General features: G+C 69.7%; 76 protein-coding genes and 2 pseudogenes (1 of these 78 cut by a window edge). 48 read left to right on the top strand and 30 right to left on the bottom strand.

What is annotated here, in order from left to right:
- The 4 genes from DI276_RS16075 to DI276_RS16060 form a co-directional block, all read left to right on the top strand.
- A protein-coding gene (locus tag DI276_RS16075) for a non-ribosomal peptide synthase/polyketide synthase (protein ID WP_112264135.1) crosses the window boundary here: on the top strand, positions 1–16,717 show its 3' portion. Its footprint begins 1,301 nt before the window's first position; the window shows 16,717 of its 18,018 coding nt (coding positions 1,302–18,018); its start codon lies beyond the left edge, outside the window; it ends in the stop codon at positions 16,715–16,717.
- Positions 16,714–17,919, top strand: a complete 1,206-nt coding sequence (locus DI276_RS16070; protein ID WP_112264134.1) for an MFS transporter — start codon at positions 16,714–16,716, stop codon at positions 17,917–17,919. Before DI276_RS16075 ends, DI276_RS16070 begins: the two co-directional genes overlap by 4 nt.
- Positions 17,916–18,113 (top strand): MbtH family protein, encoded by a 198-nt coding sequence (locus DI276_RS16065; protein ID WP_112264133.1) that lies wholly within the window; start codon positions 17,916–17,918, stop codon positions 18,111–18,113. Before DI276_RS16070 ends, DI276_RS16065 begins: the two co-directional genes overlap by 4 nt.
- A 108-nt stretch (positions 18,114–18,221) precedes the next feature.
- Complete coding sequence (locus DI276_RS16060) at positions 18,222–18,773, top strand: GNAT family N-acetyltransferase (RefSeq protein WP_112264268.1); 552 nt, start codon at positions 18,222–18,224, stop codon at positions 18,771–18,773.
- Positions 18,774–18,861: 88 nt separating this feature from the next.
- Here the strand turns inward: DI276_RS16060 and DI276_RS16055 are convergent, their stop codons facing one another.
- Together DI276_RS16055 and DI276_RS16050 are read right to left on the bottom strand one after the other, a co-directional pair.
- Positions 18,862–19,344, bottom strand: coding sequence for a peptidoglycan-binding domain-containing protein (locus DI276_RS16055; protein WP_157984741.1), 483 nt, complete (start codon positions 19,342–19,344; stop codon positions 18,862–18,864).
- 17 nt (positions 19,345–19,361) lie between these two features.
- Positions 19,362–23,915 carry a GmrSD restriction endonuclease domain-containing protein gene (locus tag DI276_RS16050; protein ID WP_112264131.1) on the bottom strand — a complete coding sequence of 1,518 codons (4,554 nt, stop codon included), beginning with the start codon at positions 23,913–23,915 and terminating at the stop codon, positions 19,362–19,364.
- A 259-nt stretch (positions 23,916–24,174) separates the two neighbouring features.
- Here DI276_RS16050 and DI276_RS16045 point away from each other — a divergent pair, with 259 nt between their 5' ends.
- Positions 24,175–28,053 (top strand): nSTAND1 domain-containing NTPase, encoded by a 3,879-nt coding sequence (locus DI276_RS16045; RefSeq protein WP_157984740.1) that lies wholly within the window; start codon positions 24,175–24,177, stop codon positions 28,051–28,053.
- Positions 28,054–28,071: 18 nt separating this feature from the next.
- On the opposite strand, the gene DI276_RS16040 is transcribed toward DI276_RS16045, so the two are convergent.
- Both DI276_RS16040 and DI276_RS16035 read right to left on the bottom strand, forming a co-directional pair.
- Positions 28,072–28,560 carry a DUF2690 domain-containing protein gene (locus tag DI276_RS16040; protein WP_157984739.1) on the bottom strand — a complete coding sequence of 163 codons (489 nt, stop codon included), beginning with the start codon at positions 28,558–28,560 and terminating at the stop codon, positions 28,072–28,074.
- Between the two features lie 380 nt (positions 28,561–28,940).
- A complete protein-coding gene (locus DI276_RS16035) occupies positions 28,941–30,569 on the bottom strand; it encodes a LuxR C-terminal-related transcriptional regulator (protein ID WP_157984738.1) in 1,629 nt (542 codons plus the stop codon).
- A gap of 104 nt (positions 30,570–30,673) precedes the next feature.
- On the opposite strand from DI276_RS16035, the gene DI276_RS16030 reads away from it, so the two are divergent.
- Positions 30,674–31,471 (top strand): class I SAM-dependent methyltransferase, encoded by a 798-nt coding sequence (locus DI276_RS16030; RefSeq protein WP_112264127.1) that lies wholly within the window; start codon positions 30,674–30,676, stop codon positions 31,469–31,471.
- 95 nt (positions 31,472–31,566) lie between these two features.
- On the opposite strand, the gene DI276_RS16025 is transcribed toward DI276_RS16030, so the two are convergent.
- From DI276_RS16025 to DI276_RS16015, 3 genes are all read right to left on the bottom strand, one after another.
- The gene (locus tag DI276_RS16025) at positions 31,567–32,232 is read right to left on the bottom strand and encodes a hypothetical protein (RefSeq protein ID WP_112264126.1); all 666 of its coding nucleotides are present in this window, start codon (positions 32,230–32,232) and stop codon (positions 31,567–31,569) included.
- 145 nt (positions 32,233–32,377) lie between these two features.
- Entirely contained in the window at positions 32,378–33,871 is a 1,494-nt protein-coding gene (locus tag DI276_RS16020; RefSeq protein WP_112264125.1) for a sialidase family protein, read from the bottom strand.
- 85 nt (positions 33,872–33,956) lie between these two features.
- On the bottom strand, positions 33,957–34,301 hold the full coding sequence (locus DI276_RS16015) for a sulfite exporter TauE/SafE family protein (RefSeq protein WP_232836686.1): 345 nt from the start codon (positions 34,299–34,301) through the stop codon (positions 33,957–33,959).
- A gap of 333 nt (positions 34,302–34,634) precedes the next feature.
- On the opposite strand from DI276_RS16015, the gene DI276_RS16010 reads away from it, so the two are divergent.
- Positions 34,635–37,394: an AfsR/SARP family transcriptional regulator gene (locus DI276_RS16010; RefSeq protein WP_232836685.1), complete on the top strand. Its 2,760-nt coding sequence runs from the start codon at positions 34,635–34,637 to the stop codon at positions 37,392–37,394.
- 57 nt (positions 37,395–37,451) lie between these two features.
- On the opposite strand, the gene DI276_RS16005 is transcribed toward DI276_RS16010, so the two are convergent.
- Positions 37,452–37,859 (bottom strand): hypothetical protein, encoded by a 408-nt coding sequence (locus DI276_RS16005; RefSeq protein ID WP_112264124.1) that lies wholly within the window; start codon positions 37,857–37,859, stop codon positions 37,452–37,454.
- A 328-nt stretch (positions 37,860–38,187) separates the two neighbouring features.
- Here DI276_RS16005 and DI276_RS16000 point away from each other — a divergent pair, with 328 nt between their 5' ends.
- Positions 38,188–38,871, top strand: a complete 684-nt coding sequence (locus DI276_RS16000; RefSeq protein ID WP_269814263.1) for a response regulator transcription factor — start codon at positions 38,188–38,190, stop codon at positions 38,869–38,871.
- Positions 38,871–40,019 (top strand): annotated as a pseudogene (locus DI276_RS52045) (sensor histidine kinase); the annotation flags it as partial. The gene DI276_RS16000 and the pseudogene DI276_RS52045, both read left to right, overlap by 1 nt.
- A gap of 40 nt (positions 40,020–40,059) precedes the next feature.
- On the opposite strand, the gene DI276_RS15990 reads toward DI276_RS52045, so the two are convergent.
- Together DI276_RS15990 and DI276_RS15985 are read right to left on the bottom strand one after the other, a co-directional pair.
- A complete protein-coding gene (locus DI276_RS15990) occupies positions 40,060–41,058 on the bottom strand; it encodes a LysR family transcriptional regulator (protein WP_112264122.1) in 999 nt (332 codons plus the stop codon).
- 147 nt (positions 41,059–41,205) lie between these two features.
- Complete coding sequence (locus tag DI276_RS15985) at positions 41,206–41,811, bottom strand: flavodoxin family protein (protein ID WP_112264121.1); 606 nt, start codon at positions 41,809–41,811, stop codon at positions 41,206–41,208.
- Between the two features lie 289 nt (positions 41,812–42,100).
- Here DI276_RS15985 and DI276_RS15980 point away from each other — a divergent pair, with 289 nt between their 5' ends.
- The 12 genes from DI276_RS15980 to DI276_RS15925 are packed head-to-tail and all read left to right on the top strand — an operon-like array spanning position 42,101 to position 53,921.
- Positions 42,101–42,946, top strand: coding sequence for a 2-amino-3,7-dideoxy-D-threo-hept-6-ulosonate synthase (locus DI276_RS15980; protein ID WP_112264120.1), 846 nt, complete (start codon positions 42,101–42,103; stop codon positions 42,944–42,946).
- Positions 42,943–44,034, top strand: a complete 1,092-nt coding sequence (locus DI276_RS15975; protein ID WP_112264119.1) for a 3-dehydroquinate synthase II family protein — start codon at positions 42,943–42,945, stop codon at positions 44,032–44,034. Before DI276_RS15980 ends, DI276_RS15975 begins: the two co-directional genes overlap by 4 nt.
- Position 44,035: 1 nt before the next feature.
- Positions 44,036–45,412, top strand: a complete 1,377-nt coding sequence (locus DI276_RS15970; RefSeq protein WP_112264118.1) for a class I adenylate-forming enzyme family protein — start codon at positions 44,036–44,038, stop codon at positions 45,410–45,412.
- A 25-nt stretch (positions 45,413–45,437) separates the two neighbouring features.
- The gene (locus tag DI276_RS15965) at positions 45,438–45,707 is read left to right on the top strand and encodes an acyl carrier protein (RefSeq protein WP_112264117.1); all 270 of its coding nucleotides are present in this window, start codon (positions 45,438–45,440) and stop codon (positions 45,705–45,707) included.
- Entirely contained in the window at positions 45,704–45,970 is a 267-nt protein-coding gene (locus tag DI276_RS15960) for an acyl carrier protein (protein ID WP_112264116.1), read from the top strand. Before DI276_RS15965 ends, DI276_RS15960 begins: the two co-directional genes overlap by 4 nt.
- The gene (locus DI276_RS15955; RefSeq protein ID WP_112264115.1) at positions 45,963–47,108 is read left to right on the top strand and encodes a beta-ketoacyl-[acyl-carrier-protein] synthase family protein; all 1,146 of its coding nucleotides are present in this window, start codon (positions 45,963–45,965) and stop codon (positions 47,106–47,108) included. The genes DI276_RS15960 and DI276_RS15955 overlap by 8 nt, the downstream gene beginning before the upstream one ends.
- Positions 47,105–47,650, top strand: coding sequence for a beta-ketoacyl synthase N-terminal-like domain-containing protein (locus DI276_RS15950; protein WP_112264114.1), 546 nt, complete (start codon positions 47,105–47,107; stop codon positions 47,648–47,650). Before DI276_RS15955 ends, DI276_RS15950 begins: the two co-directional genes overlap by 4 nt.
- Positions 47,647–49,299, top strand: a complete 1,653-nt coding sequence (locus DI276_RS15945) for a class I adenylate-forming enzyme family protein (RefSeq protein WP_112264113.1) — start codon at positions 47,647–47,649, stop codon at positions 49,297–49,299. Before DI276_RS15950 ends, DI276_RS15945 begins: the two co-directional genes overlap by 4 nt.
- The gene (locus tag DI276_RS15940) at positions 49,296–49,823 is read left to right on the top strand and encodes a hypothetical protein (protein WP_112264112.1); all 528 of its coding nucleotides are present in this window, start codon (positions 49,296–49,298) and stop codon (positions 49,821–49,823) included. Before DI276_RS15945 ends, DI276_RS15940 begins: the two co-directional genes overlap by 4 nt.
- The gene (locus DI276_RS15935) at positions 49,820–50,722 is read left to right on the top strand and encodes an NAD-dependent epimerase/dehydratase family protein (RefSeq protein ID WP_112264111.1); all 903 of its coding nucleotides are present in this window, start codon (positions 49,820–49,822) and stop codon (positions 50,720–50,722) included. The genes DI276_RS15940 and DI276_RS15935 overlap by 4 nt, the downstream gene beginning before the upstream one ends.
- Complete coding sequence (locus tag DI276_RS15930; RefSeq protein ID WP_112264110.1) at positions 50,719–52,551, top strand: FAD/NAD(P)-binding protein; 1,833 nt, start codon at positions 50,719–50,721, stop codon at positions 52,549–52,551. The genes DI276_RS15935 and DI276_RS15930 overlap by 4 nt, the downstream gene beginning before the upstream one ends.
- Positions 52,548–53,921: a class-II fumarase/aspartase family protein gene (locus DI276_RS15925; protein WP_112264109.1), complete on the top strand. Its 1,374-nt coding sequence runs from the start codon at positions 52,548–52,550 to the stop codon at positions 53,919–53,921. Before DI276_RS15930 ends, DI276_RS15925 begins: the two co-directional genes overlap by 4 nt.
- A gap of 53 nt (positions 53,922–53,974) precedes the next feature.
- Here DI276_RS15925 and DI276_RS15920 read toward each other — a convergent pair.
- Positions 53,975–54,577: pseudogene (locus DI276_RS15920) on the bottom strand (RNA-guided endonuclease TnpB family protein); the annotation flags it as partial.
- Positions 54,578–54,603: 26 nt separating this feature from the next.
- Here DI276_RS15920 and DI276_RS15915 point away from each other — a divergent pair.
- Positions 54,604–56,253, top strand: coding sequence for an AMP-binding protein (locus DI276_RS15915; RefSeq protein WP_232836706.1), 1,650 nt, complete (start codon positions 54,604–54,606; stop codon positions 56,251–56,253).
- A 50-nt stretch (positions 56,254–56,303) separates the two neighbouring features.
- On the opposite strand, the gene DI276_RS15910 is transcribed toward DI276_RS15915, so the two are convergent.
- The 3 genes from DI276_RS15910 to DI276_RS15900 all read right to left on the bottom strand — a co-directional run bounded on the left by DI276_RS15910 (position 56,304) and on the right by DI276_RS15900 (position 60,028).
- Positions 56,304–57,116, bottom strand: coding sequence for a methyltransferase domain-containing protein (locus DI276_RS15910; protein WP_157984737.1), 813 nt, complete (start codon positions 57,114–57,116; stop codon positions 56,304–56,306).
- A 303-nt stretch (positions 57,117–57,419) separates the two neighbouring features.
- Positions 57,420–58,274 carry a class I SAM-dependent methyltransferase gene (locus tag DI276_RS15905; RefSeq protein WP_112264106.1) on the bottom strand — a complete coding sequence of 285 codons (855 nt, stop codon included), beginning with the start codon at positions 58,272–58,274 and terminating at the stop codon, positions 57,420–57,422.
- A gap of 122 nt (positions 58,275–58,396) precedes the next feature.
- The gene (locus tag DI276_RS15900; RefSeq protein ID WP_112264105.1) at positions 58,397–60,028 is read right to left on the bottom strand and encodes a LuxR C-terminal-related transcriptional regulator; all 1,632 of its coding nucleotides are present in this window, start codon (positions 60,026–60,028) and stop codon (positions 58,397–58,399) included.
- A gap of 155 nt (positions 60,029–60,183) precedes the next feature.
- Between DI276_RS15900 and DI276_RS15895 the strand changes: the two genes are divergently transcribed.
- Complete coding sequence (locus DI276_RS15895) at positions 60,184–61,458, top strand: alpha/beta hydrolase-fold protein (RefSeq protein WP_198680658.1); 1,275 nt, start codon at positions 60,184–60,186, stop codon at positions 61,456–61,458.
- Positions 61,459–61,500: 42 nt separating this feature from the next.
- Here the strand turns inward: DI276_RS15895 and DI276_RS15890 are convergent, their stop codons facing one another.
- From DI276_RS15890 to DI276_RS15880, 3 genes are all read right to left on the bottom strand, one after another.
- Positions 61,501–61,839, bottom strand: a complete 339-nt coding sequence (locus DI276_RS15890; RefSeq protein ID WP_112264104.1) for an AtuA-related protein — start codon at positions 61,837–61,839, stop codon at positions 61,501–61,503.
- Positions 61,826–63,112 (bottom strand): acyclic terpene utilization AtuA family protein, encoded by a 1,287-nt coding sequence (locus tag DI276_RS15885; protein ID WP_112264103.1) that lies wholly within the window; start codon positions 63,110–63,112, stop codon positions 61,826–61,828. The genes DI276_RS15890 and DI276_RS15885 overlap by 14 nt, the downstream gene beginning before the upstream one ends.
- Before the next feature lie 170 nt (positions 63,113–63,282).
- Complete coding sequence (locus DI276_RS15880) at positions 63,283–64,563, bottom strand: CitMHS family transporter (protein WP_112264102.1); 1,281 nt, start codon at positions 64,561–64,563, stop codon at positions 63,283–63,285.
- Between the two features lie 82 nt (positions 64,564–64,645).
- Here DI276_RS15880 and DI276_RS15875 point away from each other — a divergent pair, with 82 nt between their 5' ends.
- From DI276_RS15875 to DI276_RS15865, 3 genes are all read left to right on the top strand, one after another.
- Positions 64,646–65,623: a LysR family transcriptional regulator gene (locus DI276_RS15875; RefSeq protein ID WP_112264101.1), complete on the top strand. Its 978-nt coding sequence runs from the start codon at positions 64,646–64,648 to the stop codon at positions 65,621–65,623.
- 291 nt (positions 65,624–65,914) lie between these two features.
- Positions 65,915–66,604 carry a M15 family metallopeptidase gene (locus tag DI276_RS15870; protein WP_112264100.1) on the top strand — a complete coding sequence of 230 codons (690 nt, stop codon included), beginning with the start codon at positions 65,915–65,917 and terminating at the stop codon, positions 66,602–66,604.
- A gap of 402 nt (positions 66,605–67,006) precedes the next feature.
- Positions 67,007–67,930: an ABC transporter substrate-binding protein gene (locus tag DI276_RS15865; RefSeq protein ID WP_232836683.1), complete on the top strand. Its 924-nt coding sequence runs from the start codon at positions 67,007–67,009 to the stop codon at positions 67,928–67,930.
- A 5-nt stretch (positions 67,931–67,935) separates the two neighbouring features.
- On the opposite strand, the gene DI276_RS15860 is transcribed toward DI276_RS15865, so the two are convergent.
- From DI276_RS15860 to DI276_RS15840, 5 genes are all read right to left on the bottom strand, one after another.
- The gene (locus DI276_RS15860) at positions 67,936–69,117 is read right to left on the bottom strand and encodes an acyl-CoA dehydrogenase family protein (protein ID WP_112264098.1); all 1,182 of its coding nucleotides are present in this window, start codon (positions 69,115–69,117) and stop codon (positions 67,936–67,938) included.
- 169 nt (positions 69,118–69,286) lie between these two features.
- Positions 69,287–69,652 carry a hypothetical protein gene (locus tag DI276_RS15855; RefSeq protein WP_112264097.1) on the bottom strand — a complete coding sequence of 122 codons (366 nt, stop codon included), beginning with the start codon at positions 69,650–69,652 and terminating at the stop codon, positions 69,287–69,289.
- Positions 69,653–69,679: 27 nt separating this feature from the next.
- Positions 69,680–70,693 (bottom strand): hypothetical protein, encoded by a 1,014-nt coding sequence (locus tag DI276_RS15850; protein WP_112264096.1) that lies wholly within the window; start codon positions 70,691–70,693, stop codon positions 69,680–69,682.
- A gap of 34 nt (positions 70,694–70,727) precedes the next feature.
- Positions 70,728–71,717 (bottom strand): transporter, encoded by a 990-nt coding sequence (locus DI276_RS15845; protein ID WP_112264095.1) that lies wholly within the window; start codon positions 71,715–71,717, stop codon positions 70,728–70,730.
- The gene (locus DI276_RS15840; protein ID WP_112264094.1) at positions 71,714–72,610 is read right to left on the bottom strand and encodes an ABC transporter ATP-binding protein; all 897 of its coding nucleotides are present in this window, start codon (positions 72,608–72,610) and stop codon (positions 71,714–71,716) included. Before DI276_RS15840 ends, DI276_RS15845 begins: the two co-directional genes overlap by 4 nt.
- A 162-nt stretch (positions 72,611–72,772) precedes the next feature.
- Here DI276_RS15840 and DI276_RS15835 point away from each other — a divergent pair, with 162 nt between their 5' ends.
- Positions 72,773–73,435, top strand: coding sequence for a response regulator transcription factor (locus tag DI276_RS15835; protein ID WP_112264093.1), 663 nt, complete (start codon positions 72,773–72,775; stop codon positions 73,433–73,435).
- Positions 73,435–74,553, top strand: coding sequence for a sensor histidine kinase (locus DI276_RS15830; RefSeq protein ID WP_112264092.1), 1,119 nt, complete (start codon positions 73,435–73,437; stop codon positions 74,551–74,553). The genes DI276_RS15835 and DI276_RS15830 overlap by 1 nt, the downstream gene beginning before the upstream one ends.
- A gap of 259 nt (positions 74,554–74,812) precedes the next feature.
- On the opposite strand, the gene DI276_RS15820 is transcribed toward DI276_RS15830, so the two are convergent.
- Positions 74,813–75,064, bottom strand: coding sequence for a response regulator transcription factor (locus DI276_RS15820; protein WP_232836682.1), 252 nt, complete (start codon positions 75,062–75,064; stop codon positions 74,813–74,815).
- Between the two features lie 152 nt (positions 75,065–75,216).
- Here DI276_RS15820 and DI276_RS15815 point away from each other — a divergent pair, with 152 nt between their 5' ends.
- Both DI276_RS15815 and DI276_RS15810 read left to right on the top strand, forming a co-directional pair.
- The gene (locus DI276_RS15815; protein ID WP_157984736.1) at positions 75,217–75,675 is read left to right on the top strand and encodes a hypothetical protein; all 459 of its coding nucleotides are present in this window, start codon (positions 75,217–75,219) and stop codon (positions 75,673–75,675) included.
- Positions 75,672–75,941 carry a hypothetical protein gene (locus DI276_RS15810; RefSeq protein ID WP_112264088.1) on the top strand — a complete coding sequence of 90 codons (270 nt, stop codon included), beginning with the start codon at positions 75,672–75,674 and terminating at the stop codon, positions 75,939–75,941. The genes DI276_RS15815 and DI276_RS15810 overlap by 4 nt, the downstream gene beginning before the upstream one ends.
- A 445-nt stretch (positions 75,942–76,386) precedes the next feature.
- Here DI276_RS15810 and DI276_RS15800 read toward each other — a convergent pair whose 3' ends face one another.
- Entirely contained in the window at positions 76,387–83,757 is a 7,371-nt protein-coding gene (locus DI276_RS15800; RefSeq protein WP_232836681.1) for an SDR family NAD(P)-dependent oxidoreductase, read from the bottom strand.
- Between the two features lie 131 nt (positions 83,758–83,888).
- On the opposite strand from DI276_RS15800, the gene DI276_RS15795 reads away from it, so the two are divergent.
- The 3 genes from DI276_RS15795 (at position 83,889) to DI276_RS15785 (ending at position 87,192) form a co-directional block, all read left to right on the top strand.
- Positions 83,889–85,316 (top strand): FAD-dependent oxidoreductase, encoded by a 1,428-nt coding sequence (locus DI276_RS15795; protein ID WP_112264087.1) that lies wholly within the window; start codon positions 83,889–83,891, stop codon positions 85,314–85,316.
- Positions 85,313–86,299: an FkbO/Hyg5 family chorismatase gene (locus tag DI276_RS15790; RefSeq protein WP_157984735.1), complete on the top strand. Its 987-nt coding sequence runs from the start codon at positions 85,313–85,315 to the stop codon at positions 86,297–86,299. The genes DI276_RS15795 and DI276_RS15790 overlap by 4 nt, the downstream gene beginning before the upstream one ends.
- 74 nt (positions 86,300–86,373) lie before the next feature.
- Positions 86,374–87,192, top strand: coding sequence for an SDR family oxidoreductase (locus tag DI276_RS15785; RefSeq protein ID WP_112264085.1), 819 nt, complete (start codon positions 86,374–86,376; stop codon positions 87,190–87,192).
- A 66-nt stretch (positions 87,193–87,258) separates the two neighbouring features.
- Here DI276_RS15785 and DI276_RS15780 read toward each other — a convergent pair whose 3' ends face one another.
- Complete coding sequence (locus DI276_RS15780; protein WP_157984734.1) at positions 87,259–88,341, bottom strand: hypothetical protein; 1,083 nt, start codon at positions 88,339–88,341, stop codon at positions 87,259–87,261.
- A 354-nt stretch (positions 88,342–88,695) separates the two neighbouring features.
- Between DI276_RS15780 and DI276_RS15775 the strand changes: the two genes are divergently transcribed.
- The 6 genes from DI276_RS15775 (at position 88,696) to DI276_RS15750 (ending at position 97,495) form a co-directional block, all read left to right on the top strand.
- Positions 88,696–90,501: a BTAD domain-containing putative transcriptional regulator gene (locus DI276_RS15775; RefSeq protein WP_157984733.1), complete on the top strand. Its 1,806-nt coding sequence runs from the start codon at positions 88,696–88,698 to the stop codon at positions 90,499–90,501.
- A 197-nt stretch (positions 90,502–90,698) separates the two neighbouring features.
- Positions 90,699–91,898 (top strand): radical SAM protein, encoded by a 1,200-nt coding sequence (locus DI276_RS15770; protein ID WP_112264082.1) that lies wholly within the window; start codon positions 90,699–90,701, stop codon positions 91,896–91,898.
- A complete protein-coding gene (locus DI276_RS15765) occupies positions 91,895–93,139 on the top strand; it encodes an MFS transporter (protein WP_112264081.1) in 1,245 nt (414 codons plus the stop codon). The genes DI276_RS15770 and DI276_RS15765 overlap by 4 nt, the downstream gene beginning before the upstream one ends.
- Positions 93,136–94,047, top strand: coding sequence for a JmjC domain-containing protein (locus DI276_RS15760; RefSeq protein ID WP_157984732.1), 912 nt, complete (start codon positions 93,136–93,138; stop codon positions 94,045–94,047). Before DI276_RS15765 ends, DI276_RS15760 begins: the two co-directional genes overlap by 4 nt.
- A complete protein-coding gene (locus DI276_RS15755; RefSeq protein WP_112264079.1) occupies positions 94,044–96,143 on the top strand; it encodes a prolyl oligopeptidase family serine peptidase in 2,100 nt (699 codons plus the stop codon). The genes DI276_RS15760 and DI276_RS15755 overlap by 4 nt, the downstream gene beginning before the upstream one ends.
- Positions 96,144–96,151: 8 nt before the next feature.
- A complete protein-coding gene (locus tag DI276_RS15750; protein WP_112264078.1) occupies positions 96,152–97,495 on the top strand; it encodes a TfuA-like protein in 1,344 nt (447 codons plus the stop codon).
- A 28-nt stretch (positions 97,496–97,523) separates the two neighbouring features.
- On the opposite strand, the gene DI276_RS52040 is transcribed toward DI276_RS15750, so the two are convergent.
- The gene (locus tag DI276_RS52040; RefSeq protein ID WP_232836680.1) at positions 97,524–98,717 is read right to left on the bottom strand and encodes an RNA-guided endonuclease InsQ/TnpB family protein; all 1,194 of its coding nucleotides are present in this window, start codon (positions 98,715–98,717) and stop codon (positions 97,524–97,526) included.
- A gap of 153 nt (positions 98,718–98,870) precedes the next feature.
- On the opposite strand from DI276_RS52040, the gene DI276_RS15740 reads away from it, so the two are divergent.
- Entirely contained in the window at positions 98,871–100,034 is a 1,164-nt protein-coding gene (locus DI276_RS15740) for a YcaO-like family protein (protein WP_112264076.1), read from the top strand.
- Positions 100,035–100,219: 185 nt separating this feature from the next.
- Entirely contained in the window at positions 100,220–101,995 is a 1,776-nt protein-coding gene (locus DI276_RS15735; RefSeq protein ID WP_157984731.1) for a PIG-L family deacetylase, read from the top strand.
- Between the two features lie 168 nt (positions 101,996–102,163).
- On the opposite strand, the gene DI276_RS15730 is transcribed toward DI276_RS15735, so the two are convergent.
- Complete coding sequence (locus DI276_RS15730) at positions 102,164–102,895, bottom strand: MerR family transcriptional regulator (RefSeq protein WP_112264074.1); 732 nt, start codon at positions 102,893–102,895, stop codon at positions 102,164–102,166.
- A gap of 166 nt (positions 102,896–103,061) precedes the next feature.
- Between DI276_RS15730 and DI276_RS15725 the strand changes: the two genes are divergently transcribed.
- Positions 103,062–103,979, top strand: coding sequence for an NADP-dependent oxidoreductase (locus tag DI276_RS15725; RefSeq protein WP_112264263.1), 918 nt, complete (start codon positions 103,062–103,064; stop codon positions 103,977–103,979).
- A gap of 6 nt (positions 103,980–103,985) precedes the next feature.
- Here DI276_RS15725 and DI276_RS15720 read toward each other — a convergent pair whose 3' ends face one another.
- From DI276_RS15720 to DI276_RS15710, 3 genes are read right to left on the bottom strand one after another with little or no spacing between them, the layout of a single operon-like run.
- Complete coding sequence (locus DI276_RS15720) at positions 103,986–104,381, bottom strand: MerR family transcriptional regulator (protein ID WP_332874647.1); 396 nt, start codon at positions 104,379–104,381, stop codon at positions 103,986–103,988.
- A 10-nt stretch (positions 104,382–104,391) separates the two neighbouring features.
- Positions 104,392–105,846: an amidase gene (locus DI276_RS15715; RefSeq protein WP_112264073.1), complete on the bottom strand. Its 1,455-nt coding sequence runs from the start codon at positions 105,844–105,846 to the stop codon at positions 104,392–104,394.
- Positions 105,843–107,261, bottom strand: coding sequence for an APC family permease (locus tag DI276_RS15710; RefSeq protein ID WP_232836679.1), 1,419 nt, complete (start codon positions 107,259–107,261; stop codon positions 105,843–105,845). The genes DI276_RS15715 and DI276_RS15710 overlap by 4 nt, the downstream gene beginning before the upstream one ends.
- Positions 107,262–107,544: 283 nt before the next feature.
- On the opposite strand from DI276_RS15710, the gene DI276_RS15705 reads away from it, so the two are divergent.
- From DI276_RS15705 to DI276_RS52035, 6 genes are all read left to right on the top strand, one after another.
- Positions 107,545–108,315, top strand: a complete 771-nt coding sequence (locus tag DI276_RS15705; protein WP_112264071.1) for an SDR family NAD(P)-dependent oxidoreductase — start codon at positions 107,545–107,547, stop codon at positions 108,313–108,315.
- Positions 108,316–108,385: 70 nt separating this feature from the next.
- Positions 108,386–109,027, top strand: coding sequence for a TetR/AcrR family transcriptional regulator (locus DI276_RS15700; RefSeq protein ID WP_112264070.1), 642 nt, complete (start codon positions 108,386–108,388; stop codon positions 109,025–109,027).
- 40 nt (positions 109,028–109,067) lie between these two features.
- A complete protein-coding gene (locus tag DI276_RS15695) occupies positions 109,068–111,371 on the top strand; it encodes an aminotransferase class III-fold pyridoxal phosphate-dependent enzyme (RefSeq protein WP_119724475.1) in 2,304 nt (767 codons plus the stop codon).
- A gap of 222 nt (positions 111,372–111,593) precedes the next feature.
- The gene (locus DI276_RS15690) at positions 111,594–114,083 is read left to right on the top strand and encodes a M12 family metallo-peptidase (RefSeq protein WP_112264069.1); all 2,490 of its coding nucleotides are present in this window, start codon (positions 111,594–111,596) and stop codon (positions 114,081–114,083) included.
- Positions 114,084–114,373: 290 nt separating this feature from the next.
- Positions 114,374–114,643 carry a GlsB/YeaQ/YmgE family stress response membrane protein gene (locus DI276_RS15685; RefSeq protein ID WP_112264068.1) on the top strand — a complete coding sequence of 90 codons (270 nt, stop codon included), beginning with the start codon at positions 114,374–114,376 and terminating at the stop codon, positions 114,641–114,643.
- Positions 114,644–114,803: 160 nt separating this feature from the next.
- The coding region (locus DI276_RS52035) for a sporulation protein (protein ID WP_232836678.1) at positions 114,804–115,343 on the top strand (540 nt) is incomplete at its 3' end.

Here is a 115,343-nt window from a genome sequence, read left to right as displayed (position 1 = left end):
AGACCCGTCACGGCCGGTACACGCCCTGCCGCTGGTCACGAGGGCCGAGCTGGATCGGATGCGGGAGTGGAACGCCACCGCGCTCGACGCGCCGGTGACGACGTTCACCGCGATCTTCGAGGCGCAGGTTCGGCGCACACCGCATGCCACCGCACTGGTCTGCGGGGCGGAGACGTTGACGTACGCCGAGCTCAACGCGCGTGCGAACAGGCTGGCGCACTGGCTGATCGCTGAGGGCGTGCGGCCGGAGCAGGTGGTCGGGGTCTCGTTGCCCCGCACGACGGACGCGATCGTGGCGATGCTCGCGGTGCTGAAGGCCGGCGCGGTGTACCTGCCGATCGATCCCGGTCTGCCGCATGACCGCCAGGAGCACCTGCGCGTCGACGCCGGTGCAGTGCGGGTGCTCGACGGGCTGCCGGACACCGGCGAGCTGCCGGCAGCCGACCCGGCGGTGCCGATCCTGCCGTCCCAGGCCGCCTACGTCATCTACACCTCCGGCTCGACCGGCACACCGAAGGGTGTCGTGGTCGAGCACCGGAACCTGGTGAACCTCCTGCACAGCCACGTCACCGACTTCGCGGGCGGCGAACGGATGCGGGCCGCGCTGAGCGCCGTGTTCTCGTTCGACACGTCGTGGGAGGGCCCGGTGCTGATGGCCGCCGGGCACGAGCTGCACCTGCTGGGCGACGACGTGCGGCTCGACGCGGACGCGCTGGTCTCCTACGTCGGCGAGCACCGGATCGACTTCCTCGACCTGACGCCGTCCTATCTGCAACAGCTGATCCCGGCCGGATTGCTGGAGCACCACGCGCGCGTGCTGATGCTCGGCGGCGAGGCGCTGGGCGAACGGCTCTGGCGCGAGCTGGCCGGCACCAATGCCCACAACTTCTACGGCCCAACGGAATGCACGGTCGACGCGGTGTCGTGCCGGGTCGAGGGCGACCGGCCGGTGATCGGCAGACCACTGCGCAACCTCCAGGCGCACGTGCTCGACGCGGACCTGCGGCCGGTGCCGGTCGGGGTGGCCGGCGAGCTCTACCTGGCCGGTGCTCAGGTCGCGCGCGGCTACCTCGGGCAGCCCGGCCTGACCGCGTCGCGGTTCCTCGCGAACCCGTTCGGCGACAATGATTCTTCTGGGGCACGGATGTACCGCACGGGCGACCGGGTGCGGTGGACGGCCGAGGGGCAGCTCGAGTACCTGGGGCGGGTCGACGACCAGGTGAAGATCCGCGGGTTCCGCATCGAGCCCGGCGAGGTCGAGGCCGCTCTCGTCCGCCATCCCGATGTCACGGACGCGGTGGTCGTCGCGCGCGATGACCGGCTCGTCGGCTACGTGGTCGGCACACGAGCCGATCTGCGTCCCTGGCTGAAGGACAGCCTGCCGGACTATATGGTGCCGTCCGCGTTCGTCACGCTCGACCGGTTGCCGTTGACGGCCAACGGGAAGGTGGACCGCAAGGCGCTGCCCGCTCCCGTGCTGCGGCGGGAGGAGTTCCAGGCGCCGCGCACGCCCGCCGAGGAGACGCTGGCGGGCATCTGGTCCGAGGTGCTGGGTGTCGAGCACGTCGGCGTGGGCGACAACTTCTTCGGGCTCGGCGGTGACTCGATCCTCGCCATCCAGCTGGTGTCCCGTGCTCGGCGGGCCGGGCTCCAGCTCTCGTCGCGCGATGTGTTCCGGCACCAGACCGTGGCCGAGCTGGCACTCGTCGCGGCACCCGCCGTCGAAGCGGAGATCGCACACGTCGAGGGTCCGGCACCGCTCGCGCCGATCCAGCGGTGGTTCTTCGAGCACGACGGCAGCAACGACTACGCGATGTCGCTCGCAGTCGACGTTCCGTCCGATGTGGATGTTCAAAGCGGGTTGGATGTCGTTGTGGCGCTTCACGAGGCGCTGCGCTTGCGGTTCGTCGACGGGCGGATGGAGCTCGGCGCGCAACCGCCGGTGCTGGAGGTCTCCGACGAGTTCGAGCACCGCGACTTCGACCTGGCGCACGGACCGTTGCTGCGCGCGGTGCTGGTCGGGTCGCGGCTGTACCTGTCCGCACACCACCTGATCATCGACGGGGTGTCGTGGCGGATCCTGCTGGAGGACCTCGCGAAGGCGTGGCGCGGTGACCCGCTCGACCCGCCGACGACGCCGTTCACCCAGTGGGCGCACCATCTCACGCACCAGGACTTCCGCGACGCGTTGCCGTACTGGCGCCGCCAGCCGACCGGTGGTGCGGCGGTGGGAGAGCGCCGCAGCTTCACGGTGAGCCTGGACGCCGAGACGACGGCGGCGTTGCTGCACGACGTGCCCGGCGTCTACCACACGCAGATCAACGACGTGCTCCTCGCCGCGCTCGGCCGCTCGGAACTGACGTTGGAAGGACACGGCCGCGACGTGCTCGACGTCGACGTGTCCCGGACGATCGGCTGGTTCACCACGCAGTTCCCGGTCTCCCTGGACTTCCCGGACGGCGACTGGGGTGTGGTGCTCAAGTCGGTCAAGGAACAGCTGCGCGCGATCCCGCACAAAGGCCTGTCGTACGAGGCGTTGCGGTACCTCACGCCGGGCAGCGGCCTGAGCGGCGAGCTGCCGGATCTGTGCTTCAACTACCACGGGCACTTCGACGGAGGCCATGAAGTGCCCGGCCCCGATCTCGCCCGGCACCCGGTCGAGGTCAACGGCGTGGTGGCCGACGGGTGCCTGCGGTTCACGTGGTCGTACGCCGGCGAGAGTCCGCGGGCCGAGGCCGAGCGGATGCTGGCGTCGTTGCGGGAGATCGTCGAGCACTGCCGCACGAGTCCGGGCGGCCACACGCCGTCGGACTTCCCGCTGGCGCGCCTGACCCAGGCGCAGGTCGACGCGCTGCCCGCCGACGTCGAGGACGTCTACCCGCTCACGCCGCTGCAGTCCGGCATGCTGTTCCACCACCTGCTCGACCCCAGCGCGTACGTCGACCGGCTGGAGCTGGTGCTCGACGGTGTCCACGACCCGGAGGCGTTGCGCGCGGCCTGGCGGCGGGTCATCGCCCGCACACCGGTCCTGCGCACGAGCATCGTCTGGGAGGGCGTGGACGAGCCGGTGCAGGTGGTGCACCGCGAGGCGGCGCCGTTGCTGCGCATCGACATCACGCCGGTGAGCGGTTCTCGCGTGCGGCTGGTGTGGGAGTCGCACCACGTGCTGCTGGACGGCTGGAGCACCGCGCAGGTGTTCGCCGAGGTCGTCGCGGAGTACCGCGGCGAGCCGGCGTTCGCCCGCCGGCCGTTCCGCGACTACCTGCGGTGGCTGGCCGAGCAGGACACGACAGCCGCACAACGGTACTGGCGCGAGGTGCTGGACGGGGCCGAGCCCACTCCCCTGCCGTACGACCGCAAGCCCGCCGAGGCCCATCAGGCCGAGTCGACCGAGTCCATCAGCGTGTCGCTGTCCACAGAGGACTCCGAGGCGTTGCGCGCGGCCACACGCGAGCACGGCATCACGGTCAACACGGTGGTGCAGGGCGCGTGGGCGGTGCTGCTGGCGCGGCACAGCGGCACTCGCGACGTCGTCTTCGGCACGACCGTGTCCGGGCGTCCCGCCGAGCTGCCCGGCGTCGAGTCGATGATCGGCATGTTCATCAACACCGTGCCCACGCGGATCGGCGTGGCCGATGACCAGCCGGCCGCCGAATGGTTGCGTTCGTTGCAGCACGCGCAGAGCGAGGCGCGCGCGTTCGAGCACATTTCGCTGGCGCAGCTCGGTGGCGGGTTGTTCGACAGCGTCGTGGTGTTCGAGAACTACCCGTTCGACCGCGAGTCCACGGTCGCGCCGCGCGTCGTGGAGGTCACCGCGACCGACACGACCAACCTGCCGATCACGCTCACCGCGCACCTCGGCGACCGGCTGAGCTTCGACCTCGCCTACGACCCGCACCTGTTCGACGAAGCCACCGCGCGGCGGTTGAGCGAACGGCTGCACGTCCTGCTCAGCGGTATCGCCACCGACCCCCGCCGGCCGGTCGGCGCGCTGCCGTGGACCGTGCCCGGCGAGCTCGACCTGGCCGCGTGGACCGAGTTGGAGACGTCCGGCGAGCTCTACCACGAGGTCTTCGCCCGGCAGGCCGCCGCGACGCCGGACGCGATCGCGGTGTGGCCGCACACTTTCGCCGAGGTCAACGCCGCCGCGAACCGGTTGGCGCACAAGCTGATCGCGGACGGCGCCGGACCGGAACGACTCGTCGGCCTCGCACTCCCGCGTCAGGACGTGGTCGTCGCGCTGCTGGCCGTCATGAAGGCCGGTGCCGCGTACCTGCCGATCGACCGCGACCTCCCACCCGGCCGCCGGGAGTTCCTGCTCGCCGACGCGAAACCCGTGCTGGTGTTGGACGAGCTGCCCGACACCAGTGCGTTCCCGGACCACGAGCCGGGTGTCGAGGTGTTGCCGTCGCATCCGGCCTACGTGATCTACACGTCCGGGTCGACCGGGACGCCGAAGGGCGTGGTGATCGAGCACGCCCAGCTCGCCAATCTCTACGCCGACCACAGGGCGACGCTGATCCCCGATGAGCCGCAACGGTTCGCACTCACCGCGGCGTTCTCGTTCGACACGTCGTGGGAGGGGCTGCTGTTCCTCGCCGCCGGGCACGAGCTGCACGTCATCGGCGAGGAGCTGCGGCTCGACCCGCCCGCACTGGTTCGACACGTGCGGGAGCACGGGATCGGCGTGATGGACGTGACCCCGACGTACGCGCGCCAGCTCCTCCCCGCCGGGCTGCTCGACGCCGGGCTGCGGACGCTCATGCTCGGCGGTGAGGCGGTGGACGAGTCGCTGTGGCAGGAGGTCCGGGAGATCGGCCTCAACTACTACGGCCCGACCGAGTTCGCCGTTGACGCCACGTACTGCGCGCTCGCCGACCACGACCGGCCGGTGATCGGCAGGCCCGGTCACAACGTGCGGGCGTACGTGCTGGACGACGACTTGCGGCCGGTCCCGGCGGGTGTGCCCGGTGAGCTGTTCCTGGCGGGCGCGCAGGTGGCCCGCGGCTATCTCGGCCGCGCGGGCCTGACGGCGGAGCGGTTCGTGGCGAACCCGTTCGAGCCGGGCACGCGCATGTACGCCACCGGCGACCGCGTGCGGTGGTTGGCGAACGGGATGCTCGACTACCTCGGCCGCACCGACGACCAGGTCAAGATCCGCGGCATCCGGATCGAGCCGGGCGAGATCGTCGCCGCGCTGCTGGACGTCCCCGGTGTCGCGCAGGCCGCCGTGGTGGCGGTGGACGACCGGCTCGTCGCCTACCTAATCGGCTCGCCATCCGTGGACGTCCGGGCTGCGTTGAGCCGGACGTTGCCCGCGCACCTCGTACCGGCGGCGTTCGTGGAGCTGGCCGAGCTGCCGATGACTTCCAGCGGCAAGCTGGACCGCAGGGCGTTGCCTGCGCCCGAGTTCACCTCCGTCGAGTTCGTCGCGCCGCGCACCGATGCCGAACATGTGGTCGCCGCCGCGTGGGCTCAGGTGCTGGGCGTCGAACAGGTCGGCGCGCAGGACGACTTCTTCGCGCTGGGTGGAGACTCGATCCTCAGCATCCGGGTCGTCGCACGGCTGCGGGCGGCGTTCGGGATGCAGGTGTCACCGCGGGTGCTGTTCCAGCACCCCACCGTCGCGCAGCTGGCAGAGGCGTTGCGGGACGGTGACTCCGCGACGATTCCGGTGGTACCACGGGTCGACGTCCCCCAGTCGTTCGCGCAGGGGCGGCTGTGGTTCCTCGACCAGTTCGAGGCCGGCGGCACGGAGTACATCACTCCGACTGCGTTGCGGTTGCGCGGTTCGTTGGACGTGCGGCGGCTGAGCGGGGCGCTGACGGCGTTGGTGGCGCGGCACGAGTCACTGCGCACGACGTTCACCGACGGCCTGCAGATCATCGGCCAGCCGTACGAGGTGCGGCTGCGGCCGGAGGAGGGCGACCTCGACGCCGTCCTGCTGGACGAGACGACCACACCGTTCGACCTGCGCACCGGGCCGTTGCTGCGCACCCGGTTGGTTCGCGTCGACGACGAAGAACACGTGCTCGTCCTGACGTTGCACCACATCATCACCGACGGCTGGTCGACCGCGGTCCTCACCGGTGACCTGGCCGCGCTGTACGAGGGACGGGAGCTGCCGGAGCTGCCCGTGCAGTACGCGGACTTCGCGGTGTGGCAGCGCGGCCTCGATCTCGGCGCGCAGCAACGGTACTGGCGTGAGCAGCTGGCCGGGGTGGCGCCGCTGGAGTTGCCGACTGATCGGCCGCGTCCGGCCGTGCGCACGACATCCGGTGCCATGCACGAGTTCGAGCTGCCGGTCGCGGGACTGCGCGACGGCGGCACCACGTTGTTCATGACGCTCGTGGCGGCGTGCCAGCTGCTGTTCGCCCGGTACTCCGGGCAGTCCGACGTCGCGGTGGGCACGGTGACGTCCGGACGCGAACGGGCCGAGCTGGAGAACGTGGTCGGGTTCTTCGTGAACACGCTCGTGCTGCGCTCCACTGTGGACTCGAAGCCGTTCGGTGAGTTCCTGGCCGAGGTGCGGCAGACGGTGCTGGACGCGTTCGCGCATCAGGACCTGCCGTTCGAACGGGTCGTGGACGCCGTGGGGCCGGAGCGCGACCCGAGCCGCAACCCTTTGTTCGACGTGATGGTGCTGCTGCAGAACACCGCGGACGAGGTGCCGGAGATCGCCGGTCTCGCCGTGGAGGAGGTCCGGCTGCCTGTTGTCACGTCGACGTGCGACCTGACGCTCGAGTTCCAGGAACGCGGTGACGTGCTGCTCGGCGCGGTCGAGTACAACCCGGACCTGTTCGACGCGGCCACGATCGAGCGGATGACCCGGCACCTGGTGGTGCTGCTGAAGGAAGTCGCGGCGGGCCGTGAGCCCACGTTGCTCGACGACGCCGAACGCGGGCAGGTGCTCCAGGCAGGCAAAGGCACGGCGGTGACGGTCACCGATCCGCCGTTCCCGCGGATCTTCGAGCGGCAGGCCGTCCGCACGCCGGACGAGACCGCACTGGTCTGCGGCGCCGAGCGGCACACGTTCGCGGAGCTGGACGCGCGGGCGAACCGGTTGGCGCACCGGCTGATCGCCGAGGGCGCGCGTCCGGAGACGCTGGTGGCGGTGCGGTTGCCGCGCACAGCGGACTTCGTCGTGGCGGTGCTCGCCGTGTTCAAGACGGGGGCGGCGTACCTGCCGATCGACCGCGACCTGCCGGCGGAGCGGGTGGAACTGCTGCTCCGCGACGCCGAACCGGTGATCGTGCTGGACTCGGTCGGCGACCTGGACAGCCGGCCGGACAACGCGCCCGACGTGGAGATCGACCCGGCGAGCACGGCGTACGTCATCTACACGTCCGGTTCGACGGGCACGCCGAAGGGTGTCGCGGTGGAGCACCGCAACCTCACCAACCTCGTCGTCAACCACCGCGAGTACTTCGCGGGCCCGCGCATGAAGGCCGCGTTGACCGCGGTGTTCTCCTTCGACACGTCCCTGGAAGGCCTGGTGCTGCTGGCCAGTGGGCACGAGCTGCACCTGATCGTCGACGACGTGCGGCGCGAACCCAGCGCACTGGTCGGCCACGTGGCCGCGCACGGCATCGACTTCCTCGACCTCACGCCGTCCTACCTGCAGCAGCTGATCGCGGCCGGGCTGCTCGAGCACCGGCCGAGGGAGATCATGGTCGGCGGCGAGGCGCTCAGCGAGGGCCTGTGGCGGCAGCTCGGCGACGTCCGCGCGCACAACTTCTACGGCCCCACCGAGTGCACCATCGACGCCACCTGCGGCCGGGTGGCGGGAACGCGTCCGGTCATCGGCACGCCGTTGATCAACCAGCAGGCCCATGTGCTGGACGACCGCCTGCGGCCGGTTCCGGTGGGCGTGCCCGGCGAGCTGTACCTGGCCGGCACGCAGGTCACCCGCGGCTACCTCGGCCGTCCCGGCCTGACCGCGCAACGCTTTCTCGCGAACCCGTTCGGCGAAGGCAGGATGTACCGGACGGGCGACCGGGCGCGGTGGACGCCGGACGGGCAACTGGAGTTCCTCGGCAGGGCCGACGACCAGCTCAAGATCCGCGGGTTCCGGATCGAGCCGGCGGAGATCGAAGCCGTGCTGCTGCGTCACCCGGACGTCTCGGCGGCGGTCGTCGTCGGCAGGGACACGCGGCTGATCGCTTACGTAGTGGGCACCGCGGATCTCGCCGACTGGGCGCGCAGGTTCCTGCCCGCGCACCTGGTGCCGTCGGCGTTCGTCGAGCTGGAGTCGTTGCCGCTCACGCCCAGCGGCAAGGTGGATCGCCGCGCGTTGCCCGAACCGAAGTTCGCATCACGTGAGTTCGTCGCGCCGCGCACCGAACGAGAAGAACTCTTGGCCCGAACCTGGGCCGAGGCGCTGGGGATCGAGACCGTCGGGGCCGAGGACAACTTCTTCGCGCTCGGCGGCGACTCGATCCTCAGCATGCAGGTGGTCGCACGAGCCCGCGCTCACGGTCTGATGATCACGTCGAAGGATGTCTTCGTCCACCAGACCGTCGCCGCGCTCGCCGCCGCCGCGCAGGAGGCGCCGGATCCGGTGGTCCACGACCTGGTCACCGGCCCGGCGCCGCTCACGCCGATCCAGCACTGGTTCTTCGAGAACCTGGGCCGTGCCGACTACACGATGTCGCTGCGCCTCGAACTCGCACCCGGCACCGACATCGACGCGCTCGCCCGTGCCGTTCAGGTGGTCGCCGAGCACCACGAAGCGTTGCGGCTGCGGTTCGTCGACGGCAAGCAGGAGGCCACCGCACCGCTTGAGTCCACTATGGATGGATTCGACCTCGCGCAAGGGCCGTTGTTCCGCGCCACCCTGGTGGACGGCACGCTGCTGCTCGTCGCGCACCACCTGGTGATCGACGCGGTGTCGTGGCGGATCCTGCTCGAAGACCTGGAGACCGCCTATCGCGGCGATCCCCTGCCGCCGGCCACGCTGCCGTTCACACAGTGGGCGCACCAGCTGAACCGGCGGGCTCCCGAGTTCGCCGACGCATTGCCGTACTGGCAGTCGATTCCGCTCGGCACGACGACCGTGCCCGAGGAGCGGCACCACTTCAGCGTGGAACTGGACGAGGCGACCACGGCGGCGTTGCTGCGCGATGTTCCCGGCGTCTACCACACCAGGATCAACGACGTGCTGCTCAGCGCGCTCGGCAAGGCCGTCTCGCCGGTGTTCGCGTTGGAGGGGCACGGACGGGACGACAGCGTGTCCCGCACGATCGGCTGGTTCACCAGCCAGTTCCCGGTGGCGCTCGAACTCCCCGACGATGACTGGGGTGTCGTGCTCAAGTCCGTCAAGGAGCAGCTGCGGGCCATTCCGCACGACGGCCTGTCGTACGAGGTGCTGCGCTACCTCACGCCGGACAGCGGCCTGACCGGCGACCTGCCGGAGGTCTGCTTCAACTACCTCGGACAGTGGGACGACGGCGACGAGGACGGGGTGTTCCGCGGTCGTCTCGACACCGGCATTCCGGAGATTCCCACGCATCTGGTGGAGATCACCGCCGCGGTCGAGGGCGGCAGGCTCGTGCTCGACTGGGACCACGGGCTCTCCGAAACCGAAGCCCGACGGCTCGCTGACGGCATGCTTCAGGTGTTGCGGGAGATCGTCGATCACTGCCGCACGAGCGCCGGCGGGCACACGCCGTCCGACTTCCCGCTCGTCCGGCTCACTCAGGAGCAGGTCGACGCACTGGGCGACGTCGAGGACGTGTACCCGTTGACGCCGTTGCAGTCGGGCATGGTGTTCCACAGCATCAGCGACACCGACGCCTACGTCGACCGGCTGGAACTGCTGCTCGACGTCGACCTCGATCGGTTCCGCGCGGCCTGGCAACGGGTGATCGCTCGTACGTCCGCGTTGCGCACGGACGTCGTCTGGGAAGGTGTGGACGAGCCGGTGCAAGTGGTCCGGCGCGAGCAGTCACCCTTGCTGCGCCTGGACTTCTCCGAGGCAGGCGATCGGGTGCGGCTCGTCTGGTCCACGCACCACGTGCTGCTGGACGGGTGGAGCACGGCTCAGGTGTTCGCGGACGTGATCGCCGAGTACCGGGGCGAGCAACCGGTCGCGCGCAGGCCGTTCCGCGATCACCTGCGCTGGCTGTCCGAACAGGACACCGCGGCCGCCGAGACGTTCTGGCGCGGCGTGCTGGACGGGTTCACCACCCCGACGCCGCTGCCGTTCGACCGCAAGCCGCAGGGCCCGGCCGAGTCGAGTGCCGTGCTGCGGCGGGATCTGCCACTGGCGGATCTGCGGGAGCACGGACTGACGGTCAACACCGTGGTGCAGGGCGCGTGGGCGTTGTTGCTGGCCCGGCTGAGCGGTGAACGGGACGTGGTGTTCGGCACGACGGTGTCCGGTCGTCCCGCCGAACTGCCCGGCGCCGAGTCGATGATCGGCATGTTCATCAACACCGTGCCGTCGCGGGTGGTCGTCGACTTCGACCAGCCGGTGGCATCGTGGTTGCGCGATCTGCAAGCCCAGCAGAGCGAGGCACGCTCGTACGACCACGTGTCCCTGGCGCGGCTGGGCGGCGACCTGTTCCACAGCCTGCTCGCGTTCGAGAACTACCCGGTGGACGCGGACGACGACCTGCGGGTCGAGGTGCTGGAAAGTCGTGACACCACGACGCTGCCGCTGGCCGTGCGGGCGCATGCCGACGATGGTGCGCTGCACTTCGAGTTCACCTACGACCCGCACCTGTTCGAGGCGGCCACGATCGCATCGTTGGCCGACCGGATGGCGTTGGTACTGCACGAGTTCGCCTCGCGGCCGGACCGGGCGCTCGCGGACGTGCGGTGGACGACGCCGGAAGAGGATCACCGCGTCCTGGTCGAGTGGAACGGCACCGCGACCGGGCGGCCGGCCGCCACCCTGCCGCAGCTGTTCGAGGCCCAGGCCGCACGCACGCCGAATCGGGTGGCGGTCGGTGATCTCACCTATGCCGAGCTCAACGCCCGTGCGAACCGGCTGGCACACCGGCTGATCACGGACGGCGCCGGGCCCGAGCAGTTCGTCGGGCTGCGGCTGCCGCGCGGCACCGACGTGGTGGTGGCGATCCTCGGTGTCCTCAAGTCCGGTGCGGCGTACCTGCCGATCGACCTGAGCTACCCGGATGACCGCGCGGCGCGGATGCTGGAGGACGCCGCGCCGGTGGTGGTGCTGGAGTCGCTGCCGGACCTGAGCGGCTACCCGGACACCAACCCGGTCACTCCATTGAGGATGGACCATCCGGCGTACGTCATCTACACGTCCGGGTCGACAGGTGTGCCGAAGGGCGTGGTCGTACCGCACGCGAACGTGGTGCGGTTGTTCGAGCAGACCGCGGACTGGTTCTCGTTCGACGAGAACGACGTGTGGACGTTGTTCCACTCGGTGGCGTTCGACTTCTCGGTGTGGGAGCTGTGGGGTCCGCTGCTGCACGGCGGCAGGTTGGTCGTGGTACCGCACGAGGTGTCGCGCTCGCCGCGCGCGTTCCTGCAGCTGCTGCACGACGAGCAGGTCACGGTGCTCAACCAGACACCGTCGGCCTTCTACCAGCTGATGGCAGAGGAACAGGTGCCGCTGGCACTGCGGTACGTGATCTTCGGCGGTGAGGCACTCGACCTGACGCGGCTGTCCACCTGGTACGCGCACCACGATGCGCAGCTCGTGAACATGTACGGCATCACCGAGACGACGGTGCACGTCTCCTACCTGGCGCTCGACCCCGCACTGGCGGCGGAAGCGCCGGGCAGCCTGATCGGCACCGGCATCCCGGACCTGCGGATCTACCTGCTGGACGAGCACCTGCGGCCGGTGCCGCCTGGTGTGGTCGGCGAGATGTACGTGGCGGGCGAGGGACTGGCACGCGGATACCTCAACCGTCCGGGCCTGACCGCGTCGCGGTTCGTCGCGAACCCGTTCGGTGCAGGGCGCATGTACCGCACCGGCGACCTGGCGCGGTGGCGGTCAGGTGAGCTGGAGTACCTGGGCCGGGCCGACCAGCAGGTGAAGATCCGCGGGTTCCGGATCGAGCTGGGCGAGATCGAGGCCGTGCTGCACCCGGCGGTCGACCAGGTCGCCGTCGTCGCGAAGGACCAGCGCCTGATCGCCTACGTCGTGGGTGACGCGCCGGTCGACGAGCTGCGGTCCCTGGCCGCGGCCGTGTTGCCGGAGCACATGGTGCCGTCGGCGTTCGTCCGGCTGGATTGCCTGCCGCTCAACAACAACGGAAAGCTGGACGTGCGGGCGTTGCCGGAACCCGGCCGGGAGTCCGCGACCACACAGGAGTTCGTGGAGCCGCGCACGGACGCCGAACGCGCGATCGCCGGCATCTGGGCCGACGTGCTCGGCGTCGACCGGGTCGGTGTCACGGACCGGTTCGTCGAGCTGGGCGGTGACTCGATCAGCAGCATCCGGGTGATCTCGCGGCTGCGGGCGGAGTTCGGTGTCGACCTGACTCCGCGCGACCTGTTCGACCACCCGACCGTGGCAGGCCTCGCGCAGGTTCTGCCCGGGCGGGGCATGACCACCATCCCGGTGGTGTCGCGGGACGGCGAGCTGGAGCTGTCGTTCGCGCAGCAGCGGTTGTGGTTCCTCGACCAGCTCACGCCCGGCGGCACGGAGTACGTGACGCCGCTGGCGGTCCGGTTGGTCGGTGAGCTCGACGTCGCGGCGCTCACCGCGGCGATGTCCGCGCTGGTGGCCCGGCACGAGTCGCTGCGCACGACGTTCCGCGAGGTCGACGGCCGGGCCGTGCAGGTGGTGCACCCGCCGGCACCGGTGGAGATCCCGGTGGCCGTCGGCGAAGTCGAGGAGATGCTGGCGCGGGAGGCGAGCACGCCGTTCGACCTCACGACCGGCCCGTTGCTGCGACCGCTGCTGATCCGCGTGTCGGCACACGAGCACGTGCTGGCGTTGACGATGCACCACATCGTCACGGACGGCTGGTCCGGCGGGCTGATCATGGAGGAGCTGAGCGCGCTCTACGCCGGTCAGCCACTGCCTGCGCTGCCTGTGCAGTACGCGGACTTCGCCGCGTGGCAACGATCTCTGCCGCTCGACGAGCAGCTCGGCTACTGGTGCACGCAGCTCGCCGGCGTGCCCGCGCTGGAGCTGCCGACCGACCGGCCGCGCCCGCCCACGCACACCACGAACGGTGCGACGCTGGAGGTCGCGCTGCCCGCCGACGGCCTGCGGACGCTTGCTCGCGGCCAGGACACGACGTTGTTCACCGCGCTTGTCGCCGTGTGCACGCTGTTGCTGCGCCGGTGGAGCGGGCAGGACGACATCGCGGTCGGCACGGTGTCGTCCGGGCGCGAGCACCCGGAACTGGAGCGGCTCATCGGGTTCTTCGTCAACACGCTCACGCTCCGGTCCACAGTGGACGAGTCCGTGAGCTTCGCGGAGTTCCTCGACGGCGTGCGGGCGACGGTCAGGGACGCGTTCGCGCATCAGGACGTGCCGTTCGAACGGGTCGTGGACGCGCTGCAGCCCGACCGCGATCCGAGCCGCACGCCCCTGTTCCAGGTGCTGGTGGCGTTGCAGAACGCGCCGAGCCGGGCCGGCTCGCTGCCGGGCCTTGCGGGTGAGGACGTCGACCTGCCGGTGCACACCGCGTCTTTCGACGTGGCGTTCGAGTTCACCGAGATCGGCGACTCGCTGCACGGCACGATCACCTACAACACCGACCTCTTCGACCGCACCACCATCGAGCGGCTGGTACGGCATCTGAGCGTGCTGGTGGACGGTGTCGTCGCGGCACCCGCGCGCCCGATGGCCGAGCTGCCGATGCTCACCCCGGCCGAGCTGGACCAGCTGGAGGCGTGGAACGACACGGCGCTCGCGGTCGAGCCCTGCTCGTTCGCTCAGCTCGTCGAACGGCAGGTCGTCCGCACCCCGGACGCTCCCGCGCTGATCCACGCCGAGGGCGAGATCACCTTCGCCGAGCTCGACGCACGGGCGAACCAGCTCGCCCGGTTGCTCGCCGAACACGGCGCCGGCCCGGAGCGGATCGTCGCGGTGCGGCTGCCGCGGTCGGTGGACATCATCGTCACCGAGCTGGCGGTGATGAAGACCGGTGCGGCGTTCCTGCCGATCGACCCGGACTACCCGGCCGAGCGCGTGGAGTTCATGCTGCGCGACTCCGATCCGGTCGTCGTCGTGGACGGTCCGCTGGACGCGAGCGGGTACGACGCCTCGAGCCTCGACGTGCCGGTCGACCTGGCGCAACCGGCCTACGTGATCTACACGTCCGGGTCGACGGGACGGCCGAAGGGTGTGGTGGTCACGCACGCCGGGCTCGCTTCGTTCTCCACGGCCGAGATCGAGCACTTCCGGGTGCGGCCGGGCGACCGGGTCCTGGAGTTCTCCTCCCCCAGCTTCGACGCGTCCGTGCTGGAGCTGTGCATGTCGCTGCCGGCCGGTGCCGCGCTGGTCGTGCCGGCTGAGGGACCGTTGCTGGGCGAGCAGCTCGCCGAAGTGTTGCGGGACAACAAGGTCACGCACGCGTTGATACCGCCCGTGGCGATGGCGACCGTGCCCGACGTGCCACTGCCCGACTTCCGCACGCTCGTCGTCGGAGGCGACGCCTGCACCGCGGAACTCGTGGCGCGTTGGGCTCCGGGCCGCCGCATGATCAACGCTTACGGCCCGACCGAGTCCACTGTGGTCACCTCGTGGAGCGAGGAGCTGGAACCGGGCGGGGTACCGCCGATCGGCAAGCCGTTGCCGAACACTCGGGTGTACGTGCTCGATTCGTCGTTGCGGCCGGTGCCCGTCGGTGTGCCGGGTGAGCTGCACGTCAGCGGGCCTGCGCTGGCCCGCGGGTACCTCGGCCGACCGGGGCTGACGGCGGAACGGTTCATCGCGAACCCCTTCGAGCCGGGTCGCATGTACCGGACCGGCGACGTGGTGCGGTGGAACTCGTCGGGCGAACTGGAGTTCGTCGGACGCGCGGACGACCAGGTGAAGATCCGCGGCTTCCGCGTCGAGCTGGGTGAGGTCGAGTCGGCGCTGCTGCGGAACCCGTCAGTGCGGGAAGCGGTGGTCGTGGCGCAGGAGTTCAGCGGGCACAAGCGGCTGGTGGCCTATGTCGTCGGCGCGGTCGACGGTCTGCGTGAGTTCCTGGCCGAGACGCTGCCGGACTACCTGGTGCCGTCGGCGTTCGTCGCGGTCGACGAGATCCCGCTGAGTCCCAACGGCAAGGTGGACCGCAAGGCGCTGCCGGTGCCGGAGTTCACCTCCACCGCGCACGTCCCACCGCGCAACGACGTCGAGCGCGCCCTCTGCTCGTTGTGGGCGGACGTTCTCGCCGTCCAGGAGGTCGGCGTGAAGGACAACTTCTTCACGCTCGGCGGCGACTCGATCCTGAGCATCCAGGTCGTGGCCCGCGGTCGCCGGGCCGGACTGCACTTCACCGCCAAGGACCTGTTCACCCATCAGACGGTCGCCGGACTCGCACCGCACGTCACGGCCGAGACCGACACCGGTGAACGGGCGGACGTGACCGGCGACGTGCCGCTGCTGCCGATCCAGCGGTGGTTCTTCGCGGGAGTCCGCACAGCTCCGCACCACTTCAACCAGTCGCACCTGGTGGAGCTGACCACGGACGTGGACGTCACCGCGCTCCGGCAGTCGCTGGAAGCGCTGGTGCGCCACCACGACGCGCTGCGGATGCGGTTCACGTCCGACGAGTCCGGCTGGCACCAGCACAACCCGCCGTTCGAACCGGTCGATCTGCTGTCCGAGCACCCGGTGGAGGTTCTCGAGCAGGTGGCGGACGAGCTGCACGCGAGCTTCGACCTGGCCGGCGGACCGCTGCTGCGGGCGGCGCTCTTCGGGTCGCGGCGGTTGTTCCTGGTGGCGCACCACCTCGTGGTCGACGGCGTGTCGTGGCGCATCCTGCTGGACGACCTCGACACCGCCTACCACCAGGCGCTGCGGGGCGAGCCGATCGATCTCGGCCGCAAGTCGACCTCGGTGCACGACTGGGCGGTCAAACTCTGGTCCTTTGTGGACTCCGGCGCGCTCGACCACGAGATCGAGCACTGGCGGTCGATCACGGCGTCGCCGGTCGACGCTTCCGGTGAGGAGGCGGCCTCGTCGTTCGAACTGAGCGCGGAGGACACGGACGCGTTGCTGCGCGGCGCACCCACCGCCTATCGCACCGCCATCAACGACGTGCTGCTCGCGGCACTGGCGTGGGCGCTCGCGCGGTGGACCGGCACGCCCGCGGTGACGATCGACCTCGAGGGCCACGGCCGCGAGGAGGTGCTCGACGACGTCGACCTGTCCAGGACGGTCGGCTGGTTCACCACGATGTTCCCGGTCGGGCTGGAGGTTCCGGACTCGTCCTGGCGCGACCGGGTGAAGTCCGTGCGCCGGCAGCTGCGGCGGGTGCCCGGCAACGGGTTCGGCTACGGCGCGCTGCGCTGGTCGGGTCGTGTGCCGGGCATCGAGGCGCCGGTGTCGTTCAACTATCTCGGCCAGTTCGACGCGCGGTCGGAGGACGAGTCGTTGTTCGGCGAGGTGCTGCCCGCGGTCGGCCGGGACCACGTCGACCGCGACCCGCACGTGGTCCAGGTGGTCGGCGAGGTGGCGGACGGGCGGATGACGTTCGGCGTCGTGCACCGCGTTCCCGTCGAGGGGCTGGTCGAGGACTTCGCCTCGGCGTTGCGCGCCATCGCCGCGGACTGCCGGGAGGCGCGATGACCCCGTTGTCGCGCAACCGGAACTACACGCTGCTGTGGGGCAGCCAGGCGCTGTCCGAGGTGGGCTTCAACGCTTCCCTGATCGCGTTCCCGCTGGTCGTGCTGATGGTGACCGGCTCGGCGGCGGCGTCGGGCCTGGTGCTCGCCGTCGACGCGGTCGCTCAGCTCGTCGTCGGCCTGCCCGGCGGCGCGCTGGCCGACCGCTGGGACCGCCGGCGAGTGATGCTCTGCAGCGAAGCCGTGCAGGCGGTCGCCGTGGCCAGCCTCGCGGTGGCGTTGTGGCAGGGCATCGCGACCGTGCCGCACATGGTGGCCGTGGCGGCTGTGCTCGGCGCCTGCCGGGCGCTCTTCGAACCGGCCGAGGACGCGAGCCTGCCGCGGATCGTGCCGGAGTCCCAGCTCGCCGCTGCCGTGTCGCTCAACGCCGCCCGCTCGTCCGTTGGGCAGATGGCGGGCACCGCGCTGGGCGGCTTCCTCGTGGCGGTCGGCCGCTGGGTGCCGTTCGCGGTCGACGCCGTGACGCATGCGATGGCGTTCGTGGGCTTGCTCTTCCTGCGAGTGCCGCCTTCGCCGCCGGCGGAGCGACGGCACTTCCTCCGCGAGGTGCTCGACGGCCTGCGGTGGGTGCTGGGCAGGCCCGAGATGCGCGTGACGGCGTGGTGCGCGGTGACGCTCAACCTGTTCTTCAGCGCCTACTACCTGGTGATCATCGTGCTGGCGCAGTCCCGCGGCGTGCCGTCCGGCGAGATCGGCGTGATGGCCGCGATGCTCGGCGCCGGCGGTGTGCTGGGTGCGTTGATCGCCCCGCGCCTGAGTGCGTTGTTGTCGCCGCACCAAGCGATCGCCGGTGTGTTCTGGGCACTGACGGCACTGGCGCCGCTGGCCGTGTTCGTCTCCAACGGTTACCTGATGGGCGCGCTGTTCGCGGGCATGGCCCTGCTCGCGCCCACGGCCAACACGGTGATCACCACCTACCAGTTGCTGCGCACACCCGACGAGTTGCGCGGCCGGCTGAGCGGCGTCATGAACGTGGTCGTCGGCACGGCCGCGGCCCTCGGCCCCGCACTCGGCGGTGTGCTGGCCCAACTCCTCCCAGGTTCAGGTGCGGTGCTGCTGTGCGCGGGCGGCATCGCGGTCATCACGGTGCTGGTCACCGTGCATCCCGTTCTCCGCGCATATCCACGAAAGGACGTCATGGCATGAGGGACGACATCGAGTACCAGGTCCTGGTCAACGACGAGGACCAGTACTCGCTCTGGCCCGCGACGCACGAGGTGCCAGCGGGATGGCGCCCGGACGGGTTCCGCGGCACCAAGGACGAGTGCTCCGCCCACGTGGACGAGGTGTGGACCGACATGAGGCCGCGCAGCTTGCGCGAGCGCATGGCCGCGGGATGACGGGTGTGCCGCCCGGCCACCGCGGCCGGGCGGCCGCCCCAGCGGGACCTCAGGAGCCGCACCGACGTACTTCTCTGCGCGCACAGGGCGTGCGATAGCTTGCCCGACGTGACCGATCTTGGACCTGGTGCCTGGCCACCTGCCCCGATCAGGACCGAGCGGCTCGTGCTCCGCGAGTCCGAGGCCCGGGACCGTGCGGCGCTCATCGAGTTGTTCGCCTCGCCGGAGGTGGGCACCTACATCGGTGGCGCTCGACCGCGTGATGAGCTTGACCGCACGGTGCCTGAGGTGCCTGGTCGGCGCCCTGGCTTCTTCGTGGTCGATCTCGACGGAGCGATGATCGGCATGATCACGTTCGATCGGCGCGACGCGAACGCTCCGGGTCCCGTCCGTCCGGATGCCGGGGAGGCCTGGCTGGGCTACCTGTTCCTGCCGAACGCGTGGGGACGCGGGTACGCCGCCGAGGCGTGCGCGGCGGCGCTCGGCTGGTTCGCCGACGCGCTTCCCGGCGAGCCGGTGGTGCTCTGCACCCAGACTGCCAACGACCGCGCGATGCGCCTGGCGGCGAAGTTGGGGTTCACCGAGGTGGAGAGGTTCGAGGCGTTCGGTGCCGAGCAGTGGTTCGGCGAGTGGTCCTCGGTCACGCCGTCCGGTCACTGAGCATCGGGCCTCCGTGTGCGGGGCAGATCCGACTCATGCCCCACACACGGAAAGTCGCGATCCAGGCCACCTCAGGGTGGTGGCTGCACTAGAACGGACTGTGGTCACAGCCGTTGGTCATGACGTTGCCCGGATAGGTCCAGACCGGGAACTTCACCCAGTCGGAGGTCGCCGGCCCGTATTCACCGTCCTCCTGGAGTCCGGCGTTGTAGGAGGCGTTCATCCGCTGCTGCAGGTTCAGCACGGCGCCGCGGGTGTTCGACCCGTACTGCCCGTCGATGCTGAGGGAGTAGCCGCTGCAGTACCGCAGGGCGCGTTGTAAGACCTTCACCGCGTCGTTCTTGGCGCCGTAGCGCAGTGCGCAGCTCTTGTTGAAGGTGTTACGGCCCAGCGTCGGGACGTGCACCACGTAATCGGTCGTGTAAGCGGCGAAGTGTGTCGACCAGGTCGTGCAGGTCGGCAGTGCGGTGGGAGCCACTGGTGCGGCGGTGGCGGCAGGTGGCACGGCCAGGGCCGTGCTCGCGGCCATCGCCAGACCGAGGAATGTGATTCTGAAACTGCGGGTTCTCATGGCACCTCTCTTCAGGTTCAGCAAACTCGGGTGAGAATTCGTTTCAGCTCGGCGTGCTCGGCTGGGGTGACGGCCAGGTGGTAGACACGTTTGACGTGGATCCACGACTTGGCATAGGTGCACTGGTACGACACGTCCGGCAGCCATTGATCTGGTGAGCGGTCCTGTTTTTGGCTGTTGCTGGAGCGACTCACGGCGATCAGTTGCGGGTGTTCGAGGTCGTTGGCGAAGGTCTGTTTCTTGACCGACGACCACGCGTGTGCCCCCGAGATCCACGCGTCCTTCAACGCGACGAGGTGGTCAATGGGCACCTTGGCCCTGTCGGTCTCGGTGACGAGGTCGTACCGGCTGAACCACGTCCCTCCGGTCACCGGACAACCAGTGGCGGGTTGGACGGCCGTGCTGTCGCGCCGCAGCACCACTTCCCGTGTGTCGCATCCGGGCACCGCGGTTCGCCAGTCGCCGAAGTCGCGGCGCACGTAGGCAGGTGGATTTCCCGGCGAGTAGCCCTGCAGCTCGTGCAGCTCGGCTGCGGCGATCCGCGTGTCGGGTGGCGCCGGCGGGCCGACCCTGTCCGTGAGGGCGTTCAGCGTCGTGACGAATGCGGCGGCGTAGCGGTCCGCAGCGGATCGCTTCGGGTGGAAGGACTGCTGCGAGATCGTGGCGCTGGGGTCCTCGCCCTCGGTCTTGTCCGCGACGACTCGGTGAATCGACTCCGGGTCAGCGCTGGCGCCCGAGCAGACCTGGGTGAGCTCGAACTCCGTTCTCGGGTCCGAATAGGACGTTCGCACGCCTTCCGTCGCCAGGGTGAAGGCGGTCTCGTGCAACGCGTCGTTGAGCAGGTCGGCCATGTCGTTGAGGAAGTCGATCTCTGCGTCGTTGAGGCCCGTGGTCAGCTTGCACGCGGTTGACCTGTGGGAAGTTGTGCCGTCACCGATGAGTGGGAACAACCTCGGGTAGCCCATGACCACGATCCGGGCGTTGCGCGCCTTGGAGTGCGCATCTCGCAACACAGTGTCGACCGAGGCTTTGACCTCCTCGTTGATGATCTTCGGTAGCGCCGCTCTGAGCGGCAGCGGTGATGGCGGTGGATCGTTGAACCAGTCGTTCGGTGCGGTGGAGTCGGCGCAGTTCTGCAGAGGTGTCGGGGTGCCGACCGTGCAGGCCTTCAGGACGTCGGCGAAGTGCGCGTCGTTGCCCCCGATGCTGACCACGACGGTCGTGGTGTTGCCGTCGAGGAACCCGCGGTCCAGTTGGGAGAGTTCCTTGTGCGAGCCGCGCCCGTACTCGAATCTGGCGTTGTGCGAGGTGCTGGGCAGCAGGTGCTCGGTCTGCGCGCCGGAGCAGGCGAGCAGGTGGTAGTCCAGGCTGTCGTCGAGCCGGTCCGCCCTCGTCCCGACCGGCTCGGAGGTGTCCGGCAGCACGGCCTGGCGCGACCACGTGTTCCTCGAACGGTGGCAGCCGTTGCGGAACGCCGAACCGCCGGTGCCGCTGTCGTCGCTCTCCTCGTAGTAGCTCCCCGCGCCCTCCCCCGAGGCGTAGGAGTCGCCGAGCACGACCATCTGCTCCGCCGGTTTGCGAGGCAGTGGTACGAACGCGACGGCGTCGAAGGCGATGTCCTGGGTCCCGTCGCCCTCTCCGGTGATCGAGGACAACGACACCGATGGAGTCCCCGCGAACGGGAACGCCCCGAGCGAGACCCAGCGGTGTTCCTGGGTCTTCTGCAGGATGCTGCGCCGCCTGGTCTCCCCGTTGCCGAGGTTGACCGTGTAGGTGCCCTGCTGGGTGTGCGCCCCGTGATCGGGCATGTGGACGAGCACGCGGGCCCACTGGGCGAGCGAGCGGTCGAGCGTCCAGGTCCCGGTCACCTCGAAGTTCTTGGCCGCGTTGGCATCCACCGTGCGGGTGTGGGTGAACCAGAAGTGGCCGCCGAACCCGCCGCCGATCTGGTGGAAGTCCACTTTGGAGTGGTAGAGACCGTCGGTGTGCCGGGCGAAGTTCAGGTCGAACCTGCCCCGGCTGGCCCACGTCCGCGTGCATCCCTCTCTCAGCGACGGCACCGAGTCCGGTACGTCGTCGACGACGAGCGTTCCCTGCGGCAGGCCGTCCAGTGCGCACCTGGGCCGGTAGCGGTTGCGCGACTCGTCGGCATAGGCGCCGGAGGCGTCGGCGTCAGGCGGCTCAGCTGTGCCGGGCGCGGTGATCCTGGCCTCGTAACCACAGGCCACGCTGCTGGACGAGCAGTGTTTCCACGAGGCTGACGCGTGCCACCAGCAGTGGGAGTCGGTGAGCCGGCACGGGTTGGTGGTCGTGCCGATGTTGTTGGGGTCGCAGCGGTTCCCGTCAGTCGAATGGGTGCTGCAGAACGTGCCGACGGGCGGCTTCGCACTGGTGCGGAAGTCCTCGCTGGTCCACCAGGCCTGTTTGTAGCCGGCCTCGTACCCGTTGCCGCCGGTGTACTTCACGATGGGATAGGCGGCCCAGCCGATGACCTTCTCCGGGTACGGCCAGTGCTGCGGGTGCCGCGCGTCGTCGTAGTTGTTCTTGTCCAGGAACGGAGTGCGGTTGAAGGGGTAGTCCGGGCGCGCCGGGTTGTTCGACCATCCGAGGCCGTAGTTGCCGCCCGGCCCGTTGCCCGGCGCGTCGGTGCAGTTGGGCCCCGGTGTGCATCCGGTGGTGTTGCCGGTGCTGGCCTGGGGGTTGATCCCGCTGTTGTAGGCCCACAGCGCGGCGAACCAGCTCTCGATCCTCGCCGGGTCTCCGCCGTTGACGGTCACGCCGAGCGCGCGGACCTGGTTCCACTTGTCCTGCAGGATCCGCACCCCGGCGGCGATGTTGGTGGCGTAGTCGACCGCGACGGCGAGTTGTTCTTCCGGGGCGAGCGTGCCCGGGCCCGTGCGGCGCATGCCGTCGGTGACCTGTGCGACGCCGTACCCGCAGTCGGCCTTGCTCCAGTCGATGCCCCAGCCGTCCTCGACCCCGTAGAAGCTGCCGACCAGAGGGTTGCCCGTCACGCCCTCCGCGACGTGGAACGAGGCCTGCCACAGGTTGGACTCCTGCGCCAGCACGCCGAGCAGAACCTGCGCGGGCACCCGGCCGCCACCGGCCAGCTCGATCGGCGGGAACATCTCCTGCGGTCGCCAGGCGGCCGGTGCGCCCGAGTGCTTCCAGTTCGCCGGCCGCACGACGTTCAGCGCCTTCTGCACGGCGAGCTCGGCTGCCCATTCGACCTGGCTCCAGTGTGGTTGGTACACCTGGATCCGCGAGTCGTTGCGTGCGACCGAGCACGTCCGGTCGCGGTCCACGGGATCGGACGGCGACTCGGCGCTCGCCGCGAGATCCGGCGCGGCCTTCGACGCCTGCAACCCCTGCGCCGCGTTCGCGGACGGCCGGGCAACGGGACTCACGACGAAGTCCACGGCGGCACCGGTCGCCCGCACGGTGGCCCGCAACGAGATCGTCCGGTCGGCGGCGGCACCTGAGGTGAGCGCGGCCGTCCTGGCCTGAGCCGTGCGCTGGACGGTGACGCCGCCCTCGGTGGACACCTCGGCACCGGCGGGAGCCTGGACGCCGGCGACGGCGGCCGGCAGGGACTTCGCCAGCCGCGGACTGCCGGTGATGAACACCCGGCCCCCGGTACCCGCGACCAGGTTGACGTCCGTGAGAGGCCCACGTCCGAGCTCGCGGGTCCGCCCACCGGCGAATCGCGTGACCACTGACTGGTCACCGTCGCGCTGGAGGTGGACGATCCCGCCCCCGGCGTCCGGGTGCAGCCGGATCGCCGTGCCACGGGTGTCCACGAGCCGCGTGATCGCGCCGCCGTCGTCGACGCGGACGATCTGGCCGCCCCGTGCGGCCACGATCCCGTCGCGGGCGGGGACCGCGGACGTGACCTCACCCTCGATCTCGTGCACCCGCCGGACCTCGCCGCCGGCGGTGTCGACGACGTGCAGCCGTGTCCTGCCGAGATCGGTGGCACCGGACTGGGTCAGCACGGCGGTCTCCCCCAGACCGCATCCCGGGTCGTAGTACGCCAGTGAGACGGTCACGCCCAGCTTGGTGACCGCACCGGAGCTCAGATCGACCACTGCGGCGAACGCTCCCCGGTCGAACAGGTGCGCCCGGTTGGTGAAGTGCCGCGGCGCGTACACCACCACCGCCCGCCGCCCCGACTCGGTCAGGCACGCGTTGCCGATCCACCGGTCCGTCTCGATCGACGGTTCCGCCAGAGTGGCCGCGGTGCGCCAGGTGTAGCCGGACCTCGCGTCCGCGACCAGCAGGTGAAACCCCGTGGAGTCGCCATCGGTGGTCCACGCCAGGTCACCGGACGAGCGCCAGCCGGGGAAGAGCACCTCGTCGCGCCGCTCGGGGTCGACCGTCGACGGGTCGGAGGCGGCTTCGCCGGGAGGGCCCTGGGACACCTGCTCCCGAGCGACGGGCGCGGCAACGGCGGCCGCCGGCGAGAGCACCGTGACAGCCAGAACGACCGTTGCCGCGTACAGCAGAAGTCTCGGCAGAAGCGCCGTGCGCGAACGAATGCGCGACCGTCCCCGACTCACACTTCTCGGCATTCCCAATTCTCCTTAATCAGGGTGCCCGACAGCGGAAGAATTAGGTCGACTCAGCCGGCCCGCCGATTTCCCGACGAATTGGAATATCGCGTCGAGATCGGCGGGCCGGCGAATCCCTGCCTCCCCCTGCAGGCCCTCGGCTGCTCAGTGCAGCAGCCCGCGCGGATCCGGCGGAAGGTCGATTGACAGGTCCGCACAAGTCCGTACAGTCGACGTTCGTGCTCGTGTCAGCACTTGCCAGGGGAAGCGGGGAGGCCTGGTGAGCCGTGCCGAGAACCCCTCCAATCCGAACGCCGTATCAACCAAGAGGGAATTCGGACGTGCTTTGACGAACGTGCGGGAGAGCGCCGGTTTCACCGTGCGCGATCTCGCCAGAAGTGTGGACGTGCCATTCGGCACGATCAGCGGGTGGTGCACCGGACGCCATTTGCCGACCTTGTCGCAGAAGGATCTGTTCCTGCGGTTGCTCACGACGTGCGGGGTGACCGAGGAAGACCTCGTCGAAGAATGGCTGGCGTGCTGGTTGCGGCTGCGGCGACCGCTGGGACATCAGCGACTCGACGCACCCACCCCGTACCGGGGGCTGGAGGCATTTCAGCCGGAACACGCCGACTGGTTCTTCGGGCGTTCGCGGCTGACCGAGGCCCTGGTCCACCGGATCACCTCCGGTGCGCCGGGGATGACCTTCGCCGTCGGCCCGTCCGGCTCCGGCAAGTCGTCGCTCCTGCGCGCCGGCGTCGTACCCGCCCTGTGCGGGAACGGCCGGTCCGACCGCTGGCAGGGCCTCTCGCTCGTGCCAGGTGCGCGCCCGCTGTCCACGTTGGCGGCCCAGCTCTCGATGCTCACCGATCTGGCTCCGGACGTGATCGAGGGGGAACTGCGGGACCGGCCCGCGCAGGCGGCCCGACGAATGCGGCGCCTTGTGGCCGATCAGGTGCTCGTCGTCGTCGACCAGTTCGAGGAGGTGTTCACGGCAGGCCGTGCCGACGTCGCGGAACAGGGCGCTTTCCTCGACGCGCTGCACTCACTGGCCGAGCCGGGGAAAGGCGGGCTGCGCGTGGTCGCCGGCATGCGCGCCGACTTCTACCCCGACGCGCTGCGCTGGCCCGTGCTGGCCGCCGCCCTGCAGGACAACCAGGTCACGATCGGTCCGATGACGGAGACCGAACTGCGCCAGGCCATCGTCGAACCGGCCAGACTGGCGGGAATCGAGATCGAACCGGGGCTGGTCGACCTGCTCCTGCGCGACGTCACGCCGGCGGGGGCCCGGCACGGCCAGACGGACACGGGCTCGCTACCGCTGCTGTCGCACGCGCTCCTCGCGACCTGGGAACAGGGCCGGCACCGGACCATGTCCATCGCGGACTACGCGGCGACCGGCGGGATCCACGGCGCCGTCGCCCGCACCGCGGAGATCGTCTTCACCGGTCTCGCCGAGTCGGACCAGGACCTGGCGCGGCAGCTGTTCCTGCGGCTGGTCAGCGTCGGCGACAAGACACCGAACACCCGCCGGCGGGTCTCGCTCGAGGAGCTGACCGGCGGCAGCGACGACAGGACCGCGAGGACCAGGGAGCTCCTGGGCCGCTACGTGGACCGCCGCCTGATCACGGCCGACGTCGACGGGGTGCAGATCAGCCACGAGGCGCTGCTCGACTCCTGGCCGCGGCTGCGTGAGTGGATCGACGCCAACCGGTCCGGCCTGCGGCTGCACCAGCGGCTGACCGAGTCGGCGAAGGGCTGGCAGGACGCCGGGCGCGACGCGGGAGCGCTGTATCGAGGGGTGCGACTCGACGCCGCGGTCGAGTGGGTGACCCACCAGAACCACCGCGACGACCTCAACCAGCTCGAGCAGGACTTCCTCGACGCCAGCGTCCAGGCGAACCGCGCGGAGCGTCTCCTCGACCGGCGCAGAACGCGGCGGCTCCGCTGGCTCGTCTCCGCCCTGACCGTGCTGCTCGTGCTCTCCGCGGCCGCCACCGCCTACTCCCTCCACCAGCAGGCGGTCGCCGAACGGGAACGCAACCTCGCGATCTCCCGCCAGGTCGCCGGAACCGCCACCCGGCTGGCGGAGAGCGATCCGGCCCTGGCCGCGCAACTGGCGGTGGCGGCCTACCGCATCGCGCCCACCGTCGAGGCCACCTCGAGCCTCCTCGCCGCCACGGGACGGCCGACCGTCACGCGGATGGTGCGTCCTGGTGGCGCGTTGCAGGCGGCAGCGGTCAACCCGGCGGGAACGCTTCTCGCAGCCGCCGGCGCCGACGAGTCGGACACCGCGGTGCTGCTGTGGGACCTGCGGGACCCGCGGCGGCCCGCGCTCCTGGACTCCCGGCTGACGGGCCACGGCGACGCGATCTACGCCGCCGCCTTCTCCCCCGACGGCGCCACCCTGGCCACCGGCTCCGCCGACCACACCGTGCGGCTGTGGGACGTCACCGACCCTGCTCACCCCAGACAACTCGGTCAGCCGCTCACCGGACCTGCCGACGAGGTCCTCTCCGTTGAGTTCAGCCCAGACGGCAAGACGCTCGCGGCGGGCGGCCGCGACAGGACGATCCGGCTGTGGAACGTGAGCGACCGGGAACACCCCGCCGCGGCCGGTCCCGCGCTCACCGGGGCAACCGGCGCGGTGCAGTCCATCGCCTTCCATCCTGGGGGCACCGTCATGGCGGTGGCGGACGCCGGCGGCGCGGTCCGCGTCTGGGACACGGGCGACCAGCGACAGCCGCGCCCGCTCGGCACACCGTGGACCGGGCCGAGCCGCGTCAACGCCGTCGCGTTCAGCCCGGACGGCAAGACGCTCGCGGCGGGCAGCAACGACTCCAGCGTGCGTTTGTGGACCATGACCGATCCCTCCAGCCCGGTCCCGGCCGGCATGCTCACCGGCACGACCGGCTGGATCAACGCGATCACCTTCAGCGCCGACGGGACACTGCTGGCCGCCGCCAACGCGTCCGCCAGGGTCCAGCTCTGGGACCTCACCACCCGGCAGGTACGACTCGATCTTCCGCATTCCGAGCCCGCCACCGCGGTCGCCTTCCGCGACGGCGACCGCGCGCTCTACACCAACAGCGCCGACGGCGTCGCACGCAGATGGCTGGTGCCCGGCCCGGTTCTGCCCACCCGAGGCCGGCAGATCACCGGTCTCGCCTTCCACCCCGACCGGCCACTGCTCATCGACGGCGGAATCGACACCCGCCTGTGGGACCTCGAGGATCGCGACAGGGCCGTTCCGGTCGGAACTCCCCTGACCGCACCTCCCGACTCCGATCGCATGACCGGCAACATCGCCCTGAGCCCGGACGGCGAGGTGCTCGCCGCGGCGGCTCGGTCCGGCAACACCGTCGTGCTCTGGGACATCACGCGGGCGGACGCACCCCGGCTGGAGCCCGTCCGCCTCACCGGCCACACGGCGCTGCTCGAACACGTCCAGTTCAGCCACAAGGGCCGGCTGCTCGCGAGCGCCAGTGACGACGGCACCGTCCGCTTGTGGGACACGACCGGCCCGCACCCGCTCTCCACCCTGGACGCGGACACGGGGATCGTCTACGCGTCCGCCTTCAGTCCAAGCGACGACGTGCTCGCGGCTGTGACCGAGAACGGCTACGTCGCGCTGTGGGACGTCCGGAACCCCCGCGAGCCTGCACCGCTGGGACGTCCGATCAAGGTCGCCCCCGACGACGCCCGCTCCCTCGCGATCAGCCCGGACGGCAGGACGCTCGCGGTGGGCATCGCCAACGGGACGGTGCTGATGTGGGACATGGGGAATCCTCGTGCTCCCCAGCCCATCGGCGACGCCACCGCGGGTCCCGACGGTTTCGTGCACGCGCTCACGTTCAGCCCCGACGGCACCGTCCTCGCCGGAGGTGCCGGCACCGGCCAGACGTGGATGTGGCGGGTCACCGGGGAGCGGCACCTGGCACCCGTGGCCATCCTGCAGGCGTCACCGACGACGACGTGGGCTCTCCAGTTCAGCCCGGACGGACGGCAACTGGCGGCAGCCGCCGGTGACGTTCACCTGTGGGAAACCGATCCTGACCGCGCCATCAGCCACGTCTGTCAGCACGCGGGCGACCGGCTGAGCGACGCCGAGTGGGCCAAGAACATCCCGGACACCCCGTACCGCAGCGTTTGCTCCTGACCCGGCGGGCCGCCGGTGTCAGTAGCGCGGCCCGCACGTGTACTGCCCACCGGACTGCGGGTAGAAGATGCACGCCCTGGCAGTGAGCCCGGCATCGTTCACCACGGCGGTGACGCCGATGTGGTCACTGCCGCCGGCGGCGTAGGAGGTCCGGAAAGAGCCGTCAGCGTTGAACCCTTGGATCATCACTCCGTGCAGCCCGCCACGCGCCCAGGCAATCCTGCACCGGCGGCTGTACCGAAGCTCCACGTACCCCGTGCCCTCCGGATCGTGCGTGTAGATCGTCCGCGCGTCGTTGGTGCACGGGATGAACCTCTCGTCCGGTGTCACGAACACCGCCTTGTTCGGGTCAGTCCCATCGCAGATGTAGTAGCAGCTGACAGCCGCCGGCCGGGTGTCCGCAGCCGCTGAACCGACTGGGCCGGGTGCCACCACGACTCCCGCGACCGCCGCGATGACGGCCAGGCCCGCGCCTCTCCACCCCGGAACCCTGATCTTCGACCACATTCGAGCCTCCCCTTCGCCTCCGAGGCGGTACCACCCGCCTGCCCCACGAAGTTTCAGCACCGCCCACCGCGGTGGGAAGGCTGCGACCGGGGTCCACACAACCCCGCACATCCGCGCCCACTACGACCGCATCGAACTCGGCGGATGCCAGGGTGGGTGGATGTACTCGATTGCTCAGGGAGACCACGGATTCCGGCAGTCTGGATCACAGGCTCTTGCGAATCCATCTGCTCCAACGAGATCCACATCGGCAAGGTCCGACTGCTGCGGACGCTCATGCGGCTCTCGCCGGGGCTCGGCTACCGCATGCTCCGCGACAGCTGACGACACTTTGATCGGATCGGGGAGTCGTGGTTGACGTCAAGCCGCGGCGAGGCGTGTCATTCGGCGGGATGGCGCAACGCGTGCGCGACGGCCTCGGCGCGGCTCGAGGCGCCGAGTTTCTCGAGGATGCTGCTGACGTGGTGCTCGACCGTGCGCTTGCTGATGAACAGCCGCTCGGCGATCTGCTCGTTGGTCCGGCCCTCGCACAGCTCTCGCAGCACCTCGTCCTCCCGTTTGCTCAGTGAGCCGGGTGTGCGCGGGGCCGCGCGGTGGTGATCTCCACGCGCGCGGAGGAACCGTGCGGCCTCGTGGGCGTCGAGTGCGGCCGAGAGTTCGTCGAAGGTGGACAGTGCCGATCGTGCTTCCGCGGTGGCCACCACAGGATTCGTCGAGGCCAGCAGCCGGGCGATCGCCATGCGGGTACGAGCCGCCTCGAGCCGCAGTCCCGCCAGCGTGAACAACGGCAGCGCTCGTTCGAACTGTTCCAGCGCACGCTCATCCCCGGACGCCACGCAGACCAGGCCGGCGGCGTGGTGCGCGAGGGCCTGGGTGTAGTTCACGTCGGCCACCTGCGTGAGCTGGTCGCACGACACCCTCGCGCCGTCGATGTTGCCTGCGGCGATCTCCGCTTCGACCAGCAGCGCGAGCTCCGGGGCCTGGAGTGGTCCGGTACCGGCGGATCCCAGGAACCGCCGCAGCAGCACGAGGGCGAGTTCCGGCTCCCCGCAGGCGAGGTGCAGGCGGGCCAGCGGGCGCACCGCGTAGGAGTCGAACTCGAAGCCGGACAGCAGGCGGCGCGCCTCGTCGAGCCTGCCCTGCCGCACTCGCAGGTCGGCCAGCCGGACCATCGCACTGGACCGCAAGGCGCGGTAGCTGCGGTCGTAGCGCTGCAACGCGGTGCTGAGCTCGACTTCGGCCTCGTCCCATCGGCCGGCGGCGGTGAGGATGCCGCCGTAGTAGGTGCGGCAGATGGCGGAGACCCACGGAACGTTCTCGCGCCGGTCGAAGTCCGTCGCGACCGCGATCCACTGCTGGGCGCGGTGCACGTCGAGGGTCAACTCGCAGCACAACAACATCTTGCAGTAGATCTCCCCCGCGGTCAGGTAGTCGCGGACCTCGCCGCAGGTGGCCGCGGTCGCGGCCTCGTCCACCAACCGGATGCCCTCGGTGATCTGCCCGCGCAGCACCAGGATCAGCCCCTCGTAGCCCAGCGCGCAGAACCGCAGATCGTCGTCGTCGAACCGGTGCGCGACGGTGGTCGCTCGCCGCACGTGGTCCGCCATGGCGTCGACGTCTCCGGTGGAGAGCGCGTCTGCCAGTGCCACCCAGCCGTGTTCGACGCAGTCGCCTGCCTCGTCGACCAGCCGATGCGCCCTGGCCAGCCAGCCTTCGGCGACCGCGCCGTTGCCGTACACCGCGGCGTGCAGGAACGCGAGTTCACGCCCGGCGATCAGTGCCGGACGGCGCACCTCGCCTCGTCGCCGATAGCCGGCGAAAGCCTGTTCGTAGTGCCGGACGGCCGCCTCGTAGTCCGCGCCCCATTCCTCGGCACGCGCCAGCTGGTAGCGGATGTCCGGGTGGTCCTCCAGAGCCAGCGCGGCCGTCAGCAGCGACCTGGCCGATGCCCAGTCGCCACCGTCGAGCGCCGCGGTTGCCTCCGCGAGCAGCGACCGCGAGGTGGTCACGGACCACAGCATCGCACCGAAATAGGTGTCCGGTTGAGTGGTGACACCCAAGATTCGGAGTCGCTTTGGCGCGCACACTCTCGGCGCACCGAAAGGAGTGCGTCATGAGTGCGGAGACTTTTCAACTGCCGCTGGCCGCGGCGGAGATCTACGAGTCCGAGTTCGTACCCGCCATCTTCGCCGAGTGGGCGCCGCTGCTGGTCGGCATGGCGGGCGTCGGCCCGGGTCAGGCCGTGCTCGACGTGGCCTGCGGCACCGGGATCGTGGCACGCGTCGCCGCGGACCACATCGGAACCGAGGGCGTCGTCGGAGTGGATCTCAACGAGGCGATGCTGACCGTTGCCCGCCGGGTGCGGCCGGAGCTCGAGTGGCGTCGCGCGGACGCGCTCGCGCTGCCGTTCCACGCCGAGTCGTTCGACACCGTGTTGTGCCAGATGGCGCTGATGTTCTTCCCGGACCGTCCCCGTGCCGTGGCCGAGATGGCGCGGGTGACTCGCGCCGGCGGCCGCGTCGGGCTGGTCGTGCCCGCGGCCATCGAGGACCAGCCCGCGTACCGACTGCTCGTGGACATCGTGCGGGAACACGCCGGGCAGGACGGTACGAGCCTGCTGGACACCTACTGGTCCTGCGGTGACCTCGCTGGGCTGCGCCGCCTCGTCGAGGGGGCCGGTCTGCGGCCAGACGGGCTGCGCACGCACATCGGTACCGCGCGGTTCGGCTCCCCCGACGAACTCGTCACCACCGAGGTCGAGGGAACACCCCTGGCCGAACGCATCAGCGCCGAGACCTACCGGCGCATCCGCCGGGACGCGCGAGAAGCGTTGCGGCCGTTCATCGCCGACGACGGCACACTGCACGCGCCCCTGCACGGCCACGTTCTGATCGCCACGAAGGCGAGCTGAGCGGCAACGGTCTTCGCCGAACCGGACCGTGTCGACGTCATCCGCGCAGCCTTCGCCCACCTCACCTTCGGGCACGGCGCTCGTTACTTGCGGGCTCACCGCCCTTCCGGTGACGTGGGATCGTTGACCTGGCGCAGGGTGCGCTCGTGTTCTGCCGGATCGAGAATCTCCCAGGTCGACTGGCCGACGGCGAGGAAGCCGCGGGCGGGCAGGGCGACGTCGCCGATCATCGGGTTCTCCGCCAGCCGGACCGGGATGCCGAGGTCGGCCCCGTCGAGCGTCGCGTGCGAGTCGTCGACGTCGTACATCCGCTCGGGCATGAGCTTTCCGTTGTGGCCGCTGGGCATCACGCCGGCCATCTTGAGCTTTCCCATGCCCAGCGCCTGCGCCATGAGCTCGCGGGCGCGCACCAGGGGCCGCGGCTTCCAGCTGGCGAGCGGCATCGCGGGGCTGAGGACGTTGAGGACGTCGAGCAGCCGCGTCGAGCGGGCGGTGAGCGTCCAGTCCAGTGCCGGCGAGTCCATGGTGATGTGCAGGGAGGTCCTGCCGGTCCAGGTGACGTCGATGCGGGCGTGCGCGGTGTGGCTGCAGGCGGCGCCGTAGTAGCGGGGGCAGGCCGTGCCGAGTCGCGGGCCGTCGACGTAGATCGACCAGTTGCCGGTGGGATCGCGGTGCCAGATCGTGCGGTACGGGCCGAAGTCGCTTTCCGCGAAGACACGCATGGCCAGAACGTGGCCGGAGTCGAACGGCAGGCCGAACACGCCCCAACCTTTCGCGTACTCATGGCCGGGCCACGGCGCCGGGTTCGTGCACCTCCGCGAGGTGAGGCTGCAGTCGACCGCCAGGCTGCTGGCGATGGGCTGTCGTGGGTGCGGGCCGTCCGGACGGCCCGCACCCGTCGCGCTGTCAGCTGTGGTTCAGCCGCACAGCGTGGACGTCGGCCCCGTCAGCGATCGTCGAGGTGAAGAACGCGATGGTGCTGTTGCCCGAGATCGTTTCGAGCCCCATGTAGTCGCCGAGGAACAGTCCTCGCGGGTCGTCCGGCGCGAAGTACGAGATCGGGGCGGTGTAGTGGTCGAACGGTCCGTGCAGGTGCTGTTCGGGCTCCCAGCTCGCGGTGCCGTTGTGCGAGTGGCGGACCCACATGTCGGTGGTGGCGATGCCGTCACCGAGCACGTTGTTGCGGTCGTCCCAGTAGGTCAGGGTGACCATGCCGGTGTCCGACACGTCGATCGCGTGGTTGTACGACTGCACGCCCGGTCCGCCGGTGGCGACGACGGTGGGGCCGCTCCAGTGCCGGCCGCCGTCGGTGGACTTGGCGAGCACGACCTTGTTCAGCGCGGTGCCGAGGCTGTCGGCCCAGACGACGTAGATCGCGCCGCTGGTCATGTCGACGGCGATGTCGGGCAGGTAGTCCTCCGCGCGGATCGGGAAGTTGTCGTCGGGCACGAACAGCTGGGCGAACCCGATCGGCGCGATCTTCGCGGGAGCCGACCAGTGCAGGCCGGCGTCGCGGGAGGTCATGACGCCCATGTAGACACCGTTGTCGTTCAGGCCCGCTCCGGTGAACAGGTTCGCCGCGACGTTGTACAACGTGCCGTCCGGGCCGACTGCGATCTGATTGCCCTGGAAGTAGGCGTTCGAGTCGCGCATCGGCACCGGCGTGGACCACGTCAGCCCGCCGTCGGTCGTGCGGGAGAACATCGGCTTGCCGCGGTAGGCGAACGAGTGCAGGTCCGCGATCGGGTGCTGCCGGCCGTCGTTGGGATAGCTGCCGCGGATCCACGTCGCGTACGCGTAGCCGGCGCGCGTCGGGTCGCCGGTGATGGAGACCTTGTCGTTGAAGACGAAGCGGTCGCCGGTGTCCTCCTGGATGATCGTCGGTGGCCGCCAGGTGCCGGTGGTCCGGTCGAGGCTCGTCACGGAGATCGCGGACAGGCCGAGCGCGGCCGAGTCGATCGGCTGGCCGATGAAGTAGGCGTTGCCCGCCTTGTCGTAGGACACCCACGGGTCGGTGACACGGCCGAACCGGGTCGGGCCGCCCTGGCAGGCGCTCCACGGCACGTCCGGCAGCTTGGCCCACGAGTCGCCGCCGTCGTGGGTGATCCACGAGCTCAGGCCACGCGCGCCACCGTCCGGCCACCGGTCCTGCTGGGTCGCACCGATCATCTCGTCCGGGTTGACCGGGTTGACCGCGACCTGGGGTTCGACCTCGGTGTTGTCGTAGGCGGCGGCGAAGTCGGCCGAGGCGCCGAAGGGACAGGCCGTCAGCGCGGACGGGCCGCTGACCAGGATGTCAGGGCCGGCGGCAAAGGGTGCCGCCGACGCTGTGGGCGCCGTGCTGAACAGAATCAGAGGGACGGCTGCCGCGGCGGCGGTGAGCCGTCTGGTCGCATGCATGGGGGTACCTCCGCATGTCCGCTTTCCCCCTCATGGGTGAATCGCCGCAGCGGACCGGATCGTTGCGGAGCACGCGGCACGAGCTTCATGCCGGCGGGGTCGGCGCGTCGCGGACACCGGAATCGAAGGACACCTCGACGGTGGCAGCGAACGCGGGATTCGTCGGCTTGCGTGGCTGACGCGGAAGCCGGCGCCAGATCACGACACCGACCAGGAACACGCCGAGCGCCTTCTGCAGCGACGCAAGGGGTGCGTGAGCAAGTAGCACTCCACCGATCGCCGCGCACGGCACCGCCCCGAGGCCGAACCAGGCGATCAGCGGCCAGCGCAGGCCCCGCCGGTTGAGCCAGACCCGCGATCCGTTGCTGGACAACCGCCTCAGCACGAGCATCGGCACGGCAGCACGGAGTCCGAACAGGACGGTGAACACCGGCAGCCGCTCGCTTCAGCATCGAAGGTCACCGACCCTCGGCCAGCGTTGCGTCACAACCCCACCCCCGCGCTGATCTTGCGGGCGCAATGCGACTACCTCCGCTGGGAAGTCACCCGCGAATACCGCGACAGAAGCGCCGTGGCAACGCTGAGACGCTGGACGCCACAGGCCGTAGCCAGTTGAGTCCGTGATCATCGATCGAGCCCTCTGACTGCAGGCGTTGCTCGCGGACCTGATCGACCGCGGACGGCGCCGCGCAGCATCGACAGCTCCCGGAAATCGGCTGGTCAGCGGATCGTGAAACCGCGGGCAGATGGCGTAGTAAATGGCGTGGAGGTGACCGTGGTGGCGGTGGAACTGCGCGTGCTCGGACCAGTCGACCTGCGGGTCGACGGCCGGTCGGTGGAGATCGGCCACGCGCGGCAACGGTGCGTCCTGGCCGTCTTGTTGATGGAGGCCAACCGGGTCGTCACGATGGAACAGCTGCTGGACCGCGTGTGGGCGGACCGGTTGCCTCAAAAGGCACGGCAGGTGGCCAGCAACTACGTGTCGCGACTGCGGCAGGTGCTGGTGGACGACGTCGCGATCGTGCGGCAGGGCGGCGGCTACGTCCTGCGAGTGGATCCGGAGGCGGTGGACGTCCATCGGTTCCGCCGGCTCGTGGAACAGGCACGCGGCCAGGACGACGCACAGGCGCTGGCGTCGCTGGAACAGGCCGCTGAGCTGTGGCTGGGTGAGGCGTTCGAAGGTCTGGACACGCCCTGGATCACCACTGTTCGCGAAGGCCTGGCACGGGAACGGTTCGCCGCCGACGCCGACAGGGCGGACCTGGCGCTGGCGCAGGGCCGGCACGCGGAGCTGTGCGCGGAGCTGACCGAGCGGGCGGACGCGCATCCCCTGGACGAACGGGTCACCGCCCAGCTGATGCTCGCTCTGTACCGCACCGGCCGCCAAGCCGAGGCACTCCTGCGGTTCGACCGCATCCGCGCGCGCCTGGCGGACGAGGTGGGTGCCGATCCCGGGACTGAGCTGCGGGACCTGCATCGACGCATCCTCGACACGGATTCCGCGCTCGCCCGCGTCACCACACCGCAGGTGCCGCGGCAACTGCCCGCGCCGCCGGCGTTCACCGGCCGTGTCACCGAATTGGCGCTCCTGGACAAGGCGCTCGCGGAGGCACCCGGCACGGTGCTGATCTCGGCGATCGGCGGCGCGGGTGGTCTCGGCAAGACCTGGCTGGCACTGGCGTGGGCGCACCAGCACGCCGAGCAGTTCCCCGACGGGCAGCTGTTCGTGGACCTGCACGGGTTCAGTCCCCTGGAGGAACCGATGCCGCCGGCGGTGGCGATGCGCGGGTTCCTCGACGCCCTGGGCGCTGACCCCGCCCGGATCCCGGCGGACCTCGACGCGCAGGCGGCGCTGTACCGGAGCCTGGTCGCAGGCCGGCGGATGCTGATCGTGCTGGACAACGCCGCCACCGCGGAGCAGGTCGTCCCGCTGCTGCCGGGCAACCCGCACTGCACCGTGCTGATCACCGGCCGCACCAGGCTGGTCTCGCTGATCGACCGGCACGGCGCGCGCCACCTGCAACTGGACGTCCTGGCCAGGGACGAGGCCAGGGCCCTGCTGGCCGCACGCCTCGGTGCCGACCGCGTCGCCGCCGAACCCGCCGCCGCCGAGCTGATCGAGCTGTGCGGGGGTTACCCGCTGGCCCTGTCGATCACCGCCCGCCAGGCCACTGCCATCCCGCTGGCCGAGGTCGCCGCCGAACTACGTGAGCTCGGCCTGGAAATGCTCGACCACGACGCCGATCCCGCTTCCAGCCTGCCCGTCGTCCTCTCGTGGTCCCTGCGCCGCCTCACCGACGAGCACCGCACCGTGTTCGCGCTGCTCGGCATCGCCCCCGGCCCGGACACCACTCTGCCCGCCGCGATCTCCCTCACCGGACTGTCACCGGTCCGCGCGCGCAGGGCGTTATCGGCGCTGCAGGAGGCGTCCCTGCTCGAACGGCGACCGGGTGGCCGGTACGCGATGCACGACCTGATCCGCGCCTACGCCGCCACCACCGCACACAAGCTGCCCGACGACGTGCGAGAGCTGGCCCTGGTGCGCGTGACGGACTTCTACCTGCACACCGCCTTCGCCGCAGACCGGCTTCTGGACCCCACCCGCCAACTCCTGCAACCCGAACCACCCGCGCCCGGCGTGCACCCGCACCCGCTGCCCGACCTCGCGGCCGCGCTGGCTTGGCTGCAAGCCGAGCACACCGCCATCCTGGCCGCCCAGCGCGCCGCCATCTCCTTCGGCCGGCACCAGGTCGTCTGGCACCTCACCTGGGCACTCGACACCTTCCACTCCCGGCGGGGGCACCTGCGCGACAGACTCGCCTCGTGGCGAGCCGCGCTGGACGCCGCCGCACACCTGCCCGACCACACCGTCCGCATCCGCACCCACCGACTCCTCGGCAACACCTGTTCCCAGCTGGGCCTGCACGAGGAGTCCATCGGGCACCTGGACCAGGCCCTCGCCGTCGCCGTGCGCCATCACGACCTCAGCCAACAGGCACACACCCACCAAGTGCTTGCGGCAGCCTGGCAGGAACGGGGAGACGACCGACGAGCGCTGGACCACGCCCGGCACGCCCGCGACCTGTACCGCACTCTCGGCCACGCGGCCCGGGAAGCCGACGCGCTCAACCAAGTCGGCTGGTTCGCCGCACGCCTGGGCGACTTCGACGCGGCCCGCGACCACTGCCACGCCGCCCTCACCCTGTTCCGGCAGCACCACGATCCCGACGGTGAGGCGGCCACCCTGGACAGCCTCGGGTTCATCGCCCACCGCACCCGTGAACACCAGCAGGCCGTCGACCACTACCACCAGGCCCTCGCGCTGTACCGCACCGTCGGCGACGCCTACCGGGTCGCGGACGCCCTCGACAACCTCGGCCGCCCCCACTCCGCCCTCGGACAACACGACCAGGCCCGCAAGGCGTGGCAGGAGGCACTGGAGCTGTACCGGGAACAAGGCCGCGACGACGCCGCCCGCGTCCAACGACAACTCGACGACCTCGCCACCGCGACTGCCACGTGAACCCAGCACGCGGTGGCGCGCAGTTTCGACCGCGCGCCACCACACCCCCCGAGCCGTTCAGTTGTGGTCGGACACCCACTTCGAGCACGGATCCCCGCCGAACTGAACGTCCACGCACGCCCGGTACACGATGGCGAAGTACCCGGTCTGCAGGTTGACGCCGGAGGTGTTGCCACAGCCTCCGCCGTTGGTGAAGCGCTTGGTCCCGCCGTCGTTGATCCGGTACTCGACGTACACCGAGTGCGCGTCGCACTTGGCGTCGTAGAGGTCGATCCACGCCTTGCCGGCGTGCGAGCCGGACGTCGAGCGGTTGAAGAACGCCTCGGCGGCACGGGTCTTGTCGGTGTTGACGATCGCGCTGCTGCTCGCAGCCGCGGACGCCGGTGTGGTGAACCCGATCGCGAGCCCCGCGGTGACGAGCGCGCCCACGGTCGCACGGACCGCGGTACGGGAGACTCTGTGCATCTGATCAGCCCTTCTGTGCTCCGGCAGCGGTTGGCTGTCGTGGTGCACAGAGTCGGCGACCGGTTCGCAACGATCACACCGCGTTGTGGCAATCGGCTGGTCAGCGGTGTTCAGCCGGTCCGGCACCAACAATCAGGACAGGCGCATTACTCCAGGTGCGCGAGTTACTACCCCATGTGAATGATCACGAACCGCGCCCTTACCTTTGGCGTTCACCGAACCCGGCTCGGACAAGGCCGTACCGGCTCGTCGCGGTCCGTGCCGCAGGTGCGACTCCACATGAGATTGGAGGGATGTGGGCGTGGCGCGAAACTGCCAAAGTGTCACCGTGCCGAATCCTGCGCAGGCGCCGGAGCCGATCCGACTGCTCGTCGTTGAGGACGACCGGGAGACGGCGGCGATGCTGGCCGAACTGTTCGCGAGCGAGGGCTACGAGGTCGACGTGGCGCTGGACGGGCAGCAGGGGGTGCACCTCGCGTTGAGCCGCAAGCCGGACATCATGGTGCTGGACCGCGGGCTGCCCGCGATCGACGGACTGGACCTCATGGTCCGGCTGCGGCGGGTGGGGGTGACCGCGAAGATCCTGATGCTGACCGGTCACTCCGACGTCGCCGAACGGGTGCGGGGGCTGAACGCCGGGGCGGAGGACTACCTCGGCAAGCCGTTCGACGTGGACGAGCTGATCGCCAGAGTGCGGGCGCTGCACCGCAGGCACCTCGAGCACACCGACCTGCTCCCCCTCGGCCAGGGTTACCTCGACCTGCGTCAACGCGAGGTGCTGACCTCGCAGGGAGGTTCGGTCAAGCTGTCCGCCCGCGAATGTGACCTGCTCCGCACGCTCGCCGTCGCGCCCAACGTCATCTGCCGGCGTACGGATCTGCGCACACAGGTGTTCCCGGAAGCCACCTCGGAGTCCATAGTGGACACGTACGTGCACTATCTGCGCCGCAAGCTCGGGCGCGAGGCCATTCGCACCGTGCACGGTCTGGGCTACCGGGCTGGGTCCGTCTGATGGCCGCCACCACCGCTCGGCTGACGCTGCTGACCGTGCTGATCGTGCTGCTCATCGAGTGCGTCATCTACATCATCACGGCGCACATGCGCGAGAACGACATCCGCAGCGACCTGCTGTGGACAGTGGAGAACTCGTCGATCGCCAGCCCACCCGCGTGCACCTGGCTGGTCGTCGAACGCGACGGCGTGGTCGCCGGAACGCCGGGGCTGCCCGCGGGGTTCCCGTTGACCGAGAGCCTGCGCAACGCCGACGCGCCGCGGTTCGAGCAGGTCAAGCGCGACGGGGAGACCTACCGCGTCCTCACCCAGCGGCGCGGCGCGGAGATCGTGCAGGTCGTCTACGACGAGCGGTTCCGCTTGCTGGAGCGGCAGAATCTGTTGTTCGCGTTCAGTGTGGCGCTGCTGCTGACCGCGCTGACAGTGGGCGTCGTCGTCCCTGCCGGGAGCCGTTTCCTCTACCACCGGTCGATAGCGCCGCTGAACGAAGCCCTGGCACGGCAACGGAGGTTCGTCGCCGACGCGAGCCACGAGCTGCGTGCCCCACTGACCCGGCTGCACACGCAAGCGCAACTGCTGGCACGCAAGGCGGACAAGATGGAATGCCCGGAGGCCCTGGCCGCCGAGATGCGCCGGCTGGTCAACGGCACCCGCCAGCTCGGTGACGTGGTCGACGACATCCTCCACTCCGCGATCTCCGCCGAACAGTCGCAGCCGGATCTGGTGGACCTGGCGGAACTGGCCGCCGAGGTGGTCGAGGCGGAGGAGGTGCGAGCCACCGAAGCGGGACTGGTGCTGAAGGTTCAGCACGAAGCGGGTCCGTTCCTCGTGTCCGGCGAGGTCTCCGCGCTGCGCCGGGTGGTGACCGCGTTGGTGGACAACGCGATCGGCCACACTCCGGAGGGCGGCACCGTCGTCGTCGTGCTCGAGGTGCCGACCGCGGACACGGTCCGGTTGTCGGTCCGCGACAACGGGGTCGGCTTCGACCAGGCGAACGGGCGGTCGCTGTTCGAGCGCTTCCACCACGGCGCGGCCGGACGGGGGAAGCGGTTCGGCATCGGCCTGTCGCTGGTCCGCGAGGTCGTGGAAGCCCACCACGGCACGGTTTCCGCCGAGGGCAGGTCCGGCGCGGGCGCGGTGTTCACAGTGGACCTGCCCGCCGTGGCACCCGCGATCGGGTTGACCGCCATCACGTCCGCCTCGGTGACGCGGGTGCTGCAGTGGGCCTCGGGGAGTTCACATAGCGCCGATAGTCGACCGGGTCGGGCTCCAGCACGAGAAACGGCTTGCGAGAGCGGAAAACCTCGTCGGACGCCATCGTGACGAGGTCGGTCGCGACGCCGGCCAGCGGTGAGCCGGGCTGCCAGACCAGCATGGTGCGGCGCCAGAGCGGCTCGTCGGCGAGGGGACGGAACACCACGTCGGGCACGGAAGCCGAGGTCAGGGGGAACAGGCCGACGGTCGTGCCGGAGCCGACGATGGCGGCCGCGGTGCCGTGGTCCGCTCCGAAGTGGCGGAACCGCGGCACGAACCCGGCCCGCTCGCAGGCGGTGCGCAGGCTCTGCCGCAAGCCGCCCTCCTTGTCGGCCGGCGCGATCCAGTCGTACTCGGCGAGCTGCGCCAGGTGGATCCGGTCGCGGCCGGCCTCCGGGTGATCAAACCGCAGGCCGATCAGCAGCGGCTCGACGCCGAGGTCGCGGAAGACCAGCCGTTGCGGTTTCGGCGCCGGGGCGTCCGGATGCTCGGTGATCACCGCGAGGTCGAGCCGCGAGGTGCGCACCAGCTCCACGACCGCCTCCGAGTTCTCCTCCACGTAGGTGATCTGCTCGTGGTCCGGCAGCAGGCCGCGCAACGCCGCGGCGACGGTGGAGATCCACGGGCTGTCCACGCCTCCCAGCCGGACGGTCGCCGCTCCGCCGCCGTGCGCACGGGTGCGCGCCGCGGCGATCAGGTCGTTGAACTGATCGATCAGCAGCCGCGCCCCGAGCACGACTTGGGTGCCCAGTTCGGTCGGCTCGACCCCGTGCGAGCGGCGCAGGAACAGCGGTGCGCCGAACTCCCGCTCGATCCGGCCGAGCTGCGCGGTGAGGCCGGACTGTGCGATCTGCAACGTGGCCGCGGCCCGGCTGACGCTGCCCGCCTCGGCCACCGCCACGACGACCTGCAGATGCCGAAGTCCCAACTCCATGACGCCCTAACCCCTCCGATCGGAAACATCTGAGCACGAACGCGACGCGAACAGCAGGGCGATGCTGCCGCCGGCGAACAGCTTCACGTCGAAGCTCGGGTGTTCGGCGAAGCGCTGCACCAGCACGAACCACGTCGGGAGCCCTATTCACAGTGAAAGCGCCCTCTTGCCCGCGACGACGATCCGCGCGTACTCGGCAACTCTTCTGCCCAGGTATTCGGCGGTCTGCAGATCGGCCTTGTGCATCAGTTCGGGGCCTTCGTCGATGTTGGACTGCGCGGCGGCACCGTGCGAGAAGCCCAGTCGGTTCAGGTCGTACTCACTGCCGTTGGTGGAACACCATCCGGAACGCAGGCCCAGGTTGACCCACACCATTCCGTGCTGGGCGGCGAACGTGGTGAAGTACCCGAGCGTGCCGGACTTGTCACCGGCCTTCGCACCGGAGTTCGTGAAGCCCGCCGCCAGCTTGTCCTGCCAGCGCCGGGTCAGCCAACGACGACTGCTGGCCTCCGCGAACTGGTGGAACGCGGCCGACGCGGACCCCATGTACGTCGGGGCGCCGAAGATCACGGCGTGTGCTTCGTCGAGCTGGAACCACTGCTCAGAGGTGATCTCGTCGACCGCGATGGCCGCGACGTCGACGCCGGCCACGTCCTGGGCTCCCTGCCGGACCGCCGCGGCGAGCCTGCCGGTGTGCCCGCGCCCCTCATGACACGCCACGACCAGGCGCACCGGATCCGTCGGCTCCTTCAAGAGGACCTCCTGCTCTTCATCGAGACTGCGGCACCGCAGAATCTGTCAGAAGAAAATGAGAAAGTTCTTAGAGCACCGACATGTTCGCGCACCGTCCGATTGGGCGGCACGACACGTCCGCACGGCCCACACCGAAAATAGTGCTCTTTGGGCCTGAACCGGCATAACTGCCGAGTTATGCGCAAGAGTTATTTGTTCGAGCCTGCGACCGTGACTAGCCTGCCGACTTGAAAGTTTTTCATTCACATTCTTCGCTGAACCAGCTTTCGAAAAGGAGGGTTCAGACGGCATGACGAATACCGGAAAGCTATTCCGACTGCGCCGGTTGTCCTCGGCGAACGACGGGAGGCACCTGTTCGTCCCGCTGGACCACAGCGTGTCCGACGGTCCGGTCGCGCCCCACGACCGATGGCACGACCTGCTCCGGAACCTGGTGGCGGGAGGAGCGGACGCACTCATCGTCCACAAAGGACGAGCACGGCTGGTGCCCCCGGCCATCCTGGCTTCCTGCGCTCTGGTGGTGCACCTCAGCGCGGGCACCGCCCACGCCGCCGACACCAACGCCAAGGTGCTCGTCGGCATGGCAGAGGACGCGCTGCGGCTGGGCGCCGACGCGGTCAGCGTGCACGTGAACATCGGTTCCGACACCGAGGCGCGGCAACTCGCCGACCTCGGCGCGGTCGCGACGGCGTGCGAGGCCTGGGGACTGCCGCTGATCGCGATGATCTACCCGCGGGGACCGCGGATCATCGACCCGAAGGACCCGGCGCTGCTCGCGCACGTCGTCAACATCGCCGCCGACCTCGGCGCCGACCTGGTGAAGACCTCGGTCACCCTGCCGGTGCGGCGGATGGCGGAGGTCGTGGCGAACTCTCCGATCCCGGTGCTCGCCGCGGGCGGACCGATCGACGGTTCCGACTTGATCGCCTGCGCCACCGAACTGATGGCGGCGGGCTGCGCGGGCCTCGCGGTGGGCCGCAAGGTCTTCACCTCCCCCAATCCGGCATCGCTGGTGGCCAGGCTGGCCGCCGTGGTGCACGGGCCGCACGCCGCGGTGCCGGATTCCGCAGCACACCAGGCGGCACACCAGACCGACCTCTCCCGAATCCCGACGATGACGACAGGTGCCCGATGACGCTCGCTTGGATCGATCTCCGGACCGTGGCCCCGCACCACGTCGAAGGCGTCGTCGACGCCGCCATCCACTCCCGGTTGCACGGCATCGTGTCCGACGACCCCGCCGTCCTCGCGACCCTGCCCCCGACCATCGCAAACATCCTGGTGGGCGCGGCCGAGGGCTTCACCGGCATCACCACGACCGTCATAGCGGACCAGGCCGAACTGGACGCGCTCGTGCTGGCGGCTGGCGATCGCGAGAACGTCGCCGCATGGGTGGACGTGCACGACGACCGCACGCTCCAACTCGCGTGCGCCGCCGCCGTCGCACTGCCCTACAGCGTCGTGCGGTTCGCCGACCCCACCAAGATCCCGTTGGAGATCGTGCTGGCCTCCGCCGACCGCGCGCCCGGCAAGCTGTTCACGGTCTGCGGTGACCTCGAAGAAGCGTCGATCGTCGTCGACGTGCTGGAACGCGGTTCCGAGGGCGTGCTGCTCGCGCCGAAGGACGCGACCGAGGTCTTCGCGCTGAGCCGGATGCTGGAGGCGACCAGCCCGAAGCTGGAACTGGCGACGCTCGTCGTCGACCGGATCGAGCACCACGGCCTCGGCGACCGGGTGTGCGTCGACACCTGCACGCACTTCGAGGAGGACGAAGGCATCCTGGTCGGCTCGTTCTCGACCGGATTCCTGTTGAGCTGCAGCGAAACCCACCCGCTGCCCTACATGCCGACCCGGCCGTTCCGGGTCAACGCGGGCGCGTTGCACTCGTACGTGCTCGGCCCGGAGAACCGGACCAACTACCTCAGCGAGCTGCACTCCGGCAGCACGGTCCTCGCGGTCAACTCCGAGGGGCGTACCCGCCGGGTCGTGGTCGGCCGGTCCAAGCTGGAGTCCCGCCCGCTGCTCAGCATCACCGCGCACTCCGTCGACGGCATCGAGATCAGCCTGACCGTGCAGGACGACTGGCACGTCCGGCTGCTCGGCCCCGGCGGCAAGGTCCGCAACGTCACCGAGCTCCAGCGGGGCGACGAGCTGCTCGGCTACCTGGCGACCGACCAGCGGCACGTCGGCATCCCGATCGGCGAGTTCTGCAAGGAGCAGTGAGATGCGGGACCTTCTCGAAGAGCTGTTCGACGCCCATCCCGGCGAGCTGCCCTACCTGGTGCACGACGGACATGTCGTGTCCCGTGCCGAGGTCCGCTCGGCCGTCGCCGAGGAAGCCAAGGTGTTCGGCGGTTTCGGCATCGGGGACGGCTCGACCGTCCTGGTGCAGGTGCCGCCGAGCCGCACCCAGGTCGAGGTGGTGTTCGCGCTGTGGTCGCTGGGCGCGCAGGTGATGCTGGTGGACCACCGGCTCGCACCAGCCGAAGTCGACGCGCTGCGTTCGTTGTGCCGCCCCGAGTTCACCGTCCGAGCCATGGCCGGTGGGCGGTTCGCGATGGCGTTCCAGCCCGCCTGCGAGGTGGTCACCGAGCACCACCGCGACGGTGAGCGGGCGACGACCGAGCACCGGCTGATCCAGTTCAGCTCGGGCTCTACCGGGCAACCGAAGGTGATCGGCCGGACACCGGCATCGCTGGCCGCGGAGGTCGAGCGGTTCACCCGGATCGACGGGATGCCCAGTGCGGGCGAACGGCTGCTGCTGCTCAGCTCGACCGCGCACAGCTTCGGGCTGATCGCCGGGCTGTTGCACTCGCTCGTGGCGGGCGTGGCCGTGGTGTTCACCCGGCGACTGTCCGCCAAGGACGTGCTCACCACCGCCGAGGAACACGAGGTGCACGTCATCTTCGGCACTCCCTTCCACTACGAACTGCTGACCACGGCGAAGTCCGTGCCCGCACTGCCCTCGCTGCGGGCGGCGGTGTCCGGTGGCGAGCTGATGAGCGACGGGCTCGCCGAGGCGTTCCTGGAACGCTTCGGTTTCCGCCTCGGCGACTCCTACGGCACCACCGAGACCGGTGTGATCGCGATGGACGTCAGCGGAACGTCCCGGCCGGCGGTCGGCCCGGCCGCACCCGGCATCGTGGTGCGGGTCAACCACGGCGAGCTGGAGGTGGAGCTGCCCGACGGCACCCCCTACCTGCGGGGGTCCGATGTGGACAGATACTCCGCCGGCTGGCTGCGCACGTACGACAGGGCCGAGCAGGACGAGCACGGGACCGTGCGACTGCTCGGCCGCAGCGACTCGCTGGTGGTGATCGGCGGGCTGAAGGTCGACCTGATCGAGGTCGAGTCCGTGCTGCGCCAGCACCCCCGGATCACCGACGTGGTGGTGATCCACGCCGAGTCCATCGAGGCGTACGTGGCCGCGGTGGAGGACGGCCCCGCCGCCGGGGAACTGGCGGGCTGGTGCCGCGACCGCCTGGCCGCCTACAAGGTCCCGAGGCTGATCCGGGTGCTGCCGGAACTGCCCCGCACCTCCAACGGGAAGTTGATCCGGCGCACGCAGGCCCTGCGCGAAGCCGTTTCCCAACCGTCCTGATTTCCCAACGCAGAAGGGTTGGCCCATGCCGACGCTGGAGAAAGAGATCCGCGACTTCATCCTCACCACGGTCGTGGAGGAGATGAACCACCCGATCGAGCCCGACCAGATGACCACCGAGAGCCCCCTGGGCAGCGGTGGGATCGACCTGGACTCGCTGAGCCTGATCGAGCTGACCATGCGCCTGGAACGCCGGTTCAACGTGCAGTTCCCGGAGACCGACATCGAGCCGCTCAGCGCGATGACGCTGGGCGAGCTGGCCGCCGTCACCGTGGAGCGGGGCGCCACGGCATGACCACGCGCGTGGAGATCACGACCGCAGTCGTGCGTGAACTGCTCTCCGACCCCAAGATCTTCCCCGACCTGCCGGCGGACCTCGACGAGGACGCCGAGCTGGCGCTGGACTCGTTGGCGCTGGTGTGGTTCCTGCACCAGCTCGGCACCAGGTACGACCTGGTGGTCGAGCCGGCGGACGAACACCTCACCGAGTTCGGATCGCTGCGCGGCATCACCGAGTACCTCAGCCAGGTGCAGGCGGGTGGATCCGGCGATGAGTGAGGTGGTGGTGACCGGGTTCGGGGTGCGGACGGCGTTCGGCCAGGGTGCGGACGCCCTCCGCCGCGGAGTTTTCGGTGGTGTGCCTGCATTCGCGCCCACCACGCGGTTCGACACCGGCCCGTACCGGACGCCGTTCGCCGCCACCACCGGGACCGACAAACCCGACCTGATGCGGGACGTGCTCGGCGAGTGCACCGACGAAGCCGTGGAGATGGCCGGCTTCACCGCGCACGACGACACGGCCGTGCTGGTCGGGACGTCGGGCGACTTCGCGGTGCTGACCCGGTTCTGGCGCGGCGAGGCCGGCGTCGAGGCGGCCGACACGGTCCCCGCGTGGCAGGCCGACCTGCTCGCCGCGCGGATCGGCGCCTCCTCCGGGCGGCGGCTGGCGTTCACCAACGCGTGCGTCGCCTCGGCGGCGGCGATCATCCACGCCTGCGGGCTGATCGCGTCCGGCCGGGTGGAGTCGGCCGTCTGCGCCGGGGCCTACCTCGTGGAGGAGGAGGTCTTCGCCAAGTTCGACTCGGGCCGGGCCATGTCGCGCGACGGCTTCGTCCGGCCGTTCAGCGCGGACCGCGGCGGAATGCTGCTGGGCGACGGTGTCGCGACCGTGGTGCTGGAGTCCGCGGAGGCGGTGCGACGCCGCGGTGGCCGGCCGCTCGCCGCGGTCGTGGGCTGGGGCGCGGGCTCCGACGCGCACCACGTCTCGCGGCCGCACCCGGACGGCGCCGGACTGGCCGCCGCGGCCCAGCGGGCACTGCGCCGCGCGGACGACCCCGACGGGCTGCGCATCGACTACGTGAACGCGCACGGCACCGCCACCAAGTTCAACGATCCCGCGGAGACCCGTGGCCTGCGCCGGGTGTTCGGCACGCGGGCCGACCAGGTGCCGGTCAGCTCCACGAAGAGCACGACCGGGCACATGCTGGAGGCCGCCGGGGTCGTGGAGTTCGTGATCACCTTGCTGGCGCTCACCGACGGCGTGCTGCCGCCGACGGCGAACTTCACCGAGGCCGACCCGGACTGCGACCTCGACTACGTGCCCAACGTGGCCCGCGACGCCGACGTGCGCCGCGCGTTGAACGTCAACGCGGCGTTCGGCGGGGTCAACACCGCACTCGTGCTGGAGCGCCGATGATCACCGCCAACCGCGCGGATCCCGTACCGGGGTTCGTGGAGTCCCCGTTCAACCCGCTGATCCACGAGGTCGCACGGCGCTGCCTGACCGAACGGCCCGGCGACGGCACGCGGACCGCGCTGCTGGTGGGCAGCACCGTCGGCGACTCGGGCACGACGGACCTGGCGAGCAGGTTGCTGATCAGCGGGCAGGTGAGCAACCCGCTGCTGTTCATGCAGGCCACCGCGAACGCGATCCTCGGCTACGTGAGCAAGGAGTTCGGGATCACCGGGCCGCTGATCGCGATGTCCGCGCTGACCGACCTCGGTTCCGCACTGCTCGACACCGCGCACGTCCTGCTGGACGACGAGGAACTGGACAGGGTTCTGGTCGTCGGCGTCGAACTGGCCGGGAGCGACCGCACCGCCGCGTTCTGCCGGGAGCTGGGGCTGGAGCAGCCCACCGAGGACTTCGCGGTCGCCCTGCTGGTCGACCGGGACACCTCGTTCGAGGACTCCGGCGGGTACGACCTCCGACAACTGGCTGAAGGACCAACACCATGATCAGCAAAGCGGAACGCGCACAGGTGCTGGCGGACGTGACGCTCGGCGCGGGCAACGTGATCCACCGGTTGAAGGCCTACGGCCGGCCGTTGGACGAGGAGGTCCTGCGGACCGACGGCACGTGGCAGGCGCCCGACGGCAGCTACCCGGCGGCGTTGACGCTCGGCGACCTGCACGCCGTCGTCGAGGTCTACGCGTCGTGGTTCCACGCCCAGGGGGTGAAACCGCGTGACATCGTGGCCGTCCAGACCCGGTCCAGCACCGAGTTCGCGGTCAACTACCTGGCGCTGACGTCGTTGGGCGCGATCCCGTCGCTGGTGAACGGCAACCTGCGCCCCGAGATCGCCCGCGAGTACATCCGCCGCCAGCGCGTGGTCGGTGCGGTGGCCGACGACGAGCACGCGCGGACCCTGGCCGACCTGGACCTCGGATTCCTTGTCACCGCAGGGGAAATCACTGGCGAGGGGCCGTTGCCGGAGAACTACCCGTACCGGCACCATCGCACCGACCCGATCATCATCTCGCACTCGTCCGGCACGACCGGGATGCCCAAAGGCGTGCCGCACACCCACGAAACCCTGCTGTACGCCCAGTTGTACCGGCTGAAGCTGTCGGTCGGCGACGCGATGGGCAGGCTGCTCGTGGCGATGCCCGGCTCGCACAACGCGGCGGTGTCGGTGATGTTGTTCGGCTTCCTGCTGCGCTCGCCGATGTTGCTGCTGTCGAGTCAGCGCGGCGCCGACGTGCTGGACGCGATCGAGGAGTTCCGGCCCACGACCGTCTTCGCGTTCGCCGGGACGTACGGCGAGATCGTCGCCGAGGACCTGGACGCGCGCGACCTGGAGAGCGTGGAGGCCTGGTACAACAGCGGGGACGCGATCCATGAGGCGTATGTGCGCGAGCTCGTCACGCGGGGCAGCCACGTGACCGTGAACGAGGACTTCCAACGCGTCCGGGTGCCAGGCTCGGTGTTCACCGACGGCCTCGGCTCGTCGGAAGCCGGCTACTCGATGTTCCACATCGGCCACCGGACGGGAAGTTCGACTTACGGCCGGTGCGTCGGCAAGCCGATCAGCTTCGCCGAGGCCGCCGTGCTGTCCGAGGACGGGCAACCGCTGCCCGCCGGCGTCGTCGGCAGGCTCGGGTTGCGCTCCCCCACGCTGACGCCGGGCTACTGGAACGACTCGCTGACGTTCTACCAGCTGCGGCTCGGCGGCTACTGGCTGACCGGCGACCTGGCCGTTCGGGACGAGGAGGGCAACTTCTACCACCTCGACCGCGTGCCGGACGCGATCAGGACGAGTGAGGGCATCGTCTTCAGCACCTGCACCGAAGAGCTGCTGCTGGCCGAACTCCCCGAGCTGGCCGACTGCACGGTGGTCGGCGTGGCGCCGGAGGGTGTGCGTGCGGACTGGGAGGGCGACGGCGTGGCGGACGCGTACGCGCTCCTGCAAGTCGCGGACGGTGGCCCGGACGATGCCAAGTGGACGGAGCTGGTCAACGATGCGTTGCGCGCCAAGGGTTTCCCACCCGTCACGCGAGCACTGCGGATGGACGCGGCCGACGTGATCAAGGGAGCGACCGGCAAGGTGCTCAAGCGGCTCATGCGCGAGCGGTTCTCCGAACAGCTCGCCGGAGGACGCGGATGACCACGATGAACGACCCGGACACCACGACCCGCGCGGAGCTGATGGACGTCTACCGCTCGTGGTGGCTGCATGACGCCCGCTGGTACCAGGGGGTGGCGAAGCGGTTCGGACCGGCCGTCGCGAACGAGATCAACGCGGAGGCGCTGCGGTTCGTGGCGACGAGTGTCGGCCGGAAGGTCGCGCGCCAGTTCGGCGGAAAACCCGCGCGGGACGTGGAAGAGCTGCGGCAGCGCTACGAGATGTGCGCCGACCGGACGTTCCCGCGCGAGCTGCGGGACCTCCAGGCGGTGGTGCTCGACGACGACGTGATCGAGGTCGTCATGCGGCAGAACTTCGCGGTCACCATGGTCCGGATGGCGGGTTCGCTCGAGGGCTACGAGTGCCCGTGCACCGAGGTGCACGCCGGGTGGTCGGACGGGCTGGGCGTGCCGCTCGCGGAGAACTGCTCGACCGGATGCCTGCGCTTCGGCGACCCGGCGTGCCGAATGCTGATCCGTGTCAAGCCAGAAGGAGTTCAGTCATGAGAGTTGTCGTCGCGGGCGCCACCGGGCTCATCGGGACCGCGCTGCTCCCGTTGCTGCGGGCCAAGGGGCACCACGTGACCGCGCTGGTGCGGGACGAGTCGAAAGCCGTGGCCGCCGACACCGTCGTCGCGGACGCGCTGGACCCGGTGGCCGTGCGCGGCGCGCTGCTCGCGGCCCGGCCGGACGTCGTGGTGCACCAGCTGACCGCGCTGCGGCAGATGAGCGCGGAAGCGTTCGAGACCACGGCGCGGCTGCGCACCGAGGGCACCGCGAACCTGATCATGGCGGCCAGGGAGGCCGGGGCCGCGAAGCTGGTGGTGCAGAGCATTTCCTTCGCCACGGCCCCACTCGGCGACCCCGTCCTGACCGAGGACGCGCCGCTGTACCTGGACGCACCGGATCCGGGGTGGGCGAGAACCGTGCAGGCCGTGGCCGAGATGGAACGACTGGTGCTGGGCACACCGGACATCGCGGGCACGATCCTGCGCTACGGCACGTTGTTCGGCCCGCAGACGCAGTACGACCCCGCCGGCCCGTTCGGTGCCATGATCGGCAGGGGCCAGATCCCGATCCCGTCGACCGCCACGGGCGTGACGTCGTTCCTGCACGTCCAGGACGCCGCACTGGCCGCTCTGTCCGCTGTGGACAGTGACGTCACCGGCGTGTTCAACATCGCCGACGACGAACCGGCGGAGGGTGCGACGTGGCTGCCCGAGTACGCGCGGCTGCTCGGCGGCCCGCCGCCGCGCCAAATTCCGTCCGACCTGGCCGAGAAGGCGTTGGGGTGGTTCGCGAACTACCAGCTCACCGCCATGCGCGGCGCGCGAACGGACCGGGCGCGCACGGAACTGGGCTGGAAGCCGACGGTGTCCTGGCGCCACGGCCTGGCCTCCGGGTGAGCGCTCTGCGGATCTGCCTGGTCGGGGCCGGGCCGCGCGGAACCTCGGTGCTGGAACGGATCTGCGCCAACGCCGACGGCCGCGCGGTCGAGGTGCACGTCGTGGATCCGTTCCCGCCGGGACCGGGCGGGGTGTGGCGCACCGGGCAGTCCGGTCATCTGCTGATGAACACGGTCGCCTCGCAGATCAGCCTGTTCACCGACGACAGCGTCCCGTGCGAGGGGCCTGTGGTGCCGGGGCCCAGCTTGTACGAGTGGGCGCGGACGGCCGGCTGCGCACTCGGTCCGGACGACTACCCGACCAGGGCGTTCTACGGCCGGTACCTGCGCTGGGTGTTCCACCGGCTGGTCACCACCGCGCCGGAGTCGATCACCGTTGTCGTGCACACCGGCACTGCGGTAGCCCTGGACGACGCTGACGGGCAGCAAACCGTCACGCTGCTCGACGGCACCCGCCTGACCGGGATGGACGCGGTCGTGCTGGCACTCGGCCACGGTCCGCTGGCGCGCAGCCGTGAGCAGGCCGAGAACCGCCGGTTCGCGTTGCGGCACAAGCTCTGCCACATCGAGCCCGCCAACCCGGCCGATGTCGACCTGAGCCCGATCACGCCGGGCATGGCCGTCGCGGTCCAAGGCGTCGGCCTGAACTTCTTCGACTACCTGGCACTGCTCACCGCTGGCCGTGGCGGTGCGTTCGAGCAGACCCCCGAAGGTCTGCGCTACCTCCCGTCCGGCCGGGAACCGGTGCTGTACGTGGGTTCTCGCCGCGGCATGCCGTACCACGCGCGCGGCGAGAACCAGAAGGGTGCGCACGGCAGGCACCACCCGTACTTCCTCACCGAGTTGGTCATCGCGAACCTGCGCAAGCGCGCCGACTCCGGCGAGCCGGTCGGTTTCCGCGAAGCGGTGTGGCCGTTGGTGGATCGAGAGGTCCGCGCCGTCTACTACAGCCTGGTCGTCAAGGCCGGGCGCGACGACACGGCGTCGCAGGCGTTCCTCCAGTCGTTCGTGCAAGGCATCCCGGACGACGACGAACGACTGCTGGACCAGTACGGGGTCACCGAACGGTGGGACTGGGACCGCATCGAGCGGCCGCAGGGCGACCGGGTGTTCGCCGACCGCGCCGAGTTCCGCGGCTGGCTGCTCGACCACCTGCGCGACGACGTGCGGGAGGCGCGGCTGGGCAACCTGTCCAGCCCGCTCAAGTCGGCACTGGACGTGCTGCGGGATCTGCGCAACGAGATCCGGCTCGTGGTGGACCACAGCGGGATCAGCGGCGACTCCTACCGTCACGAGCTGGAGGGTTGGTACAACCCGCTCAACGCGTTCACCTCGATCGGCCCACCGGTGCGGCGGATCGAGGAGATGATCGCGCTGGTCGAGGCGGGCGTGCTGCACGTGGTCGGCCCGCGGATCCGGATCCGCCGCCACACCACCGAAGGCGTGTTCCTGGTCGACTCCCAGGCGGTCCCCGGCCCGCCCGTCCGCTGCCGCGCCCTCATCGAGGCCCGGCTGCCGGACATCGACCTGCGGCGCAGCGCCAACCCGCTGTTGCGCTACCTGCTCACCACCGGCCAGTCCCAGCCCTACCACGTCGGCGGCTACGAGAGCGGCGGCCTGGCCGTGACCGGACGCCCGTACCGACTTGTCGACCGCGCCGGTCTGGCGCACCCGGCCAGGTTCGCGTTCGGCGTGCCCACCGAAGGCGTGCACTGGGTGACGGCGGCGGGCATCCGTCCCGGCGTCGGCTCGGTGACGCTGGAGGACTCCGACGCCATCGCCAGAGCAGTGCTGACCGTCCACACCCAGCACAGGAGCGTGAACGCATGAGCCGCACCGATTCCGGCCTGCTCGCCCCGACGTGGGCCGGCACGCCGGCCGAAGCCGCCACGTGCGACGAGGCGTGGCTGAGCGCGATGTTGGAGGTGGAGGCGGCGCTGGCCCGCAGCCAGGCCCGGCTGGGCCTGATTCCCGCCGCACACGCCCTGGTGATCACCAAAGCCGCCGAGGCGGGCGGCCTCGACGTCGTCGCCCTGGCCAGGGCCGCCCGCGCGGCCGCGAACCCCGTGGTGGCGCTGGTCCCCGCGTTCACCGCGCTGGTGGCCGCCGTGGACCCGGAGGCCGCCGAGTACGTGCACCGCGGCTCCACCAGCCAGGACGTGCTCGACTCCGCCGCGATGCTGATCGCCCGCCGCGTGCTGGCCCAGATCGACGGCGACCTGAGCCGGGTGGCCGCTGCGCTGGCCGCGACGGCGGAGGAGCACCGCGACACCCTGGTCGCGGGCCGGACGCTGACCCAGCACGCCGTGCCCACGACGTTCGGCCTGAAAGCGGCGGGCTGGCTGCAACTGGTGCTGGACGCACTGGCGAAGGTCCGTTCCGTGGCGTGCGCGGGCCTGCCCGCCTCGCTGGGAGGCGCGGCGGGAACCCTGGCCGCGTATGGCGAGTTCGCCAGGCAGGCAGGCCGCCCGGCACTGGACGGGTGTGAGTTGATCGCCCCCTTCGCCGAGGAACTGGGCTTGGCCGAACCCGTGCTGCCCTGGCACACCGTGCGCACCCCGATCGCGGATCTGGGCGCGGTGCTCAGCTTCGTCGCCGGGGCGCTGGGCAAGTTCGCGGTGGACGTGCAGACGCTCTCCCGCACCGAGATCGGCGAGGTCACCGAACCCGCGGCCGACGGCAGGGGCGCGTCATCCGCCATGCCGCAGAAGCGAAACCCGGTCCTGGCAACGCTCATCCTGTCCGCCGGCCGGCAGGTCCCCGCCCTCGCACTGGTGCTGGCGCAGTCGATGATCGCCGAGGACGAGCGTCCGGCCGGTGCGTGGCACACCGAGTGGCAAGCACTGCGCGAGGCCTTGCGGCTGGCGGGCGGAGCGGCGTTCACCGCGGCGGAACTGGCGGAAGGCCTGGAAGTCCACCCCGACCGGATGCGGGCGAACATCGAACTGACCCATGGCGCCGTCGTCGCCGAACGGCTGGCGGTGGCCCTGACCCCCGAGCTGGGCAAGGCCCGGGCCAAGGCGTTGCTCACCAGGGCGTCCACCACACCGGGGTCGACGTTCGGCGAGGTCCTGCGCACCCTGCCGGAGCTGGCGGGCCTCGACCTGGACGACCTGCTCGACCCGGCCCGCTACACCGGCGCCGCGGGCCCGCTGGTGGACCGGGTGCTGCTCCGCTACCGCAGCTACACCGGTCTTTGACTTCTCCCTGTCCTGAAGGGCAGGGATCCCACCCGCCGTGTGGCGGGTAGCGCTCACGCGCTGTGCCTCGCGGCGCGGGGTTCCTGTTTCACTGCCGATCGCGGAAGGGAGGGCCCTTGCCGTCTGACATCAGCTCCGCAGGCATCACCCGAGACAGTGCCTCGGGCTACGGCTCGACCAGCCGCAAGGATGTTCTTGGCCGCGTTGAGGTCCCGGTCGTGCCGGGTGCGACAGCTCGGACACGTCCAGTGCCGGGTGGACAAAGCAAGCCTTGCGAGCACGTGCCCGCAGGCCGAGCAGGTCTTGCTGGACGGGAACCAGCGGTCGATCACGACCAGCGTGCGACCGGCGCGATCGCACTTGTACCCCAGCTGCCTGCGGAACTCACCCCAGCCCGCATCGGAGATGGCGCGGGCGAGGTGGCGGTTGCGCACCATGTTCTGGACCGACAGGTCCTCGATCGCGATCACGTCGGCCGAGCGCACCAGGCCCGTGGTGGTGCGGTGCAGGAAGTCCTGCCGGGCGGTGCGGACCTTGCGGTGCGCGCGGGCGACCTTGGCCTGCTGCGCCGCGAACACACCCCGTACCGGCGCCAGCTGCGGGTCTCGGTTCAGCAGTTCCAGGTACCGGGTCAGCTGCTCCACGCCGTCGAAATCTTGGAAGGATTCCGGAATTGAACACCGTGAACCCGATCACCACCTTGCGCCCCGACGCCACCATCTCGGAGCAGTACCGCAAGGAGGGCCACTGGCGCTCCGGCACCATCCTGGACGACCTGGCGCGGTGGCGTGCCGAGACTCCAGACGCCCCCGCGCTTCTCGTGTCGGAGGCCGGCCGGGGCACCCTGGAGCTGAGCTACGCGCAGTACGCCGAGTACGTGGACCGCTTCGCCGGCGCGCTGCACGCGCTGGGGGTGCGCAGCGGTCAGGTCGTCGCGATGCAGCTGCCGAACATCTGGCAGGTCGGACCGCTGGTGCTGGCCTGTGCCCGGCTCGGGGCCGTCGCGGCGCCGATCATGTGCGCGTTCCGCCCCCGTGAGCTGGAGCGGATGCTCCGCCGGCTGGATGTCGTCGTCTGCGTGACCGTCGATCAGTGGGACAACTTCGACCACGCGGCGGCGCTGGCCGAGATGGCACCCAGGCTGCCCGCACTGCGTCACCGCGTGGTGCTCGGCGAGCGGACCACCGGCGAACGAACTACAGGCGGCGAAGTCGGCTTCCGCGAGTACTTCGAGCAGACGGAGCACGACATCCTGCCGGATCCGTCCATTGTGGACCCGGACCGGGTCTCCCTGGTGCTGTTCACCTCCGGTACCTCCGGCGAGCCGAAGGCCGTCCTGCACACCCTCAACACCTCGTACGCCTGGTACGCCCCCGTGGCGGCCGCCGACGGCATCGGCCAGGACAGCCGCGTCTACTCACCGAACGCGGCAACGCACATCGTCGGCCTCAACCTGGGCATCTTCCTGCCGTTGCACCGCGGGGCCTGCGCGGTCGTGACGGACCGCTGGGAGCCGGAGGCCGTCATCCCCTTCCTGGCCCGGGCCCGGGTCAGCTGGATGGTCATCGTCCCGGTCTTCCTCTCCGTCCTGATCGACGCGATGGAACGCACGTCGCAGCGACTGCCCACGGTGCGGATCATCCGCGCGGGAGGCACGATCGTCCCGCAGCCGCTGTTCCGGCGAGTGACCGAGACCTTCGGAATCCCGCTGGACGTGGGCTGGGGCATGACGGAGGGCGCCACCACCTTCACCCGCACCGGAGAGCACCCGGAGCTGGCCGGCCGCACCGTCGGGCGCGGTGCCCCTGGCCACGAGATCGACCTGCGAGCCGACCACCCGATCAGCGACGATCGACCTGGGCGCCTCTACGTCCGCAGCCCTTCGCTGTGCCTGGCCACCTGGGGCCGGGACGACGGCCGGCTGACCGTGCTCACCGAGCACGACGACGGCTGGTACGACACCGGTGACCTGGCGGCGCCGGACGGCCACGGCGGCATCCGCCTGCACGGCCGCGCCGAGGACCGGATCGGCGTCATCATGATCCCGGTCAGCGACGTCGAGTCGGTGCTGCTGGACCACCCCGACGTGCGGGACGTCGCCCTGGTCGGCTACCCGGACGGCCACGGCGGCGAACTCGCCTGCGCGGTCGTCGTACCGGGACGGGGAACGCCCACCCTCGACGGCCTGCGCGACTGGCTCGACGGGCTCGGCATGAGCGAGTGGTGCCAGCCGTCCCGCCTGGAGCTCCTACCCCAACTGCCGCGCAACGAGACCGGCAAGGTGCGCAAGAACCTGCTCCGGGAACGGCTTCGGTCGTGTTCAGCCGACTGAGGAGGATGGTCGGGTCGCTCGGGCGACCCGACCATCAGGCTCCTCATGACCTACGACGCCAGGCGGGCCGTGGTGACGAAGAAGGTCGCCGTCGCGGTGAAGGCGTTCCGGCGGGACAGATCGCCCAGGTCGTCCTTCCACCGCGCCGCCGCCGCCTCGCTGACGACGCCCCGGGTGAGAGCCGCCGTCAGGGCCGGCTCCAGCACCACGCCGAACGCGGACGCATGGTCGTTCAGGCTCGCCATGACGGGAACGACGGAGATGTCGGTGAATCCGGCGTCGGCGAGGTGGTAGGCGTTGTGGGTGCCGGCGTGGGGATTCGGGACGGCCGAGCAGAACGCGTCCTTGACCGCGTCGGTCGTCTCCGGGATCCGCGAACTCACCACCATCGACGCGAGATCAGGGTCCGCGAGCACGATCGTCCCGCCCGGCCTCAGCACTCTGCGGGCCTCGGACAGCGCCGCGGCGGGATCGGGGAAGTGCAGGAAGGTCCGCTCGGACCGGTACCACGACAGTTCAGCGTCCTCGAAGGGCAACTCGAAGGCGCTGCCCCTGACGACGTGACAGTGCGGGAACCGGGCCAGGGCCGCGTCGACCATGGCCTGACTGCTGTCGACCCCCACGGCGTCCTTCCCGAGCTGGACGAGATCCGCGACGGCGCGTCCGGCGCCGCACCCGATGTCCGCTCCCCTGCTCCCGGCGGCCTCCACGGCGCGATAGGTGGCCTCTCGCACCGCGCGGCCGCTCTCGCTCTCCTCCATCTTCCGCAGATAGGCGATGAAGTCCTCGGGAACGGCGGAGGAATCGACGTCATGAAATTGTGCGGCAATGCTTTCGGCGGTGCGTGGTCCGATGGTATCCACGTGCTGCTGTCTCCCGTCAGGAGGTACCTGATGTTTCAGCGCTATGCGGTTTCGCAAGATTTACCGACAGCCCCAACTTAGCGTATTTGCACGGGAGTTGACAGTGATTCGAGAGGACAAAACGCTCCAGGAAATCGGCCGAGCAGATCGAGTTGGAGATACTGCGTCACCGTAACGCGAAACTAGAGGCAGACCTGACGAAAACCCGATTGGCGCTGGCCATCGCGGCAAAAGCGCACGCACTCTTGGAAGAACTCTTCGACAGTGCGGACAACAGAGAAGCGGGCCGGCCTGACCATGCCCTCATTTCGTGCCCACTCCGATGTTGAGCGGGGCGGTGAGAATTGCCGGGCCGGTGTCGGCGAACCGTTCGCGGACCATGCCGTCGAGCACCCGGACGATGTCCTCGCGCTGCTCGTCGGTGAAGCCCGCGACGAGCGCTCCGGGGATCGGGTTTCCGCCGAGGCACCAGTTCCACAGCTGCCGCCCGGTGCGCACCTCGATCCGCTCCTGGTGGTTCGTGTCGACGGTGACGTCGGTCAGGCCCGCGTCGGTCAGTCGCCGGCGCAGCACGTCCGGGTCCGCCACCTGGAACTCGAGCAGGGGCTCGTCCTCGGCGGGGCCCTCGAACTCGGGGACGACCGCCTGCACCGCGGCGATGAAGAAGTGCAGTGCCTCGAACGCGACCGGGTCGCCGTAGGCGATGAGGAGCACGCGGCCGCCGGGCTTGGTCACCCGGACCATCTCCCGCAGCGCCGCCGCCTGATCCGGGACCAGCATGACGCCGAACTGCGAGCCCGTGACGTCGTAGGTGTCATCGGGGATGTCGAGCCGGTGGCAGTCCATCACGCGCCCCTCGGCGTCCAGGTCTTCGGCCGCCGCCCGCGCGGTGAAGTGGTCGATCATCCTGGGCGACCAGTCGGTTGCCAGCACCTTCGCGCCGAGGCGTGCCGCGGGCAGGCTCAGTCCGCCGGTGCCGGCGGCGACGTCGAGGAACGTGTCGCCCGCCCTGACTCCCGCGAGCCGCAGTCCGGCGAGAGCCAGCTCGGACTCGCCGGGTGTGACGTGCTCGTCGTACCGCGCGGCGATCGCGTCCCACGCCTCGACCGGTGCGCTGTGCTCGGCTTGCTGTGTCGTCTCGTGCCGCACGTCCGTCATGTCGAACTCCTTTCCGGTTTCCCCTCGCACCGGACGTTAGGAGCGGCAAGACCGATCGGCTTCGGGCGAACGACCCAGACGCCCTCGCGAGGGCGTGGGTAGTTCTGTCCACGCGCGCCGTCTCAGATCAGGGCGTGCTCGTAGGCGTAGGCGGTGGCCGCCGCGCGGGAAGGTACTCGGATCTTGGTGAAGCAGTTGCTCACGTGGCGGGCGACGGTCTTCTCCGACAGGCCGAGCTGCTTGGCTATCGCGCGGTTCGTCCGACCGGCCGCGACCAGCCTCAGCACCTCCACCTCACGTGCGGTCAGACCGCCGTGGGCCTTCCCGTGCGGCAACGCCGTGAGTGCTTCGAGTCGTTCGACATCCGGTGTGGCCCCGAGCTGCTCGAAGACCGCCCGCGCGCCGCGGAGCTCCATCGCGGACGACTCGGGGTCGTCGAGCGCGCGGCAGGCCAGCCCGATGAGCACCCGGACACGTGCGGTCTCGTGCGGTGCGTCCAGCTCGCGCCACGCCGACGCGGCGCGGCGCAGTTCGGGCAACGCTCTGGCCGTGTCGCCTTCGGCGAGCAGGACCGCTCCCCTGGCCGACGCCGCCATCGCGGCCAGGTACGGAGTGTCGAGCGCAGCAGCGACGCCTGCGAGTTCGTCGGCTCCCGCACGGGCCGCCGGCACGTCCCCGGCGGCGATCATGACCTCGACGTGGGCGGACAGCACCCGCGACCGCGCGGACGGGTCCTCGGTTTCGGCGATGACGCGGCGCATCACGGCGGCCGCCACGTCGACGCGTCCCTGCGCCAGCCTGAGCAGCGCGAGGCCCGGCTCAGGCCGGCGGCCGGTCTCAGCCGCCTTGCGGTAGCTCTCCTCAGCCGCCGCGAACTCGCCGCGCAGCCGTTGCAGCTCGCCGAGCTGGTAATGCGCCGCGCCCAGGGTGTCCCACTCGACCGGGCCGGACAGCAGGGCGCACGCCTGCTCGGCGGCCTGCGTCGCGTCGTTCCACGCGCCCTGCAGCTGCATCAGTTCGCACCGGTGGACCAGGCAGTTGCCCCGGTACGGGACGAGGTCGGGCTGCGAGTCGCACCACCGGGTGAGCGCCGCGGTCCATTCGCGGGCGCGGCGCAGGTCGAACAGGTCCGCGCAGGCCGCGATCACGGTGCAGTACACGATCCCTGCGTACATCGGCGTGACTTCACCGGACATCACCCCGGCCATGACCTCGTCGAGCAGACCGACACCTGGGGCGACGTCGCCCAGCATGACCAGGCACATGCCCTGGCCCAGCCGCGACATCGTCACCAGGTCCACGTCGCCGAAGCGGCGGCCGATCTCGACGCTCTCGATGAACGCCGGCTGCGCCGTCGCGGGGTCTCCGCCCCACATCCGCACGAACGCGTTCCACGTCAGCAGCCACGCGTGTTCGGCGCACTCGCCGCAGCCTTCGAGCACGCGTGCGGCCCGGGCGAACCACCCCATCCCGGGCGCGGTCTCGCCTCGGAACATCAGACCGGCGCCGATCAACACGGCGTTACGCGCGGCGCGCCGCGGATCATCACGCAGGAGGGCCTCGTGCTGGGCCCGCGTCCACACACGCGTGGCCACCTCGTCATTGCCCGTGAGATACGCGGCGAGCGCGAATCGCTCGAGGTCGTCGAGGCCGAGAGGCGTATCCGCGTCGGCAGCCGCGAACCGCGCGTACGCCACGCCCCATGACCCCTGCGCGAAGGACGTCCGCCCACGCTCGAGCTCCTCGGTCGCCATCGCTCCATTGTGGTCGTGCAGCCTCGCCCCGGCAGCGCGCGACCGGGACCAATGCACGCCAAGCATCAATGCATCGGACATTGCTGTTGGACCACGCGCAGAACCCGGCAGCAAACTCAGGGCCACGCCGCAGCTCGACGACGAGACGAGGGCCCATGAGAGGAATTTCCAGGCGCACCGCGCTCGCTCTGGCCGCAGGCGTGGCCGCTGCCCCGGCCGTTCGCACCGCGACGGCGTCGGCCGCGACAACACCGCGGCCGACGGCGTCCGGGCTCAACCCGGTCGTGCGCGCCGATCTCATCACCACCGTGACGCCGAGCGGCGGCTGGCGCGTGACCGCAGTGGCCATCCGGTACGCGAACCTCATCGACCTGCGCGGCGGCACGATCCCCCTGACCGCGTTCCACGTCACCGCCACCGTGCAGCGGCAAACCGCGCCGCGCACCGTGACCAGGGTCTACTCGAACACCAAGGCAGAAGTGGCCGATCGCGGCCGGCCGGGCGACCACCTGATCATCGAACTGGCCGCGAGCGACGCCAACGCGTCCGCCGCCGGCACCGACCCGTTTCCGCTCGACCGCGCCTACACGGTCCGGCAGCTGGCGGACCTGACGACTCCGGCGGGTGGCGTTGTTCTCCCCGCGAGCCCTCTCGCGGTCCGCAACGACGGCGTGCGCAACCCCGTGGTCGACGACTTCACCGCGGGCTCGTTCGTCGACTCTGCCGGTTTCGAACTGGACTACCGGCTCTGCCAGCCGGTGGACCTCCTGAGGAACACCCGGTACCCGCTGGTCGTCACCCTGCACGGCGGCGGCGAGGTCGCCGACAACAACATGACCCAGCTGACCGCCAACCGGGTCGCCGTCACGTTCGCCAAGCCCGAACGGCGGCGCAGGCATCCGGCGTTCGTGCTCTCGCCGCAGATCCCGTTGCCGCGCCCGATGGAGGGACCCGACGGCACGGACTGGACCGACCCGCGCGTGCAGCGGGCAACCGTCGAGCTCGTCGACACGGTCACGGCCCGGTACCCGGTCGACACCGAGCGGATCTACGTCGTTGGCCTGTCCTCTGGCGGCCGCGGCGTGTTCAGCCTGCTGCCGCAGTACCCCGGCAAGTTCGCGGCGGCCGTTGCCACCGCGGGCTGGGGCAATCAGTCCACAATGGAACGCATGGTCGACGTCCCGCTGTGGGCCGACCACTCGGTGGACGACCCGATCGTGCCGTACCGCGAGGGCCGGTTCGGCAAGCCCGGCACCTGGACGCTGATGAACGCGCTCGAAGCGGCGGGCGCGAAGGTGACGCGCGGCGAGTGGGCCAACAACCTGCCGAAGGCGGAGTTCGAGGCACGGTCACGGGAACTGCTGCGCAGGCACGAGCGACCGGCAGCCACGTCCTGTTCACCAGCTACCCGGTGGGGACGACGGAGGTGAACCCCCACTTCTCGTGGGCGCAGACCTACGAGAACGACGTGATCATCGAGTGGCTGTTCGCCCAGTCACGTCGCCGGCGGCGCTGACGGGCAGGGACAGCAGCCTGGAGCTCAGCGACTTCCCGTGCGTGTCCAGTGCCAGCGAAGTCGTCACGCCGCCGTCGATGACCTGGTGGCACACGAAGTGCAGGGCCGCCAGGTTCGGCAGCTCGTGGCGCACCACGGCGCCGGCGACGAACTCCGCGAGGTGCTCGCGGACCCGCTCGGCGGTGACCTCGCGCAGCAACAGCGAGAAAAACCTTTCGTCGTAGGGGAAAACGGACAGGGTGGCAACATTTCCCTTGTCACCGGCGCGGCAGTGGGCGAGGTCATGGAGCAACATCGGCGGTCTCCACCAGAGTGACCACGGGACGCACCAGTTCCCGCGGGATGAGGGTTGACGCGATCCCGAGCACCTCGCCGATGTGCACGCGCACCCCGCCGCCGCCGGCGGGACCGTTGGTGTACAACGACTCGACCTCGTCTCCGATCGCTTCGAGCACCACGTCGTCGTGGCTGATCGCGGCCACGCGCAGGCGGCAGTCCGTTTCGCCGCCGAGCACCTCGGCCCGCAACGGCAGGCCGGACAGCCGGGTGGTGACGATCTCAGCGGCCAGCGCCGCCCGTGCGGCGGCGTTCGGGCCCACGTACGAGATCTCGGCCTCGACCTTCTTCCCGGCGCGGTAACCGACGCTCACCTTGAGCCGGTCGGGTCGCGCCGTCCCACGCGCGCCCGCGACGCGCACCCCGCGTGGGTGCTCGTCGACAGTCACCGCGCGCACGTCGAGCACGACGTCGGGCGTTCGGTACGCGGCCGGATCGGTGATCTCGTACAGCAGTTGCTCCCGCACGGTCGCGCGGGACAGCACACCACCGGTGCCGGGCAGCTTGCCCAGTTCCGCCGTCCCGTCCGCGGCCACGTCGGCGAACGGGAAACCGAGGTTGGCCAGATCAGGCACGTCCTGGTAACCGGGATCGGCGAAGTAGCCGCCGGTGAGCTGGCCCGCGCACTCCAGCAGGTGCCCGACGAGGGTGCCGGCGGCGGTCGTCACGACGTCGCCGAGGTCCCAGCCGAGCCGGTGCGCGAGCGGGGCCAGGAACAGCGACGGATCGGCGACCCGGCCGGTGATGATCACGTCCGCGCCGGCGTCCAGGGCCGGCAGGATCGCGTCTGCGCCGAGGTAGGCGTTGGCCGAGACGATCTCGCCGTGCTCGCGCAACGGGATGCCGTTCTCCCAGGCGGGTGCGTCCAGGTCGACCTCGGCGAGCACGTCGTCCCCGGTCACGACAGCGACCGCGGCGCGTGCCCCGATCCGGTCCAGCAGCGCCCTGGTGACCCGGCCCGCAGCCAGTGGATTCGCCGCGCCCATGTTCGTCAGCACTCGCACGCCGTGCTCGACCGCCGGCGGCAGCAGCCGTTCGAACCGGGCGGGCAGCCGGTGGTCGTACCCGGCGCCGGGGTCGGTGAGCCTGCGCTGCTGGGCCAACGCGATCGTGCGCTCCCCCAGGCACTCCAGCACGAGGTCGGCGAGTCCGGCGCGGTGCAGCAGGTCCTCCGCCGGCTCGATCCGGTCACCGGCGAACCCCGCGCCGCAGCCGATCCTGGTCGTTGGCATGTGGTCCCCTCGTGGTGTGGCCCGGAACGTTGCCGGGGAATTCGCGGTCAGACGGGTGCATCGTGGTGCCGCCCCCGCTTCCTCATCCTGGTTGGCTGTGGGCGCGGGGGCGGTGCCGCGAGGCGCCCTGCTGAGCGTGGATCACCTCGCCAACGTTCCGGGACGCGCCACTAGAACGAGATCGCGCCGGTGAGCAGGGCCACGACGGTCATCACGATCGTCGTGCCGAACGCCCATTTGAAGATGAACCGCTGGTGTGCGCCCAAATCCACCCCGCTCATGCCGACGAGGATGAACGTGGACGCGGTCAGCGGGCTCAACGGGAAGCCGGTCGTCATCTGCCCGAGAATCGCCGCCGTGCCGATCTCGGCCGCGCTGCCGCCGAAGGCGGACGACGTCTCCGCGAGCACCGGCAGCACACCGAAGTAGTACGCGTCCGGCGTGAACACCAGGCTCAGCGGCATGCTCGTGACGGCGACCACGATCGGCAGCAGCCCGCCGGCACCGTCCGGGATGACGCCGGCCAGGCTGCGCGCCATCGCGGGAATCATCCCGGTACCGGTCAGGATGCCGGTGAACACGCCCGCCGCGAAGATCATCGCCGTGACCAGCACGACGTTGCCGCCGTGCTTGGCGAACAACTCCTGCTGCTGAGCCCACGCCGGCCGGTTCACGATCACCGCGACCACGAAGGCGATCACGAAGGCCACTTCGAGCTTCACCAACTGCCCGAGGAGCACGACGACCAGCGCGAGCGTGAGCACCACGTTGAACCAGAAGCGGAAGCTCTCCAGCCGGGTGCGCTCGGGCGGCTCCGCGTCGTCGTCGACTTCCACCACCCCGAGCCGCTTGCGCTCGGTCCGTCCGATGAGGAAGGCGGCTACGAGCACCCACACGATGCCGGCGGCCATCGCGGGAAGGGCGGGCACGAACACCTCGGAGCTGTCTAGCTCGAGCGCAGCCATGGCCCGCGCGGTCGGGCCGCCCCACGGCACCATGTTCATCACGCCCGCCCCGAGGCAGATCACCCCGGCCAGCACCAGCGGGCGCATGCCCAGCCTGTGGTAGATCGGCAGCAGCGCCGAGACGGTGATCAGGAACGTCGAGGCGCCGTCCCCGTCGAGCGCGACGAGCAGGGTCAGCACCGCCGTGCCGACCGTGATCTTGAGCGGATCCCCTTTCGCCCAGCGCAACACGCGCCTCACCGCGGGGTCGAACAGGCCGACGTCGACCATCAGGCTGAAGTAGAGGACCGCGAACGTGATCATGACGGCGACCGGGGCGACCTTGATCAGCCCGTCGCCGATCAGCGTGCCCAGCCTGCCGCCGAACCCCGTCAGCAGCGCGGCCAGGATCGGCAGCGCGGTCAGCGCGATGAGCACCGACACCCGCCGGGACAACACCGCAACCAGGAACACGGCAATCGTGATGAAGCCACCCGCGGCGAGCATCGTCGACCTCCTTCGAGTGCCCCAACCTTGCGGCGAATGCGCTATCGCTTTCAAGCATTGGAATTCGATAGATTGATGTACTGTGCGCATGGATCTGACCATCCAGCAGCTCCGCGTGGTCGTCGCCGTGCACGACGCCGGCAGCTTCACCACGGCCGCGGAAGAACTTCTGCTCGCGCAGTCGTCACTGAGCCGATGCGTGCTGGAGGTGGAACGCAAGCTCGGCGTCGCATTGTTCGAACGCACCACGCGCCGGCTGGAGCCGACCGCGGAAGGACGCGAGTTCGTCGCGACCGCACGCTCGACGCTCGCGACGTTCGACGCGAACCTCCGGCACTTCGAGGGTTTCCTGGACGGGCGGCGCGGACGGGTCCGGGTGGCCGCGCTGCCGTCGCTCGCCGCGATCCTGTTGCCCTCCATCGTGTCCACCTACCAGCGGGCACGCCCGGACGTCGAACTGTCCATTGAGGACGCTCTGGCGACCGAGGTGCTCGACCGGGTGCGCACGGGTGTCGTCGACTTCGCGGTCACCGTCGTGTCCGCGGTGGCCGAGCCCGCGGACGACCTCGAGGTCACCCCGGTGGCGACCGATCGGTTCTGCTGCGTCTTCCCACCGGACCACGCCTTCGCCGCACTCGACGAGGTGGCCTGGGCGGATCTCGCCGGCGAGGCGTTCATCGCGTTCGACCGCACGACCAGCATCCGCCAGCACCTCGACCGCGCGTTCGCCGAGTCCGGCGCCCGCCCGAGAAACGCGATCGAGGCACGCAACATCAGCGCCGTGGCCGGCCTCGTCGCGGCGGGCCTGGGCGTGTCGGCCGTGCCCGGCCTGGTGCTGCCGCTGACGCAGTTCGCCGGCCTGCTGCACCGGCCGCTCGGCACACCACGCACCGAGCGCCGCATCGCCATCGTCCGCGTGCCCCACCGGCCGCTGTCGCCGGCCGCTGCCGCGTTCCGCACCGCGATCACCGACGCGGGCCGCCGGCGTCTTCCGCTGCCGCCGGAAAGCACTTGGCTGCCGCAACGGCCGGCAGCGCCCGCCAGGCCGTCCCCCAGGTGATGTGGGGGACTCCAGCGACGATGACTTTTGACCGGCCCGCGCAACCGGACGTTTCGGGGAGGGACGAAACGTGTCAGCGAAGTTGACGTTGTTCGCGCACCGCTGGCAGGGTCGATCCCGGAGGGCGTCTTCACGCGGCTGGGGGGTGAACGGCCCGAAACTGTCCACTGACGATTGCTGTCGACGGGCTGCTTCTCATACGTGGCCCGGCAGTGATTCCGCACCAACGCCCGAGGTTGCTCGAACCACGGCGAGTTTCACTTCATCGCAGAAAGATCGAGGGGAAGTCTTTTGAAATTGAGAACCAGAATTATTGCGCTCATCACGTTCACTCTGTCCGCGGTCTTGGTCGGTACCACGCCGGCGCCTGCCGCCACTGCCCAGACCGTGGAACTCGCGGCGCCGGCGGGCAGCGGCCTCCCGCCCTACGTCGCCGTCATCAAGCCGGTCACCGCGAAACGGCTCGCTTCCAGCTGGCGCGAAGAGTGCCCCATCGGGCCCGATCAGCTGCGGCTGATCAGCCTGAACTTCGTCGGCTTCGACGGTGCGGTGCACCGCGGCGAACTGGTCGTCAACGCCGATCTCGCCGTCGAGGTCGCCCGCGTCTTCGCCGACCTGTACTTCGGCCGGTTCCCCATCCAGCGGATGGAGACCGTGGAGAAGTACAACTCCGACGACGACGCCTCGATGGCGGCGAACAACACCTCGGCGTTCAACTGCCGGCCGATCACCGGCGGCACCGCCTGGTCCAACCACTCCTACGGACGTGCCATCGACATCAACCCCGTGCAGAACCCCTACATCTCCCGCAGCGGCGCGGTCTACCCGCCCAACGGCGCGCCCTACGTCGACCGCACCCAGCACGTGCCCGGCATGATCCACGCGGGCGACGCCACCGAGCAGGCGTTCACCACACGCGGCTGGACCTGGGGCGGCTTCTGGGACACTCCGATCGACTACCAGCACTTCGAGAAGCCCTGACGCCGACCCGAGAAGCCGTCGGTGCGGCGTGCCGCACCGAGTGACGCGAACAGCGCCTGGGATCGCCGCCGGACGGAGTGGCGGCGGTCCCAGGCGTCAACGCCCTCCGCAAGTCCAATATGGACAGAAGGTGAACTGTCCAGCATGAGAGTCATCCGGCTGGGGCTGGCGCCGTGGTGTCGCACCGGATCGGGCTCGACGACGTCGGTGGCAGGTTCGACGGGATGAGAACAGGCACCCGACTCGCGATCCCTGCTCGTGTTCACGTCTTGACCCCCTCTCGCCAGAGTTGTTTGGATGACATCTCGGGGAGAGGAGCCGGCGATGCGGCCCATTCGTTCAGCGTGTCTTGCGATCCTTCTTCTTTCGGCGTCAGTTGCCTGCACGAGTGAGCCGGGTGCAGTGGGCACCACGACCAAGGTCACCTACCTCACGTCGTTCAACACGTTCGGACGCGACGCTTACGCCTATGTCGCGCAGGAGAAGGGTTTCTTCACCGCTGCCGGTCTCGACGTGACGATCAACCCCGGCAGCGGCACGGTGGACGTGCTCAAGCTGGTGGCCGGCGGACGGGCGCACTTCGGGGTCGCCGACGCCACCGGCACAATGATCACGCTGGCCAAGGAGAAAATGCCTGTGATCGCGGTCGCCGCGGTCCAGCAGCGCACCGTGGCGGCCATCATCGCCCTCGAAGGCGGCCGGATCGCGGCGCCGGCGGACCTCGTCGGCAAGAAGGTCGCCGACCCGCCCGGCTCGACGGTCAAGCTGATGTTCCCGTTGTACGCCAAGGCCGCAGGCATCGACCCCGGCAAGGTCGAGTTCGTGCCCTCAGCGCCGCCCGCGCTGCCGCAGTTGCTGGCCTCCGGGCAGGTGGACGCGATCGGTCAGTTCGTCGTCGGCAAGCCGCTGATCGAGGCGGCAGCGTCCGGACGCAAGGCGATCGTCCTGCCCTACGGCGATCTCCTGCCGGACCTGTACGGCAACATGCTGGTCACGACGAAGGACCTGGCCGACCGGGACCCTGAACTGGTCCGGCGGTTCAGTGACGCGTTGCTCAAGGGGCTCCAGTATTCGATCGAGCATGCTGACGAGGCCGGCCAGATCCTCCGCAAGTACCAGCCCACGCAGAACTCCGACGTGGCCTCCGCAGAGATGCGACTGATGACCGGCTATTCCAGGCCGGACGGGTTCGGCGGCCCTCTCGGCGCGGTCGACGAGGGCCGGATCGACACGATCATCCAGTTGCTCGAACAGGCACAGGCGATCCCGGCAGGATCGCTGCGGCCCGCCGATCTGGTGAACTTCGGGCTGGCTCCCAAGTCGTGACGCACTCAGTGCGCCCCGGGCACCAGCTCCAGGAACTCCCAACGGGCGTCCTGAGCCAGACCGGCCAGCCACTTGCCGCAGTTCTGCAGCACCACCGGGCCGGACGTGATGTGCTGAGTGCCCGCGTTGAGATCGCGGTAGTACCGCTGCAGGTCGCCCTGGCGCATCGCGGCGGTGGCGGCCCACTGGTACACGATCTGACCGACGGATTGCACGGACCAGGTCGTGTTGTTGAGCATCAACCGCGTCAGGGTCTCCTGCTCGGTGCTCAGTTTCTCGCCGCGGTCCAGCGTCGCCTCGTTGTCGGCCCAAACCTCCATGGCCCACGCGCGAGCCGCGCGGAACTTCGCCTCGGCCCGCGCGAAGGTGGCATGGAAGTAGCCGGTGTCGACCGAGGCGTTGTGCGTACCCGTTTTGGTGGCTGCCAAGGCTTTCATCTCGTCGAGCATCCGCCGTCCGACGCCGAGCGCCCAGCCGGTGTGGCATATCCCGGACAGGTTCACCAAGCCGAGGCGGTAGTACGCGCCACCGTGCAGGTTCTCTGTCGTGGTGGCGTCGTACACGTGCGTCGCCGGAACGAACACGTCCTGGCACCCGTAGTCGATGCTGTGCGTCGCACGGAGTCCCAGCACATCCCAGTTGTCGACCAGGGTCGCCTGTTCCTTGGGAAAGGTGAAGACCAGCGGCCGGCCCGTCTCGGCGCAGAACGCGGCGGTGTGGATGTGACTGGCCAGCTGGATTCCGGAGGCGAAGCTCCACTGCCCGCTGATCCGGTAGCCGCCGTCGACGCGCACCGCATCGCCCAGCCGCGTTCCCTGCCCGGCGATGGTGGCGTGCCGGCCGGCGGGCACGTCCGGGTAAAGGTCCTCGGCGGCCTCCCGACCGAGGTAGGCGCCGGTGGAGCCGGTGACCATCTGCAGCGCCATGACCGACCAGCCCGCGGACGCTTCGTGATAAGAAAGCCGCTCGATGGTCTGCATCACCTGCGACGGTGAGAACTCGTACCCGCCGAGCTCCCGGGGAATGCTGATCTTCACGACCTCCGTCGCGTCCAGTGCTCGCATCATCTCCTCGGTGAGCTGACGCACCGTCTCGCTCTTGTCCGCTTCACTGCGCAGGACGGGCGCGACGTCCTCGATCCGGCGGGCAATGGTGTCGTATTCGGCACTGACATGCAGCTGTCCCATACGAACCCCCAAGATGCGACGCGACAAACCCCAGCATAGGGCGACGCGCAACCCGTTGCGACCGCCTCAGGCGGACAGGGAACGGCGCGGACGGTGACGGGCGACCGTCCATCTATCCGTCCTAAGAGGACAGAGCGGGCAAGCTGGCCCGCCTGCAGACCATGGCGTTTCAGCCGGCAAGCTCGACCAGTTCCGACTCGGTCGAGTCCGGAGTGACCACGCCGTCAAAGCTGTAGCTGTCGTCGCAGAAGATGACGTCTATGTCTTCCGGAACGAGTTTCCGGTACCAGATCGCGAACTTCACCACCAGACCGATGCCGCCCTTCAGGTACAGACAGGTGCCGTCCTTGGCCGTGTACGCCTCAACGATGGCGTCTTCGGTCCGGTAGAACCAGTGCACGTCCCCGACCTCGCTCACGATGTGCGGTGCGGGCGGCTGCATCTCGGCAGCCGGCCACTCCTCACGCAGTGCGGCGCGCAGCACGTCGGCGTCGACGTGCCAGGTCGAGCTGTCGAACACGACCAGGTACGACACACAACACCTTCCCTGTGGTCAGCGACTTCAAGCACCGAATTCCAATGCACTTGACTCGAGTTCGCGCTTGAAGAACGTCTCCGGATGCATGAGGCCGTCCGGTGGATCCTGGATCGCGGCGGCTCGTCGCCGAAGTTCCGAGATGTACTGCGGGTCCAGGACGGTGCCGGCGGCGATGGGCTGACGCAGCATAAGCGCACGAGGGCCGGTGTACATGTAGGCGTCTGCTCCGGGGTATCCCTTGCCGGCAGGAGGCTGCCCGGGCCTCGACTCGAAGTACGAGGAGTCCAGTTCGCCCAGCCAGCTTCGTGCGAACGGGATGACCGACGGCCTCGGCCAGGAGGACATCCGCTGTTCCAGCGTGTCGTTCTCCTTCTGAAATCCGTAGTGCGTGGCGATGGTGTACGTCACGTTGGGATACTCGCGTTCATACATCGCCACCGCGCTGCCGCCACCGTGGAGCAGGTGGCTTATTCCGAAGAGCATGAGCGCCTTGTGGTTCTTGGCGAGCACTTCCCTCTTCATCACCGCGGCGACGTGACGGTCACGCTCTTCGAACGGAGCCAGGTCCTCTGGAGTGGTCACCCTGCTCCAGTCGATGGGTGGATCACCGGCCAGCACGCGCAGCTTCTTCGCCGGTGGCAGCTTCTTGTTGACCTGGCGCACCACGGGGAAGAACTGCTCGTAGAAGGCCGAGAAACCACAACTCGGCTGGGTGGTGTTCCGCCACGCCTGGCGCACCTCGCTCAGCGGCACGTCCTCGCCGGCGATGTAGCGGTCCAGGAGTGGCTGGTAGAGCGAGTTGGCACACTCCACGGCGATGTCGTCGACCTTGTCGGGGAACGAGGGGTCACGGATCAGGTCGAGGAACACGGTGTTCGGACTGGCCGCTCCCACGACCTCGTACTTGTCGAATGCGGCGAGGATGGCTTTTGTCGCGTCTTTCGGGCTGGCGCCTGCCTCAGCAGCCGATGTGGTTGAGACGGCCGCCGTAGCGGCCATGACCACGGCCACGGTGAGGCGGATGAGTTCACGCGTCAAGGTCTTCCCTTTCGTTGTCCGGTGCGGAAAACCGTCATGCGAGGCGGAGGATGCGGCGGACGGCGACGTAGAGCAGCAGCGCGGCGAGGGCGACGAAGATGGCGGTCTCGATGCCTTGGAACAACCAGAACCGATCGCCGGGCTGGTAGAGCTGCCAGTTGTGGGCGTCACCCGGAATGCCGAGGCTGGCGCCGCAGTCGGCCCCCGGTCCCGTAGCGTCCGGCGGGCACGCGATCTGCGCGTTCGGGGTGAGCATGGTGCCGGATGCGTCTCGGATGCCGTAGGAGACGACCCAGTCGCCGGCTGCCGGGTTCGTCTGAACGGTGGCCCCCTTGACCGGGAACGTCAGGGTCTCGGCTGGCAGGTAATGCGGTCTGACGAGGGTGGTCAGGGCGATGCGCAGGCCGACGAAGCCGACGAGGGTGGCGGCCATGGCGGGCAGCACTTTCGGCCAAACGGTGCCGGCGAAGACACCCAGCGCCACCGTGAAAAGGGTGTAGCCGACGGGGGCGATGCCCTGCATGTCGAAGAAGAACGTGCTGAAGCGACCGTGTTGCCCGGCCTGGCTGATCGGGGTGAGCCACCAGGACATGCCCAGTCCGCAGCCGACCGCGGCGGCGAGTGTGCCGGCTCCGACGACGCCGCATTTGACCAGGGCCCAGTGCCGCCGGCTGATGCCCTGGGTCCAGACCATGCGGTGTGTGCCGTGTTCGATCTCGCGAGCGACCAGTGGGGCGCCCCAGAACAACCCCATCAGCAGCGGGAGGACGAGGAACAGCACGCCGATCATGCTCATCGCGTTGTACTGGTTGTTGAACTCCGTGAACAACCGGCCGCAGGTGTCAGCGTCGGCCGCGATCAGTGAGGCACGCCCCAGCGCACGGACGCAGTCGTCCAGGCCTTTGTCGGCGAAGGACTGCCGCATCGCCAGGCCGGTCGGGAGCATCAGTGCCGCGAGGACCACGAGTCCCAGCGCGGTGAACAACGCTTGCTTGCGGTGTTGCCGCCAGGCCAGCCAGATCATGCCGACACTCCCCATCCGACGTGAGTGCGACCGGCACCGAGGTCGTCGTCGGCGAGGTAGGCCAGGATGAGGTCCTCCAACGTCACCTCGTGCGACTGCCAGGCGCGATCGTGGATGGGACCGTTGGTGCGGACCAGGAGCGTGGTACTCCGGTCGGTGTGACTGGTCCGGACCACCTGTGCGATCCCGGCAGCCGGCGGGCTGGCGTGCCGGGGGCCGATCAGTTGCCGGTGCTCGCCGCGCAGCTCATCGACGCCGCCGACGAGCTTCGTCTGCGAGGCGTGCACCACGATCAGGAAGTCACAGGTGCGTTCCAAGTCCGCCAGGATGTGCGAGGACAGCAGCACGGTGGTGCCCGTCTCGGCGACGACGCCGGTCAGCGCGTGCAGGAACTCCCGCCGGGCAAGCGGGTCGATGCTGGCGACCGGTTCGTCGAGCAGCAGCAGCCGTGGCCGTTTCGCCATCGCCAGGGCGAGCGCGACCTGTGCCCGTTGGCCACCGGACAGCTTGCCGACCGGCTTGTCGCGCGGGATGCCGATCTGTCCGAGCCGGTCGCGGGCCAGTGCCGTGTCGAAGCGCCGGTTCAGCTTGGCACCCGTGGTGAACAGTTCGTCCGCGGTGAAGTCCCGGTACAGCGGGGTGTCCTGGGCCACGAACCCGATCTCGGCCAGGACCGCCGTGCTGTCGTACGGCGCCTGGCCGAAGACCCGTACCGTGCCCGCGTCGGGCCGCAGCAGGCCGACCGCCATGTGCAGCAGCGTGCTCTTGCCCGCGCCATTGGGACCGACCAGTGCGGCGAACCGCCCGGCAGGCAAGCGCAGCGAGCAGTCCCGCAATGCCCAGGCCCTGCCGTATCTCTTCCCCAGCTGGTCGGTTTCCAGCACGACGTCCATTCGGGAGCCCTCTCGTCCGGCTTGCGCGGTGTGCAGGCTCCGGTTCTACGTGGACACAGGTGGCAGCACGGTGTCGGCGAACGACACGGCGGCGACACCAAAGCGTGCGGGCACGTTGGCGCTGACACCGTGCCGTCACCTGTGGAGTGGCATCTTGGGATCATGCGCGTACTCGTCGTTGAGGATTTCGAGATTCTGGCCCGGACACTCGGTACCGGGCTGCGCCGCGAGGGCATGGCGGTCGACGTCGTCCTCGATGGTGGCGAAGCACTCGAACACCTGGCGATCACGCGCTACGACGTCGTGGTGCTCGACCGGGACCTGCCAGGTGTACCGGGCGACGAAATCTGCCGCCGGATCGTGGCCGAGCACTCCGCGAGCCGGGTGTTGATGCTGACCGCGGCCGCTGCTGTGAAGCAGCGGATCGACGGCCTCGGTCTGGGTGCCGACGACTACCTGCCCAAGCCGTTCGACTTCGCCGAACTGGTGGCGCGGATCCGGGCGTTGGGGCGCCGGGCCGGCGTGGCGGTGCCGCCGATCCTGGACAACGGTGAGCTGACGCTCGATCCCAGCCGGCGCGTCGCGTCCCGCGCCGGGCGCCGGCTGGACCTCAGCCCGAAGGAGTTCGCGGTCCTGGAGTGCCTGCTGGCCGCGGACGGTCGGCTCGTCTCCGCCGAGGAACTCCTCGAACGGGTCTGGGACGAGGCGGCTGACCCGTTCACCACGGCGGTGAAGACAACCATCCGCCGGCTGCGGGCCAAACTCGGTGATCCGCCGATCGTCCACACCGTTCGCGAGGGCGGGTACCGGATCGGCGAACCGTGATGAGGCGCCTGCGGATCCCCCGACGAAGCCTGCACGTCCAGTTGACCCTGCTGTACGCGGTACCTTTCTTCCTCTCCGGCGCCGCGCTGCTCGCGATCCCGCTGCTGGGAACCAACCAGGCCGTTCCGGCCGGTGCAGTCCCCGCCCCTGGCGCCGGTCAGGTCGACAGCAGCGATCTCGACAACCAGCTCGCGAGTTCGGCGGTCGGTGTCGCCGGCACGTTGGTGGTCGCCCTCGTGCTCGGCTGGTTCGTCGCCGGACGATTCCTCCGCCCACTGCGCGCCATCACCACGACCGCCCGGGACATCTCCGCCAACGACCTGCACCGGCGGCTCGGCCGCACCGGTCTGCACGACGAGTTCACCGAACTGGCCGAGACACTCGACGACCTGTTCCAGCGGCTGGAAGCGTCGTTCGAGTCACAGCGGCACTTCGTGGCCAACGCCGCGCACGAACTGCGGACCCCGCTCACCGCGGAACGGACAGTGCTCCAAGTCGCCCTCGCCGACCCGAACACCACGGTCGACACGTTACGCGCAGCCTGCCAGGAGGTTCTCACGCTCAGCGCGCAGCAGGAACGCCTCATCGACGCGTTGCTCACATTGGCCCACGGCGAGCAGGGCATCGAACGGCGAACCCCGCTCGACCTCGCCGAGCTCACCGGCAAGGTGGTCGCCTCCCGTGCCCAGGACGCCGGCCGTCGAGGCGCCCAGCTCCGCACCACGTTCGGTGCCGCACCAGCGGCAGGCGACCCGGACCTGATCGAGCACCTGGTCGTGAACCTGGTCGACAACGCCCTGCGGCACAACACCGCGGCAGGCTGGGCCGAGATCATCACCACGACCACCACAGCGGGCGGCACCCTCCGGGTCAGCAACACCGGGCCGGTGGTGCCACCCGACGAGGTCGAGGCCCTCTTCCAACCCTTCCGGCAACTCGGCGGCCGACGGATCAGGCACGCCGACGGACACGGGCACGGACTCGGTCTGGCCATCGTCCGCGCGATCGCAACCGCGCACGGGGCGCGCCTGAGCGCACAGGCCCGTCCTGGCGGCGGACTGGACATCGAGGTCAGCTTTCCGGCCCAGACGTGTCACTCCCGAATGGAGCGTGCGTGATACCGACGGGATCTCGCGGCACTCAACGTGCCGGATTCCGCTGAACTTGCGCTTGCCGAACGGCAGGATCACCGGGGCGGCCACGAGCTCCCGGCTCGCCACGATCCGCTGCGGCTCCCAGACCAGCAACGCTCTCTCGGTGTCCACAACGGTCTCGTCCCCGACCATCGCCCTGATCCGGCTCGGGATCGGATGATCACGCAGCTCGTGGTGAGCGCTGAAGACCACGTCCGCCATCCGCACCGCCTTGACTGCCTTCTCACGCCCCGCGCAACGCGGCCAGGACGGCCAGCACCCGGCGATGGTCGTCCGGAGCCTCGTGCAGACCGAGTTTGCTGAAAATGCTCGCGTTGTGGCTCTCCACCGTCTTCCCGGCGACCACCAGCCGTTGCGCGATCGCGGTGTTCGACCGGCCCTGCGCCATGAGGGCGAGCACCTCGTGCTCCCGGTCGGTCAGCCGCAGCAACGGGTTGTGAGCCCGCATCAGGTGCCGCATGATCTCCGGATCCACCGCAGTGCGCTCTGCCGCTGGCAGAGCGCCGCGGCCGCTGGCTCTGTCCCGACCAGAAGACCCTGACCAGCCCGATCAAGGCCACCGCCCCCGCGGAGGGGTACTGCGAGGCGTGGGCCTGCCGTTATCGCTACAACGACTTCTTCGCCGACATGAGCGTGCACGGAATCTGGGGATGGAACGGCACAATGCTCGGCCAGATGGACGGATACGCGGACATCCAGCTGACCGGTGCGCAGAGCTGGAGCAAGCCGGTTCGCTACGTCAATTCGAGGGATACTCACGAAGTCATCTTCACGGGTGATCTGCTGAACGCCGCGCCGGGTGCCGAGGGCGACCAGATCGACGGCAAGTTCAGCCTCTACCTCGCCGGAAACGCGGGTGCCGGACAATCCAAGACGTGGGACCCGAACGGCTACAAAGCCTACGACAACACAATGTGGGACCACACACTCGTGCACCAGTTCTCGTTCAAGCACGGCGAATATCCGGGATATTGGTACCTCTACGTCAAGAGCACCTGCATGCACACCGATGACAAACAGATCTACCGCTACTGTGGCGTGAGGCAGGTACCCGCGAACTCGGACGGCGGAGGCTGGCGCCGATGACCGATCTTCCACTGCGCTATCGCGACTACCTCACCGGCTCGGGTGAGGCGGCGCCCACCGGCGCGCCGGATCCCGCGTTCGAGGAGTCGGCGGTCGTGATGAAGCTGCGCGATGGAAGTTGGCACGCGGTCCTGCAGGGACCGACTGCCGTGCTCGAGGAGTTCGTCGGCACTCGGCAGAACGCGATCGACTGGGCACGTCGGCGTTCATCCCGATGCTGGGTCTGTGCGGAAGAACGCGGCGACGTCGAACTGCTCGACGAGTGACGCTCGGCGCCACGACGAGCCCGCTGGCTCCGCACCCTTCACGCAGAGCCAGCGGGCATGGCCCGCTGTCCCTGAAGGTCAAGGACGATGCCATCGGCAGTACGCCCAGTGAGGTCGGAACAACCCGGCACGGTCCTCGCCGGACGACCGGTCTGGTTCGGCAGGTCCACTTCTTCGCGACCAGGCGCCGATGCCATCGCAGCACCGTGCCGGGCAACACCAGTCGATGATCCCGCAACGACACCGGAAGCCGTTGCACCAACTCAGCCGGCACCGCGCGATCAGCCCAAGTTCAACTGCGGACGGCGATCGCCTCGGCGCAACACCGCAACCTCGTGTCGCAACACGAGCTACTCCGAGTCCTTGGCCGCCGAGGACCGACAGAGCAGAACCAACCAACCGACGAGCAGAACGAAGACGACGTACAGCAGTCGTGGCGCCACATTCACGATCCTGCCGCTCCCCCGACCCACGCCCGGATCGCCTCGGCGGTGGTGCCTGCATGATCGGTGAGCACCGTGTCGTGGTGACCCGGCACGTCGACCGAGGAGTGCGGCAACGGCCAGCGCGGCTTCCAGTCGCGCGCCGGGTCGACCTCTGCCATCTCAGGTGTCGGGCCACCGCGCACCAGCAAGGTCGGCACCGGCGAGGCCTCGGGCCGCCAGCCGTCGAAGACTCTGCAGTAGCCACCACCCGCGAGCGCCACCTGGTCTGCGGCGGGATCGTCGTAAAGCTCGCTGGGACGACGTTTTTCAGCGGCCAGCAACGCGAGCGCGCGGGCGTCGTCACGGCTCGCCACACCGTGGTCGGTTTCCAGCAGCACCACACTTGCCGGAGCCTCACCGGTCGCGGCCAGGTGGCCTGCCAGAGCGTGTGCCACCAGGCCACCAGCACAATGTCCGATGAGGACGGTCGGCCGGTCCTCGGCCACCGCGCGCACCGAGTCGGCCAAGGTGCGGACGAGCGTTTTCACGTCCTCCGGAATGCCTCGGTCGGCACCGAAACCGGGATAACCCAACAGGAAGAGGTCGTATTCGCCCTCGAACCGCTGGCTCAGCTGGACTGGTACCGGGTCGCCGACCGCGAGGTAGCTGGGCAGGTAGCACAACACGGGTTCGGCATCCCCCGCCGCGAGCCGCATCGGCGCTACCACGTGCCGCGCGCGCTCGTCGGTGGAGAACGACGGCAGCGCGTACGACGCCAGGATCCTCAGGCCCATCGCCTTGGCCGGGTCCTGGTTGCGCAGGACCTGGTGGTACAGCGCGGCCGGGCGGAGGTTCGGCGACGGAGCTGCGGGAGCAGCCCCGATCAGCAGGGAGTGGACGTGAGTGGCGAGCCGCGGCAGTGTCGGATGGTCGAAAACCGTCGTCGGGCTCAGCCGCAGCCCGGTGACCGCTCCGATCCGGTTGCGCAGCTGCAACACCGTCAGCGAGTCGAATCCCAGTTCGGCGAAGTCCTTGTCCGGCGGCAGTGCAGCCGGGTCCGGGAAGCCGAGCACCGCGGCGACCTCGGCCCGCAGCAGGTCGGTGAGCACCGCGAGACGCTCTTCCGCCGGTACCTCGGCGAGGGTGTGGCTCCAGGTGGCCGGTTCGGCGTCCGCCGCGTCGTGGATCAGGTCACGCAGGATCGCGGGCGCGGGGCCCTGTCGACGCGCGTCCAGCAGGACGGGCACGAGCACGGGTTCGGCGATGCGCATCGCCCGGTCGAACGCGGCCATGCCGGCGGCCGCGCTGAGCGGGAGCACACCGTCGTTCTGCCGCGGCGAGCTCATGCCACCGTCCGACTCCCACAGACCCCAGGCGAGGGACCGTGCGGGCAGTCCGTGCGCGGTCCGGTGCTTGGCCAGCGCGTCGAGGAAGCTGTTCGCCGCCGCGTAGTTCGACTGTCCCGGCCTGCCCAGCACTCCGGCGGCCGACGAGTAGAGCACGAACGCCGACAGCTCCAGGTCCGCCGTGGCATCGTGCAGGTGCCAGGCGGCATCCGCCTTCGGGGCGAGCACCTTCGCGAACCGGTTCGAGTCCATGGCGCCCAGCACGCCGTCGTCCAGCACACCCGCGAGGTGGAACACCGCGGTCAACGCCGGGTCGCAGGAGGCCACGAGGTGGTCGACGGCTGCTCGGTCGCTGACGTCGCACGCCACCACGACGACCTTCGCGGCCAGCTCGTCCGCCCAGTCCGGTCGTTCACCGCGGCGGCTCGCCAGCGTCAGGTTCCGCGCACCGTGTTCGGACACGAGGTGGCGGGCGAGGATCGCGCCCAACGCACCGGTGCCGCCGGTGATCAGCACCGTGCCGTCGGGGTTGAGCGCCAACGGGTCACCTTCCGGAGCGGGTGCGCGGACCAGCCTCGGGGTGAGGAGCTGCCCGCCGCGGACGGACACCTGCGCCGCACCCGAGGTGATGGCGATGTCCAGTGCGGCGTCCGATGCCGGGTGGCCGCACAGGTCGACCAGCACCACGCTGCCGGGTTGTTCCTGCTGCGCGCTGCTCACCATCCCCCAGACCGCGGCGCCGGCCAGATCCGGATCAGGGCCGGTGGCGTTGCGGGTGATCACGACGAGCGGGTCGGCGTGCGGCTTCTTCAGACGGTCGAGTGCTGCCGCGGTCAACTGCCGGGTGCGCTCCGGCGGCGTTCCGGTCGCCCTGATGGCGCGGGTGTCGAACACCTCCCCCGCAGGCACCGCGGGTGCACGTGGGACCGGAACCCAGTCGATCCGGTGCAGCGCACGAGCAGCGACGGCGGCGGCGTGGGCACGACCGTCGAGGCGTCTCGTCACCAGCGACTCGATCGTCGCGATCAACCTGCCCGCCGGGTCGGTGAGCCGGACCCGGACGTCGTCCGGACCGTTGCGGGTGATCCGCACGCGCGCCGCCACCGCATCGGTCCGGTGCAGCTCGACACCCGTGAACGCGAACGGAATCCGCACCACGTCCTGTTCCTCCGGGGCCGCGGCCAGCAACGAGGCGTGCAGGGCGGCGTCCAGCAGGCACGGGTGCAGGGCGTGCGCGGCAACGGCCTGGGTCTCACCGCGCGGCAGGTCCACGTCGGCGAACACCTCGTCGCCGCGCCTCCACAGCGCGGTGACGGCCCGGAAAGCGGGACCATAGCGGTGCCCGCGCACGGCCAGCTTGCCGTAGCTGATGGGCACTCGTTGCGCCCCAGGGGGTGGCCATGCGCCGGGTGATTCCTCAGGCGCACGGGATGTCGCGGGCGCAGCGGTCGCGGTGGCGTGCCGCGTCCACTCACCGTCCGAAGCCGCCCAGATGGAGACCTCGAGCCCGGTTGCGACGACCTGGATCCGTGCCTCGCCCTCCAGCAGCAACGGCTGGTGCACGACCAGCTCGTCCAGCCGCGCCGTACCGGTCGCCTGGAACACCATGTCCACGAAGGCGGCCGCGGGCACGACCACGTCGTCGTTGACCCGGTGATCGGCGAGCCACGGCTGCCCGGCGGTCGACAAAACGCTGGTGTGCCGGACTTCCGGACCGTCGGCGTCGGGTTGTGGCTCGCCCAGCAACGGCGCGCGGACCTGGGCCACCGGCGTGTGGTCGAGCCAGTAGCGCTCGCGCTGGAACGGATGAGTCGGGAGATCGCAGCGGCGGGCGCCGCTGCCCGCGTACACCGCGGGCCAGTCCACGGGTACTCCGTGGACGTGCAGCGTGGCCAGCGCGTCGAGCAGCGCAGCCGGCTCGTTCCCAGCAGACCGGGACATCGGCACGGCACCGTCCACGAGCACGGTGAGCGCGGTGGCCGGGCCGACCTCGGTGAAGATCGTGGCGCCTGCCTCCGCGAGCCAGTCGACCGCGGCGGCGAAACGAACCGGTTCCCTGGCCTGCCGCACCCAGTAACCGGCCTCGGTGAGCGCCTCGGACTCCGGGCGACCGGTCACCGTCGACACCACCGGCACCGTCGGCCGGCGGTAGGTGACCGACTCGGCGACCGCGCGGAACTCGGCGAGGACCGGGTCCAGCAGCGGCGAGTGGAACGCGTAACCGCCCCGCAGCACCTTGTGCGGCCGCCCGATCCGCGCGACCGCCGCGTCCACTGCCGCGGCGGTTCCGGAGAGCACCACGGCACCGGGCCCGTTGACCGCGGCGATGGCGACAGCACCGTCGAGGTGTTGTGCCGCATGCGCTTCGGTCGTCTGCACCGAGACCATCACACCCGGCCGCATCGCGGCCATCGCCCGGCCTCGCGCCGCGACGAGCCGGACCGCGTCGGGCAGGGACAGCACTCCGGCGACGTGCGCCGCGGCCAGTTCGCCGATCGAGTGACCGACGACGTGCCCCGGCCGGACACCCTGCGCGTCGAGCAACGCGCACATCGCCACCTCGAACGCGAACAGTGCGGGCTGCGTGTAGTCCGTGCGGTCCAGCAGATCCGCGGGCAGGTCTGCCAGTGAGATGCCGAACGACGCGAACTCGGCGAAGACCGAGCGGTACGCCTCCCCGAAGGCGGGGAACGCCTCGGCCAGTTCCCGTCCCATGCCCGGCCGTTGTGCGCCCTGACCGGTGAACAGGAACACCGGCCGCAGGTCGTGCTGTGCGATCGCCTTGCGGACCAAAGTATTTCCGGCGCCCCTCGCCAGATCACGCACACCAGCAAGCATCTCCGCGCGGTCCCCGGTGAGCACTGCCGCCCGGTGGCGCAGCGGTGCCCTGGTCGTCGCCAACGAGTATCCGATGTCCACAACGGACTCATCGGACAGCGCCGCGGCGATTCTGGCCGCGTTGGCCCGCAATCCGGCCTCATCGGCGCCGCCGATCACCCACGGCGCCGTGACCACCGTCAGCGGGGACCGGGGGTCCGGTGCAGGCGGTTCCTCGATGATGACGTGCGCGTTGGTGCCGCCGATGCCGAACGACGAGACCGCGCCACGCCGGGGCCGCTCCCCCTTCGGCCACGCCGCGTGCTCGGCCACCAGCCGCACCGCACCGGCCGACCAGTCCACGTGGGGCGAGGGAACGTCCGCGTACAACGACTTCGGCAGCTCGTCGTGGCGCAGCGCCCAGATGAGCTTGATCAGCCCGGCCACCCCTGCCGCGGCCTGCGTGTGCCCGAGGTTCGACTTGACCGACCCGAGCAGCAGTGGGCGGTCCTCTGCGCGGCCCCTGCCGTACGTGGCCAGCAGCGCGGCGACCTCGACCGGATCACCGAGCCTGGTCGCCGTGCCGTGCCCCTCGACGACGTCCACATCGGACTCGTTCAGGCGCGCGTCCGCGAGTGCGAGGCGGATGACCTCCTGCTGCGCCACCGTGCTGGGCGCGGTGAGCCCGTTGGAAGCACCGTCGGAGTTCACCGCGGACCCGCGCAGCACGGCGAGCACCGGATGGCCGTTGCGGCGCGCGTCCGCCAGCCGTTCCAGCACGACCACGCCCGCGCCCTCGGCCCACCCGGTGCCGTCCGCGCCCGCCGAGTACGAGCGGCACCGGCCGTCCGGGGACAGGGCCCGCTGCTGGCTGAACGCGATGAAGGACCGCGGGGTGGCCATCACCGTGGCGCCACCGGCCAGTGCCAGCGAGCACTCACCCGCGCGCAGTGCCCTGGCTGCCAGGTGCAGGGCGACCAGTGAGGACGAGCAGGCCGTGTCGATCGTCATCGACGGACCGCGCAGGCCGAGCACGTAGGAGATTCGTCCGGAAGCGACGCTGCCCGCCGAGCCGAGCACCAGGTGGGACTCCATGTCGGGCAGGTCGAGCCTGGATTCGTAGCCACCGTGCATCAGTCCGACGAAGACGCCGGTGTCCGTGCCGCGCAACGACGACGGCGCGACACCGGAGCGTTCGAAGGCTTCCCAGGCGACCTCCAGGAGCAACCGCTGCTGGGGGTCCATCGCCAGTGCTTCCCGCGGTGAGATCCCGAAGAACGACGGGTCGAAGTCCGCCACGTCCCGCAGGAACCCGCCCCGGCGGGTGTAGCTGGTCCCGGCCCGCTCGGCGTCCGGGTCGTACACCGAGTCCAGGTCCCAGCCCCGGTCGGCGGGGAAGTCGCCGGTCGCGTCGGCACCGTCGCGCACCAGCCGCCACAGGTCCTCGGGTGAGGCCACGCCGCCGGGGTACCGGCAACCGATCCCGACGATCGCCACCGGCTCGGCGGGGTCGTGGCGAGGAGTCACCCGGTCGGTGACCTCGACGGCACCGCCACCCAGCAGTCCCGTGAGGTGCGCCGCCAGTGCTTCGGGAGTCGGGTGCTCCCAGACCAGGGTGGCCGCCAGCCGCAGCCCGGTCCTGGCGGTGAGGCGCTGCCACAACGTCGTCGCCTGCAGCGACGTGACGCCGAAGTCGGCGAACGCGGTGCGCGGATCGGGCCGGGTGCCGTTGATGGCGGCGAGCTCGTCCAGCACCAGTTCGAGCGCCCCGGCGAGGCGTTCGCCGGGTGGGCGCGCGGCGAGCGACTCGGCGACGTCCGTGCGCGCCCGCACCAGCGAATCGCGGAGCACCCGGCGTCGCGGCTTGCCGGACCCCGTGCGCGGAACCGCCGGGATGAACAGGACCTCCTCCGGGACCTTGTGCGCGGAGAGGACCTCAGCGCAGGCACCGAGCAACGCGGCCGGGTCGACCGCATCATCCGCGGGCACGACGAACGCCACCGGCGCCTCGCCCGTGAGCGGGTGTGGTCGCGCAACCACAGCCACGTCGTGGACGCCCGGCAGACCGAGCAACACCCGTTCGACCTCGGCCGGGTCGATCTTGTGCCCACCCCGCACGATGCGATCGCTCACCCGCCCGGTGACGGTGAGGTGCCCGTGCCCGTCCAGGCGCCCCTGGTCGCCGGTGCGGTACCACCCGTCCGGCATCGCCTCCGCGGTCAGCTCCGGTGCGTTGTGGTAGCCGGAGATCAGACCGGGGCCGCGCACCCAGATCTCGTCGTCGGGACCGGTCAGCCGGACCTCGACACCGGGGATCGGCGGGCCGCTCGTGCCGGGCACGCGTGGCGCGCCCGCCGGTTCGACGGCGATCATGCCGCACGTCTCGGTGCTGCCGTAGCAGTCGTGCAGCGGTGCGCCGAGCGCCGCTTCCACCTCCGTGCGCAGCACCGCGTCGCTGGGAGCGCCCGCCGTGAGGCAGATCCGCAGCGACGGTGCCTGCACCAGGCCGGTGGCGAGCAGCTGACGGTAGGTCGCGGGCACGCCGGCCAGCACTGTCGGTTCGAAGCTGGTGATCAGTCCCGCCACGGCGGCCGGATCCCGGCGGGTGCACACCCGCGCGCTCGCACCGGCCACCACGATCCCCAGCAGGCACAGGGAATGGGCGAAGCTGTGCGACATCGGCAGCGGCCACAGCAACCGGTCTCGCTCGGACAGCCCCAGCACCGGCCCGTAGCAGTGCACCGGTGACCACAGGGCCGCACGCTGCGTGGAGACCGCCGCTTTCGGCGTGCCACCCGTGCCGGAGGTGTAGATGAGCCACGCGGGCTCGTCGAGTCCGAGATCGTCGCGCGGCCGCCCCGCCGTCTCCATGAGGGAGTCGTCGCCCAGAACGACGATCCGCTCGTGGCCGAGCGCCCGCACCCGCGGCAACCGCTCCCGATCGGTCACGACCAGCGCCGGTGCGCAGTCGGCGAACAGACCTGCCAGTTCCGCGTCCGTGTTGTGCGGACTGATGAGCACCCCGACCGCCGCCGCCCTGGTCACCGCCAGCAACGCCTCCACGAGCGCCACACCGTCGCCGAGCAGGAGAGCGACCCGCTCGCCGCGGCCGGCCCCGAGTCCCGCCGCCAGCCGCGCGGTCCTGGCCTCCAGCTCACGCCAGGTCACCATCCGGGAATCGTCCGCGTAGGCCACCTTGTCCCCGTGCACGCGAGCGTTGTCTTTCAACAGCTCAGGAAGAGGACGAACAAGCACGCGAACCCCCGACGATCTTCTCCGGCTGCGGACACCGCGAAACCCATGGTGCCCGAATCTGGCTAACGTGGGACGAAACAGCACTGCTTCAGGGGGACAGCAGCATGACGTACGACGTGATCGTCGTCGGTGGCGGCCCGGCGGGCTCGACCGCGGCCACAGTGGTCGCGATGCGCGGACACCGGGTACTGCTGCTGGAGAAGGAGACCTTTCCCAGGTACCAGATCGGCGAGTCCCTGCTGCCGTCCACCGTGCACGGTCTGTGCGGCTTGCTCGGCGTGGCGGACGAGGTGGAACGCGCGGGCTTCACGCTCAAGCGCGGAGGCACCTTCCGCTGGGGGAGCAACCCCGAACCGTGGCAGTTCAGCTTCGCCATGTCGCCTCGTGTGCCCGAACCGCAGTCGACGGCGTTCCAGGTGGAACGGTCGCGGTTCGACGAGATCCTGTTGCGCAACGCCGCCGCGAACGGCGTGGAGGTGCGGGAGAACTGCGCGGTGCGCGAGGTGCTCGAGGACGGTGACCGCTGCACCGGAGTCCGGTACGTGGACGCCGACGGCACGACGCACACCGCACAAGCACGCCACGTCGTGGACGCGTCCGGGAACACCAGCCGCATCCACCGCACGCTCGGCGACCGGATCCACTCCGACTTCTTCCGCAACCTCGCCGTCTTCGGCTACTTCGCCGGTGGCGCGCGGCTCCCGGAACCCCAGCGCGGCAACATCTTCTGCGCCGCGTTCGACGCGGGCTGGATCTGGTACATCCCACTGCGCGACAACCTGACCAGCGTGGGCGCCGTCGTGTCACCGGAGCTGAAATCGCTGGTGCAGGGAGATCCGCGCGAGGCCTGGACGAACCTGATCGCCGCCTGCCCCGAGGTCGCCGCGAAGCTTGAGGGCGTGCCCACCTCGACCGAACCTCCGTACGACCAGGTCCGGGTGCGCAAGGACTACTCGTACTGGAAGGAGAAGTTCTGGGCCCCCGGCATGGTGCTCGTCGGTGACGCGGCCTGCTTCGTGGACCCGGTGCTCTCCTCGGGCGTGCACCTCGCCACCTACGGCGCGCTGCTCGCCGCCCGTTCGATCAACAGCTGCCTCGACGGCGAGCTGGCGGAGGAGACCGCATTCGCCGAGTTCGAGAGCCGCTACCGCCACGAGTACTCGCTGTTCTACAAGTTCCTCATCTCCTTCTACGACATGCACCGCGACGAGAAGTCCTACTTCTGGTCCGCGAAGAAGCTGACCGAGGTGGACGCCGCGGAGACCGCGGCGTTCGCCGAGCTCGTGGGCGGGCTGGCTTCCGGTGACATGCTCGCCGAGCTCAGTACCGCAGCCGCCGACCTCGGCCGGAGCGTGGAGGAGCTGGCGGTCGCGGCCGACGGGACCAACCCGCTGTACTCCTCGCGCGTCGTCGGCGAGACGTTCCAGGAGGGCAGGAACCTCCAGGACGAGGCCCTGCACGGACCTGCGACCGACCACGGCGCGAGCGGTCTCGTGGTGAGCAAGGACGGATTGAGCTGGGAGAGAAGGTGACCTGGTCCTCCTTCCAGACGGGACCTTTCTCCAGCTCTGCCGTGCTCGGCGCGGTGGTCTACGGTCCCCAGCGCCGGAACCCGCACCTGGACCGCGGTTTCCCCGAGCTGACCGTGCACGCGGTGGCGGACTCCGCAGACGCCTTCACCGAGGTCTGGCACACCGACCGGCCGATCGAGCGCGGCACGCTCGACGGTGTGGTGCACGCACACGACGGTGAGACCCTTTTCTGTGCGGCCAGGATCGACTCTTCGGACGACTGCACGGAGGCGGTCCGGGCCGCCTACCTGACCGCCCTCGGCCTGACCAGGACGCTGGACTACCAGCGAATTTTCCGGATGTGGAACTTCGTCGAGAACATCAACGGCACGAACAGCGAGGGCCTGGAGGTCTACCGCGACTTCTGCCGGGGCCGGGCACAGGCGTTCCACGAGTTCGGGTTCACGGAGGAACAACTGCCCGCGGCCACAGGTGTCGGGGCACTCGGCGGCGGCATCGGTTTCTGCCTGCTGGCCGGCCGTTCCGCGCACCGCGTCACCATCGAGAACAGCCGCCAGGTGCCCGCCTACCGCTACCCGGAACGCTACGGCCCCTCCTCCCCCAGCTTCGCCCGCGCCACCCACGTGACAGCAGCGGGCAGCGGGGCGTCCATCTACGTGTCCGGCACCGCCAGCGTGGTCGGACACGAGACCCTGCACCGCGGCCAGCTCGCCGAGCAGTGCGGCGAGACGCTCGCCAACCTCGAACACCTGCTGAGCGCGGACAACCTGGCCCGGCACGGGCTGCGGCCCGGCAGGCGGCTCGAAGATCTGCGCAACATCAAGGTGTACGTCCGCGACCGGCAGGATCTCCTGACCGTGCGGGAGATCTGCGCGAAGGCGTTCAGCCCGGCCGCCGACATCGCGTTCCTCAACGTGGACCTCTGCCGCTCCGATCTGCTGGTCGAGATCGAGGGGATCGTCTTTCCGGACGTGGCCGGATGAGATCGCGCGCGTTCGGAGCCGGGTCAGCACACGTCGGGGTCGATCAACGACACGAAGGTCGCGATACTTCTGCCATGACGGTGAAAGCGGGCGCGGTCGTGACGGGTGCCGGGCGCGGCGTCGGCAAGCTGGTCGCGCGGATGCTGGTCGACCGCGGCTACACGGTGCTGGTCACCGACGTCGACGAAGCCACCGCGACCGCGACGGCCACCGAGATCGGCGCGATCGCGCGGGTGCTCGACGTGCGGGACGACGCGGCCGTGGAAGCGGCGTGCGACGACATCGTCGCCCGTGCGGGCCGGCTCGAGGTCTGGGTCAACAACGCGGGGGTTCTGGTGACCGGTCCCGCCTGGGAGCAGGACGCCGCCACCCGCAGGCTGATGGTCGAGGTCAACGCCCTCGGGACCATCAACGGCACGGTCGCCGCGATCCGGGCCATGCGCGGTCACGGCGGAGGGCACGTCGTGAACGTCGTGTCCCTCGCGGGCATCACGGCCGTCACGGGCGAAGCGGTGTACGCCGCCTCCAAGCACGCGGCCATCGGCTTCAGCCTCAGCACCCTCGCCGATCTCCGGCAGGCGGGCGTCCAGGACATCGACATCTCGTGCGTCTGCCCGGACGGCATCTGGACGCCGATGCTCTACGACAAGCTCGGTGATCCGGCCGCCGCACTGTCGTTCTCCGGCACGCTGCTGCAGCCAGCCGACATCGCCGCCGCCGTCGCCGCTGTGCTCGACAAACCGAAACCGGTCACCACCCTCCCGAGGTGGCGCGGAGCGCTGGCCCGGCTCGCCGACACGTTCCCGCGCTTCGGACTGCGCGCTGTTCCGTTCATGGTGGCGCAAGGTCGCCGGACCCAGCGCAAGCTCGTGGCACGCAACCAGCAAGACTGATGTACCAGGACATGGCTTCGCCCTCGCCCAACACGACTGCGGTACCGCGCCGGCTGTTCCTGGCCACTACCACGGGAACGCGGCCACCTCGACGTGTGCGCTTCCCGGGTTGAAGTAGGAGATCATCAGCTGGGAGTCGGTCGACAGCTCGGGATGTCCGGTCAGAGCACGACACAGGTCGACGCCACTGCCGCCGGAACAGCCGACCTTTCCTCCGCCGGCACGGGTCCACGGACCGGCCGGGCCGGGTGCCCGCCAGACCTCGAAGCCACCGGCCAGATCCTTCTGCACGATGGCGTTCAGGCCGTGACCGGTGAACTCGTGCACGGACAACGCCAACGGTGCGGCGGGCATGACATTCGTCGCGTTCGCCGGATCCCGTGACATACCTCCGGCGCTGTACCAGCGGTACCCGTTCACGGAACGCCACGACGCCGCATTCGCGGCTACGCGGGCGGTGTAGGTGCTGCCGCCGGCGCACACGCCCCAGGCCGACGCCGTGCATTCCGAGCCGTACAGGTACAGGTAGCCGCCGGAGATGATGGGAGACCCGAGGACTTCCGCGGCCCGCAGTTGCTCGCCGGGCCGGGAGATCACGGTGGTCTGCGCACGGATCACGTTCGCCGCCGGATCGTATTCGGCGATCCCGAAGCGCTGCACGAGGAACGGTGTCGCAGTCCGGGTCACGCACACGTCGCCATAGGTGATCAGCAGCATGCCCTGGTGGGCCGTGACCCCGGTGAGCCACGACGCCGGATACTGGGTGCCGTCGGCGGTGCACGGCTGCCCGCCGGGGTTCAGCAGTCCGGTCGGTGTCGGTAGGAACGGGGCCGGGCCGCCGTAGTGAGGGTGCGGACGTGGCGCGGCCGGCGGAGTCGGCAGTTCGTCGAGATCGGTCGGCACCTGACCGGGCGTGTACGGACCGACAGCCGCGGTGGAGCCGCCGATGAAGTGCTCGCCGTTGAAGTCGGTCCACGCCGTGTCGCAGAACAGCCAGACGCTCCGCCCCGGCGCGTTCGGCAACGCTTGGGAGAACCCGCAGTCCCGGTTGAGGCTGACGCCCCAGTAGTTCTCGAAGTTCGACAGCACCTTGGCCGGTGGTGCGGCGTCAGCAGCCGCGATCCCCCCACCGGCCAACAAAATCATCACGGACAAGAGCACGACTCGTCGCCACACAACGCCCCCTCGGCATCCGAGCACACGAACTTAGCAGCGACGTCGGCTCAGCACGAGGGGCCATCGTGATTGATCATCGCTGGGCCGTTCAGGTCGGCAACGACCCAGCCGCGGCCAGCAGCCGACGGAATCTGACGTACGTCCATTGCCTGTTCAGCTGCCGTCCAGTGGTTCCCAGCACGCTGGAGACGCTGTTGTCGCCCGCCAGGCCGACCGACGAACTTGGAGGACCCGTGCCAATCACAACCAGAGACCCGCGATGGTGACCGGTCGATCACCAAGGGCCGGTCGTCAGATGCGCTGTGCACGGCGTCAGGCATCACCGGCATGACGCGAGTCGGCCATCGCGGTGGCACGGCAGCCGATGGTGATCAGCTGGCCTTCCGAATCCTCGGGCCTCTGACTGTCACCGACGGAGCGAAAGTCGTCGATCCCGGCTCGGCCAAGCAGCGCACTCTGCTGGCGATCCTGTTGTGCCGGGCGAATTCTGTGGTTTCGACGAACGAGCTGGTCGAGACCCTGTGGCCACATGGGCAGCCTCGGACGGCACGGAAGAACCTCCAGGCCTACGTGAGCGGCCTGCGCAAGGCCATCGGCGATTGTTCCCTTGTCTTCAAGGCTGCGGGCTATCAGATCTCACTCGGGCGCTCCGCGCTTGACGCCGCGAAGTTCGACGCGTTGGCGCGGCAGGGCCGGTCGTGTCTGCGGTCAGGTGATCCGAGCAGTGCCACGGGGTTGCTCCGCGCGGCGCTGGATCTGTGGCAGGGTCCGGCGTTGGCGGAGTTCGCGGGGAATCCGGTGTTGCAGCACGAGGCGGACCGGCTGACCGCTCGCCGGATCGAGGCGTACGAGAACCTCGTCGAGGCCCAGTTGGCCACCGGGTCGGTGCTCGACATCCTGGACGAGATCGGGGAGCTGGCACGCGCGCACCCGATCCGGGAACGCCTTCGCGGCCTGCAGATGGCCGCGCTGCATCAGGCCGGCCGGCAAGCCGAGGCCTTCGCCGTCTACGACGAGGTGCGTCAGGAGTTGGCGCGCGAGCTGGGTCTCTCGCCGAGCCCGGTGCTGCATCAGCAGTACCAGGCGATGATCGCCTTGCAGCAGCCGAAACCGGGGAACGCGGCGTCGATGTTCTGGTTGCCGCGAGCCGTTGGCGACTTCGTCGGGCGCAAGCGGGAGCTCGACGAGCTGCTGCGAATCCTGGGCAGGCCGGGCGATGCGGCCGCACCCGCTGTGGCCGTCGTGCACGGCCTGCCCAGCGTCGGCAAGACGACGCTGGCTGTGCACGCCGCACACCGGCTGCGGTCGGCGTACCGCGACGGGCAGATTCTCGTCGAACTCCGGGACCGCGGGACGGGCGATGTGGTCGCGGAACTGCTCCGCAGGCTCGGTGCGCAGCCAGAAGCCGATGCGGTGTGCGAGGAGGACCGGGCGGCGCTGTTACGTGCGCTGCTGGTCGACCGGCGGGTTCTGCTCGTCCTCGACGACGCGACCGACGCGGAGAGCGTGTATCCCCTGCTCCCCGTGGCGGGCGGCAGCGCGGCGCTGGTCACCAGCCGGCGGCTGGTGGCCCTCGACTCCGCCCACTACGTGGGGTTGGACGCGTTCGCCGTGTCCGAAGCGGTCGAGTTGCTCGGCAAGATCGTGGGACCAGCCCGCGTCGGGGCTGATCCGAAGGCCGCCGAGCAGGTGGTACGAGCAGCCCGGCTGCTGCCTCTCGCGGTTCGGGTCGCCGCGACGGTGCTCGTCGCCCGGCCGGATGCCCCGCTGGTGTCGTCCTCAGTGGACGGTGCGGCAGCGGCGCGGGCGGCGATCGCCTCGCTCGTCGACGATCTGAGCATCGAGGAACGGCGCGTTCTCCACCGGCTGGCCGTGATCGGTACCGCCGAGGAGCCGGCTGACAGCACGGCGGATGACGTAGCGCCAGTGCTGGAAAGCCTGCTTCGGGCCCACGTGGTGAGCGATGCGGGCGCCGGGCACGAACCGCGGTATCGGCTGTCCGAGCTTCTCGCGCCGTACGCACGCGAGCTCGTCGAGCCGGTGCGGGATCGAACCGGCCTTGTACCGATCTCGAACCCGGCGTTCCTAACGTCGGTGTCGTCATTGGCACTCGAGTTGCTCGAAGGAGGTTAGCCATGTTGGACGAGCAGGCCATTGCCGACGTCATCCTGAACGTCATGTCCTACAACGACTGGGATGACGGCGAGCTCACGCCGCACTCCTGCGGCTGCTACGCCGAGAACTGATCTGTGCACCGACGGCCGGGGTCGATGCCGAGCTCTGGTAGCGGTCCCGGCCTTTGCTTCGCACCGAAGAATCGGAGTCGACCGATGCAAGACGCGCTCTACGTCCCCCGGCTGTTGAAAGGTGCCCGCGGCTGGTGGTACCTCGGCGGGCACAAGCTGTTGCTGCTCGGCGACGCGGCTGTGGACAGCGGCGGGCGGTTGCGCTCCGTTGTCGAGCATCGGCTGAACGCCATGGGGGTGAACGGTCCGGCCCCGCGTCCGGCTTACGCCCTGACCGTTCTGACCGCATCGGCCTGCAACCTCGGTTGCGCCTACTGTTTCCAGAACACCGCGCCCGACCCGACCGGGGGCAGCCGGCCCCCGCGCATCGCCACGGTGTCGCTGGACCGCCGGACCGCGGGCCGAATCCTGCGATTCGTCTCGGGCAAGATGGCCGAGTCCGGTTTGGACAAACTCGACGTCCACCTCTTCGGCGGCGAGCCCCTGCTCAACCCGGCCGGCTGCCGGGATCTGCTCGAACTCGCCGCGGACCACGGCCTCAGTTCGGCTCACATGACGTCGAACGGGACACTGCTGACCCCCGAGCTCGCTCAGGAACTGGCCGCGCTCGGGCTGGGCAGCGTGCAGATCACGTTCGACGGCAACCAGATCGAACACGACCAGACGCGGGTCCGCCGGTCCGGCACGGGCACGTTCGACGCGATCCTGTCGAACATCGCGGCAGCCAACGAGGTGACCTCGCTGCGCTGGGACCTGCGCGTGAACGTCAGCCAGCGCAACCGGAACGGCATCCCCGAGCTGATCGAGCAGATCGGGCGGCGCGTGGACCCGGCGCGGTGCAACATCTACTTCGCCCTGATCTACGACACGGGCATCGGGTTCGACAGCACCGCCGAACGCGAGTCGGAGTTGATCGACGAGGTGGTCGGCTGGACCGTGCGGGCGACCGAGCTGGGATTCCAGGTGAGCCGGCCGAAGCCTGCCCGGCCCTGCCTGTCCTGTGGATTTCGGGACGGCCGGTTGGGTGCCGTGGTCAACGCGGACGGCACCCTGTACAGCTGCTGGGAGTCGGCGGGCAAGCCCGGCTGGGAGATCGGGTCGGTCGATTCCGGTTACCTGCCGGCGAACCAGGTCGACGGGCGGTGGGTCGCCTGCGGTTACGGTGCGCGCAACGCCGACCAGAGTGAGATCACCAGATTCTCCGACGCGGTTGACGCCAGGATTCTCGACTACCTGCACGACATGGGACGGCTCGACAGCACGGCCGGTCAGTCGTCGCCATGACCAGGCACGGCCCGCTTCGGGACAACGTGGACTTCCGCCGGTACTGGATCGGCCAGGCCGCATCGGATCTGGGCACCCAGCTTTCGCTGGTCGCCTACCCGCTGCTGGTTCTCGCCCTCGGCGGTACGGCGGCGCAGGCCGGTGGGATCGCGTCCGCGTCACTGGCGACCCGGTTGATCTGCCGGCTACCCGCCGGAACTGTCGTCGACCGGTGCGACCGGCGCCGGATCATGCTCGGCAGCGACCTCGTCCGGGCTGTCGTGCTGGCGAGCATCCCCGTCGCGGCACTGCTCGGCGGTCCCGGGTACGTCCACATCCTTCTCGTCGCGGTCGTCGAGGGCGCTGCCGGCGCGGTGTTCCGCCCGGCCGCTGCGGTCGCGGTCCGGCAAATGGTGCCGGCCGACCAGCTCACCGTTGCGCTGTCCCGCAGTCAGTCGCGAGCGGCGGCGGTCTCGCTGATCGGTCCCGCGCTGGGCGGCTGGTTGTTCAGCCTGCACAGGCTGGTTCCGTTCGTCGCCGACGCGATCTCGTACCTGGTGTCGGCGCTGATGGTGGCGCGGATCAAAACGCCGCTCCGCCAGCCACAGCCCGCTCGTGTGCCGGACCGGCGGTTGTCCGCGGGCGTCCGCTGGTTGCTGCGCCGCCGGACACTGCGCAACGTGCTCACCTTCGCGGGCGTGGTGAACATGATCTCGGTGTCCGTCGTGCTGGTCGTCGTGGTGACCGCTGAAGCACACGGACGGTCGGCCACCGCGATCGGGTTCCTGCTCGCCTGCGTCGGCGTCGGAGCGGTGGCAGGTGCCGCCGTCGCGCCCGCCGTCTTGCACCGGTTCCCCGTTCCCGCTGTGTTCATCGGCCTTGGCGTCGGCTGGGTCATCACGACCACCGTGCTCGTTTTCACCTCGGCGCCCTGGGCTGTGGGTGCTGTCCTCGCAGTGGCGTTCGTGTTGTCGCCAACCGGCGGCGTCGTGGTCGGCAAGGCCATGCTGCTTGGTGCACCAGACGAACTGCAGGGCCGGGTCGCCTCAGCCGCCGATCTGCTGATGTCCGGTCTTGCGGCGCTCGGGCCGCTGCTGACCGGCTTCCTGCTCGACGTCACCGGCGCGCGCAACACACTGATCGTCCTCGCCGCGCTCGCCGCCTTGGCCACCGCCGCATGCCTGCCGACGTTCCGGACGCCGGGGTTCCTCGCGGCACCCAGCCCCAGCCAGTCACACGTCCGGACAGGAGAGTCACCATGACGTTCTTCGACAACCTGATCGACCAGTGGGGCGGTCGCGCCGCTTTCCGTGCCGCACTGGGTGAACGACGGCTGCACGGCCGGCTTCCCCGTTCCGACGTCGAGTCACTGGTCTCGTGGGACAGCATCGCCGCGTTGATGATCAACCAGCGGCTGAGCCCACCGAAGGTGAAGGTCGTCCAGACAGCGGGCCGCGCGGTCAATCCCCAGCGGTACCTCGATCAGGAGTCTTCGCCGCGCCGCAAGGACGCGCCGTTGGTCGATCTGGCCCGGCTGCGAGAGATCCTGCGAGGCGGGGCGACGCTGATGATCGACAACATCGACGAGATGGAACCCGCGATCGGCCGGACCGCATGGGAGCTGTCCGCCGCCGTCGGCGAGATCGTGCAGACCCACATGTACGCGACGGCCGGGAACATCCCGGCGTTCCCGCCGCACTGGGACGTGGTCGACGTGCTCGTGGTGCAGGTGGAAGGCTCGAAGCACTGGGACGTCTACGGTCCGGGCACCGTGAACCCGATCGACGCGAAGACCGACCCCGACAACACCCGCCCCGACGAGCCCGAGTGGTCCGGCGTCCTGTCCCCTGGCGACGTGCTCTACCTTCCCCGCGGCTGGTACCACGGGGTGCGTGGCACCGGAGGGACCAGCCTGCACCTCAGTTACGGGTTCCAGAGCCAGACCGGGCTCGCCTATCTGAAATGGCTGTCCACTCGTGCTCGGCACGCCGCTCCGTTCCGTGTGGACATTCCGAAGACAGACACGGACGAGGACGTCGCGCGACATGAGAAGGCGCTGATCGAGTGCCTCAACCAGCTGATCCGGGATCACCCGCTGCGCGACTACCTGGCTGAGCACAACGACAAGCTGGCGGCTCCGGCGCAACCGCGGTTGGCCGGGCTCGGATGACCGCCAGGGACTATCCCAGCGCCGATCGGCTGGATCTGGTGGAGATGGTGCACGGCCACCAGATCGCCGATCCGTACCGCTGGCTGGAGGACGTGGCCGATCCCCGTACGCGCACGTGGCGGGCCGCCCAGGAGGCGCTCTTCCAGCAGGAGCGCGCCAACTGGCCGGACCGCGAGCGCCTGAGCAGGCAACTCGCCGAGCTCTTCTCGTTCGACATCCACACCCTGCCGCGCCCGCGCGGAGACCGGATGTTCCTCGCCCGGCGCGGAGCCGACCAGGAACACGCCGTGGTCTTCGTGCTGGACTCGGACGGCAGTGAGACGACACTGCTCGACCCCATGCGCATCGATCCGACCGGGACGACGACGCTGGAGTGCTGGCATCCATCGGTTGAGGGGGACCTGCTCGCCTACCAACTGGCCGGTGGCGGCGTGGAAGACGGCGGACTGCGAGTGCTCGACGTGGCGACCGGCCAGGTCGTGGACGGGCCGATCGACCGGGTCCGGCGCACACCCGTCGCCTGGCTGCCAGGCGGGACGGCGTTCTACTACGTGCGGCGGCTGCCCGCCGACGCCGTCCCGGCAGGCGAGCAGCACTACCACCGCAGGGTCTACCTGCATCGCGTCGGCACTGATCCGGATTCCGACGTACTCATCTTCGGAACCGGCCGTGAGAAAGCTGACTACTACGGGGTGACGCTGACGGCCGACGGACGGTGGCTGGTCATCAGCGCCGCTGGCGGCACCGCCCGCCGGACCGATCTGTGGCTGGCGGACTTGTCCGAGACCGCGCCGGAGGACCCGAAACTCCGCGTGGTCCAGTCCGGTGTGGACGCACGAACGGTGCCCTACATCCGAGTCGGAACCGAACCTGACGAGCAGATCCCGATCCTCACCGAACGGGACGCCGGGCACGGCCGGTTGGCCACCGCCACCCCCGCGACCATGGCCGACGGCCCCTGGCCGGACCTGGTCGGCGAGGACTCGACCGCTGTCATGACCGACATCGCCGTGCTCGACGGCGCCGAGTTGGACCCGCCGCTCGCCATCGTCGTGCGCGCCAGGCACGCGGTGAGCGAGATGTCGGTGCACAGTCTGCGCGACGGCAGCCAGGTCGGCACGGTTCCTTTGCCCGGCAAAGGTTGGGTACGACACGTGGTCGACCGCGCCGCCGGTGGTCACGAAGCTTGGTTCACCTACACCGATTTCGCCACGCCGCTGACGGTGTACAGCTACGACGCACGCACCGCGGCGGTCCGGAAGGTGGGCCGTCCGTCCATTCCGGACGTACCGAAGATTCACACCCGGCAAGTCGTCTACCCGTCGAAGGACGGCACCCCGGTACGGATGTTCGTGATCTCGTCCTCGGGTGTGGCCGACCGGCCGCGGCCCGCGATCCTCGCGGGCTACGGCGGCTTCAGCTTCCCGATGGCGCCGGACTACTCGCCGCTGGCCCTGGCCTGGGTGCGAGCAGGCGGGGTGTACGTGATCGCGAACATCCGCGGCGGAGGCGAGGAAGGCGAGGACTGGCATCGCTCGGGGAGCCGAGCCCGCAAGCAGAACAGCTTCGACGACTTCGTCGCGGCCGCCGACTGGCTGATCGAAGGCGGCTGGACGACCGAGGAGCAACTCGGGATCTTCGGTGGCTCGAACGGCGGCCTGCTGGTGGGCGCGGTACTCGCCCAGCACCCGGAGAAGTTCGCCGCGGTGGTGTGCAACGCGCCTTTGCTGGACATGGTCCGCTACGAGCGGTTCGGGCTCGGCCCGTCCTGGCGCGCCGAGTACGGCACCGCCGAGGATCCGGAGCAGTTCGAATGGCTGCTGTCCTACTCGCCGTACCACCAGGTTCGTTCCGGTACCGCGTATCCGGCTGTGTTGTTCCAGGTGTTCGACGGCGACACTCGCGTCGATCCGTCGCACGCTCGCAAGATGTGCGCCGCGCTGCAGCACGCGTCCAGCAGCGACCGGCCGATTCTGCTGCGTGCCGAGCAGGACGTCGGCCACGGCCTGCGGGCACGGTCCCGGGCTGTCGAGGTGATGGCCGACACCTTCACCTTCTTCGCCGGCCAGCTCGGTTTGGGGAGACAGCACAGCTAAGGAGACCCATGCCCGTACACGTCTTCGTCGGCCCGACGTTGTCCGCCGAGCAGGTGCTGTCGATCATCGCGGACGCGACGATCCATCCCCCTGCCGCGCACGGCGACCTGCTGCGGCTCGATCTCGGTCCCGGCGACACCGCAGTGGTCGTCGACGGCTACTACCACCAGAACGCCTCGGTGCGGCACAAGGAAATCCTCGCTGTGCTCGCCGCGGGAACCAGGGTCATCGGCTGTGCGAGCATGGGCGCGCTGCGTGCCGCCGAGCTGCACCCCTTCGGAATGATCGGCCACGGCACCGTGTTCGGTCTCTACCGGGACGGCGTGATCAACGGGGACGACGAGGTCGCGATCACCCACACCGAAGGTCCGCGGTACCGGGTGCTCAGCGTGCCGCTGGTCAACATCCGGCACGCGGTCGCGGTGGCCGCGGATCGCGGTGTTCTCCTGCCACAGCAGGGAGATGCCGTGATTCGCATCGCCAGTTCGCTGCACTACACCGAACGCGTGTGGCCGGCGATCGAGTTGGCGGCGCAGGACGCCGCCGACCGGTCCGCCGTCGCCGCGTTCCGCGCCTTCCTGGACGACCACCCGGAAGTCCGTGATGTCAAAGCCGATGACGCCGCGGACACGCTGGCCCGGATCGACGAACTGACCGTGCCCAGGCACCTGGAATGGACGTTCTCACCGGACTGGCGCAACCGGTTCCTGTACGACTGGGAGGCGAACTTCACCGGTGACGTCGTGGCCGGAAAGCACGTGTCACCGGCGATGGTCGCCAAGTACCAACAGATCTACCACCCCGGTTTCCCGGAGAGATGGCGGTCCTTCGCACTCGCTCGCATCGCCGAGACAGCACCGAACCTCAGCGACGATCTGAGCACCTGTGCGCTGGTGGCCGCGAGCGCTCACGGTGTCAGGCCGGCCAGTCTCACCGCGGATCAGTTGCGGTACTGGCTCACCCGGGACGAACACGACCGGCTGCCCGACCGCGACCAACTCCTGCTGGCGCTCACGCGGTCCTACCGAATGCCGAGGATGGCGAGCGACCTGGTGGAAGCGGCGGCCGACCTGGCGGACGACCCGCAAGCCAAGGCGGCGGTCGCCGAGTCCCACGTCGTCAACGCCGAAATGGCCAACCGGCAGAGCATGGGGATCGAGCGGATCAAGGCCGCGGTGATCCGGCGGCAGCTGGCCGAGACCTGGCGGGTCGGCGAGGATCCGGAAACGTTGCTCGCCGCCGCACGCGATCGGGGCTTCGAGACCGTCAGCTCCGCGGTCGCGGCCCTCCGCCCCTATTTCCTGAGACAACAGTTCCGCAAGGCCGTGCCCGCGAAACAGGTGACACCTTGACTTCCTCCCCTCGTGAACGAAGGGATTCCTACGGCTCGCGCCGCGGGGTTTTCTGCTTCGTCACCGACTGCCCGCCCGGAGGATTCCGTTGAGGTCTTACACCGGCTCCACAGACCGTCACCGCCAGCCCGGCGGCCAGGATGTTGCGTGCCGCGTTCACATCCCGATCATGGGTCACAGCGCAGCCGCAGGTCCACGTGCGCACGTGCAGCGGCATCGCCGCCGCGAGCGCGCCGCAGGCCGAGCACAGCTTGGACGACGGGAACCAGCGATCCACCACGACCACTTGCCGCCCGTACCAGTCCGCTTTGTACTGCAACTGCTGCCGGAACTGCCGCCAGCCCGCGTCATTGATCGCACGGGCCAAGCGGTGGTTGCCGACCATGTTCGACACCGCCAGATCCTCGATCACGAGCGTTTGGTTCTCGCGCACGAGCCGAGTAGTGATCTTGTGCAGGAAGTCCGTGCGCCGGTCGACGACCCGGGCGTGCACACGAGCGACCTTGACGCGGGCCTTGACCCGGTTGCTGCTGCCCTTCTGCTTGCGGCACAACACCCGCTGCGCCTTCGCCAGCGCCGTCCGGTCCCGGCGCTCGTGCCGGGGATTGCCGATCTTCTCCCCGGTCGACAACACCAGCAGATGATCAAGCCCGACATCGATCCCCACCACCGCATCCGTGGCGGGCAACGGCGTCACGCCAGGATCCTCACACAGCAGGGACACGAACCACCGCCCCGCCGCGTCCCGCGACACCCTCACCGTCGACGGCACCACTCCCTCGGGCAGTGGCCGCGACCAGCGGATGTCCAGCGGCTCAGCCATCTTCGCCAGCGTCAACCTGCCGTCACACCAGCGGAACGCCGACCGCGTGTACTCCGCACTGGCGTGCGACTTCTTCCGCGACTTGAACCGCGGAAACCGCGCCCGCTTCGCCCAGAAATTGCCGAAAGCCGTCTGCAGATGCCGCAACGCCTGCTGCAACGGCACCGACGACACCTCAGCCAGAAACGCCAGCTCCTCGGTGCGCTTCCACACGGTCAGCAACGCCGACGTGGCCTCGTAGCCCACCCGTTCGCGGCGCTGTGTCCACGCCTCCGAGCGGGCCTGCAACGCCAGGTTGTACACCTTGCGGACACACCCGAACGTGCGCGACAACTCCACCGCCTGCGCCTCGCTCGGATAGAAGCGGAACTTGAACGCCCGCTTCACCTGCCCAGCCACATCCACAAACATATCAGTCCACTATGGAACCCACGCAGCTGGTGACGGACACAGCTTCGCTCTGGCAACGAAACTACTACTCCTACCTGCCCTGCTCCGCAGGGTCCGATTCCTCCCCGCTCTCAAGGACGGGGTCTCCTCGGAGGACTTCAGATGACGTCAACGTCGGTTGCCGGTACCACGAAGGCGTTCTGGACGGGCACCCACCGGGTCCGCGTCCCCGAGGAGACGTGGGCCATCATCCGGCCGAAGCTGGCCCGCTTCGGCATCACCAGGGTGGCGGACGTGACCGGGCTGGACGTCCTCGGGATCCCGGTGGTCATGTCCGTGCGTCCGCTGGCGAAGCTGCTGTCCGTCTCCCAGGGCAAAGGGCAGACCGCCGAGCTGGCCGCCGTTTCCGGGGCAATGGAGAGCATCGAGCTGTGGCATGCGGAATACGCGGTTCCGGCCGCCGCCTACCCGCGCATCCCCGCCCGTGAATTCGACCTGCCCTACGACCTGAAAGACGTCCAGACCGTACCCGGCGGCCTGCTGACCACGGACACACCGCTGGACTGGATGGACGCGGTCGGCATGCAGACCGGTCGTACCGTTCCACTGCCAGTCGCCTTGGTCGGGCTGACCGCACCGTACGAGCAGAGCTGGAAACCGTGCGGACTGCGGTCGGGCAGCAACGGCCTCGCATCGGGCAACTGCAGTGCAGAGGCCGCGTTGCACGCGCTGTACGAGGTGATCGAGCGGGACGCGATCAGCCAGCGGAACTTCAACACCGTGCGCATCGACATCGACCCGCGATCGATCAGCGACAGCACGTGCGCCTCGCTGCTCGACCGGATGTACTCGGCCGGCGCCACAGTGCGGATCTTCCAGTTGCCCAACCGGTTCCGGGTACCGTGCTTCGGCGCAGAGGTCTGGACCGAGGACTTCCCGGTCGTCGCCCTCGGCTGGGGCGCACACCTGGCCGCCGAGGTGGCGGCGTCCAGAGCACTGACCGAGGCCGCACAGAGCAGGCTTGCCACGATCGTCGGCACCCGCGAGGACCTTCCACCGGTCTACGACCACGTGCGCCGAGGTACGACGAATCCGCTCACTCCACCAGAGCAGCCGGCGTCCTGGACCGACGTGACAGCCGGACAAGCCCCTCGCTTCACGGACGTCGCCGATGAGCTGGCGGCAGTCGTCACCCTGGCCACCGAAGTCACGGGCGCTGAGCCGATGATGGTCGACCTGAGCACCGATGACGACATCGCCGTCGTCCGTGTCGTACTGCCTGGCGCTGGAATCGACGTCGATCGCATCCATCCCAACGAAGGGTGAAGCCGTCCTTCCGATGAGCCGGGTCAAAACAGCGAATCGAGGACCAGAACAGCACACGCTTCATTCAGTCCACTTCGGGTTGAATTCGGGTGCTGCGATCACACAATTTCGGCAAATGTCGCTTGCGCCACTGCACATCTTCCTACTCTGGTGGTTCAGCCGGCGTGCGAAACGTGGAGTGGAGCGTGGCAGACAGCGCAGAGAGATGCCTGTGCGTGGTCGGGCATCCAGACGACGAAATGCTGTTCCTGAGTCCCGACCCCGCACAGGCGATCCTGCGCGATGTTCCCGTGACGATCGTGATCGTCTCGGCGGGCGAGTTCAACGGGGGCGAAGCGTACGCGGAGTCGCGCAGGCGAGGTGCCTGCGCGGCTTACGCGTTTGCGGCGGGTGTCGCGAACACGTGGACCCGGTCCGCCGTGACCTTCGCGGGCAAGGCGGTCGAGGTCAACACACTCGACGCCAAGCCAACGGTGAAGATGATCCAGTTGGCGTTGCCTGACGGAAACAACAACAACCACCTCCACGCGTTGACGAACATGTGGGCGAACCCGAACCACGTCGCCCCCACCCTGATCTATCCGGACAGCCCGGTGACGCAGGTCTTCAACTACAACCGCGCCGACCTCGTCAACGTGCTGAAGGCGATCATGGTCAGCACGCAGCCGACGCACGTCCAGGTCCAGGACGCGAACCCGGACCCGTTCCTGATGGGCGAGCACGAGGACCACATCGCGGTCGCCAACTTCGCCGCCGCCGCGATCGACGCCTACATGGCCGGTGGCGGCACACCGCCCCCGACGCTGGTCGCCCACCGCTGCTACAACACCGCCGACTACGCGGTGAACCTGTCCACCCCGGTCATGAACTTCAAGCGCGCCGTCTTCGACGTGTACCTGCCGTTCGACGGCTTCGCCGGGGGTCAACCAGGCTGGACCGACCGCGACTACCACCGCTGGGACCTGGGCACGACGTGGGTCGGCGTCGACGGAGGCGGGCGCATGCGCGCGTTCGCCGTGCGCGGCGGTCAGGTGTGGAACTGGCGCCAGAGTGCCGCGGGCGGCGCGTGGCAGGCACCGGTCAACATCGGTGGCGGCCCGGTCGCCGCGACGCTGACCGTGGAGGCCCAGGCGAACGGGCGGCTCGCCGTGTTCGCCCGCTCGCTCGCGAGCCACGACATCGTGACGAGCAAGCAGACCTCCAGCAACGGTCCGTTCGGGGCGTGGACGTCACTCGGCAACCCCAACGGACCCGGCGGCGCCCACACCGGTGCCCCGGTCGTCGGTGTGAACGAGGACGGCAGGCTGGAGGTCTTCGCCAGGAACTCCGGCGGCGGCGTCAGCACCGTCTACCAGACCGCGATCAACGGCGCGTACTCGAACTGGGTGGACTTCGGCGGCGGGCCGGACGTCAAGCAGGCGCAAGCGGTCATCACCTGCCACGACGGCCGCATGCTCCTCGCCGCGAGCGGCCGCAACGCCATCCGCACGTGGCTGCAGAACTCGCCGAACGCGGTCTGGCCGGGGTCGACCGTGCGCGCGAGCGAACCCGTCACCAGCGCTCCCTCGTTGGCGCTGAACGGGGACGGCCGCCCAGAGATCTTCTGGCGCTCCACCGGCGGCGCCGTGCGCACCGTCTACGTCATCCCCGGTGGGGAGTGGAGCAACCCGCCGACGGCGCTGGGCGGCAACGGCGTCGGCCCGATCGCCACGGCGCGGGCACAGGGCCTGATCTTCCTCGCGGGCCGCGACGAGAACGGCAAGGTCAGCGCCACCTGGCAGTTCGCACCGAACGCGGGCTTCCACCCGTGGCGCTTCCTGAACGGCAGCCCGGTGCTCGGCTCACCCGCCTTCGCCGTCCTCGACGACGTGCCGACGATCTTCGCCATCGGGGTCGGCGGCAAGATCATGACCAGCACGTTCAACGGCACGACGTTCGGTGCGTGGCAGACGCTGCCCTGAACAGTGCCGAGGACCACCCACGCGCTGCCCCTGGAGGAACCGGACCTGACGATCTCCCGGATCCTCACCCTCGTCGAAGACCACCGGGCGGGCTTGCCGGAATGAACCGGTTGAGGTCCGTTCATCAGCCGGGCTACCGGTCAGCGGCAAGAGCGTGCGTTCGGCTGGTCAGCCCTGATAGAGCCAGATCCAGTTGCCGCTGGGATCTCTGACGGCCGAACTGCGAGGCATGCCCTGCCGGTCTCGCGGCGCGACGACCTCGGTGGCTCCGGCGGCCAAGGCCCGCGAGTGCCGGGCGTCCAGGTCGTCAACGACCAGACCGAAGGTCGTGGGGCCAGGTCGGTCGGTGTCGACGACGTCGGCGCTCAACTGCAGCAGGAAGAAGCCGTCCCGGCCGTACTCGCCGAACATGAACGACGAGTGATCCGTGTCGTCGGTGCGGCGGGTTACCTCGTAACGCAGGTCGAACGCGGCCTCGTAGAACGTGATCGACGCGTCGAGGTCGTCCACGGCGATGGTGATCTGGACCGGCCGGCATTCCGACGGCGGAGCGGACATGGTGAACCCTTCCCTCAGAAGGCGATCGACGTTGTCGATCTGGGCGGTGAGCAGACCGCGCGTGCGCAGCAGCCGCTGGCGGTGGCCGGCCAGCACCGGACCCGCCTGACCGGCTTCGGCCAGCACCTGCCGGATCTCCTCGATCGGCAGGTCGATCCACCGCAGTTCGCGGATGAGGTGGGCCAGCCGCATCTGGTCCCGCCCGTAACGGCGGTAACCGGTCTGCGGATCGGTGTGGGCTGGGATCAACAGGCTGACGTCGTCGTAGTGGCGCAGCGCGTGGATCGACAACCCGGTCAGCCGGGCGAACCGCCCGATCGTCATCAGCTCCGCATCACCCACATGGCTACTCTGCCGTCTCGCCCAACCCGAGAGTCAACATCCCGCCGAACGATCGCTCGTCGGCCGAGAACTGAGTTGCCCGCGTCACATCGGGTGGAAGTTGACACCGGTGTCAACGCATAGCGTCGAAATCGTCCGCGATTCGACGTTTCAGGAGCTGTTCACGATGAGCAAAGCGTTGGGGTACACGAGTTTCGGCGACGCCGACGTCCAGGAGTTCTTCGAGCGGCCGGATCCCGCACCCAGTTCCGCCGAAGTGCTCGTCCGCGTCACGGCGGCCGGAGTGAATCCGGTGGACTACAAGCTGCGGTCCGGACACGCCACCGCGTTGAACGGCCACCTGCCCTTCCCGCAGGTCCTGGGAGTGGAAGCGGCCGGAACCGTGCTCGCGGTCGGCGCGGAGGTGACCGGCCTGGCCGTCGGCGACCGAGTCGCCGGGTTCGCGTTGACCGGCTCGGGCACGTACGCGGGAACGACGCTGCTGCTCGGCGACGCCACGGCCCGCATCCCCGACGCGCTGCCGGACACCTGGGCGGCGACCATCCCCGTCGCCGGCACCACCGCGCTGGACGTGCTGGATCAGCTCGACCTGCCCGCGGGATCCTCGTTGCTGGTCAACGGGATCGGCGGCGGCGTGGGCATCGCGGTGGCCCAGCTGGCCCGGGACCGAGGGCTGGTCGTGACGGGTACGGCGAGCGCGGCGAAGCGGGATCTCGTCACGTCGACCGGTGCGTCCTTTGTGGACTACACCGGCGGCGGTGTCGTGGAGCGGCTCCGCGCACAGGCCCCGGACGGCTTCGACGCCGCGGTCGACAACGTCGGCGGCGAGTCGCTGCGCGAGATCGCCCCGCTGGCGGCGAAGCTCATCTCCGTCGGAGACCCGTCCGTGACCGAACTCGGTGGTGTGCTGGTCCACCGCCGCCTCGACCGGGCAGGCCTCGAACGCGTCGCCGAGCTGATGGTCACCGGAAAGCTCGACCCGCACATCACTCAGACGTACCCGCTCGAACGCGCGCACGAGGCGTTGGCACTCGTCGAGTCCCTGCACGCCACGGGGAAGCTCGTCATCGACATGAGCCTCTGACCACGCTCACCCGGCACCGATCGTGTCCCGGTGCCGGGTGTTGATCTCGATCAGCTCGTCGAGGACGGCCCTGGCCTCGACGAGCCGGGCGATGTCGGCGGTCAGCTGGTCGCGCTCCTCGTGCATCGTGTTGAAAGCGTCTTCGGCGACGTTCTTGGCGTCGCTGTCCACGCACGGCAGCAACCGGGCGATCACCTTGCTGCTCAGCCCCGCGTCGAACAACCGCCGGATGATCTCGACCCGTTCGACCTCCGTCGCCGCGTAGTGCCGCTGCCCGCCGACGGAGCGCGTGCTGTGCATCAGCCCCTGCTGCTCGTAGTACCGCAACGAACGAGCGCTGACTCCGGTCAGCCGGGCCAGTTCCCCGATCTTCATCGTCGGGGCGGAGGACGTCGTGGTCACGACAACCAGCCTACGGCGCGTGGACCGGGTTGATGGGGGTGATGACGCCGGCACGGTCCTCGATGGCTTGCGCGGCGTCCAGAATCCAGCTCTCCCGGAAACGACCACCGATGATCTGAACCGAGCCCGGCAGCGTCCCGACGACTCCGGTCGGAACGGTCGCCGCGGGCAGACCCAGGCATGGCACGAAAGTCATGGGCCATTGTGCCCAGAGGAGCTGACTCGCTCGTTCGAACGACGAACAGTCCGCGCCGTGTTCGGGCGCACGGGCCGCCGAGAAGGGGGTCAGGAGCAGGGAGATGTCGGTGAAGTGGGTCTCCATCAGGGACAGGAGCTCGTTTCGCCGGGTGTGGCCGCGGAGGAAGGTCTCCAAGGTCGCGTTCGGTCCCCAGGCGGCGTCCTGGACGGCGAAGTTGTACTCCATGGCCTGACGGAGATCAGCGTCGCCGAGCGCCACCATCTCGGCCGCGCCGATGCGAAGTTCTTCGAAGAGGAGCAGAAGCCAGAGCCGATGCGCCTCGACGATCTCCGGAATGTTCACCTCGACCGTCCGGTAGCCCGCCTCCTCCAGCCACCCTGCCGCATCGTCAACCGCGCGCAGGTTCTCCTGGCAGGTTTCGACACCGGGCACCTCGCGCACCACTCCGACCTTGGCCCCCGGAGGCAGAGCCGGTTCGTCCCGGTAGCCGATCGGCAGCGATGCCGGGTCGCGCGGGTCGTGCACGGACATCGCTCGCAGAGCGATCCTCAAGTCCTTGACGTGCCTTGCGACCGGGCCTTCCACAGCCATGGTGGTCTCCGCGATGGACGGGGCTTGGCTCACCAGCGACGGCGCGGACCACTTCGGGACACGTCCCGCGGTGGGGCGGATTCCGGTGACACCGCAGACTGCCGCGGGATAGCGGATCGAACCACCGATGTCGTTCGCGTGAGCGATCGGCACGATCCCGGCCGCAACCGCCGCGGCGGCGCCACCACTCGAGCCTCCTGGCGTGTGCTCCGCGGTCCACGGGTTCAGCGTCCGCCCGAACAGGTCGTTCTCCGAGAACCAGCGCAGGCCCCAGGCCGGCAGATTGCTGCGCCCGACGAACACCGCCCCGCTCGAACGCAGTGCGGCCACCACGGACGCGTCCTCCTTGGCCACGTTGCCGGCGCCCTCGACGATCCCGCACGTGTTGGCGTGACCGGCCTGGTCGGTGTTGTCCTTGATGGAGACGGGGACACCGTGCAGAGGTGCGGTGCGGTCTGCCTGCGGGCGGGCGTCGAGTTCGCGTGCCGTGGCCAGCGCCTCCTCCCCCGACACGCTGATCAGTGCGTTGATCGAGCCGTTCACGTTGTCGCAGCGGTCCAGGTGTGCTGTCGCCACTTCGGTCGCGCTGACCTCGCCGCGCCGTATCGCATCGCGAAGCGACGTCGCCGACCACCGCCAGAGGTCGGTCGGCATCTCGTCCTGGTTGCGACTCATGATCGGTCTTCTCCTCGGGTGCCGTCGTTGCCGTTCGAAAGCTCCACATCGGACTCGTCACGCGCCAGCAGCGCGATCGTCTTCGGCCGGACTCTGCGCAGCACGAGACCGCCGGCCAGACCGAGGACGAGCACCGCGGGAACCACCGCCACGAGGGCGTCGTTGATCTCCTTCGGTGCGCTGGTGAGCACGTCGAGGTGCCGGACGACGACGTAGACGACCCAGGACATCAGGACGGCCGCGATCACCGAGCTCGCGATGAGGAAGGCGCGTCGCGCCATTCCCCGACGACGCAGGAAGAACGCGACCGCCGCCGCGGCCGCTAGCCCCTGCAACACGATGATGCCGATGACGCCCGGCGTGTTCACCTTGATCAGCAGGTCCTGGAACGGATCGAGGCCCGCCAGCGCGAAGACGATCACGACCATCCCGGCGAGCACGCTCTGCACCGCGCCCGCGAACGCCGGGCTCCCGGCTCGGTTCGTGCGCGCGAACATCCGCGGAAGCGCACCACTTTCCGCCATGCCGAAGACGTAGCGGTTGATGGCGTTGTGGAACGCGAGCTGTGCCGCGTACACGCTGGTGACGATGAGGACGTACATCGCTTGCTCGGCCCACGGGCCGACGTACTCGCGAATGGTCACGAAGAACAGCGCCGAGCCCGCCTTTCCCGCGGCGGACTGGACTTCCGTCTGCCCGAGCGCCTGCACCACGGTCCAGGAGATGAAGCAGTAGAAGAGAGCCATGAACGCGACCGCGATGTAGGTCGCCCGTGGGATCGTGCGTCCGGGATCGCGTGCCTCCGCGCGGTACAACGCCGTCGACTCGAAACCCATGAACGCCGCGAAGCAGATCCCGAGGACCGCCAGCACGCCGCCCTGGAAGACGTTGCCCGGATCGAACGACGCGACACCGAGGCCTTGAGCGCCGCCCTTGACGACGACGGCGATCGCCATGACCGCCAGGATCGCGGACTCCAGAGTGATCAGCACGACGAGCACCTTCGTGCCGACGTCGATCCCGAGTGCTCCCAGCACGAACACGGCCACGACCGCGATCGCCGAGATCACCCACCACGGAACACTCACGCCGAAGATGTTGTCGAGCGCCGCGCTGGCCTGGGTCCCCAGCAGACCGTAGGTCCCGATCTGGAGCAGGTTGTAGGACACGATCGCGAGCACGGCGGCGGCGAACCCGGCGGTTCCTCCGAAAGCGTGTCCGATGTAGACGAAGAAGCCGCCCGTCCGCTTGATCTGTGCCGCCATCGCGGTGAACCCGATCGCGAAGACGATCAGGACGACGCCGGCCAGCAGGTAGGCGCCCGGTACGCCGACGCCACCGATGGCCAGCGCAATGGGGGCGACGCCGGCCATGACCGTCAGCGGCGCGGCCGCGGAGACGACGGTCGCTGTCACGCCGACGGTACCGATCGCGTTCGCCCGCAGGGTCGCAGAGCCCGACGTCGACGGCGATGGTTCCGAACTCGACGAGGTGGAGCTGGAGAGGTGTGCAGACATGGCGACCTCGATGCGGTGACCGGATGTAGTTCGTCGAGGATCGCTGTGCACTGCATCACAGTCAAGAGTTTTGTACGAAAATCGGAGTGCAGGGTGACTGCTGATGGCCTTGCGGGACGCCCTGATCTCGTGCACGATTCGTACGAACGTACGGGAATGTGTGACAGGTAGGCAGGTGTCCATGGGACCAGGTAGCCGACCGGTGGCCGTCGTCACCGGCGCGGGCAGCGAAGACGGGATCGGCTTCGCCTGCGCTCGTCTGTTGGCCGAGGACCACGCGCTGGTGATCGCATCGACCACAGAACGCATCCATGAGCGCGTTCGACAACTGGGCGGCGAGCAGGCGGGCGTCGTGGGCTTCGTCGGCGATCTGACCGTCTCCGCGACCGCCGACGCCCTGATAGCACTCACTCTCCAGACTTTCGGGAGGATCGACGTCCTGGTGAACAACGCCGGCATGGCGGCGGTCTCCGGCGCGGAGGAAGCAGCGTCGGCCATGTCCACCACGGACGAGGACTGGCGCGCGGCCATCTCACGGAATCTGGACACGACCTTCTTCGTCACGCGGGCCGCCATTCCCCGCCTCACGGACGACGTGGGGAGGATCGTCAACATGTCGTCGGTGTCAGGCCCTCTGATGGCCTACGCGAACGACGCCGCGTATCACTCGGCGAAGGCCGCCGTCATCGGACTGACCAGGTCCACCGCCATCGACGTCGCATCCCGGGGCATCACCTGCAACGCGGTGGCTCCCGGTTGGATCGCGACAGCCTCGTCGACCTCCCACGAGGTGTCGATGGGTGAGGCGACACCAATGGGTCGCCCAGGCACACCGGAGGAGGTCGCCGCGGTCGTCCGGTTCCTCGCCTTGCCGTCGGCGTCCTATCTGACGGGCCAGATGATCGTGGTCGACGGCGCCAACTCGATCGCGGAGGAACGAGGCTCGCGCTGACAGATCCGCGGAATTCCGAACAGCCCCGGCTGTTTGCACCCAAGATCGCGGTAAGGGAAAGTGCACCAGCATGACGGGTACCGAAGATCTCCCCGATGACGTCAAGGGCATGCCTCCGAGCCGCAAGGGAGCCAAGCGCAAGACCGAGATCATCGACGCGGCGCTTCGCATCATCGGCAGAGACGGCATCCTTGCGGTGTCCATGAGAGCGGTGGCGGTCGAGGCAGCGGTACCGCTGGGAACCGTGACGTACTACTTCAGCAACAAGGAAGAGCTGATCGAAGCAGGCTTCCTGCGACACACGCAACGAGAGACCACGCGCATCGTCACCGCGATCGCACGCCTGGGCACGCTCACGCAGGCCGACGCTGCTCGCGGGCTCGCCGACTTCGTCATCCAGGGCCTGACCGAATACCGCGAACAACTGATCGCGGAGTACCAGTTCCTGAACGCGTCAGTGCGGCACGAGAATCTGCAGCGAGCGTCGACCGCCTGGTTGCAGACACTGTCAGCTCACCTCGAGGAAAGACTCACCGCATTTTCCTCGACGAGCCCGAAAACCGACGCAAAACTGATCCTCGCCGTGATCTCGGGCCTCGAGGTGGACAAACTGATCGCTCCGCTGGGGCCTGCGGACGAACGAGCCATTCGTGCGGTGATGGAAAGACTTTTCCAAGGCCTGGGGCAACTCTGGGCCCAGAACCAGGACTAGGGACTTCGACACAGGCCCCAGCCGGCTCGGATGCGAGGTAATGATGGAGAGAATCCTGCAGGCGGGCCGACCGCAGTTGTCGCCGAGCGACGCCGCCGCGCTGCTCGGCGAGCTGTTCGGGGTCGCCGCGGATGACGCGCGGGACCTCGGCAGCGAACGGGACCAGGCGTTCCTCGTGCAGTCCTCGGGGAGCCCGGTGAGCGTGCTCAAGGTGTCGAACCCCGCGGAGGATCCCCAGGTCCTCGACATGGAGGCCGCCGCGGCGCTGCACGTGCACCGGATCGACCCCGAGCTCGGGGTGGCCCTGCCGTGGGCGGTTCCGGGCGCCCCAGACACCTACCGTGCCGCGTGGAGCGATGGCGAGAACGTGTGCTGGGTGCGCGCGTACGACGTCCTTCCGGGCGCGGGGCGGGTCACTGCGACGACACTCGACGACCGAGCGTTGCGCGCCTGGGGCAGCACGTCGGCCCGGCTGGGCCGGGCCCTGCGCGGGTTCACGCACCCGAAGGCTCACCGCACCATGCTGTGGAACGTCCAGCACACCGCCCGTGTGCGAGAACTGCTCGTGCACATCCCGGACGGCGACCGGCGGGCCGCCGTGGAGCGGATCGTCGACCGGTTCGAGGAGGTGGTCGTCCCGGCGTGGCCGCGACTGCGGACCCAGGTCGTGCACGGCGACTTCACCGCGGACAACGCGCTGACCGCCGTCGACGGCACGGTCACCGGGATCGTGGACTTCGGCGACATGAGCCACGCCACGCTGCTCACCGATCTCGCGCCGCTGCTGGAATCGCTGGTGTGCGGGCGGTCCGGCGAGGAGATGTTCCGTGCCGCCCGGCTCGTGCTCGACGGGTACGAGCAGGTGACGCCGCTCGAACCGGAGGAGGTCGACCTGCTCGGTGAGGTGTGGGCGGCGCGGTGTGCGCTGACCATCGCGATCAGCGAGTGGCGGGTGGCGCAGGGGCTGGAGGACCCGGTCTTCGCGCGGCGCTACAACGACCCCGCCGCGGCGACGATCGCCGGCCTGGAGGCGGTCGGCTGGGATGACGCCCGCCGCCGGCTCGGGGGCCACCGGGTCGAGGCCCCGACAGCCCAGCTGAGGAAACGGCGTGACGCCGTCTTCGGCCCGGCCACCGAGCCGCTGTCGTACCGCGAGCCGTTGCACGTCGCGTCGGCGGAGGGGGTGTGGATCACCGACGTCACCGGCCGGCGCTACCTGGACTGCTACAACAACGTGCCGTGCGTGGGGCACGCCCATCCGCGGGTCACGGCCGCGATCTCCCGGCAGGCGCGCCGGATCAACACCCACACCCGCTACCTGTCCGAGCCGGCCGTCGAACTGGCCGAGCGGCTGGCCGCGTCGTGTCCGTCCGGTCTGGACACCGTGCTGCTCGTGAACTCGGGGTCGGAGGCGAACGACCTCGCCTGGCGGCTGGCCCGTGCCGCGACCGGCAGGGGCGGGGCGTTGTGCACCGACTTCGCCTACCACGGCCTGACCGAGGCCATCGCCGCCGTCTCCCCCGAGGCGTGGCTCGACGGACGCGGCCCGGACCACGTGGAAACCTGGACGCCGCCCGACCCCTACCGCGGCACGGCCCTCGGCGGGGAGCACTTCGAGGCGGCACTCGAACGCCTCGCGACGCGCGGGCACGAGCCGGCGGCGGTCTACCTGGACGCCGTTCTCACCAGCGACGGCATCGTCGACCTCGATCCGGCTCACGTGCGGGCACTGCACCGCCGCGCGAAGGCGGCCGGTGCGCTGTGGATCGCCGACGAGGTGCAGTCCGGCCACGGGCGCACCGGGGAGGCGCTGTGGGGTTTCTCCCGCTTCGGGATCGAGCCGGACTTCGTCACGCTCGGCAAGCCGATGGGCAACGGGCATCCGGTCGCGGCCGTGATCACCCGCAGCGACATCGTGCAGGCCGCGGTCGGCCGGACCCTCCTCTTCAGCACCTTCGGCGGCAACCCGGTCTCCGCCGCCGCGGCACTGGCGGTGCTCGACGTGATCGACGACGAACGCGTCCTCGACCGCGTCCGCGACACCGGCGAGAAGATGCGCGCCGCACTGCGGGAACTGGCGGACCGCCACCCTGCCATCGGCGACGTCCGCGGGGCAGGGCTGGCGGTCGGCGTCGAGATCGTCCACCCCGGCGGCACCCGACCCGACCGCGCCACGGCGGTCGCCGTCCGCGACGGCATGCGCGCCCGCGGCGTGCTCGTCGGGACCACTGGGCGAACCGGCAACGTGCTGAAGGTCCGGCCACCGCTCGCCTTCACCGACAGGGAGTTGCCGGTGTTCGTCGACGCGCTCGACTCCGCTCTGGCCGAACAGTCCGGCCGGTAACGCACCAAGCCGCTTCTGCCTACCGACGAACGGCTGATTCGACCGCCCTCCAAGAAAATTCCCGCATTCTCGGAAACGCTGTCCGACCGCAGAAACGTTATCGCCGAGCAACACCGCGGCGATAACGTCCTTTCGTCGCGCGACTGTCCATGCGACACGAATCCCTGCACCTAGGAGCTTCACAGCGTGCCAAGAAAAACGTCAACGAGTCGACTCAGGACGATGGCCGCGGCGGTGATCGCGGTGACCGCACTGGCAGGACTGCCCACGGTGAGCACCGCGGCGCCGGACAACCCGTGGACAGCGGTTCCCACACCAGGGGCGGCTTCCCTGTCCGCCGAGCAGCCCGAGATCCGAACCGGTCGATTCGCCGGCTACACGCTCGACCGCGCGGCCATGGCGTCCAAATTGGACGGTCAGGCCGCGCACGAGGTGCTCCTGCCCACTCCGGAAGGCACCTTCCAGCGGTTCCGGCTCGAGGACACACCGGTGCTGGAGGCCGGACTGGCCGCGGCGCACCCCGAGATCAGGACGTACTCGGGCAGGGGTGTCGACGATCCCGCCGCCACCGCGCGGGCCGACCTCACGCCGCTGGGCTTCCACGCATCCGTCCGGTCGCCGCGCGGTCAGTGGTACGTCGATCCGTACCACCGGGCCGGGCAAGGGTTGTACGCGAGCTACTACGGGCGTGACCTGGCCAAGCCGGCCAGTGCACTGGTGGAGCGCGGGTCCGTCCGGGGGAAGGCGTCCGAGGTGCAGGCGATCGGAGGCGGCGGGCCGGTGCGGCTGCGCACCTACCGCCTCGCGCTCGTCACCGACCCCTCGTACGCGGCCTATTTCGGTGCCGCCAACGTCACTGCCGCGAAGGCGACGCTCGTCAACCGGGTCAACCAGGTCTACGAGGACGAGACCGCGATCCGGCTGCTGCTGGTCAACGACACCGACAAGACGAACCTCAACACCGCGGCGATGGCCTTCGAGCCCAACGGGCCGTGTGGCGCGGAAGCCTGTTTCGCGCCCGGTCAACTCGACTTCTGCGACGTTCCCGGGCTCTACCGCAACCCGACCGTGCTCGGTCAGCTCGTCGGTGCGAGCAACTACGACGTCGGGCACATCGGCCTCGGTGTCAACGGCGGCGGGCTGGCGGCCCTCGGCGTGGTCGGCCGGGAGGACAAGGCGCTGGGGTGCACCGGGTTGCCAACGCCCGTCGGCGACTTCTACGCGGTCGACTACGTGGCGCACGAGATCGGCCACCAGTTCGGCGCCAACCACACGTTCAACGGAACGCAGCACGCCTGTGCTTCGGACAACCGCGTCGCGAGCAACTCCGTCGAGCCCGGCAGCGGGTCGTCGATCATGGCCTACGCCGGGATCTGCCGGCAGGACAACCTGCAACCGCACTCCGACCCGTACTGGTCGCAGCGCAGCTTCTCCGAGATCACCTCGTACGTCACGAGCACCCAGCCCGCGATGTTCGAGCAGCAGAACGTGGCGCTGCGCGACTTCGACGGCACGGACTCCTTCCGGATCAGCTACCGCGGCCAGGAGTCGGCGGTGATCGTGCGCGGCACGAACTACACGGACTCCGGCATCAAGGCCGCCATCGAGGCGCTCCCGAACTGGCCCGCCGGTGCGACCGTCGACGTGCTCGGGTTCGGCGGTCGCGAGATGACCGACGCCGGCTTCCGGGTCAGCTTCACCGGCGGACCGCTGGCGGGCAAGGACGTGGAGCCGCTCGTCATCACCGATGCGCACGGCACGTCGAGCCTCGTGGGCGAGGAGATCAAGGGCGGCAAGCCCGACAACGGCGGTCGGCGCGTCACCAACACCGGCAACCACGCGCCCGTGGTGAACGTCGCGCCGAAGTACACCATCCCGGTCCGCACGCCGTTCGCGTTGAACGGGCGTGCGATCGACGTCGACGGTGACACGGTGACGTACATGTGGGAGCAGAACGACCTCGGCGGCGCCACCGGCACGGCACTGGTGAGCAACACCAAGACGGACGGGCCGCTGTTCCGGCAGTTCGGCACCGCCGCCGCCGTCAGCAAGGAGGACGCGCTCAAGTACAACTCGCCGGGCCAGAACGCCGTGAACACCAATGCCACCAGGGTCTTCCCTGACCTCGCCCAGATCGCGGCGAACAACACCAACGCCCGCACCGGCGGATGCCCTGCCGCACCGCCGCCACCGACCACCGGCGGCGGGTCGAACGTGCCGCCCGAGCTGGTCGACTGCTACTCGGAGTTCCTGCCCACCGCGGACTGGGTCGGTGCCGGCAAGGACCGGACCCTGCACTTCCGGCTCACCGCCAGGGACGGACGTCCCGGTGGCGGTGGCATCAGCAGCGCCGACACCGCGCTCGTGCTGGCGCCGTCGGCGGGCCCGTTCCTCGTGACCTCGCAGGCGACCACGACCACGCTGACCGGTGGCACCGCGCAGTCGATCACCTGGGACGCGGCTCGCACCAACGTGGCTCCGGTCGGCGTGCGCGAGGTGAAGATCTCGCTGTCGCTCGACGGTGGCCTGACCTTCCCGCACGTGCTCGCGAGCCGCACGCCCAACGACGGCAGCGAGACCGTCTGCCTGCCGAGGGTGAGCACGACCAAGGCGAGGATCAAGATCGAAGCGGTCGGGAACGTCTTCTTCGACCTCAACGACGCCGACTTCGTCGTCCGGCCACCGTCCGCGCGAGCTGCCGGGATCCTGTGACATCGGTTCCATCAGAACGGAGGGGCGAGTGACTCGCCCCTCCGTTCCGGCTTTGTGGACCGGCCGACCGGCGGGGGCGGCTCCAGCCGGGTAGCGGGGTCGCTCCAGACGCCCGGCAGCTGGGAGACCAGGCCGGCATCCGCGACACTTGTGTCATCGCATTCCGAGAAGGCGTTGCAGCGAAATGAGATTTGTCTTCTCGGTGATGATGTCCGGTGCTGCGCATGAAGTTCCTCGGATGTCACGAACCACTTCGGTCATTCGGCCGAACTGACGTCCAAGGAGACAACGTGGCCATTTCCGGCATCTTCAGCGCACTCTTCATCGGTTTGATCATCGGTGCGCTGGGCAGACTGGTCGTACCGGGCAAGCAACGCATCCCCCTCTGGCTGACCATCCTGATCGGCATCGGCGCCGCACTGATCGGCACCTTCGCCGCCAACGCGCTCGGCGTGGGTGACACCCGCGGCATCGACTGGATCGAGCTGTTCATCCAGATCGCCCTCGCCGCCGGCGGTGTCAGCCTGGCGGCCGGGCTGTACGGCCGCAGGCACCCCTAGCCGCGCCCGAGCCCGCGCTGCAGGCGTCGCCCCACCCCCTCGACGACGCCTGCAGCGACCTGCCAGGCCGATCGGCGGGGTTGAGTCCAACACAACCTGCCAACGTCCGAACAACGTTGCACCAGAACTGATTTCATCCGTCCAAAGAGGAGACATCGTCATGTTCAGTCGAATGCTGAGCGCGTTCGGCATCGGTGGTCCGTCCGTCGACACCGTGCTGGACTCGCCGCACGCCGTGCCCGGCCAGCCGATCACCGGACAGGTCCGCATCCAGGGCGGCAGCTCGGACGCCGAGATCGGCCAGGTCGTGCTGTCGCTGGTCACCCAGGTCGAGGTCGAGCGCGGCGGCTTCGGCGGCTTCGGCGATTTCGGCGGCGATGACGAGCGTGGCGAGGTCGCGGAGTTCTTCCGGATGGTCGTGCAGCAGGGGCTGCGGGTGCCGGCGGGGCAACTGGTCTCGATCCCGTTCCAGCTGCCGGTGCCGTGGGAGACGCCGATCACCGCGGTCGGCGGCGCCGCCCTGCCGGGGATGAGCGTGGGTGTGCGCACCGAACTGCTCGTCGCGGGCGCCCCGGACAAGGGCGACCTGGACCCGGTGCTGGTCGCCCCGCTGCCCTCGCAGAACAAGGTGCTGGACGCGTTCGGACAGCTCGGGTTCTCGTTCCGCGGCGCCGACGTCGAGGCTGGCCGCCTGCCCGGC

The sequence above is a fragment of the Lentzea terrae genome, from assembly GCF_003265345.1.
Classification (GTDB): Bacteria; Actinomycetota; Actinomycetes; order Mycobacteriales; family Pseudonocardiaceae; genus Lentzea; species Lentzea terrae.
This window is presented reverse-complemented; position numbering and strand designations above follow the sequence as displayed.

What these genes read in the sequence shown, in the direction of transcription:
- DI276_RS15860 (WP_112264098.1), bottom strand. Translation starts at nt 69,117, where the DNA reads ATGGGACAGCTGCATGTCAGTGCCGAATACGACACCATTGCCCGCCGG.
- DI276_RS15765 (WP_112264081.1), top strand. Translation starts at nt 91,895, where the DNA reads ATGACCAGGCACGGCCCGCTTCGGGACAACGTGGACTTCCGCCGGTAC.
- DI276_RS15965 (WP_112264117.1), top strand. Translation starts at nt 45,438, where the DNA reads ATGCCGACGCTGGAGAAAGAGATCCGCGACTTCATCCTCACCACGGTC.
- DI276_RS15970 (WP_112264118.1), top strand. Translation starts at nt 44,036, where the DNA reads ATGCGGGACCTTCTCGAAGAGCTGTTCGACGCCCATCCCGGCGAGCTG.
- DI276_RS16040 (WP_157984739.1), bottom strand. Translation starts at nt 28,560, where the DNA reads ATGTGGTCGAAGATCAGGGTTCCGGGGTGGAGAGGCGCGGGCCTGGCC.
- DI276_RS15840 (WP_112264094.1), bottom strand. Translation starts at nt 72,610, where the DNA reads ATGGACGTCGTGCTGGAAACCGACCAGCTGGGGAAGAGATACGGCAGG.
- DI276_RS15990 (WP_112264122.1), bottom strand. Translation starts at nt 41,058, where the DNA reads ATGGAGTTGGGACTTCGGCATCTGCAGGTCGTCGTGGCGGTGGCCGAG.
- DI276_RS15925 (WP_112264109.1), top strand. Translation starts at nt 52,548, where the DNA reads ATGAGCCGCACCGATTCCGGCCTGCTCGCCCCGACGTGGGCCGGCACG.
- DI276_RS15980 (WP_112264120.1), top strand. Translation starts at nt 42,101, where the DNA reads ATGACGAATACCGGAAAGCTATTCCGACTGCGCCGGTTGTCCTCGGCG.
- DI276_RS15750 (WP_112264078.1), top strand. Translation starts at nt 96,152, where the DNA reads ATGCCCGTACACGTCTTCGTCGGCCCGACGTTGTCCGCCGAGCAGGTG.
- DI276_RS15770 (WP_112264082.1), top strand. Translation starts at nt 90,699, where the DNA reads ATGCAAGACGCGCTCTACGTCCCCCGGCTGTTGAAAGGTGCCCGCGGC.
- DI276_RS15785 (WP_112264085.1), top strand. Translation starts at nt 86,374, where the DNA reads ATGACGGTGAAAGCGGGCGCGGTCGTGACGGGTGCCGGGCGCGGCGTC.
- DI276_RS15905 (WP_112264106.1), bottom strand. Translation starts at nt 58,274, where the DNA reads ATGACGGACGTGCGGCACGAGACGACACAGCAAGCCGAGCACAGCGCA.
- DI276_RS15890 (WP_112264104.1), bottom strand. Translation starts at nt 61,839, where the DNA reads ATGTTGCTCCATGACCTCGCCCACTGCCGCGCCGGTGACAAGGGAAAT.
- DI276_RS15755 (WP_112264079.1), top strand. Translation starts at nt 94,044, where the DNA reads ATGACCGCCAGGGACTATCCCAGCGCCGATCGGCTGGATCTGGTGGAG.
- DI276_RS15935 (WP_112264111.1), top strand. Translation starts at nt 49,820, where the DNA reads ATGAGAGTTGTCGTCGCGGGCGCCACCGGGCTCATCGGGACCGCGCTG.
- DI276_RS16030 (WP_112264127.1), top strand. Translation starts at nt 30,674, where the DNA reads ATGAGTGCGGAGACTTTTCAACTGCCGCTGGCCGCGGCGGAGATCTAC.
- DI276_RS16005 (WP_112264124.1), bottom strand. Translation starts at nt 37,859, where the DNA reads ATGCACAGAGTCTCCCGTACCGCGGTCCGTGCGACCGTGGGCGCGCTC.
- DI276_RS16070 (WP_112264134.1), top strand. Translation starts at nt 16,714, where the DNA reads ATGACCCCGTTGTCGCGCAACCGGAACTACACGCTGCTGTGGGGCAGC.
- DI276_RS15815 (WP_157984736.1), top strand. Translation starts at nt 75,217, where the DNA reads ATGAGCGTGCACGGAATCTGGGGATGGAACGGCACAATGCTCGGCCAG.
- DI276_RS15880 (WP_112264102.1), bottom strand. Translation starts at nt 64,563, where the DNA reads ATGCTCGCCGCGGGTGGCTTCATCACGATTGCCGTGTTCCTGGTTGCG.
- DI276_RS15845 (WP_112264095.1), bottom strand. Translation starts at nt 71,717, where the DNA reads ATGATCTGGCTGGCCTGGCGGCAACACCGCAAGCAAGCGTTGTTCACC.
- DI276_RS15950 (WP_112264114.1), top strand. Translation starts at nt 47,105, where the DNA reads ATGATCACCGCCAACCGCGCGGATCCCGTACCGGGGTTCGTGGAGTCC.
- DI276_RS15715 (WP_112264073.1), bottom strand. Translation starts at nt 105,846, where the DNA reads ATGAGTCGCAACCAGGACGAGATGCCGACCGACCTCTGGCGGTGGTCG.
- DI276_RS15895 (WP_198680658.1), top strand. Translation starts at nt 60,184, where the DNA reads ATGAGAGGAATTTCCAGGCGCACCGCGCTCGCTCTGGCCGCAGGCGTG.
- DI276_RS15900 (WP_112264105.1), bottom strand. Translation starts at nt 60,028, where the DNA reads ATGGCGACCGAGGAGCTCGAGCGTGGGCGGACGTCCTTCGCGCAGGGG.
- DI276_RS15775 (WP_157984733.1), top strand. Translation starts at nt 88,696, where the DNA reads ATGACGCGAGTCGGCCATCGCGGTGGCACGGCAGCCGATGGTGATCAG.
- DI276_RS16050 (WP_112264131.1), bottom strand. Translation starts at nt 23,915, where the DNA reads ATGCCGAGAAGTGTGAGTCGGGGACGGTCGCGCATTCGTTCGCGCACG.
- DI276_RS15795 (WP_112264087.1), top strand. Translation starts at nt 83,889, where the DNA reads ATGACGTACGACGTGATCGTCGTCGGTGGCGGCCCGGCGGGCTCGACC.
- DI276_RS16055 (WP_157984741.1), bottom strand. Translation starts at nt 19,344, where the DNA reads ATGAGAACCCGCAGTTTCAGAATCACATTCCTCGGTCTGGCGATGGCC.
- DI276_RS15700 (WP_112264070.1), top strand. Translation starts at nt 108,386, where the DNA reads ATGACGGGTACCGAAGATCTCCCCGATGACGTCAAGGGCATGCCTCCG.
- DI276_RS15945 (WP_112264113.1), top strand. Translation starts at nt 47,647, where the DNA reads ATGATCAGCAAAGCGGAACGCGCACAGGTGCTGGCGGACGTGACGCTC.
- DI276_RS16065 (WP_112264133.1), top strand. Translation starts at nt 17,916, where the DNA reads ATGAGGGACGACATCGAGTACCAGGTCCTGGTCAACGACGAGGACCAG.
- DI276_RS15695 (WP_119724475.1), top strand. Translation starts at nt 109,068, where the DNA reads ATGATGGAGAGAATCCTGCAGGCGGGCCGACCGCAGTTGTCGCCGAGC.
- DI276_RS15810 (WP_112264088.1), top strand. Translation starts at nt 75,672, where the DNA reads ATGACCGATCTTCCACTGCGCTATCGCGACTACCTCACCGGCTCGGGT.
- DI276_RS15705 (WP_112264071.1), top strand. Translation starts at nt 107,545, where the DNA reads ATGGGACCAGGTAGCCGACCGGTGGCCGTCGTCACCGGCGCGGGCAGC.
- DI276_RS15955 (WP_112264115.1), top strand. Translation starts at nt 45,963, where the DNA reads ATGAGTGAGGTGGTGGTGACCGGGTTCGGGGTGCGGACGGCGTTCGGC.
- DI276_RS15760 (WP_157984732.1), top strand. Translation starts at nt 93,136, where the DNA reads ATGACGTTCTTCGACAACCTGATCGACCAGTGGGGCGGTCGCGCCGCT.
- DI276_RS16020 (WP_112264125.1), bottom strand. Translation starts at nt 33,871, where the DNA reads ATGCATGCGACCAGACGGCTCACCGCCGCCGCGGCAGCCGTCCCTCTG.
- DI276_RS15960 (WP_112264116.1), top strand. Translation starts at nt 45,704, where the DNA reads ATGACCACGCGCGTGGAGATCACGACCGCAGTCGTGCGTGAACTGCTC.
- DI276_RS15940 (WP_112264112.1), top strand. Translation starts at nt 49,296, where the DNA reads ATGACCACGATGAACGACCCGGACACCACGACCCGCGCGGAGCTGATG.
- DI276_RS15835 (WP_112264093.1), top strand. Translation starts at nt 72,773, where the DNA reads ATGCGCGTACTCGTCGTTGAGGATTTCGAGATTCTGGCCCGGACACTC.
- DI276_RS15830 (WP_112264092.1), top strand. Translation starts at nt 73,435, where the DNA reads ATGAGGCGCCTGCGGATCCCCCGACGAAGCCTGCACGTCCAGTTGACC.
- DI276_RS15885 (WP_112264103.1), bottom strand. Translation starts at nt 63,112, where the DNA reads ATGCCAACGACCAGGATCGGCTGCGGCGCGGGGTTCGCCGGTGACCGG.
- DI276_RS15725 (WP_112264263.1), top strand. Translation starts at nt 103,062, where the DNA reads ATGAGCAAAGCGTTGGGGTACACGAGTTTCGGCGACGCCGACGTCCAG.
- DI276_RS15690 (WP_112264069.1), top strand. Translation starts at nt 111,594, where the DNA reads ATGGCCGCGGCGGTGATCGCGGTGACCGCACTGGCAGGACTGCCCACG.
- DI276_RS15740 (WP_112264076.1), top strand. Translation starts at nt 98,871, where the DNA reads ATGACGTCAACGTCGGTTGCCGGTACCACGAAGGCGTTCTGGACGGGC.
- DI276_RS15975 (WP_112264119.1), top strand. Translation starts at nt 42,943, where the DNA reads ATGACGCTCGCTTGGATCGATCTCCGGACCGTGGCCCCGCACCACGTC.